Source organism: Roseomonas sp. WA12 (genome assembly GCF_054165765.1).
Genome location: NZ_CM135108.1, coordinates 4044582 through 4155569, shown reverse-complemented (window position 1 = coordinate 4155569; position 110988 = coordinate 4044582). Strand labels below are relative to the sequence as shown.

Genomic DNA, 110988 nt, shown 5'->3' with positions numbered 1-110988 from the left:
GGCGATCGCGGCGGTGCTGGATGCGGTGCCGCTCGACATCCTGCAGCTGCACGGAGAGGAGACGCCGGCGCGCTGCGCCGAGCTGCGGGCGCGCTTCGGGCGGCCTGTCATGAAGGCGCTGGGCATCGCCTCGGAGGCCGATCTGGGCCTGCTGGAAGGTTACGCACCGGTGGTGGACCGGTTCCTGCTGGATGCGAAGCCACCACCGGGCGCCACCATCCCCGGCGGCAATGCCGCGGTGTTCGACTGGTCGCTTCTCACCGGCCGCGTCATCCCGCGGCCCTGGCTGCTGGCGGGCGGGCTGACGCCGGAGAACGTGGCGGATGCGGTGCGTGGGACGGGTGCGCCGGGAGTGGATGTCTCCTCGGGCGTGGAGCGCGCGCGTGGGGTGAAGGACCCGGCGCGGATCGCGGCCTTCCTGCGCGCGGCACACGGGACGTGAGCCCCGCCCATATCGGCCTGGCCCTGCTGACGGCGGCGCTCTGGGGCTTCAACTTCGTCATGATCCGGGTAGGGCTGGATGCGGGGCTGCCACCCCTGCTGATGGCGACCCTGCGCTTCGTGGTGGTGGCGCTGCCCGCGCTGTGGCTGCCTCGACCGAGGATCGCGCCGGGGCGGATGGTGGCGATTGGGATGACGCTGTTCGTCGGTCAGTTCGCGCTGCTGTTCACCGGCATGGCGGCGGGGATGCCGCCCGGGCTGGTCTCGGTCACCCAGCAGTCCCAGGCCTTCATCACCGCGTTGATCGCCGCCGCCGTGCTGCGGGAACGGCCGACGGGGCGGGCGGTGCTCGGCATGGCCGTGGCCTTCGCGGGGCTGGCGCTGATCGGCACCACCGTGGGGGCGGATGGGGTGACGGGGCTAGGGATGGCCCTGTGCCTGGCCGCGGCGGCGAGCTGGGCGCTGGGGAATGTGCTGCTGCGCGGCGCGGGCTCCTCTCCCGGTGGGCCGATCGCCTTCGTCTCCTGGCTGGGGATCGTGCCCATCTTGCCGCTGTTGGCCATGTCGCTCGTGATGGAGGGGCCGGAGGCGATCGGGCAGGGCTTGGCCGGGCTGAACGCGGCCGGGGTGGCTTCCGTGCTGTATGTGGCGGTGGCGGCGACCACGGTGGGCTACGGCATCTGGGGGTATCTGATGGCGCGCTACCCCGCGACCACCGTCGCGCCCTTCGCGCTGCTGGTGCCGGTGACCGGCGCGGCCTCGGCGGCGTTGGTGCTGGGGGAGAGTTTCGGGCCGATGCGTCTGGCGGGGATGGCGCTGGTGGTTGCCGGGCTGGGCGTGACGGCGCTGCGATGGCGACGCGCCGAGCCGCTGCCCCGCGCCTGAGCGCCTTCTTTCCAGGGGACCGCTTGCAGCGCCCCGGCAAAGGCTTAGGTGACCGGACCCCGGCCCCACGCTAAAGAAACGCCGCCTGTCCCTTCCGGGCCAACCAGACACGGGAAACCCCGCTGTGAACAAGCCGCTTCCCAACCCCCTCCGCCCCAATTCCCTCAGGAGCGGTCCCGACAGCCGGGGCCGGTACGGCGATTTCGGCGGCCGCTTCGTCGCCGAGACGCTGATGCCGAACATCACCGAGGTGCAGGAGGCCTATGACGCCGCCCGCAAGGATCCGGAGTTCGACCGGGAGTGGCGGCGGCTGCTGAAGGACTATGTGGGCCGTCCTTCGCCGCTGTGGTTCGCGGAGCGGCTGACGAAGCATCTGGGCGGCGCGCGCGTGTACCTGAAGCGGGAGGAGCTGAACCACACCGGCGCGCACAAGATCAACGCGGTGCTCGCGCAGATCATGCTCGCGCGCCGCATGGGCAAGACGCGTATCATCGCGGAGACGGGCGCGGGGCAGCACGGCGTTGCGACCGCCACGGCCTGCGCGCTGTTCGACCTGCCCTGCACGGTGTTCATGGGCGCGACCGATGTGGAGCGCCAGAAGCCCAACGTGTTCCGCATGAAGCTGCTGGGTGCGGAGGTGAATGCGGTCACCTCGGGCGCGGCGACGCTGAAGGACGCGATGAACGAGGCGCTGCGCTACTGGGTCTCGAACGTGCACGACACCTACTACTGCATCGGCACCGTCGCCGGCCCCGCCCCGTATCCGCAGATGGTGCGCGACTTCCAGTGCGTGATCGGCGAGGAGACGAAGGAGCAGTGCCTGGCGATCGAGGGCCGGCTGCCTGACGTGGTGGTGTGCGCCGTTGGCGGCGGGTCCTCGGCCATGGGCATCTTCCATCCCTTCCTCGACGACGTGGATGTGAAGCTGGTGGGCGTGGAAGCGGCGGGGCATGGCATCGAGAGCGGGCAGCATGCGGCCGCGATCAATGGCGGCTCGCCCGGCGTGCTGCACGGGAACAAGACCTACCTGCTGCAGGACCGGCACGGGCAGATCACCGAGGCGCACTCCATCTCCGCGGGGCTGGATTACCCGGGCATCGGGCCGGAGCATTCCTGGCTGCACGAGATCGGGCGCGTGGAATACACGGCAGCGACCGACACCGAGGCGCTGGAGGCCTTCCAGCTGTGCTCGAAGCTGGAGGGCATCATCCCCGCGCTGGAATCGGCGCACGGGCTGGCCGAGGTGATCAAGCGCGCGCCGACCATGCCGGCGGACAGCATCATCGTGCTCAACCTGTCGGGGCGCGGCGACAAGGACATCTTCACGGTGGCGCATCACATGGGGGCGGATCTGTGAGCGCGGGCGCGTCCGACATCACGGCCGCCGGCTGCGTGGAGGCGCCGCGGGGCGGACGCATCGCGCGCCGCTTCGCCGCGCTGCGCGCCGAGGGGCGGGGCGCGCTGATGCCCTTCCTCGAGGCCTATGACCCCGATCCCGCGACGAGTCTGGCGATCCTGCGCGGCATGCCCGGCGCGGGGGCGGACCTGATCGAGCTGGGCGTGCCCTTCACCGATCCGGCAGCCGACGGGCCCGCCGTGCAGAAGGCGGGGCAGCGCGCGCTGAAGGCGGGTGGGACGCTCGCGGGCGCGCTCGCCATGGTCAGGGACTTCCGGCGCGACGAGGACGACACGCCGATCGTGCTGATGGGCTATCTCAACCCCATCCTTGCCTACGGCCCCGAGCGCTTCTGCGAGGACTGCCGCTGCTCCGGCGTGGATGGGCTGATCGTGGTGGACATGCCGCCCGAGGAGGCGGAGGAGCTGCAGCCCTTCACGCACGGGCTGGACATGATCCGGCTGGTGGCGCCGACCACGCTGGAGAACCGGCTGCCCGTCGTGCTCGATGGGGCGGGCGGGTTCATCTACTACATCCCCATCACCGGCATCACCGGCACGCGCTCGGCCGGCGCCTCGGACCTCGCCGCGGCGATCCCGCGCGTACGGGCGGCGACGGACCTTCCTGTGGCGATCGGCTTCGGCATCCGCACGCCGGAGCAGGCGGCGGAGGCAGTGCGCGCGGCGGATGGCGCGGTGGTCGGCTCGGCGCTGATCGACATCCTGGTGGGGACGCTGGATGCGGAAGGGCGTGCGACCAACGGGACCGTTCGGGCGGTGCTGGACGGGGTGCGGGCGCTGGCGGATGGGGTGCGCGGAGCGCGGTGAAGGCCGGGGGAGGTATCCCCCCGGACCCCCTCTATTTCTGCCGGTAGCGTTGGTGCGCGAGTGGTGCCGGGGCGACGACAAAACTTTAAGAAAAAGGAGGGGGTCCGGGGGAGTTCATCTCCCCCGGCCTTCTCTAATCCACGATGAACAGCTTCGCGCCTGTTTCCGTCGACGACCGATGCGCGGCGTCGCCGAAATCCGATACGGTGTAGCCCTCGCCCGGGCCGAATGTGAACGTCCGGCCGTCTTTCAGCTCGGTCTTCAGCGCGCCTTCCAGCACGTAGATGACATGCCCGCGGTCACACCAGTGATCGGCCAGGTAGCCGGGCGCGTACTCCACCACGCGCATGCGGACGTCGCCGTTGTTCAGCGTGCGCCAGGTCGCGGCGGCCTCGGTTTCGCCGGGATGGTGGGTGGCAGGCAGGGCGGTCCAGTGGACGGGGGTGAAGGGCAGGTCGGGCAGTTTCACGGCGGGGCTCCCTCCGCGGCACGGCGCGGCGGGGGAACGATAGGACGCGGCGCGGCGCGGGCGAAGGCGCTGGACCGCCGGGCCATCCCGCCGCTTTAATCGCGCATCGGCGCGACGCGCCCGGGAAGGAAACCAGCCATGTCCTCATCTAAGGCCCGCGGGCTTGCCCTCGCTGCCGCGCTGCTGCTGGGCGCGGGCGCCGCGCAGGCGCAAACACCCGCCGCTCCCGGGGCCGCGCCGCAGGCTTCGGCCCGGCCCACCGTGCAGGCGCTCGATGAACGGCCGACCTCGGCGATTTTCATCGGGAACAGCTTTTTCTACTACAACAACTCGATGCACGGGCACATCACGAACCTGCTGCGCAGCGCGGGTCAGCCGCCCGTCCGCAGCGTGTCCGTCACCATCAGCGGCTCGGGCTTCGAGTGGCACGATGTCGGCTCCTACTTCCGGCCGAACGCCGTCGGATCCTATTCCTTCGACAACGACAACAACATCGTCTTCAACAACAACGCCCGGCTGTTCGATGTTGCGGTCATGATGGATTGCAGCCAGTGCCCGATCCATCCGCGCCTGTCCTCGGTGTTCACCGACTTCGCCAAGCGCCACAGCGACACGGTGCGGCAGCACGGCGCGAAGCCGGTGTTCTTCATGTCCTGGGCCTATGCCGACAAGCCGGAGATGACCGAGCAGCTCGCGGCCGCCTACACCCGCGCGGGCAATGACAACGACGCGCTCGTCATCCCCGCCGGCCTCGCCTTCGCGCGCAGCATCCGGGACCGGCCGGCGCTGAATCTTTATGTCGCGGACAAGCGGCACCCGAGCCTGGCGGGCACCTATCTGGCGGCGGCCACCACCTATGCGGCGCTGTTTGGCGTCTCGCCCGAGGGGAACAGCTACACCGCGGGGCTGGATGCCGATACGGCGCGGCACCTGCAGACGGTGGCGTGGCAGACGGTGCGGGATTACCTGGGCACGCGGCGGGCTGCGAACTGAAGACAAGGCCGGGGGAGGTGAACTCCCCCGGACCCCCTCCTTCTTCTCCGAGCTTTTCGTCGCGCGGGCGTCGCTGGCGCTCCAGCGCTAAACCCCAAGAATAGAAGGGGGTCCGGGGGGATACCTCCCCCCGGCCTTCCCTACCCCGCAAGCGGCAGCACGATCGTGCAGGTCAGCCCGTCGGGCCCTGTCTCGAGCCGCGTCTCGCCGCCGAGTGCGAAAGCCAGCGCCTCCTCGATCACCCGCCAGCCATGCTCCGGCCGTGGGCCGGCCGTGCCCCGCTCATGCCATGCGATGTACAGGCGGCGCTCGCTGCCGGCGCCGTCCAGCCGCCAGGTGACGGTGAGATGGCCTTCAGGGGTGGCGAGGGCGCCGTGGCGGGCGGCGTTGGCGGCCAGTTCGTAAAGGGCGAGCGACAGGGGTTCGGCCACGCCGCGGGGAAGCGGCACAGGCGGGCCCTCGATCGTCACCTGGCCAGGGGCGGGGGAGAGCTGGTCGATCTCGCCCCTCAGCAGGGCGGCGAGGTCGGCACCCAGCTTTGCGCCGGGGCCGGCAGCCAGGGCCTGGGCGCGGCCGAGGGCGGCGAGGCGGTCCCCGAAGCTGCGGTCCTCCTCACCGGCGAGGCTACGGGACGCGATGGCGCGGACGGAGGCGAGAAGGGCCTCGGTGCGGCGTTGCAGCGCCTCGGCGCCGGGATGCGGCACGCCCGGGATAGTGGAGTCGCGCTGGATGGAGAACCAGTGCGTCACCCGCCCGTCGGGGGCGAGGATGGGGGTGACGACCCACTCGTTCAGATAGGGGCTGCCATCCTTGCGATAGTTGATGGTGGCGCCGATGAAGTGACCCGTCTCGTCCAGCGCGCGTCGCAGGCGGCGCAGCTCGTTGGGATCGGTGTCGGGGCCCTGGAGAAGGCGGGGCGAGCGGCCGAGCAGCTCGGCGGCGGGATAGCCGGTGATCGCCTCGAAATGCGCGTTGGCGTAGCGGATGATCGGGCCGGGCGCATCGAGCGGCGCGTCGGTCATCACCACGGCCAGGCCGGCCACGTCCAGCGCGGCGCCGAGAAGGGCGGCGCTGAGCGCGCCCACGCTGCCGGACAGGTCGGGCGTACTGGCCGGGTCAGCCATGGGACGGTCTCGTGGTTTCCAGGGCGGCCACCACGCGGCGGAGCTGCCGGCGGGTACGGTGCAGCTGGTCGAGCAGGCTGAGAACGACGGGGATGGCGGATTCGTTCACCTCCAGCTCCTCCCGCAGCTCGAGAATGAGGCGGCAGCGGGCGATGTCGATCTCCTGGAAGACCGGGCGGCCGGCCTGGCGCTCGGGGCGGATCCAGCCCTGGGCGATCCAGGTTTCCAGGACCTGGGCGTCGAGGCCGGAGACGCGGTGAAGGACGGATTCGAACGGGATCATGCGCGCCTCCGCATCTCCGCAAGCATCTCGGCCCTGGGGTCGGCGCCAGGGGCCGTGGCAGGGCCGGTAGGCACCCAGTCGCGCAGGAAGTCGGCCAGCCGATCGTCCACGGGGCCGAGCACGAGGCGAAGGGTGACGAGCAGGTCCCCGGCCGGGGTGCCGCCGGCCTCGGCCACGCCGCGGCCGCGCAGGCGCATCTGGGTGCCGGCATCGGCTCTCGGCGGAATGGTGAGAGTGACCTCGCCGCGCGGGGTCGGGACGGGAACCTTGGCGCCCAGCACGGCCTCGGTAAGGGTGACGGGAAGTTCCATGCGCAGGTCCCGGCCGGTGCGCTCGAAATAGGGGTGCGGGCCGACGGCGACCTCAATCAGCGCGTCGCCATCCGGGGCACCACTGCTGCCGGGGGATCCGCGGCCGCGCAGGCGCAGCACCTGACCGTCTTCAAGGCCCGGGGGGATGCGGACGTCGAGGTCCCGGCCGTCCGGCAGGGTGATGCGGCGGGTGGCGCCGTTGACGGCGTCCAGAAAGTCCACGGAAAGTCGGTACTGGGCGTCCCGGCCGCGGCGGGGCCCCTGGCCACCGCCCCGGCCGCCGAACATGCCGAGGATGTCCTCCAGCTCGTCCGGATCGAAGCCGCCGCCGGGCCAGGGGCCGGAGCGCGGGCCCCCGGCGGCGTCGCCGGCGCCGGCGCCGTAACGGGCGCCCTGCGTGCTCTCGGCATAGTCCCGGTAGTAGCCGCGCGGGGGCACATCCTGGCCGGCGGCGTCGATCTCGCCTCGGTCGAACCGGGCGCGGCGATCGGGGTCCGAGAGGAGATCATGCGCGGCGTTGGCGGCTTTGAAGCGCGCCTCCGCGGCCGCATCGCCGGGGTTGAGATCAGGGTGGTCCCGCTTGGCGATGGCCCGGAAGGCGCGGCGGATCTCCTCCGCGCTCGCGGTCCGGCTCACGCCGAGGGTCTGGTAGGGATCGTCAGACGCCATGATGTCCAGCATAACGCCGTTCGGGCCGAATCGGTCCATGGGTGGGCGGCATAGGTCGCCGTGCCATTTTGCAAGGGTGCCCCCTACCGTCTCCTGGCACCAGAGGCCCGGCCCCTTGCGCCGGATGGGCGGACGCGACTACCTCCGCCCTCACGACGCGAAAGGGCGGCGGCCATCGGCCACCCCTGGGCAGGCCGGGCCGGATCGGGCCCGCGGATGGGACACGGATGAACTGGATCTCCGACTGGGCGCTGCCCAAGATACAGACGCTGTTCGGCACCAAGCGCGACGTGCCGGAGAACCTCTGGATCAAGTGCCCGCATTGCGGGGAGATGGTCTTCCACCAGGACCTAGAGCGGAACCTGCACGTGTGCCCGAAATGCGGGCACCACATGCGGATCTCGGCCACCCGCCGGCTGGACTACACCTTCGATCCGGGCTGGCAGCGCATCGAGCTGCCGCGCGCCCCCGCCGACCCGCTGCGCTTCCGCGACCAGCGGCGCTACGGCGACCGGTTGCGCGAGGCGCAGACCAAGAGCGGGATGGATGACGCGATCGCGGTCGCGCACGGTGCCATCGACGGGCGGCCCGCGGTGGCGGCGGCCTTCGAGTTCTCCTTCATGGGCGGTTCCATGGGCGCCGGCGTCGGCGAGGGCATCGTCACCGCCGCGCGCCTGGCCGTGCTGCAGGACGCGCCGCTGATCGTCTTCACCGCCTCCGGCGGCGCGCGCATGCAGGAGGGAGCCGTTTCCCTCATGCAGATGCCGCGCACGGTTATCGCGACCCGCATGGTGAAGGAGGCGGGGCTGCCCTTCATCACCGTGCTGTGCGACCCGACGACGGGAGGCGTGACGGCCAGCTTCGCCATGCTGGGCGATATCCAGATCGCCGAGCCCGGCGCGCTGATCGGCTTCGCGGGCGCGCGGGTCATCGAGCAAACCGTGCGCGAGAAGCTGCCCGAGGGCTTCCAGCGGGCGGAGTACCTGCTGGAGCACGGCATCCTCGACATGGTGGTGCCGCGGCCGGAGATGCGAGCGACGCTGGGGCGGCTGATCGGCTTCCTGCGCCCCGCCGCCGTGGTGCCCGCCGCCAAGCCGGACGCGCCGATCGCGCCCGCGCCGTCCCCTGCCCCGGTTCCCGCCGCGGAATAGGCCCTCCGCCCCGCCGTGCGCGGGGCGGCCCCCGGCCGGGGGTTCCGGCCGGACCCGTTTTCCGGAACCGCCGGCCATGTCCGATACGCCTTCTCCCCCCTGGGGCGCCCCGGCGGGGCTGCAGCTTGCGGCCAGTCGTGTCGAGGCCGGGCGGTCGGAGCGGATCATCGACCGGCTGCACGCGCTGCACCCGAAGCTGATCGACCTCAGCCTGGACCGGCTGCAGCGGCTGCTGGACACGATGGGCAACCCCGAGCGCCGCCTGCCGCCGGTGGTGCATGTGGCCGGGACCAACGGCAAGGGCAGCACCTGCGCCTTCCTGCGCGCGATTGCCGAAGCCGCCGGGCAGCGGGTGCATGCCTACACCTCGCCGCATCTGGTGCGCTTCCACGAGCGCATCCGGCTGGCCGGGCGGCTGGTGGAGGAGGAGACGCTGGCCGCCGCGCTGGAGGAGGTGGAGGCGGCCAATGCGGGGCTGCCGATCACCGTCTTCGAGATCACCACCGCCGTCGCGCTGCTGCTGTTCAGCCGGGTGCCGGCGGACCTGCTGGTGCTGGAAGTGGGGCTCGGCGGGCGGTTCGACGCCACCAACGTGATCGGGCGGCCGGCGGCGAGCGCCATCGCCTCCATCTCGATGGACCACATGGATTTTCTGGGCGACAGCCTGGGGAAGATCGCAGGCGAGAAGGCCGGGATCATCAAATCAGGCGTGCCGGCGGTGACGGGCGCGCAGCCGGTCGAGGCGCTGGCCGTGCTGGAGGCCGAGGCCGCCGCCCAGGGTGCGCCCTTGCTGGTGCGTGGGCGGGACTGGTGGGCGGAGCTCGACGCGGATGGGCTGCTGTACCGCGACGGACGCGGCGCGCTGCACCTGCCCCGGCCGGGCCTGCCCGGGCCGCATCAGGCCGACAATGCGGGGATTGCCATCGCGGCGCTGCGGGCCTGGAACCCGGGCTGGCTGACGGATGAGGCGATCGCGCGCGGCGTGGCGGGCGCGACCTGGCCGGCGCGGCTGCAGCGCCTGCACGGGGCGCTGGCGGCGCGGCTGCCCGAGGGCTGGGAGCTGTGGCTGGATGGGGGGCACAATCCCGGCGCCGGGCAGGCCCTGGCCGGGCAGCTTAGGGGCTGGGCGGATCGGCCGCTGCATCTGGTCGTGGGGATGAAGAAGTCGAAGGCGGTGGGGGAGTTCCTGGCGCCACTGCTGCCCTTCGCCCGCACCGTCTGGGCGGTGGCGGAGCCGGGGCAGCATCTGGCGGTGGAACCGGCGGAAATCGTCGCGGCCTCGGGCGGGGTAGCGCGGATCGGGCCGCGCGTGGCGGATGCGCTGGCGGGGGTTGGTGGGCCGGCCGGGCGGGTGCTGGTCTGCGGCAGCCTGTATCTGGCGGCCGAGGTGCTGAAGGCGGAGGGAACGTTGCCGGACTGAGGGTGTGTGGGTGGCCCCAGGGGGGAGAAGGAATTCTCCCTCCTGGACCTCCCTCATCTTTTTTCAGAGGGCTGTCGCGGAAGGTTCGGCTGTCGTTCGCCGAGGCTCCAAGAGCCTCGGCGCGGGACATGACCGCCCGCGCTGGGGAGAAAACGTAAACCCGTTCGATCAGGGTATCCGCGGCAGCCTTCTCGCGGGGTCTGGGGACCCCGTTGGGTCCCCAGTGGGGGTGCAGGGGGCTAGCCCCCTGCGGCCACCGTCACCCAAAGATCAGAACGGCACCGTCAGGCTGATCGAGCCAAAAGCCTGACCGCCGCGCTGCTCGTTGAATTCCTTGGACTGCCAGACATGGGTGTAGGCCAGGCGCATGCCCCGCCAGAGCAGGGCGGCGCCGATCTGGGCTTCGGCGACCACGTGGCGGCGGTCGACGCTCGGGCTGTCGCGGAAGGTGTTGCCGTCCAGGAAGAGGTTGCGGGCGACGACGCGGCCGCCGAGGCCGCCGAAGGCGTACCAGCCCAGGTCGTGCTGCGGGCGCGAGAGGGGGGAGTTGCTGATGGCCGGGCGAATGCGGGCCGGGCCCCAGTCGGCGCCAAGGGAATCGCCAATGCGGAGGAGCGCGCCACCGCCGGCATAGGTGTAGGCGGTGCCGAGGGCGAGGCTGGTGCTGGGGATCAGCTCGGTATCCAGCCCGGCGATGCGGCGGCCGGGGATGCGCCACTGGCGTTCGGCGAGGACGCCGAAGGTCACCTCGTCGCCCAGCTGATGGTCCCAGCCCTCGGCGTGGTACTTGTTGATCACGTCGTGCCAGCGGTTCTGCACGAATTCGCCGCCCGAGGCGGCGCCGGTGACGCCGAGCTGGAAGGAGAGCGCGGTGCGCACCCGCTCGGTCGAGCGCTCCAGGTTCAGCGAGCCGACGAGGTGGCCGGCATAGGGGCGGTCCCGCGGGTCCGGCACGCGGCGGCGGATTTCCTCGGGCGTGAAGATGCTCTGCTCGAGGGCGAGGCCCCAGCGGAACTCGCCGGGGCCGAGCAGCCAGGAGAAGCCGCGGTCGAGCCAAGCGACGGGGCCCTGGGGCGTGGTGGCCGGGGAATCCCAGCGCAGCATCAGGCCGTTGGTGTAGTAGCGGTCGGTGCCGCCGAACATGTCGTTCTCGTCGCCCAGGGTGAGCGAGCCGCCGGCATAGGGGGACACCCGTGGCGGTTCCGCCGGGGGGCGCTGGGCCAATGCAGGCTGGGCCAATGCAGGCTGGGCAATGGCGGGGAGAAGTAGGCAGAGGGCGATGGGATAGCGCATGGGCGCTTCCTGCCCGCCCGGCCGGTGGACGGCCAGACGGGACGGGCCCGCAAAATCGCGCGGGCGGTGAATGTTCCGTGAGGCCGGGCTAGCCGGCGATGCGGACGGCACGGCTGCCGGTGCCGGAATACATGGCTTGGTCGGCCGCCATGGTCTCGGCCTCCACCCGCTTGGCCTCGCGGGCACGGAACCCGGCCAGTTCGGCCTGGGCAGCCTCGCCGTCGCGGATGCGGGCGCGGGCGCGGCGGCGGGAGGGGCCGCCGGCAGCCCAGGCGATGAAGGCGCCGAGCAGGAAGGCGAGCGCCGCGATCAGCAGCACCACAATCGCCAGCGGCGCCTGCCAGGTGAGGTCAAAGGGCCAGAAGCCGACGCCCACGGGCTGCATGTTCGAGACGGCGAACAGCACGAGGACGAGCAGAAGCGGCAGGATCAGCAACAGGCGCCACATGGGCGGAACTCCCGAGGTATCAGCCTTCCGCGGCCTTGGCGGCAGCGGCGGCGCGGCGCGATTGCAGGGGGCCGCCATTGACCCTCTCCCGCAGCTCCTTGCCGGGCTTGAAATAGGGGACGGCCTTGCCGGAGACCGCAACGGACTCGCCGGTGCGCGGGTTGCGGCCCGTGCGGGCATCCCGCTTCTTGGCGGAGAAGGCTCCGAAGCCGCGCAGCTCCACGCGATCCCCACGCGAGAGGGCGGCGGTGATTTCCTCGAAGATCGTGGCCACGATCAGCTCCACATCCGGCTGGCGGAGATGGGGATTGGCCGCAGCGAGGGATGCGATGAGTTCCGACTTCGTCATCCGGCGCGCGCGTCTCCTGAAGCCTGGCGCGAAGGGGCGCTGCTCAATTCCCGCGAGGCTGCCAAAGCGCCCAGGCGCCGTCAACGCCCAGCCGGCCGCCAAGCCCTTCTGAAATCAGGCTTTTCATGGATTCTCCGATGACTGTGCCCGCGGCCTCACCCAAGGCGGCGCCGAAGCTGCGCTCGCGCAGGTCCCGCGCGCGCAGATCGCGCACCGGAAGGTCGGCGGCGATGCCATGGGCAGAGGCGAGATGGGCGCGAGCCTCAGGCTCGCCGCCGATGGCATCCACGAGGCCCGCGACGAGCGCCTGGCGGCCGGTAAGGACGCGGCCGTCTGCGATTGCGCGCACACGGTCCTCGGGCATGCGGCGGCCCTCGGCCACCATGCGCACGAACTGGTCGTAGAGGTCCTGCACCACGGCGCGCAGCGCCGCGCGGCCTTCCTCGGTGAGGGGGCGGAAGGGGCTGGGCTGGTCCTTCAACGGGCCCGATGTGATGGCCTCGGCGCGGAGCCCGAGGCTGCGCATGGCCTCCTGCCCGTCGAAGGTCTGCATGATCACGCCGATGGAGCCGGTGACGCTGCCCTCGCGGGCGAAGATGCGCTCGGCGGGCATGGCGATCATGAGGCCGGCAGAGGCCGCGGTGCCGCCGAAGACGGCAACGAGCGGCTTGGCCTCGCGAAAGCGGCGGAGAGCGGCGTGCAGCCCCTCCCCGCCCGAGACGGTACCGCCGGGGCTGTCCACCGAGAGGATCATGCCGCGCACGTTGTCCGACTTGGCGGCGCGGTCGATCGCCTCGAGCAGGCGGCGGTCGTCGGTGATGGTGCCCGACACGGTGAGCCGGAGGACATGCGGGCCGCGCAGCCCGGCCAGCCCTGGCGCGTCGTCGCCCATGCCCAGGACGCCAGCGACGGCCAGGCCGCCCAGCAGCACCAGCACGGCCAGGGCCCGCCACAGGCCGCGGCTCCGCTTGAGGCGGCGGCGGTCCAGCAGCAGGTCGGCCTCGAACCCGCCCAGAGTGCTACCCGGGGCAGGCTGCGGCGGAGCGGCGGCGGGGGCCGGCCAGGGCGAGGGCGTCGTCGTCATCTCGCGGATATGCGCGCGCCCGGCGCCGTGCGCCAGGGCCACCGCACGGCGTTGTCGCGCAGGATCGCGGAAGCGGGGATGTGGCCAGGCGTGTCGCGGAACGTGCGCGTCGTCGCGTGACATGGGACCGCCCGGCGGGATACGATACGCGTGGGCGGATTCCGGGCGGCGACGATGCGCCCCGGCCATCCCGGCCCCTTCCTTCGCGGCCCATGGCGGCCCGCACCTGATCGGGACATCACCCATGCGCTTCCTGCCGCTGGTCCTGCCGGCCCTTCTTCTCGCAATGGCCTCGCCGGCGCTGGCGCAGGCCCAGCTCCGTTCGCGTTCGGTCACCCAGGGCGCGACCCCGTCCTCCACTGGGGATGCGACCTGCGACGACGCGGTTTCCGCTTGGCGCACCTGCATCGCCGCCTCGCCCAAGCCGCCGGCGGACAAGGCCCAGGCGAACACCGAGGTGGACAAGTTCGTGCGCGACGTCTTCGATGCTCGCGGACCGCATCGCGACAACCTGATCCGTGCCTGCGGGCCCACTGCCTCCGGCTATCGGCTGATGGTGGAGAACGGGACCTGCGCATCCAACATCACCGGGGCACGGGATGATCAGGCGACGCGGGTCGGGGCACCTTCGGGTGCAGTGACGGTGCAGCGGCGGTCTCAGCGCTAGGCGGTCCCTGGAGGCTTTCCCCAGACCCCCACCGGAGACCCCAGCGTTAAGGCTGCCGCGGATACGGTGATCGCAGGAGTCTCTTAGAAGGGATGGCTGGGTAGCCCGAGCTGCACTGTCGGGGCGTCGAGGCTCATGGAGCCTCGGCGAGGCCCCAGCCCCGCCTTACGCGGCAGTCTTCTAGAAAAAGTCGAGGGAGGGTCCGGGAGGAAAAACTCCTTCTTCCTCCCGGGGCCACTCAGACCTCCATGTCGGCCGTCTTCAGCAGCGTCGCGAAGGCAAGTTGCATATCGTGCAGCGTCTGCTTCGGTTCCACATCCACCCATTCGTCCAGCGTATGCGCCCCGGCACCTGCCCCTGCGCTGACCGCAATCCCGGGGATGCCGAGCGAGATGGGGATGCTGGCGTCGGTGGAGCTGGCGACCGACTTGGGCGCGAAGCCGAGGGCCTTTGCCGCAGCAGTGGCGTTGGCGACCAGCGCACTGTCGCGATCGATCGCACCGGCCGGGCGGTCGCCGATCTTCTTCCACTCCACCGTGATCGTACCCTTGGCGGTGCTCCGGGCGGCGTTCTCGGCTTCCACGGCCTTCTGCACGATGGATTTGAAGGCCTGGTCGATGCGGCCGAGCTCCTGGGCGGAGTCCGAGCGCAGGTCCACCTCCATCCACACCTCGTTGGGGATGGAGTTCACGGAAGTGCCGCCGCCGATGACGCTGGCGCTGAAGGTGGTGCGGGGCTCCTTCGGAACCTCCATGCGGGAGAGGCCGGCGATGGCCTCCGCCATCGCGAAGGAGGGGCTGACGGTACCGAAATCCATGAAGGAATGCCCGCCGGGGCCGCGGAAGGTGACGCGGTAGCGGAGCGAGCCGGTGGCGCCCGACACGATGGTACCCATGCCCATCGGGCCCTCCACCGAGATGAAGGCGGCGATGCGGCCGGCGTAGCGGCCCTTGGTGAAGAGGTAGCGGATGCCGCGCAGGTCGCCGAGGCCTTCCTCGCCGACATTGCCGACGAAGAGGATGTCGTGGCGCGTGCTGATGCCGGCCGCATCCATGGCGCGGAGGAAGGCGAGGTTCATCGCGAGGCTGCGCGTGTCGTCGCCGACGCCGGGGGCGTAGATGCGGGTTCCCTCGCGCCGCACCTTCAGGTCCGTGCCGGGGGGGAAGACGGTGTCGAGATGGGCGGCGACGACGACCAGCTGGCCGTTGCCGAGGCCGCGGCGCAGGCCCATCACGTTGCCCTCCGCATCCATCTCGCACTCCTCGAGGCCGGCTTCCTGCAGCATGGCGAGATAGGCGCGGCCGCGCTCCTCCTCCTGGAAGAAGGGGGCGGGGATCTCGGTGAGGCGGATGGTCTCGTCCACGAAGCGCTCGTGGCCGGCGGCCAGGTGGCGCAGTGCCTCCTGATAGGCTGCGCTCTTCATCACCTGCTCGACCATGGCGGTACCCCCTCGCGGAACGCGATGCCCATGCGACGGAAGGGGCAGCTTGTCCAGCGCTACAGGCCCATTGCGCGCCGCGTTGCCCGGTGCAGCGGGTTCAGCGGGTCGCCAAAGTCGAAGACGAGGTCGAAATGGTTCGAACCGGGGCGGGGCGGGACGACTTCGGCCGCGCAGCCGGCGCCGTGCAGGGCGGCGGCGAAGTCGGTGGTCTGGAGCTTGAACTCGGCGGTCTCGGTGTCGCCATGGGCGAGCACCACGGACATCGCCCTGGGCAGGGGCAGCAGGGCCGGGCTGTTGCGCGCGGCGGCGGCTTCGTCCAGCGACAGCCAGGCGTTGATGTGGGTGTGCGGGATGGGCGTGAGATCGAACAGGCCGGAGAGCAGGGTGGCGCCCGCGACGGCGCGCTCCGGCAGCCCCAGCGCGGCCTGCCAGCCCGGTGCCATCAGCATCGCGGCCAGATGCCCGCCCGCGCTGCTGCCGGCGACATGGATGCGCGCGGGATCACCACCAAAGCGCGCGATGTTCGCGTGCACCCAGGCCAGGGCGCGGCGGCATTCCTCCACGATGCGGTCGAGACTCGCGGTCGGGGCGAGGGTGTAGTTCACCGAGACGGTGCAGGCGCCGGCCGCGACGAAGGCGGGCGCCATGGAGCCGCTATCGGCCGCATCCAGCGCGCGCCAGTAGCCGCCATGGATGAAGACGAGGACGGGGGCGTTCCTGCCCGCCGGGTAGATGTCCAGGCGCTCGGGCTCGGTGGGGCCGTAGGCGTGGGTGGACCAGGGCAGCACGGCTTTCGCGGCGTCCGTGCGCGCGCGGTACTCGGCGAGGATGTCGAGGACGTTGGGGGTGGTGGCGCGGGCGTTGTACTCGGTGTCGAGCGTCGCCGGGTTCATGCCGCGATAGGTCATGTGGTGGGCTCCTCGGAAGAAAGGTGGGGGGAGATGAACTCCCCCAAGCCCCCTCCTTTTCTTGGCTAGTTTTCTGGCGAGCGATTGATCGTCATTCCGCGGCAGCCTCGAAGAAAAAGGAGGGGGTCCGGGGGAGTTCATCTCCCCCGGCCTTCACACTCCAATCCAGGCCCGAACCTTCGCCGAATCCCGGTCCAGCTCCTCACCCGTGCCGGACCACACCGTGCGCCCCTTCTCCAGCACCGTGTGCCGATCGGCGAGGCGGCGGAGGGCGGCCAGCGTCTTGTCGATGAGGAGGATGGCCTGGCCTTCGGCCTTCAGTGCGGCGAGGGTGGACCAGATCTCGGCGCGGATGACGGGGGCGAGGCCTTCGGTGGCTTCGTCCAGGATGAGGAGCTGGGGGTTGGTCATCAGCGCGCGGCCGATGGCGAGCATTTGCTGTTCGCCGCCCGAGAGGGTGCGGGCGGATTGGTTCGCGCGCTCGCGCAGGCGGGGGAAGAGGGTGAAGACGCGCTCGAGCGTCCAGGGGTTCGTGGCGCGCTCGCGGTCGGCGGCGGTGGCGACGAGGTTCTCGCGCACGGAGAGGGTGGGGAAGATCTGACGGCCTTCGGGGACGAGGCCGATGCCACGGCGGGCGACGCCTTCGGGCGGCAGGCCGGAGACGAGGGCGCCGCGGAAGGTCACGCGGCCGCCGCGCGGGGGGTTGAGGCCCATGATGGCGCGGACGGTGGTGGTTTTCCCCATGCCGTTGCGGCCGAGAAGGGTGACGACCTCGCCGGGGCCGACGCGCAGGTTCACGTCGAACAGCACTTCGGCCGAGCCGTAGCCCGCGCGCAATCCTTCAACGACAAGCATCAGACCGCCTCCTCCTCGGAGAGATAGGCGGCACGCACCTGGGGATCGACGCGGATCTGCGCGGGCGTGCCGGAGGCGATGCAGTGGCCGTAGACGAGGACGGAGACACGATCCGCGAGGGAGAAGACGGCGTCCATATCGTGCTCGACGAGGAGCATGGGGATGGTGTCCTTCAGCTCGCGCAGCACCTCGGTCATGCGCAGGGATTCGCTGGCGCCCAGCCCGGCCATGGGTTCGTCGAGCAGGAGCATGCGGGGCTGGGTGGCGAGCGCCACGGCGAGCTCGAGCTGCTTGCGCTCGCCGTGCGAGAGATCGGCCACGGGCTGAGTCCAGCGGGTGCGGGAAAGGCCGACGCGGTCGAGCGCGGCGCGGGCGGGGTCGCGCAGGCGGGCGTCGCGGGAGGCGTCTCGCCAGAAGCGGAAGGAGTGGCCGGCGCGGGCCTGGACGGCGAGAGCGACGTTGTCCTCCGCCGTGTGGTCCTCCAGCAACTGGGTGATCTGGAAGGTGCGGGAGAGGCCACGGCGGATACGGGCGGGGGCCGAGAGGCGGGTGACGTCCTCGCCCATGAACAGGATGCGGCCCGCATCGGGGGTGATCTCACCCATGATCTGGCCAATGGCGGTGGTCTTGCCGGCGCCGTTGGGGCCGATGAGGGCGTGCAGCTCGCCGGGGAGGACATCCAGCGACAGGTCGTCGGTGGCGGCGAGGCCTCCGAAGCGTTTGGCGAGGTGTTGGACGGAGAGGACGGGATCAGCCACGGGCGGCAGGCTCCGCGCCCTGAAGATCGACTGGAGGGAGTTCACCGGGGGGCAGCGGCTGCGGTGTGCGGCGCGCGGAGAGACGGCGTAACCCGCCGAGCAGCCCGCCGCGCGCGAAGAGCACGACGAGCAGCAGGATGGGGCCGAGGAAGAACTGCCAGTGCTCGGTCATGCCGGAAAGGGTGTATTCCAGCGCGACGAGGGCGGCGGCGCCGGCCACGGGGCCGAGCAGAGTGCCGAGGCCGCCGAGGATGACCATCACCATCAGCTCGCCGGACTTGGTCCAGTGCATCATGTCCGGTGAGACGAAGCGGAGCAGGTTGACCATCAGCGCGCCGGCCATGGCCGCGCCCATGCCGGCGATGACGAAGCCGGCGAGCTTGTAGGGATAGGTGCGCACGCCGATCGCGGCCATGCGGCGCTCGCCCTGGCGGATGCCGGCGAGGATGCGGCCGAAGCGGGAGCGCGCGATGCGGTCCATGATGAACAGCCAGACGGCGAGGCAGCCGAGGCAGATCCAGAACAGCGTCGCGGGATCGCGCAGGTTCATGCCCAGCACGGGCGCGACGCGGCGGATGGCCAGCCCGTCATCGCCGCCATAGGTCTTCAGCGAGACGAAGAGGAAGAACAGCATCTGCGCGAAGGCGAGGGTGATCATGATGAACTGCACGCCCGCGGTGCGGAGCGACAGCGCGCCGATGATGGCGGCGCCGATCCCGCCGGCGAGGATGGCCGCGGGCATGGTCACCAGCAGGTCGTTCGAGCCGGGGATGAGGCCGAGGAAGAGCTCGCCCGAGACGTGGTGCGCGTAGAGGATGCCCACCGCGTAACCGCCCAGGCCGAAATAGGCCGCATGGCCGAAGGAGATGAGGCCGGCGCCGCCGAGCAGCAGGTTCAGGGACGAGGCGGCGATGGCGTAGATGGCGATGCGGGTGGCGAGCGACACCGTCGCGGGGCTGCCGAGCATCGGCGCGAGGATGGGAACCAGCGCGGCGAGCGCCAGGATGATGACGGCCCAGAGCCGTTCGTCGTGCAGCCAGGACTTATGCATGGGCGGGGAACAGTCCGCGCGGCTTGGCCAGCAGCACCAGCGCCATGAGCAGGTAAACCCCCATCGAGGCAAGGCCGGCGCCGAGCGCATCGGCATCCGACCCCTCCATCACGCCGCGGAGCAGGCCCGGGACGTAGGCGCGCAGCAAGGTATCCACCACGCCGACCAGTACCGCGCCGAACAGCGCGCCGCGCACCGAGCCGATGCCGCCGATCACCACCACCACGAAGGTCTGGATGAGGATCTGTTCGCCCATGCCGACCTGCACGGAGAGGATCGGGCCCGCCATCAGCCCGGCCAGCCCCGCGAGCAGCGCGCCGAGGCCGAAGACGAGGGTGTAGAGCAGTCGCACATCCACGCCGAGCGCGCGCACCATCTCCCGATGCGTGGCGCCGGCGCGCACCAGCATGCCCGTGCGCGTGCGCTGGATGAGGACATAGAGGCCGAGCGCGACGGCGAGGCCGACGGCGATGATGAGCAGCCGGTACACCGGGTAGTCCACGCCGGGCAGCACGCGCACGGCGCCGCGCAGCCCCTCGGGCACGTTCACGAACAGGGGCTGGCGGCCGAAGAGCAGCACCATGCCCTCGTTGAAGAAGAGGATGAGGCCGAAGGTGGCCAGCACCTGATCCAGATGGTCCCGCGCATAGAGGCGGCGCAGCACGATCAGCTCCACCGCCATGCCCGTGATCGCGGCGGCAGCGAGGCCGGCGATAAGCGCGAGGAGGGCGGAGCCGGTCGTCGTGGCGGTGATGGCGGCAGCATAGGCGCCGACCATGTAGAGCGAACCATGGGCGAGGTTGATCACGCCCATGATCCCGAAGACGAGGGTCAGCCCCGCCGCCAGCAGGAAGAGCATGACGCCGAGTTGGACGCCGTTCAGCAACTGCTCCAGCAAGAGCGCCATGCGGGGTGCCCTAGAACCGGCACTGGGAGGCGTAGGCATCCCCGTGATCGGTCAGCACGCGGTCCTTCGTGACGAGCGCGGGCTTGCCGGCGACATTCTCCACCTTCAGCGCCCACCAGTCCTGCACGGGGTGGTTGTTGGACCCGAAGCGGAACTTGCCGCGCGTGCTCTCGAAGCTGGCAGGGCGCATAGCGCGGAAGAAGGCTTCCGTATCGTCCACCTTCCCGCCCGTGCCCTTCAGCGCGGCGCCGATGGCCAGCGCGGTGTCGTAGCCCTGCTGGCCGTAATAGGTGGGCAGGCGGCTGTACTTGCGCTGGAAGGCCTCAACGAAGCGCTTGCTGGCGGCGTTGTCGAAGTCGCTGTTCCAGTGGGCGGTGACGTTGATGCCCACCGCGGCATCGCCCACCGCGGTCAGCGTCGTGCTGTCCATCGAGGGCGAGGCGAGGACCATCGGCACATTCGCCAGCAGCCCGGCCTGGATGTACTGGCGGACGAAGGCGATGCCGAGGCCGCCGGGGTGGAACTGATACACGCCATCCGGGTTGGCGGCGCGGATCTGCGCCATCTCGGCCGCGTAGTCCGTCTGGTCGAGGCGGGTGTACACCTCGCCCACCACCTGGCCCTTGTAGAGGCGCTTAAAGCCGGTGATGGCGTCGCGCCCGGCCTGGTAGTTGGGGGCCAGGATGAACATGCGGCGCTGGCCGAGATTGGTGGCGAGCTGGCCCGCGCTCTCATGCAGGCTGTCGTTCTGCCAGGCGATGGACCAGAAGTTCTTGTGGCACTCGCGCCCCGCGAGGTTCGAGGGGGAGGCGTTGGGGGAGACGTAGATGCCGCCCCCATCCAGCACGTCCGGCGCCACCGCGCCGAGGACGTTGGAGAAGACGATGCCGGTGAGCAGCCGGATGCGCTCGTTCTTCATGAACCGCTCGGCGATCTGCTTGCCCTGGCCAGGGCGCAGGCCGTCATCCTCCACCATCACCTGCACGGCCGCGCCGCCGAGCGTGCCGCCTTCCATCTCCATCGCCAGCATGAAGCCGTCGCGGATGTCCTGGCCGAGATAGCTGCCGGGGCCGGACAGGGAGGTGATCATCCCGATCTTCAGCGGCGCGTTCTGCGCGATGGCCGGGCGGGCCAGGGCGCCGAGCCCCAGGGCGGCGCCCGAGGCCAGGAGGCCGCGTCGATTCAGGGTCACGCGCTGCAGGGTCATTGGAAGCCTCCGGGTCGTTTCGTTGAAGCCTAAAATACTTTTCGGGCGTCAGTCCACCACCGGTTATGCAGGTTCCAGGCCGCCCTGGAGGACGGCGCGGGTGCCCGCCGGCTGTTCCTAGAGGCTCACCCAACCCTCGGGCGGGGTCTTGCCAGGGTGCAGCGCGCCGCAATGCGGGCAGGTGCGCTTCTCCTCGCTGGCGTAGAACTCGGCGTAGAGGGGCGGCAGGTCGCGCACGATGTCGGTCACCACCAGCTCGATGCGATGGACGCGGCCGTTGCACGTGAAACAGTACCACTCGAAGGCATCGCGGGCGCCTTCGGGGCGGCGGCCCTCCACCACCAGGCCGATGGAGCCGGGCTGCGGGCGCTGCGGCGAGTGCGGCACATGCTTGGGCAGCAGAAAGACCTGACCCTCGCGGATGGGGATGTCCTGGATGCGGCCGTCCATGTGCACCTTCAGCACCATGTCGCCGCGCAGCTGGTGGAAGAACTCCTCCACGGGGTCGTCGTGGAAGTCCACGCGCCCGTTCGGGCCGCCGACGATCTGCACGACCGTCTCCGCATCCTCGAAGAGCAGCTTGTTGCCGACGGGCGGCTTCAGCAGGTGCTCGTTCTCGGCGATCCAGGCCTTGAAGTCGAAGGGCTTGCGCATCGGCGTCACTCCGCAGCCTGTCCGGGCGCCTGCCGCTTGGGCATCTTCAGGCCGCAGGCGTTGAAGGCGGCGCGGGTGGCGGCGCGCTCGGCTTCCGTCAGGTTCAGCATGGGCGCGCGCACGGGGCCGCCGGCCTGGCCGAGCAGCTCCATCCAGTACTTCGTGTGGGCGGGCGGCTTGCCGCCGGGCTTGGTTGATCGGATGGCCTGCCGCACGGGGGCGAGGCTGTCGAAGACGCGGCGGGCTTCCTCGGCGCGGCCGGCGAAGGCGAGGTCGGTGTATTCGCGCATGCGCGTGTCGGCCGAGGTTTGCAGCAGGGCGGGCGGGGCGGAGCAGAGATAGAGGCGCCAGCCGAGCTCCAGGATGTTGTCGAGCCACTCCTCCTCGCTGGCGGTGCTGACGAGCAGCGCGTCGCCGGCGTGACGGGAGAGCTCGGCATACATCTCGCGCGGGACGGAGTATTTGATGGCGACGACGCTCGGGATCTCCGCGATGCGGAGGCACAGGTCGGGGCTCATCAGGTAGCCGCTGTCGGGATGCGACCACAGCGCGATGCCCAACCGCGTGCGCTCGCTGATGTGGCGGTAGTATTCCACCAGCGTCTCGTCGCGGTCGTGCAGGAAGTGCAGCACGGGAGCGTGGACGACGATGAAGTCGGCGCCGCAGCGCTCGGCATGGGCGGCAAGCTCCAGCACCGTGTCCAGGTTCTGGTCGGAGCAGGACATGATGGTGCGGCGGCCCGTGTCCCGCGCCACCTCGGCCGCGATGGTGAAGAGGCGCTTTCGCTCCTCCAGCGAGAGGGAGAAGAACTCGCCCTGCTTGCCAGCGACGAAGACGCCGTCCACGCCCAGATCGGTGAACCAGTGGCGCAGGTTGGCGCGGAAGCCGGCCTCGTCCAGCGAGAGGTCCTGGCGGAAGGGTGTGGGGGCGGCGCACCAGAGCCCGCGCAGGTGTTCGCGCGCGAAGGGCTTCGCGCCTGCCCGGTCGTAGTCCATTGCCCCGCCTCCCGCCTGGATCGGCGAGCCTATCGCCCGGTGCGGGCGGGCGAGAAGTCCCCCCCGGGGCTGTGATGCCCGGAGTTCCACATTCAGCGTGCAAATCCCCACACGCCGTCCTTATATGTCACGCGTCGTCTGGAGGTTGTTTTGGACGCATTGCGGCTGCTGATCGAGCTGGCGGGCGAGGCCGCGCTGCTGCTGTTCGGGCTGCACCTCGTGCAGCGCGGGATCGAGCGTGCCTTCGGGGCGGATCTGCGGCGCGTGGTGCGAGTGGCGCTGGGGTCGCCGCTGCGCGCCTTCCTGGCCGGGCTCGGCGTCACTGCGGCGTTGCAGAGCAGCACGGCGGCGGCGCTGATGGTCGGTGGGCTGGCGGCGAACGGCGCGCTGGCGCTGGTGCCGGCGCTGGCGGCGATGCTGGGCGCCAATGTGGGCACGGCGCTGATCGTGCAGCTCCTCTCCTTCGACGTGCGCGCGGTTTTCCCCGCGCTGATCCTGCTGGGCTGGGCGGCCTATCGGCGGCCGCGCATCCGCCAGCGCGAGGCCGGGCGGGCAGCCATCGGGCTCGGCATGATGCTGGCGGCGCTGCATCTGATGCTGGAGAGCATGGCGCCGCTGCAAGCCTCGCCCGCCTTCCGCGAGGTGTTGCACCTGCTGGAGGGCTCGCCGCTGCTCAACCTCGTTGCGGCGGCGGCGCTGGCCTGGGCGATGCACTCCTCCGTCGCCGCGGTGCTGCTGATCGGCTCGCTCGCGGGCGCCGGCGTGCTGGGGCCACAGGCGGCAGTGGCTATGGTGGTGGGTGCCAATCTCGGCAGCGCGGTGACGCCCGTGCTCGCCGCGCGCGGCGACGTGCGGGACCTGTCGCGGCAGCGCATGCCGATCGGCAACCTGGTGAACCGGCTGGCGGGGGCGCTGCTGGCCCTTGCCCTGATCGGGCCGGTGACGGAGGCGCTGCGCTGGGTGGATGCCTCCCCGGTGCGGCTGGTGGCGAACGCGCATCTCGGCTTCAACCTGATCCTGGCGCTCGTCACCCTGCCCTTCCTCGGCCCGCTCGGCCGCGTGCTGACCCGGCTGCTGCCCGCGCCCCCGGCCGCCGCCGATGCCGCGGCGCCGCGCTACCTGGATCCGGAGGCGGTCTCCATGCCCGCCGTCGCGCTCTCCAACGCGGCGCGGGAGGTCCTGCGCATTGCCGACGAGGTGGAGGCGATGCTGCGCGATGCCGCGGCCGCGCTGCGCCGCGCCGATATGGACCGGGCGAAGGCCACGGCCCGGCGGGACGATGTGGTGGATGGGCTGCACCGCGCCGTGCACAGCTACCTCGCCAACCTGCCGCGCGAGAGCCTTACCCCAGCCGAGGTGACGCGGCTTGAGGAGATCCGCGACGTCGCCATCGTGCTGGAGCATGTGGGCGACATGGTGGAACGTGGCCTGGCCCGGCACGCCACCCGCGCGGCCCGTCGCGGCACGGCGTTGCCGCCGGAACTCGCGGAGGAGCTGGGGGCGCTGCACGGGCGTGCCATCGCGCAGCTGCGGCTGGCGGTGGCCGTATTCATGGGCAACGACCCCGCCGCCGCGCGGCAGCTGGTGGTCGAGAAGGAGGGTTGGCGGCAGGCGGAGCGCGCGGCGGTGGAGCGGCTGGGGCGCAGCGCGGACGATGCCTCGGCGGCCACCGCAAGGCTGGCGCTGGATGTGACGCGGGACCTGAAGGGGATCGCCGGGCATCTGGCGGGGCTCGCCCATCCGCTGCTGGAGCGGGAGGGGTTGCTGCGGGTCAGTCGCCTGCGGACGGCGCCAGCGGCCTGAGGCGGCCGGCGGATAGCCCGGCTGCGATGCATATTGATTTGCGAGCGCTTATCAGTTGCGGTAGATCATAGGGCGCAGCCTCAGGAGGATGCGGATGACCCTCGCCCGCCCGTGCCGGCCCGTCACGCTCATGCTCCAATGAGCGGCGGCGTGTGCGACGGATGCCACCCGCCCGTGCCGGGCGAGCGGCCCACGATGGATCTCGGCGCTGAGGAGTTGTTCGTCGTCGGCGCGCTGCGCGCCTGGGTGGCGCCGCTGCAGGTGCCCTCGGCCCCGCATCCGGATTGGCGGGAGATCATGGGGCTGGCCTCCATGTCCTCCGCGGCTGTGGTCGCCTTTGATCTGTTCATGACCATCATCGCCCAGGGCGCGCGCCGGCTGCTCGACGTGCGGCACCCGCCCTGCACCTCCCTCGGCGAAGCGGAGCTGGGCATGCTGCGCCTGGTTACGGCGCTGCAGCGGGGCGACCGGGCGACGGCGATCGACCTGCTGAAGGACTGGCTGACGGGGGAGGCCGTGCCCGCAGCACTGCGCGCGGCCGAGCAGTTCGCGGAACTGGCCGCCAGTGGCGGGATGCGGCTGCCCGCGGCACCACCGCCGCCACGCTTCGTCTTCGCGCCCAGCCCGACGCTGCACTAGGTCTCCTGGCCTTCGATCACCGCGCGCAGGGCCGCGATCTTTGCGGGCGGCAGGGTACGGATGGTATCGGCGAGGCGGTTGGCCAGGGCGGTGGCCTCCGGCGTAAGGCCGGCGGTGTCGAGCACCACGCGCGGCCGCGACAGCCGCGCGAGGCGGTTCAGCTCATCCGCATCATCCCAGATCAGGCCGAGATACTCGCAGACCTGATGCACCAGCCCGTCCGAGGGCGCGCCGCGCCGGCCGTGTTCCAGCGCGGACAGGTAGGCGGCGGAGACCTGCATTGCCGCCGCCATGTCCTGCAGCGCGACACCACGCTCGGCGCGCCATTGCCGCAGGCGTGCGCCGAAGGGCGTCACGCCGCTGGCGAGGGGGCCGGCGCGAGGCCGAGCATCCGGCGCGCCTCGGCCGGTGTGGCGGGACGGCGGCCGTGGCGAGCAGCGGCTTCCACGGCCATCCGAACCAGCTCCGCGTTGGAGGCGGCGAGGCGATCGCGCGAGACGCGGATGTTGTCCTCAAGCCCCGTGCGGACGCCCTGCGCGCCGCGGGCCAGCGCCCATTCCATCACGCGCGCCTGGTTCACGCCGATTCCGGCCGCGGTCCAGCTCGCATCGGGCAACACGCGGCGCAGCTCGCCCAGCATGAGGTTCAGCAGGTGTTCCTCCGCGGGCATGGCGTTCTTCACGCCCATCACGAACTGCACATGCGGGCGGGCATTCATCAGCCCGGCCTCGTGCAGGCGCTTTGCGCCGTGCAGGTGGGAGAGGTCGAAGATCTCGATCTCCGGCAGCACGCCGTTGTCGCGCATGCCCGTCGCCAGCTGCTCCACCAGGGCGGCCGAGTTCTCGTAGACGATGGTGGGGAAGTTCACCGAGCCGGTGGAGAGCGAGGCCATGTCCGGCTTGAGAGGCAGCGAGGAGCCGCGCGCGGCGGGATCGCGCCCACGGCCGCCGGTGGAGAACTGCACGATCATGCCCGGGCAGTGCTTCCGCACACCCTCCTGCACCTGCGCGAACAGCACGGGGTCTGAGGAGGAGGATTCATCGGGGTTGCGGACATGAATGTGCACGAGCGTCGCGCCGGCCTCGAAGGCCTCATGCGTGGATTCCACCTGCTCGGCCGGGGTGGTGGGGACCGCGGGGTTGTCCTTCTTGCGCGGGACGGAGCCGGTGATGGCAACGGCGACAACGACGGGGTCCATGGGCGTCTTTCCCGGGGTGGTTCGGCGGGAAGCTTAGGAGAAAGGCCGGGGGAGTGAACTCCCCCAGACCCCCCTCCTTCTTTTGGGGTGTTCTGCTGGCGCACCAGTGGCCGTTGTTCCGCGGCAGCCCGATAGAAAAAGGAGGGGGTCCGGGGGAGTTCACCTCCCCCGGCCTTCACCGCCGCCTTCGCAACAGCAGATGCACCGCGCCCGTGTTCGCCCGATGCGGATGCGCGGCACCCAGGATTAGTGGCCGCACGGAGGGCAGGTTCAGCCAGTGCGGCAGCTCGCGGCGCAAGATGCCGCCCTCGCCACCGCCCTTGCCAGTGACGATGGCCACGCAGCGCAGCCCGTCGGCATGGGCGCTGCGGAGGAAGGAGAGGGTGGCGCCATGGGCTTCCTCGGCGCGGCAGCCGTGCAGGTCCAGCGTGCGCTCGGGGCGGGTCTTGCCGCGGCGGAGGTCGCGCCAGCGCTTCTCGTCCAGCCCGGCGCCGGGCTGGCCGACGGAGACGGTCGGCACGCCGGGGGTGGGTTTCGGGCGCGGCGGGGGCGTGACGGCGGCGGGGGCCGGGGCGGGTTCGGGCGGTGGGGCGGGCGGCGGCGGAGGCGGGGGTGCGTCGCGGCCGGGCAACGCTTCCACCGCGTTAAGCGACAGATAGGCGTGCCAGAGCGCCCGCTCCGACGGCGAGACGATGCGGGAGCGGCGGGCCATCTAATCGGCCGGGTTGGCGATCTCGCCGGGTCGGGCCACGGGTTCCCGCGCTGCCTCCGGGCGCGGATCGGCGATTTCGGAAAGGAGGGTGCTGGCGGCGGGCTCGTCCTCGACTAGCACGACATGGAGGCGGCGCGGGCCGTGGGCGCCGAGTTCCAGCGTCTGCTCGATATCGGCGGAGCGGGAGGGGCCGGTGACGAACATGATGTTGCGCGGCATGAAGCCGCCCGAGGGTTCCGCGCCGCTGCGTTCGGCGCGCAGGCGGTCCCACGCTTCCTCATAGGCGCCGACAATGGCGGAGGCGCGGATGACGGCGATCTCCGTCTCGGGCAGCAGGTTCAGCGTGGTGGGGCGCGTGGGGTCCGATGGGAACAGGAGCGTGCCGGTTTCCGCGACCGCAGCCCAGGCGTGCTGGACGGAGACGGGGTCGTCCGCTTGCGCGCGGCGCGTCTCGAATTGCAGCATCGGTCGGTCGGACCAGGGCAGGCCCGTCAGCTCGGGATGTGGCGCCATGACGAAGCGCGGTTCGAGATTCTGGGCGGCCAGGTAGTCGGCGATGGCGGCAGGGACGGAGGCGGCGGTCTCCACGCGCTCGACAGTGCCGAACTCCTTCTCCACGTTCTTCACGAAGAGGGAGATCTGCTCCGCGCGGGAAACGCGGGAGCGGGCGGGGATGAGGTGGCGCGGATGGGTGGCGAGGCGGCCGTCCAGCATCGCGCGCTGATCCGCCGGCAGCGGGCCGCGATGCAGGCCGCGGCGGATGGCACCGAGGATGTGCTCGCGGCTGTTCCCTGGGCTGCTCATCGGCGCCTCTGTGTTGCAGCGTAGCGGGCCATGAAGGTGCCGCCGGGTTCGGGGGCGGGAAGATCGCGGCTGCGCGTCCAGCCGCCGGCGAGCGGCAGGCTGCGGAAGCGGCCGGTGCCGCGGCCGAGCAGGGCCAGCGCGCCCATGCCGAGGCAGGAGGCGGCGCGGTACCAGGCGGGGCGGCGCGCGAACCAGGCCCAGATGTTCAGCCCGCTGCGGATGGTGGACGGGGTGAGGTGACGCTCGAACTCGCGTTCGCGCCAGTGGCGCATCATCTTCGGCAATGGGATCTTTACAGGGCAGACGCTTTCGCACCGGCCGCAGAAGGAGGATGCGTTGGGCAGGTGGCCCGACTTCTCCACGCCCACCAGCGAGGGCGTGAGAACGCTACCCATCGGGCCGGGATAGACCCAGCCGTAGGCGTGGCCGCCGGTGACGCCATAGACCGGGCAGTGGTTCATGCAGGCGGCGCAGCGGATGCAGCGCAGCATGTCCTGGAAGTCCGTGCCCATCATGTTGGAGCGGCCGTTGTCGATGAGGACGACATGGTAGGCCTCCGGCCCGTCCAGGTCGCGTTCGCGGCGGATGCCCGTGCTGAAAGTGGTATAGACAGAGAAGTCCTGGCCACTCGCGGAGCGCGCGAGGACACGCAGGAGGCTCGTGCAGTCCTCCAGTGTGGGGACCACCTTCTCGATACTGGCAAGCGCGATGTGAACGCGCGGGAGCGTCTGCGTCAGGTCGCCATTACCCTCGTTGGTGACGATGACGGAGCTGCCGGTCTCCGCGATGAGGAAGTTGGCGCCGGTGATGCCGACATCGGCGGCGAGGAAGCGCTCGCGCAGCTTCTGGCGGGCTTCCACCATGATGTCGCGGCGCTCATTGAAGACGCGGTCCTTTGGAAGGTCCGCATGGGCGGCGCGGAAGCGGCTTTCCCAATCCTCGCGGTTCAGATGGAAGGCGGGGGCGATGATGTGGCTGGGCGGTTCGTCGACCAGCTGCAGGATATACTCGCCGAGATCTGTCTCGACGGGAGTGATGCCGTTTGCCTGCAGGTGCTCGTTGATCCCGATCTCCTCGGAGATCATCGACTTGCCCTTGGTCACGGTTCGGGCATCGGCGTCCTGGCAGATCCGCAGCACGACGGCGCGCGCCTCGGCGGCGTCCGCGCACCAGTGCACCTGGCCGCCGTTGGCCTGCACGTTGCGCTCGAACACCTCAAGGTAGTGGTCGAGATTGGCGAGGGTGTGGTTCTTGATATCGCGGCCGATGTCGCGCAGCTGCTCGAATTCCGGCAAGGCCGCGACCGCCAGGGTGCGCTTGGAATTGAAGCCGGACCCGCCGCGCTTGAGCGCCTTCTGCAGCCCCGGATCGGCCAGGGCGCGCGCGGCGCGGCGCTTGAAGTCGGGGGAGGTGAGCGCAACCATTCCCCTGTGTAGCGCGGCGGAGCGCCCTGCGGAATGGCTGGGTTGGTGCGGGGATTGCTTGTAAACGGCCCCATAAGGCTGTTTTGAGAGTTCCCATGCACCGCCGCTCGCTGCTTGCCGCCTCCACCCTCCTGGCGGCCCCCGCCTTCGTCCCGGGCCTGGCCCGCGCCCAGGGCGCGTCCCGCGCCACCACCCTGCGCGTGGTGCCGGAGACGCTGACGACCATCCTGGACCCACATTTCACCACCAGCTTCACCACGCGGGACTTCTCCTACCTCGTCTACGACACGCTGCTGGCGGTGAACGACAAGTGGGAGCCCACCCCGCAGATGGCCGAGCGCTGGGAAACCAGCGCGGATGGGCTGGAATGGCGCTTCTTCCTGCGGGAGGGGCTGACCTTCCATGACGGCTCGCCCGTGACGGGTGAGGATTGCGCCGCCAGCCTGCGCCGCTGGGGCGCGCGGGATGCGCTGGGCAGCGTGATGATCAGGGCGACCGAGGTGCTGGATGCCCCGGATGCGCGCACCATCCGCATCAAGCTGAAGCAGCCCTTCGGCCTCGTGCTCCAGGCGCTGGCAAAGCCCGGCGCGATGGTGCCGATGATCATGCCCAAGCGCCTGGCCGAGACGCCGCCGAGCCGGCCGGTGACGGAGCCGATTGGGTCCGGGCCGTACAAGTTCGTCGCCGCCGAGTACCGGCCGGGCGACCGGATCGTGCTGGTGCGGCATGAGGATTATCGGCCGCGCGCCGAGCCCTCCGTCTGGGCCTCGGGCGCCAAGCGCGCGACCTTCGAGCGCATCGAGCTGATCGCCATGCCCGATGTCTCCTCCCAGGTGAGCGCGCTCGCGACCGGGGAGGTGGATTATCTGGAGCGGCTGCCGGCGGATGTGCTGCCCATCCTGCAGCGCAACCGCGCGGTGAAGGTGCAGGTCGTCTCGCCTTTCGGCTACCAGGGCATCCTGCGCTTCAACCACCTGCTGCCGCCCTTCAACGACGTGCGCGTGCGGCGCGCGGTGATGATGGCGGTGGACCAGAACGACTACCTGCCCGGCGTGGCCGGCCTGCCTGAATACGCGCGCGAGTGCCGCTCCATGCTCGGCTGCGGCACGCCATACGAGACCACGGCGGGCATGCCGCTGAAGCCCGATCTGGAGGCGGCGAAGCGGCTGCTGCGGGAGAGCGGCGTGGACCTGTCCAAGCCCGTGGTGATCCTCCACCCCGCGGATGCGCCGGGCATCGCTTCGCTGGGCCTCGTCACCCAGGACCTGCTGACGAAGTTGGGCTTCACCGTCGATCTGCAGAGCATGGATCTGAACACCTTCTTCGGCCGCCGCGGGCGCCCGGAGGGATGGAACATCTTCCACAGCACCAACACCGTGCCGGACATGCAGACGCCGCTGCAGAACAGCTACATGGAGGCGTCGGGTCCGCCGAACGGTTTCGCGGGCTGGCCGAAGGACGACCAGGTGCAGGCCGAGCGGGCCGCCTTCGCCGCCACCTCCTCGGAGCCGGAGCGCAAGCGGCTGTCCGAGATCATCCAGGCGCGCGCGGCGGAGCAGGGCTTCTACATGCCGCTCGGCCAGTTCGTGGCGGCCTCGGCCTGGCGGGCGGAGCTGAGCGACGTGCCGGTGGGCCCGGCCATGTTCCTCTGGAACATCCGGCGCGGCCGCTGATGCTCAGGTACTCCGACTGGCTCGACCTCGTCCCCAAGGTCGAGCTGCACCTACACATCGCCGGCGCCATGCGCGCGACCACGCTGCACGACATCGCCACCGCCAACGGCGTGCGCCTGCCGCGCCCGGCGGAGACGCTGTACCAGTGGCCGGATTTCTACGGCTTCCTCGAGGTGCTGCGCCTCGGCGCGCTGGCCGTGCGCCAGCGCGAGAATTTCGAGCGCGTGGCCTATGAGTGCATCGAGGACATGCACCGGCACGGCAATGCGCGGCATGTCGAGATCTTCTTCAACCCGCATTACTACACGCCCAATGGCGCGACCTATCCGCTGATCGTGGAGGGGTTGGCGGCCGGGCTGGAACGCGCCGAGCGCGACTTCGGCGTCTCCTCGCTGATGATCGCCTGCATCGACCGCAGCGTGTGCCTGCCCAGCGAATCCCTGGAGATGCTGGAATGGGTGCGGGCCCATCCGCATCCGCGCGTCGTCGGCATCGGGTTGGATGGCGCGGAGCGCGCGGGGCCGCCGCTGGTCTGGGTGGAGGCCTGGCGCCGCGCAGGCCGCATGGGGCTGCGCCGCACCGCCCATGTCTGCGAGGACAACCAGACGCTGTTCGAAGGGCCGCCCGCCCACATCACCCATTGCCGCGACGCGCTGGGCTGCGACCGCCTCGACCACGGCTACAACATGCTGGCCGACCCTGCGATCATGGCGCGCATGGCGCGCGAGGGCACGCCCTTCACCATGGCCTGCTGGTCTTCGATCGTGCCGAACCGCCTGCCGCGGATCGAGCGCATCCGGCGCATGTTCGAGGCGGGGCTGAATATCGTGCTCGGCACCGACGATCCCACCATGTTCGCCACCACCATCGGCCATTCCTGGCGGCAGGTGTTCCATCACACCGGCTGGGGCGTGGCGGAGGCGCGCAGGCTCAGCCTGGCGGGGGTGGAGGCGAGCTGGCTGCCGGAGGACCGCAAGGCGGGTCTGCGCGCGGAGTTCACGGCGGCGCTGGATCGGCTGGAGCCGGCGCTGGATCCGTCGGACCGGGCGCTGGATCTGGCGATCGAGCGGGAGCGGCCGCGCTGGTGACCACAGGGGAAGGCTCTGCCTTCCCCAGACGCCATTCGTGAGGAACCTGAGGTTCCTCGACCTCCCGTCTGTTTGTAGGCCCGAGAGGCAAAGCCTCGCGGGACAGACTTCACGCGGCGCGCTTCTGCCGCTGCAGCCCCAGCCGGTCCCACACCGCCGAAAGCGCGCCCGCCAGATGGGCGATGGCGGCGTCGTCATGCAGCGGCGTCGGCGTGATGCGCAGGCGCTCGGTGCCGCGCGGCACGGTGGGGAAGTTGATGGGCTGGATGTAGATGCCGTGGTCCTCCAGCAGCATCTCGCTGGCCTGGCGGCACAGGGCGGCGTCACCGACCATGACGGGCACGATGTGGCTGGGGTTTTCCATCACCGGCAGGCCTTCGGCGTGAAGGGCGGAGCGGGTGGCGCGGGCGCGTTCCTGGTGGGCGGTACGCTCGGCGTCGGAACCGCGCAGGTGGCGGATGCTGGCCAGGGCACCGGCCGCGACAGCCGGGGTGAGTGTGGTGGAGAAGATGAAGCCGGGCGCGAAGGAGCGGATGGCGTCGATCAGGGTGCGGCTGCCGGCAACATAGCCTCCGCCGACACCGTAGGCCTTGCCCAGCGTGCCTTCCACGACGTCGATCCCCACGCCGTCGCGCGCGGCAACGCCGGCGCCACCGGGGCCGTAGAGGCCCACCGCATGAACCTCGTCGATATAGGTCAACGCGTTGTGGCGGCGGGCGAGGTCTGCGATGGCGCGGATGGGGGCGATGTCGCCATCCATGGAGTAGACGGATTCAAATGCGACGACCTTCGGCGCGTCCAGCGGCAACTCGGCCAGCAGCTCAGCAAGGTGGGCGACGTCGTTGTGGCGGAAGACGCGCTTCGGGCCGCGGCCGTTGCGGATGCCGGCGATCATCGAGGCGTGGTTATCGGCATCCGAGAGGATGGTGGCGCCGAGCAGGGTGGCCAGCGTCGAGAGCGCGGCCTCGTTCGCGGTAAAGCCGGAGTTGAAGACGAGCGCGGCCTCCTTGCCGTGCAGGGAGGCGAGTTCCGCTTCCAGCGCCACGTGATGGCGGCCGGTGCCGGAGATGTTGCGCGTGCCGCCGGCGCCGGCGCCGTCCTGCTGGATGGCGGCGATCATGGCGTCCCGCACCTTTGGGTGCTGTCCCATGCCCAGATAGTCGTTGCTGCACCACACGGTGACCGGGCGGCCATCGGCGCGCAAGGCACGCGGGAAAGCGCCGGGTTGGCGGTGGAGCGTCAGGAAGTGGCGGTAACGGCCCTCGGCGCGCAGCGCGTCGAGATGGGAGGCGAGGAGGGCGTCATAATCGGGCATGGCGGAGGGCATATGGGGCCGGCACTGCAGTTCTGATGGGGTTGCGTAAGCCCCTGGCCTTGCGGAATCAACAACGCAGGGGCCGGCCCGGCGAGAGACTGCTGCCGTGCCCTGACTCGAAGAGGACGGTGAGGGGTCCGGGGAGAATTCCTTCTCCCCGGCCTTTCCTCAGCTCAGGCCGCCTCGACGCACATCGCGACGCCCATGCCGCCACCAATGCAGAGCGTGGCCAGGCCCTTCTTGGCCCCCTGCCGCCGCATCTGGAACAGCAGCGTGGACAGCACCCGCGCGCCCGAGGCGCCGATCGGGTGGCCCAGCGCGATGGCGCCGCCGTTCACGTTCACCTTGGAGGGGTCCCAGCCCAGGTCCTTGTTCACCGCGCAGGCCTGGGCGGCAAAGGCCTCGTTCGCCTCGATCAGGTCGAGGTCGTCGATCGACCAGCCGGCCTTCTGCAGCGCCTTGCGGGACGCCGGGATCGGGCCGGTTCCCATGATGGAAGGGTCCACGCCCGCAGTTGCCCAGGAAACGATGCGGGCCAGCGGGGTGACGCCGCGCTTGGCCGCTTCCGCGCCGCGCATCACCAGGATGGCCGCCGCGCCGTCATTGATGCCGGAGGCGTTGCCGGCCGTAACGGAGCCGTCCTTCGAGAAGGCGGGGCGCAGCTTCTGGAGGATCTCCAGCGTGGTGTCGGGCTTGGGGTACTCGTCGTTCTCCACCACCGTGTCGCCCTTGCGGCCCTTCACGGTGACGGGGGTGATCTCGTCGCGGAAGCGGCCGGCCTTCATGGCCTCGCCCGCCTTGCGCTGGGAGGCAGCGGCGAACTCGTCCTGCTGCTCGCGCGTGATCTGGAACTTCTCGGCCACGTTCTCGGCCGTGCTGCCCATGTGGTAGCCGTGGAAGGCGTCCCACAGCCCGTCGCGGATCATGGTGTCGACCATGGCGAGGTCACCCATCTTCTGGCCGGCGCGCAGATTTGCCGCGTGCGGCGCCTGGGTCATGCTCTCCTGCCCTCCCGCGAGGACAATGCTGGCATCGCCGGTCGCGATCTGCTGGGCGGCCAGCGCCACCGAGCGCAGGCCGGAGCCGCAGAGCTGGTTGATGCCGAAGGCCGTGCGCTCCACCGGGATGCCGGCGAGCACCGCCGCCTGGCGGGCCGGGTTCTGCCCGGCGCCGGCGGCCAGCACCTGGCCGAGGATCACCTCGTCCACCTGCCCGGGCTCCACGCCCGCACGCTCCAGCGCCGCCTTGATGGCGATGGCGCCGAGCTGATGGGCGGGCAGGGTGGAGAAGGCGCCGTTGAAGCTGCCCACCGGGGTGCGGGCGGCGGAGGCGATGACGATGTCGTCCATGACCGGCTGTTCCTGTGCTTGTCCGGGCGCCGTGCGGCGTCTCGTTCCGTGTGCGGTGCTGCGAGAGTGCGTCCGGCGCCGGGAGCGCACAACCTCGTTCGCGGTTTGATGTGGGGCGGGAGGAAGGCCGGGGGGAGGTATCCCCCCGGACCCCCTTCTATTTCTGAAGGTTCTAGTGGCGCGCGTTCATCGCCGTCCGCGGCAGCCCTGCTGAAAAAGGAGGGGGTCCGGGGGAGTTCACTCCCCCGGCCTTCGCAGCCAGTCTCGGAGGGGCGACCACAGCACGGTCTCCGCCTTCATTCCCGCCGCCATCCCGATATGCCCCGCCGAAACGTCCAGCACCGAAGCGTCAGGCAGCTGGCGGGCCAGGGCCCGGGCGCTATCGGGCGGCACGATGCGGTCGCCGCGCGGGATGGCCAAGAAGGACGGGCCGCGCCAGGCGGCGGGGTCCACTGAGGCACCGGCGACGCGCCATTCGCCCTTGGCCGGGGTGTTGGCGCCGTACCAGCCGGCCAGGCATTCGCGGGCGACAGGGGCGGACAGGGGGATGCCGTCGTTCAGCCAGTCCTCAAGCGCCACGAAATGGGCAGCGCGAGGAGAGGAGGGGTCGAGCCGGCCGAACGTGCGGAACTTCCGCGCGATGCCGAAGGGATCGAGCCCGGCGAAAAGAAGCTGGAGGGCATCGACGGGCAAGGCGCCGGTGGCGGCCATGGCCGGTTCCAGCGCCGGGAGAAGTTTGGCGACGGCCTGGGCGCGGGGGGCGTCGGCGGCGTGGAAGTTCCAGGGCGTGGCGAGGAGAGCGAGGCCGCGGACGCGGTCCGGCCGGCGGAGGGCTGCGGCAAGGGCGAGCAGCCCGCCCATGCAGTAGCCGACCAGGGTAACGGGACCGCCGGTGGCCTGAGTGGCGGCGGCAATGGCGCGTTCGAGGCGGCCGGCGATCCAATCGGTGAGGGTGAAGCCGCGCTCGGCGGAGCCGGGGGTGCCCCAGTCCAGAAGGAGGGTTCGGGTTCCCTGGGCGGCCATCCAGCGGAGCATGGAATGGCCGGGCATCAGGTCCAGCACCGAGGCTCGGTTGACCAGGGAGGGGATGAAGAGGGCAGCGTGGCCGGCTCCGCCGTAATCCAGCAGGCGGGAGGGGCTCTCGGACCAGAGGGCGGGCGGGTCGGGCAGGTCGCGGCGCCAGGGGTGAGTCCGGTAGGCCAGGATGCCGCGGATCAGCGCGGCGTCGTCCTGCCACAGGCGCTGCCAGACGGCGGCACGGAGGGCGTCAGGCCCTGCGCTTCCGCTTTCGCGAAGGATCCGGTCCCGCTCCGCCAGACCCGCCGGCGAGCGCGGCGCGAAGCCCGGCCAGCTCGCGCTCCAGGGCGTCGAGCCGGGCGGCGAGGGGGTCGGGATCGCGGCCAGGGACAGCCAGGCTCGGTTCATCGAGAGGGCGAGATGTGCCGGGAGGGGGCGGGGGCCGCGGCGGGGGGTCATGCAGCGGGTCCGGGGTAACTGTCTGGAGCGGGGATGGCGGCGCCGCAGCCATGCCCGGTGCGGGCCATGCTGGTGCCCCGGGTGGAACGGGCCAGCCCGGCGGCGGCGGACCGAACGGTGCTGGGCTGACCGGGGCTTGGCTGAACGGCATCGCGCCGAATGCAGCGTGGCCGAACGGGGTGGGGCCGAACGGGGTAGGAGCGGGCGGGAAGAGGGCGGACTGGCCCCATCCGGGCGGCCATGAAGCGGAGGCGGGCGGGGTGGCCCAGGCGCGCATCCAGGCGGCCCAGCCGGAGGCCGAGACGGTGGTCCATTCGGGGTCCGCGGCCATGGCGGCGAGCTCGCCCTGCCAGAGAGCGATCCAGTCCTGGGCCAGCTGCGCAAGATCCGGCGATGGGCCCGGACGCTGGTCGGGATCCTGACCCTCGCCCCCTGCCCCACCCGACCCGGCGCTTTTCGAACCGCTCATTCATTCTCCGGCTGGCATCCCCGACCCCGCGGCACGCCCGCTGAAAACCCGGCCAGCGGCTTCCTCGCCGTTCCGGCCCGCGGTCCGTGGCGCGGACGCCGCGCCGCGAATCCCGATGCGAGGCGCCTTCCGCAGTGCGGCATGGCAGGTCTAGCATTGCATCCTGGCCGGTCATCAAGGCTGCAACCCGCCCCGGGCGCAAGAACGACACATCACGTCCGGGCGATCCCCGGAAGAGGAACACCGTACCATGTCCGAATCCGCCGCGCCCCAGGATCCGACGCCCGACGTGCCGGCCCGCCCGCCGGTCGTGGTGAAGAAATACGCCAACCGGCGGCTCTACAACACCGAGACCTCCTCCTACGTCACGCTCGAGGATCTAGCGGGAATGGTGCGGCTGGGGCGGGACTTCACGGTGTCGGACGCCAAGTCGGGGGAGGACATCACCCGTTCCGTGCTGACGCAGATCATCGTGGAGGAGGAGAGCAAGGGGCAGAACTTGCTGCCGATCCCCTTTCTGCGCCAGTTGATCGGGCTGTACGGGGACAGCCTGCAATCCGTCGTGCCGCGCTACCTGGAGGCGACGATGGGCGCCTTCGCGCGGCAGCAGGAGGGGATGCGGCGCGCGGCCCAGGGCGCGATGGGGGGCACGATGGGATCGTCGATCGGCGGGATCGCGCCCTTCAACGCCTTCGCGCCCTTCGAGGAGTTGGGCAAGCAGAACCTGGCGATGATGGAGCGGGCGATGAGCCTGTTCTCGCCCTTCCCGCGCGGCGGGGCGGCCGGCGCGCCCGGCTCGACGCCGGAGGAGGGTGCCGTGAGCGAGGTCGAGGCGATGCGCGACGAGATCGTCGCGCTGCGCGAGGAGCTGGCGGAGCTGCGGCGCAAGAGCGGCGCCGGCTGACGCAGGCAAAAGCCGTCGCGGCCCGAACGGGCTGACAGATCCCGGCCCAGGAGGGCCGGGCGCGGCCGGTCAGGCCGCCATGCGCCGCTGCGCGCCGTCCTGCGCCAGGGAGGCCGCGGCCTCGGCCAGATGGCCGGCGGCGTCCTCGGCACCTATCTCCAGGCAGCAGCGCTCCAAATGCGCCATCAGGCGCATCAGGGCGGCCATGTCGCGCCGGGCGTGGTCGGGCCAGAGGACGGCAGCGATCGGGGTGTCCATGGCGGGGCGATCCTCGGCGGGCGGTCGGTGCGGTGCGGGCGGGGGCGACGCGGACCGTTGGGTGCGCGGGCGGGCGGCCCTCTACACCCGCCCGGTGCGGAAATGCCAGCATTTGTTTACGCGCAGGCCCGCATCCGGAGGGCTCCGGCACAGGCTGACCACGCAAATCGGCGTTGTGCGGTGCGATCTTGCTCGCCGTACCCTTGATGCCCCTCCTTGCCCACGTCAGCTTTGGATGCGGGAGACAACGGACTTGAAAGGGCGCAGGAAATGGCACGAATCGCACTCGTGACGGGTGGGCAGCGCGGCATCGGCGCGGCCATCAGCGAGCATCTGCAGAAGGCCGGGCGCACCGTCGTCGCTTCCTATGCCGGGAATGACGAGGCGGCACGCGCCTTCACCGAGCGGACGGGTATCCGCACCTACAAGTTCGACGTCTCGGACTGGGAGCAGTGCGCGGAGGCCACGCGCCGGATCGAGGCCGAGGTGGGGCCGATCGAGATCCTGGTGAACAACGCCGGCATCACGCGCGACAACACGATGAAGCGCATGGACCGCAAGCAGTGGGACGACGTGATCGACACCAATCTCGGCTCCTGCTTCAACCTGTGCAAGCTGGTCTGGGACGGCATGTCGGCCCGCAAGTTCGGGCGCATCGTGAATATCGGCTCCATCAACGGCCAGGCCGGGCAGTACGGGCAGGTGAACTACGCCGCCGCCAAGTCCGGCATCCACGGCTTCACCAAGGCTCTCGCCCAGGAAGGGGCGCGGGCCAGCATCACGGTGAACGCCATCGCCCCCGGCTATGTAGACACGGAGATGGTGCGCGCCGTGCCGGCGGATGTGCTGGAGAAGATCATCGCACGTATTCCGCGCGGGCGGCTGGGCACGGCGGACGACATCGCGCGCGGGGTCGCGTTCCTGACCGCCGACGAGGCCGATTTCATCACCGGCTCCACGCTCTCCATCAATGGCGGCCAGCACATGTACTGAGCCGCACGGGCCGGAACCGGCGGAGGCTGCGGCCGTTATCCTTTTCCAGCCAATGGAACGGGAGATGAGCATGACCGCATCGAAGCACCCCAAGGGCGGCATGGGCGCCAAGGAACGGGGTGAGGATGGGCTGGGGGACGGCATCCCCCGCCCGCCGTCGGATGACGAGCGCAATCCGGGCATCGGGTCCTCCAAGGGCACGTTCGGCCGGGGAACCGATCCGGAGGCGCTGCAAGCCGACAACACCGATGAGGGTGACGTGGCCAACGACACGACACCCAATGGCGGGATCACGCCGGGTGGCGGGTTTGGGCGCACCAACAAGTAGGTGGCTCTTCGGTGGTCGTGCGGGAGGGTCTGCCTTCCCCGCGACCACCAGGGGGGCAGCGGCCACCCCGGACCCGGTGAAATCTTGCAGCAGGGGAGCGGCGCTCCCCCGGGGCCACCCGCGTGCTTGCGCCACCCGTCGCCCCGCGCAAGCCTGAGGCAGCTCGGAGGGCGATACGATGACCGAATGCCGGATGGTCCTGGCGCGGGCGACGGCGGAATCCGCCGCTCGGATCGGGGCGGTGAGGGAGGCCCATCTGGCGCTGATCGGGCCAATGGCGGAGGCGGGGGAGTTGATCCTGGGCGTTCCGCTGCTGGACGAGGCGGGCGCCAACCGCGGTTCGCTGATGCTCGTCACGCCCGAGGCGCTGGACCGCTATCTGGAGGCCGAGCCGTTCCGGCGGGAAGGGGTGTGGGAGGGCTTCGAGGTGCATCCCTTCCGGGTGGCGCCGCTGCCCTATCGCCCCTTGCCGGACGGGCCGGTGCCGCCGCAGCCGACCCATGCCGTCGCTATCGGTTGGGATGGGCAGGATGCCGATGCACTAGCCCGGCGGCTCGCGGTGCGGGATGCGCATTTGGCGCGGGTGCGGCCGGCGGCGTTGGACGGTACGCTGACAGTCGGCGGGGCAATTCTAGATGCGCCAGGGGGCGCGATGCGGGGTTCCGTCGCCATCACCGCGCATCCTGATCTGGACACGGCCCGCGCCTGGTGGGCGCAGGACCCCTATGTCACGGGCGGGGTGTGGCAGAGGGTGTCGTGGCACGCCACACGGTTCCCCCCGCTGCCCTACCGTCCGCTGCCCGGCTCGGTATAGGGCAGCGGCACGGGGTACCGGGACAGCCGCCGAGGCGGCTTGTCCCGGAAGGGCTCAGGCGGCCGCGCGGTCGCCGACCAGCTTGTTGGCGATCCAAGAGACCAGCCAGATGATGATTGCGCCGAAGAAGGCTGCGCCGAAGCTGGTGATGCGCATGCCCGGCATCAGCAGTGCGGTGAGGCCGAGCATCAGCGCATTCACAACCAGGGTGAACAGGCCAAGCGTGAGGACCGTCAACGGCAGGGACATCGTGGCCACGATCGGGCGAATGACCGCGTTCACCAGGCCGAAGATGATGGCCGCGATGATCAGGTTGGTCAGGCTCGGGAAATACAGCCCGGTGACGACGTTGGCGGCGATGTAGAACGCCACCGCCGTGATCAGCGTACGAATCAGGAAACCCACCTTGCTCTACTCCTTTGCCAATGCGGCGCCGGACAGAACCGGCGGGACGCGGGGGCAACGCTGCCTTCCCGCACCGGTTGCGGCCTGTTTCGCAGGTGCCGTTCCGTGAGCCGCGCGGCAGGCTTCGTCCTCTCCGCGCCCACCCTCTCCGGCATCGGTGCGTTGGTGCTCTGGGCCTTCCTGGCGCTGCTTGCGCGGTTCGGTGCCGGGCTGCCGCCGCTGCAGGTCACGGCCATGGCCTTCTGCACGGCGGGGCTGCTGGCGCTGGGCTGGCTGGCCCTGCGCGGGCAGCTCGGCGCGCTGCGGCAGCCGCCGATCGCCTGGGTTCACGGGGTGGGCGGGCTGTTCGGCTACCACGCCCTCTATTTTGCGGCCCTGGCCTGGGCGCCGCCGGTGGAGGCGAGCCTCATCAATTATCTCTGGCCGCTGCTGATCGTGCTGCTCTCGGCGCCCATCCTGGGCATGCGCCTCGGGCCGCGGCGGCTGGGCGGGGTCGCGCTGGGCTTCCTGGGCTGCGCGCTGGTGGTGGGGCCGGGCGCTGCCTTCCCGCCTGGCGCGGCGCCGGGGTTTCTCTGCGCAGCGGCAGCGGCGCTGACCTGGGCTGTGTATTCCGTCACCGCCCGCCGCCTCTCTACCGTGCCGACCGAGGCGGTCGCGGGGTTCTGCCTGGCCTCCGGCATTCTCGCCACACTCGCGCATCTCGGCTTCGAGACGACCGTCATCCCCTCCGCCCGGCAATGGGCGGCGGCGGTGCTGCTGGGGCTTGGGCCGGTGGGGGCGGCCTTTTTTCTATGGGATGTCGGGATGAAGCGGGGCGACCCTCGGCTGCTCGGCACCCTGGCCTATGCGGTGCCTGTCGCGTCCACGCTTCTGCTGCTGCTGGCCGGGGAGGGCACGCTCGGACCGCGGCTGGCGGTGGCGGCGGGGCTGGTTGTCGGGGGTGGGTGGCTGGCGGCTTCGGCGAAGGGGTAGGGAAGAAAGCCGGGGGAGAAGAATTCTCCCCGAGACCCCCTCATCCTTTTCTGTGAGGCTGCCGGGGAACGGTGGCGACTGGCGCGCCAGAAAGCCAGCCAGAAGAAGCAAGGAGGGGGTTTAGGGGAGTTCACTGCCCCGGCCTTCTGAACACTCCTCGCACCACCTCTGCCGGTCCTTGGTGCTTCGGCCCCTCATCCAGCAGCACCGTCCCCTCCACGCATTCCAGCAGTTCCAGCCCCGCGAAATGCTTCCGCATCAGCGTGCCGGACCAGAGCAGCGCCGGCTCGCGCGGCCCGCCGGAACGGCGGCCCTCCTGGGCGGGGGTGAAGCCCTCCAGCACCAGCAGCCCGCCCGGCGCCAGTGCGGCGGTGGTGCGGGCGGCAACCAGCGCCCGGTCGGCGGGGGGCAGGTGAACGAAGATCCAGGCGATGAGGTCGAAGGCGGCCAGAGGCCAGTCCCAGCTCGTCAGGTCCGCGGTGACGGTACGCATGGAGACGTGGCGGCTGGTGGCAAGGGCGCGGGCCTTGGCCAGTCCGGCCTCGGACCAGTCCAGGCTGGTCACATCCAGGCCGCGCTCGGCGAGCCAGACGCCGTTGCGGCCCTCGCCGTCACCGATGGCCAGGGCGCGCATGCCCGGACGCAGGCGGGGGGCCTGGGCTTCGAGGTGCCGGTTGGGGTCCTGGCCGAAGGCGAAGCCGCCGCCGACGTAGCGGGCATCCCAGGCGGCGGCGTCGCTCAAGCGGCGGGATAGGGACGGGCGCCGAAGATCGCGCTGCCAACGCGGACCTGGGTGGCGCCGCAGGCGATCGCGGCCTCGAAGTCGCCGCTCATGCCCATGGAAAGGGTGGACAGGCCGTGCGCCGCCGCGAAATCGGCGAGCCAGCGGAAATGCGGCATCGGGTCCTCGCCCTCGGGGGGGATGCACATGAGGCCGGCAATGGTCAGGCCGTGCTCCTCCCGACAGGCACGAAGAAAGCTCTCGGCCTCGTCCCGCGCGACGCCGGATTTCTGCGCCTCGGCACCGGTGTTCACCTGCACCAGCAGCTCGGGCGCGCGGCCCTCCTTGGCGATCGCCTCGGCAATGGCGGCGGCGAGCCTGGGGCGGTCCAGGCTCTCGATCACATCGGCCACGCGCACGGCATCCCGCGCTTTATTGGTCTGCAGCCCGCCGATGATGTGCAGGCGCATGGTGGGATGGGCGGGGCGTAGGGCCGGGAACTTGCCGGCGGCTTCCTGCACGCGGTTCTCACCGAACATCGTCTGGCCGGCGGCCAGCGCGGCCTCCACCGCATCGGTAGGATGGGTCTTCGAGACGGCGACGAGGGAGACGGTGGCGGGGTCGCGCCCAGCGCGGTCACAGGCCTCGGCGATGCGCGCCTTGATCCGGGCGAGATTCGCGGCGATGGCAGCCGTGTCGATGGGGGGCAGGTCGGTCATGCGGGGGCGTAGGCTAGGGCAGAACGGGGCGTCGGGGAACGCGGGCGGCCGCGCGATTCCGCCGCTCTGGCTGCTCAGCGATGCCCGGCGGCTGCCGGATCCGCGGGCGGCGGCGCGGCACCTGCCACAAGGCAGCGCGGTGCTGGCGCGAGACCTCGATTCCGCCCTGCTGCGCCCGCTCGCCGAGCTGGCGCGGCGGCATCGGCTGGTCCTGCTGGTGGCGGGGGATGGACGGGCGGCGCTGGCGCAGCGAGCGGGGCTGCACGTGCCGGACCGGCGGCCCGTATCCGGGCTGTTGCCGGTGTTGCTGGCCCGGCGGGGCGGGGGCGGGCCGTTGCTGTCGGTGGCGGCGCATGGGCGGGCCGGGATCTCCCGGGCCCGGCGGCTGGGGGCGGATGTGGTGCTGCTCTCACCGGTTTTCCCCACCGCCAGCCATCCTGGCGGGGCCACCCTCGGGGTGCTGCGCTGGGCAGCGCTGGCGCGGCGGGTGGAGCGGCCAGTGATCGCACTCGGGGGGATGGACGGGCAGCGGAGCCGACGTTTGCCGCCCCTTGCGGCCGGCTGGGCCGCTATAGCCGCCCTGGCCGCCACGCTGCGGCAATGATCAGCCCGGGTTTATGCCCGATCCCCGGCTGCTCACGGGGTTGTGGCGGAACGGACACAGTGTTTCGCGCATGTCGCGTTCTGCGCCATTGCCTGATGGACGCCCTTCAAGCGCTTGAACCATAGTCCCCGCGGGCTCGGCCAAGGGGGCGCATCCAATGGGATGCCAATCCGCGGCAAACCCGCCGAGGGGGGCGGGCGGGTCGCGTGAAGCGCCGGGACAACCCCCGGTACGTCAGGAGGATTTGGGATGCGCAAGCTTCTTCTTGGCAGCACGGCCGTTGCCGCCGCTGCCCTTTTCGCGCCGGTTGGCGCCTCGGCACAGGGCGTCAACTTCGCCGACGGCTCGATGGGTGCGCCCGCCGTGTCGATGCGCGGCCTTGAGGTGCGCGTGGGTGGCTACTTCCGCGCCATCTACAACTACACCGACCAGGACGGCTCCAACAACGCGACGACTCGCCTCGGCAAGTCCGACTTCAGCCAGGAGATCGAGATCCACATCCTCGCCTCCGGCAAGGCGGCGAACGGCCTGCGCTACGGCGTGGCGCTCGAGATCGAGAACGACGCCTACCGTCAGCCGCAGGCTGGCAACCCGGCGACGAACGTCACCACGAACGGCGCCAAGAACACGCTGAACTACGACGAGGCGTGGGCCTACCTCGCCGGTCCCTGGGGCCAGATCCGCTACGGTGACGAGGACGGTGCGATCCAGCAGCTCGCCTCCGGCCACATCACGGGCTTCGGCATCGGCGGCCTCGACTCGGGCGACGCCTTCCAGCAGGTCGTCGGCGGCAACTACCGCATCGCCCTGAACAACCCGAACGACCTCGGCGACAACACCAAGCTCATCTACATGTCGCCGCAGTTCCTCGGCTTCGATGCGGGTGCGAGCTTCTCGTTCAACACGCAGGAAGGCCCGCTCTCGGGCTGCGACTCGCTCGCCAACGCCGCGCTCTGCGACCGCGTGAGCGCGCTGCCCGGTGGCAGCACCCGCCGCCGCAACGAGGTCCAGGCCGCGCTCCGCTGGCGTGGGTCCTTCGGCCCGGTCGGCCTGGCCGCCACGGTCGGCTACATCGGCGCCGACTCCGTGAAGAACACGACCTTCCCGGCGATCTCGGGCCAGCGCATCGACATGGTGTGGGCCGGCGCCGCGGTGACCGGCTTCGGCTTCACGGTCGGCGGCTGGTACACGGGCGGCAGCGCCAACGCGAACTACGCCACCCTGACGGAGAGCCGTACGGGCGCCCTCACGGACGATCGCAACGTCGGCGCCTACCTCGTCGGCGCGACCTACACGATCGACGCGATCACCGTCGGTGGCCACTTCACGCAGGTCCTCTCGGCCGGCAGCCAGACCTTCGGCACCGGCGGCCGTCGTGAGACCGCCTTCGCCGTGGGCGGCAACTACCGCGTTGCGCCGGGCCTCGACTTCTTCACCGAGTACCTGCAGAGCCAGCGCAAGGAGCGTAACTTCAACATCGCCACGGGCACCGTGGGCGCGACGGACGGCATCAATGTCGCCACCGTGCTGGCGGGCTTCCGGGTCGCTTTCTGATCCGAACCGGCCTTCCGGCCGGATCGAACGGGAACGGGGCGGCGGGGAAACCCGCCGCCCCATTCTTTTGGCCTGCCTTTAGCGCTGCTTTCGCCGGGTTCCGCGCGATTTCTCCCTTGCGCAGCAACGGGCGCCGGCTTTACCTCCCGACGCCATGCGCCATCTCCGTCTCGCCATCCTCGCCCTGCCCGTTCTCGTCGCCGCCTGCGGTCAGACCCGCGAGGTGATGAACGACGAGTACAACGACGACAGCCGCCGCTCCCGCGTCGCCGGCCGGCTCTCCGGCAACCAGGACGGACTGCTGATCCTCGGCACCGACCGCAGCAGCCGCAACCGCGAGGGCGGCGCCGGGGCCCCGGGCGATGGCAGCGCGTTGGGCGTGAACGCCTATCTCTGGCGAGCCAGCCTCGACACCCTGTCCTTCATGCCGCTCGCCTCGGCCGATCCCTTCGGCGGCGTGATCATCACCGACTGGTACTCGCCGGCCGCGGCGCCGGGCGAGCGCTTCCGCGCCACCGCCTATATTCTCGGCCGCCAGCTGCGTTCGGATGGTGTGCGCGTCTCCGTCTTCCGCCAGGAGCTGCGGAACGGGATGTGGGTGGACGTGCCCGTCGCCAACTCCACCGGGACCGAACTTGAGGACAAGGTCCTTGCTCGCGCCCGTGAGCTGCGGAGCCAGTCCGCGGCCCTTTAAGGCGCAGCGTGCGACCGGGGGGCTTACTCCCCCCGGTGCAACAACTCAGTAGTTGATGGCGGGCAGCGAGCGGATCTCGCTCGAGGCCATGTTGATCGTCACGCGGCGCTCACCGGGCACGATGCGCAGGCGGTCCAGGGGTACGGAGACGCGGCGCTGCGTCAGTCCCAGCCGGTTCTCGACCTCGATGACGACCATGGTGATGCGGCCCTGCGCGGGGTCGATGATCAGGTCGTCGACCTCGCCGATCTCGACATTGTCGGTGGAGTAGACGTCGCGATCCATCAGCTGCTCCGCCCGGATATGGCCCGCGGGGATGCCCTGGGCTGCGGCGGGCGGCGTGGCCGCGGGCTGCGCGGCGGCAAGGCTCGGCAGGGCCAGGGTAGCCAGCAGGGCAGCGGTCGTCATGAAGCGCATGTCATGATCCTCTCAATCGCGGGAGCCGTAGGAACCATGAGGCCCCGCTTGGGTTGCGCGCTGCCCTAAGCCTCTTCCCACCCTGCCCGGCCCGGCATATCAGGACGGACCACCGACAAAGGCCCATATTGGCCCCGATGACCGACGGCCCGCCCGACGCCCCCGCCCGTTACGACTTCGCCGCTGCAGAGCCGCGCTGGCAGCAGGCCTGGACCGATTCCGCCTGCTTCGCCGCACCGGACGTACCGGATGGCAGCCGCCCGAAATACTACGTGCTTGAGATGTTCCCGTACCCCTCCGGCAAGATCCACATGGGGCATGTGCGGAACTACACGCTCGGGGACGTGGTGGCCCGCTACAAGCGCGCGCGCGGGATGCAGGTGATGCATCCGATGGGCTGGGACGCTTTCGGACTGCCTGCCGAGAACGCGGCCCGCGAGCGCGGCACGCATCCGGCGGCCTGGACCTACGCCAACATCGCCAACATGCGGACAGAGCTGAAGAGCATGGGGCTCTCGCTCGACTGGTCGCGCGAGTTCGCCACCTGTGACCCCGAGTATTATGGGCAGCAGCAGGCCATCTTCCTGGACTTCATGGCTGCTGGCCTGGTGGAGCGCCGCAAGTCCTGGGTGAACTGGGACCCGGTGGACGGCACCGTGCTGGCCAATGAGCAGGTGATCGACGGCAAGGGCTGGCGCTCCGGTGCCCCGGTGGAGAAGCGCGAGCTCTCCCAGTGGTTCCTGGCCATCACGAAATACGCGCCCGACCTGCTGGGCGCGCTCGACACGCTGGACCGCTGGCCCGAGCGGGTCAGGACCATGCAGGCCAACTGGATCGGCCGCAGCGAAGGCGCCCGCGTGCGCTTCCCGCTCGCCGAGCCGGTTGAGGGCACCAGCGAGGTGGAGGTCTTCACCACTCGCCCCGACACGCTCTACGGCATGTCGTTCTTGGCGGTCGCTGCCGAGCATCCGCTCGCCGCCGCAGCCGGCGCGCGCGACCCCGCGGCTGCTGCCTTCATCGCCGAGTGTCGCAGCCAGGGCACCAGCGAGGCCGCCATCGAGCAGGCGGAGAAGAAGGGGTACGACACGGGCTATCGCGTCGCGCATCCCTTCATTCCGGGTGCGACCTTCCCGGTCTGGATCGCGAATTTCGTACTGATGGAGTACGGCACGGGCGCGCTGTTCGGCTGCCCCGCGCATGACCAGCGCGACCTCGACCTCGCGCGGAAGTACGACCTGCCCGTGCCGCCCGTGGTGCTGCCCCCGGGCGAGGATCCCGCGACCTTCAACGTCGGCAAGACCGCCTGGACGGGCGACGGCACGCTGTTCCACTCCGAGTTCCTCGACGGGCTGGGCAGCGAGGCGGGCAAGCGCGCCGCCATCGACGCGTTGGAGGCCAAGGGGCTGGGCCAGGGCGTGGTGAACTGGCGCCTGCGCGACTGGGGAGTTTCCCGCCAGCGCTACTGGGGCTGCCCCATCCCGGTCATCCATTGCGACGATTGCGGCATCGTGCCCGTGCCGAAGGACCAGCTTCCCGTGCGCCTGCCGGAGGATGTGGACTTCTCCCGCCCCGGCAACCCGCTGGATCATCATCCCAGCTGGAAGCACGTCGCCTGTCCGTCCTGCAGAAAGGCGGGGCGGCGCGAGACCGACACCTTCGACACCTTCGTCGACAGCTCCTGGTACTTCGCGCGCTTCACGGCGCCACATGCCGCGACGCCGCTGGTGGCCCAGGCCGCAAATGGCTGGCTGCCGGTGGATCAGTATATCGGCGGGATCGAGCACGCGATCCTGCACCTGCTCTACTCCCGCTTCTTCACGCGGGCGCTGGCCGGCATGGGCCAGCTGGACACGCCCGAGCCCTTCGCCGGGCTGTTCACCCAGGGCATGGTCCAGCACGCCTCCTACAAGGCCCCTGACGGCCGCTGGCTGGCCCCGGACGAGGTGGAGGCCACCCCCGATGGTAGCGCCATCGAGAAGGCTACGGGCGTCGCCCTGACGGTCTCGCGCAACGACAAGATGTCGAAGTCCAAGCGCAACACGATCGACCCGGGCGCCATCATCTCCCGCTACGGCGCCGATACGGCGCGCTGGTTCATCCTGGCCGACAATCCGCCCGAGCGGGACATGGAGTGGAGCGAGGCCGGCGTTTCCGGCGCGCATCGCTTCGTACAGCGCGTGTGGCGGCTGGCCGCTACGCTCGAGGCCCGTAGCGGCGATGGCGAGGCGCGGCCCCTGCTGCAGGCCACCCACCGCACCATCGCTGCAGTGACGGCGGCGCTGGAAGGGTTCGCCTTTAACGTCGCAGTCGCACGGCTGCATGAATTCGCAAACGCCATCGAATCCTCCCCTGCCCCGCTCGAGACCCGGCGCGAGGCCGTGGCAGTCTTCGCCCGGCTGGTCGCGCCGATGATGCCGCATCTGGCCGAGGAGCTCTGGTCCATCCTCAGCCCCGGCCAGGGTGGGCTGGTGGCGCAGATGCTCTGGCCGGAGGCCGACCCGGCCTTGCTGGTTGCGGACACGATGACCATCGCCGTGCAGGTTCTCGGCAAGCTGCGCGCCACGCTGACCGTGCCGGTGGGCATGGCGGAGGCGGAGCTGCTGGCCATGGCCGAATCGGAGGAGAACGTGCAGCGTGCCATCGGCGGCAAGCCCATCCGGAAACGCATCCATGTCCCAGGCCGCATCGTCAACTTCGTCGTCTGAGGGGCGCCCGACGCGGCGGCTCCTGCTCGCCGGGTTGGCCGCCTCCCTCGGGGGTTGCGGCTTTCGCCCGCTTAACGGTCCGCCGGCGGCTGGCGAGGCCGATATCGCCCCGCAGCTCGCGGCCGTTCGGCTCGGGCGCAGCTTCGGCCGCAGCGGGCAGCTTCTGCACCAGGCGCTCGACCGGCGGCTGGCCGCGCGCGACCGCAGCGGCCCGCCGGCGCGCTACGAGCTCGTCGTTTCCCCGTCCCCGGCCTATGAGATCCAGGGTTACCGGCGCGACGGCTCACCCTCGCGCTTCCGTATGGTGCTGACCGCGCCCTGGACGCTGCAGACCCTTTCCGTGCCGCCCCGGCCGGTAGCCAACGGGGTGGTGCGCGCGATCGACTCCTACAACTTCATCGACAACGAGTTCTTCGCCTCCCTCGTCAGCAGCGAGGCCGCGGAGCGGCGGCTGGTCGAGCAGGTCGCGGAGGAGGTGGTGCTCCGCCTCGCCATGGCCTTCCGCGACAACCCGGCGGCCTGACGCCCACCGACCGGCCTGCCACATGAAGCTGGATGCGCGCCGCCTTCCCGCCTTTCTGAAGGACCCGGGCGCGGCCCGCGCCGCGCTGCTGTTCGGCGAGGATGCCGGCCTCGCCCGCGAGCGCGCGGACGCCCTGCAGGACGCCGTTGCGCCCGGCAACGACCCCTTCCGCGTGGCCGAGCTGCCCCGTGACGTTGCCGCCCGTCCTGGCGCCCTGTCCGGCGAGGCTGCGGCCCTCTCGCTGATCGGTGGCCGCCGGGTCATCCGTATCCGCGACGCCACCGATGCCCTCGCGCCCGCGCTACGCGACGTGCTGGACGCACCGGGTGATACGCTGATCGTCGTGGAGGCCGGGGAGCTCCCTGCCCGCTCCAAGCTGCGCCAGTTGGCCGAGGCCCATGCGCGCGCGGCGGCCATCGCCTGCTACCGCGAGCGTGGCGCCGAGTTGTCCTCCACCATCGCCGCAGTGCTGAAGGACAACGGCGTCACCGCCGAGCCTGCCGCCCTGGCCTGGCTGGCCGGCCGCCTGGGCGACGACCGGCAAACGCTGCGGCGGGAGCTGGAAAAGCTTGCCCTCTATGCCGGCCCGGGCGGGCGTCTGGCCGAGGAGGATGTGCTGGCCTGCATCGGCGATGGATCGGCGCTGGAGCTGGACGAGGCGCTGGTGGCGGCCACGGCGGGGGATGTGGCAGGGGCGGACCGGGCGCTGGAATCCGCGATGTCGGAGGGCGCCAACCCCGTTCAGGTGATCCGCTCCCTGCTACGGCATGTGCAGCGGCTGCACCTTGCCTCGGTGGCCGGCATGCAGGCTCTGCAACCGCCGGTGTTCTTCCGCAGCCGTCCAGGCTTCGAGAAGGCCTTGCGGATCTGGCGGGCAGAGGCGCTGGAGACGGTGCTGGCCGGGCTGTTGGAGACGGAACGGCAGAGCAAGTCGGGTGGGACCGGGCGGCCGATGCCGGATGCAGCGCTGGCGCGGGTGGCCCTGCTGACGCTGGCGCGACAATCGGCGATCCTGGCGCGGCGGGGGTAGTGCGGGCGGCCCGGGGAAGCGCTGCCTCTTCCTCATCGCTGGAGAGCTATCAGGCTTCCTGGACTCCACGTCGGGTTTTCGAAAGCCCAGTGATCAAGGGCAGCGCCGCAGGTTAGAGCTTCCGACCACGGAAGCCGCCTGTTAGTGGGCCAAGGTCGTGAAATTCGGGGGTAGCACACCCAAACAGATGGTGGGGTCCGGGGAACTTCAGGTTCCTCGATGGAGGGTCCGGGAGGTAGCGCCTCCCGGGACCACTATCCCTGTAGCAGCCGCACAACCCCGTCGAGCTGGTCCAGGTCCCGGTAAGCGATGGTCACCTTCCCCGCTTTCCCACGATGCTCGATCGAGATGCGCAGCCCAAGCCGCTCGGACAGCTCGCGTTCCAGCGCCCGCGTCTCGGCATCCTGGGCCTGACGGGCGGCGCGGGGGCGATCCGCAGCGGCGGCGAGCGCTTCCGTCTGGCGCACGTTCAGGCCGCGGGTAACGACCAGTTCGGCGAGACGAACCGGGTCGGGCGAGGTCAGCAGAGCGCGGGCATGGCCGGCGGTGAGGCTGCCACGGCCGAGCATTTGGCGCACGCCGGGCGGCAGGCCGAGCAGGCGCATGGTGTTGGCGACATGGCTGCGGCTCTTGCCCACGGCGTTGCCTAGCGCCTCGGGCTTGAGGCCAAACTCGTCCGTCAGGCGGCGGTAGCCCTCGGCCTCCTCCAGCGCGTTCAGGTCCTCGCGCTGCAGGTTCTCGACGAGACCGGCGGCCATGGCGGCGCGGTCGTCGAGGTCCCGTACGACGACGGGCACCTCGTGGAGCCGAGCGGCCTGGGAGGCGCGCCAGCGGCGCTCTCCGCCGATGATCTGGTAGGCACCGCGGGCACCCGGTTTGGGGCGCACCAGGATGGGCTGCAGCACACCGTGCTCGCGGATGGAGGCTGTGAGCTCGGCCAGTGCCTCCTCATCCATCGGGCCGCGGGGCTGAAAAGGGCCGGGCTCCAGCGCCTCGACGGGCAGGGTCTGGGGGGTGGCCGCCATGGCGGTGCCCTGATCGTCGCCGAGTAGGGCGGAGAGGCCCATGCCAAGGCGGTTGGGCTTGCGGCTCATGCGGCACCTGCCTTGGTGCCCGGCTTGGCAGCGCTGGCCTTCGCGGCCTTGGCCCGCGCGCGGTCCCGCTTCAGCAGCTCCGCCGCGAGCTGGATATAGGCTTGCGCGCCGGAGGAGCGGACATCGTAGAGCAGCACAGGGAGGCCGTGGGACGGCGCCTCGGAGACGCGGATGTTGCGGGGGATCACGGTGTCGTACACCCGGTCCTTGAAGAAGCTCCGCACGTCGCGCGCGACCAGTTCGGAGAGGTTGTTGCGACGATCGAACATGGTCAGCACGATTCCGTCCAGCGCCAGTTCGGGGTTGAGGCGCTTCACCCGGTCCACCGTGCGCGTCATCTGGGAGATGCCTTCCAGCGCGAAGAACTCGGTCTGCAGGGGCACCAGCACGGATTGCGCGGCCACCAGCACGTTAAGTGTGAGCAGGCCGAGCGAGGGCGGGCAATCCATTAGCAGGTAGTCGTAACGGGCCAGGACATCGGCGCCCTTGGCAAGGGCATTGGCCAGGCGACGCTCGCGGTCCTCCATGCCGACCATCTCGATCTCGGCGCCGGCGAGGTCGTTATCCGCGGGCAGCAGGTCGAGGCCGGGGATCTTGCTCGGGCGGATTAGATCCTGGATCGGCTTGTCCCCGACGAGCAAGGCGTAGGTGCCAGCGCCGCGCTCGTTGCGCGGTACGCCGAGGCCGGTCGAAGCGTTGCCCTGTGGGTCCATGTCCAGCAGCAGCACGCGCCGCGTGGTGGCGAGCGCGGTGGCCAGGTTGATGGCCGTCGTGGTCTTGCCCACGCCGCCCTTCTGGTTGGCGAGCGCGATCCGCCGCGGCCCGGCGGAGCGCGCGGGGGGTGAGGTATCAGGTGCCGGCACGTTGGATTCCGGAGATCTTAAGGATGGTGGCGCCCGGCTCGGTCCGGCTCTCGTAGCGCGTGATGTTCATTGTCCAGTCCGCCGCTGCAGCGGTCAATTCGGCCTCGGCGGTTCGGCCCTTGGGGAAGATCGCCGTGCCACCGGGGCCGAGCAGGCGGGCGGCGTGGCCCAGCAGCACGGTCAGGGGCGCCAGCGCGCGGGCCGTGACGAGGGCGAGCGGAGGCAGTGCCACGGCTTCGATCCGTTCGGCATGGACGCGCACATGGGCGAGGCCCAGCTCGGCCGAGGCGGCGAGCAGGAAGGCGGCCTTGCGCCGATCGGATTCGACGAGGTGCCAGGGGCGTCCGGGATCCGCGATGGCGAGCACCAGCCCCGGGAAGCCGCCGCCAGTGCCGAGATCGGCCGCCTCCCCCTCTCCCGCTGACAGCAGTGGAAGGAGCTGAAGCGAGTCGGCGATGTGGCGTGTGCGCAGCGCCTCTGAGTCCTGGCCGGCAACAAGGTTAATGCGGGCGTTCCAGCGCAGCAGCAGCGCCAGAAAGCCTTCAAGCTGTGCCTCGGTTTCACGTGAAACGACGGGGACCGGGACCTTCACGCCACCCCCGCACGGGCCTGGGACCGCCTGATATGTCCGGCCAGGGCGACCAGCGCGGCGGGCGTGATACCCGGCACGCGCCCGGCCATGCCAAGCGTGGAGGGGCGTGCCGCCGAGAGCCGCTGGCGCATCTCGGTGGAGAGGCCAGCAATGGCGGCGAAGTCCACCTCCTCCGGGATAGGGAGCCTCTCCTCTCGCTCCAGCGCCGTGAACTCGGCTTGGTGGCGCGCGAGATAGGGAGCGTAGAGCGCCTCGGTTTCCAGCTGCTCCCGCACGCCACGTGGCAGGTCTCGCAGCCAGGGGAACGCAGCCTCCAGGGCGGGGCCGGCGGCTGCGGGCAGGGCCATGACCTCGAGAAGCGAGCGGGGCACGCCATCCTGGTTCACGGCGATCCCAGCAAGGGCCAGGGCGGCGGGAGTGGCAATCTCGGCGCGGGCGCGGGCCAGGGCGTCAGTCACCGATGCGGCGAAGGCCCGGTGCCGCCCGGCGCGCTCGGGGCCGACGCAGCCCCAGCCGATGCCACGCTCGGTCAGCCGCAGACCGGCATTGTCGGCGCGCAGCCGCAGCCGGTGCTCGGCGCGGGCAGTCAGCATGCGGTAGGGCTCGGTAATTCCTTGGGTGACAAGGTCATCCACAAGCACGCCCATATAGGCTTCGGTGCGTAGCAGGACACGCGGCTCCTGCCCGCCCGCAGCGCGGTGGGCGGCGTTCAGCCCAGCCAGCAGGCCCTGGGCCGCAGCTTCCTCGTAGCCCGTGGTGCCGTTCACCTGGCCGGCCAGAAACAGCCGGGGCACCCCGCGCACCTCCAGCCCCGATCGCAAGGCACGAGGGTCCAGGTGGTCGTACTCGATGGCGTAGCCGTGGCGGAGGATGCGGGCGCGGGAAAGGCCGGGGATGCTGGCGATCACCGCTTCCTGCACGTCGCGCGGGAGACTGGTGGAGATGCCGTTGGGATAGACGGTCGGGTCGTCGAGCCCCTCGGGCTCGAGAAAGATCTGGTGCCGCTCGCGCTCGGCAAAGCGCACCACCTTGTCCTCGATGGAGGGGCAGTAGCGCGGGCCCGCCCCCTGGATCTGGCCGGTGTAGATCGGGGCGCGGTCCAGCGAGGCGCGGATGAGGGCGTGGGTCGCGGGGGTGGTGGCGGTGATGCCGCAAAGCACCTGGCGACCGGTGATGCGATCGGTCATCCAGGAGAGCGGCTCGGCCGGCTCGTCGCCGGGCTGCGGCTCAACCGCGCCCCAGTCGATCGTGCGTCCGTCCAGCCGGGGCGGTGTGCCGGTCTTCAACCGGCGCACGGGCAGGCCGAGCGCGGCGAGGGACAGGGCCAGCCCGACCGAGGCTGGGTCGCCATGCCGGCCTGCCGGGTGACGCTCCGCGCCCAGATGGATCTCACCGCGCAGGAAGGTGCCGGCGGTGATCACCACCGCGCCGCAGCCGATCCGCGCGCCGTCAGCGGTCAGCACGGCGTCGATCCCGCCGTCAGGCCCGCGTTCCAGCCCCTCCACCACACCTTCGCGCAGGGTGAGGTTCGGCGTCGTCTCCAGCAGCCCACGGATGGCAACACGGTACAGCCCGCGGTCGGCCTGGGCACGGGGACCACGGACGGCCGGCCCCTTGCTCCGGTTCAGCAGCTTGAAGTGGATGCCGGCGGCATCGGCGGCACGGCCCATCAGCCCGTCCAACGCATCCACCTCGCGCACCAGATGCCCCTTCCCCACGCCACCAATGGCAGGGTTGCAGGACATCTCGCCGAGCGCGTCGAGCCGGTGCGTCAGCAGCAGCGTGCGCGCACCACAACGGGCAGCCGCTGCGGCCGCCTCGGACCCGGCATGCCCGCCGCCCACCACCACCACATCGAAGAGGGAAGCCATGGCGCGCCTATACCGCCGCCGCTGCGCCGGGTCACTTCCCGATGCAGAACTCGGCGAAGACGCGGTCCAGAATTTCCTCTGCGCCCACGCGCCCAGTGAGGCGGCCGAGGGCACGGCGGGCCTCGCGCAGCGAATCCGCCCGCAGTTCCGGAAGCGTCGCCTCCCCGGCTTCCTGCAACCAGCGAAGCGCGTCGGCGATCGCGGCCCGGTGCCGCGGGCGAGTGAGAAGGGCCGCGCCCGATTCGGGCGCCAGCCGCACGGCCTCCGCCTCTAACCGCAAGCGCAACAAATCCAGCCCTGCCCCGGTCCGGGCGGAGACGGCGACCGCATCTGGGGGGGCTGTACCGCCCGTGTCGCATTTTGAAGCCACGACCAGGCATGGATGCCGGGCGATCAGCGCAAGGGTTTCCGCATCGGGTGGGGCGTCGCAGGCCAGGACAGCGAGGACAATGTCCGCCTCCTCGCCACGGTGTAGGGCCCGTCGCACGCCTTCGGCCTCGATCTCGTCTCCGGCCTCCCGCAACCCGGCTGTGTCGGCCAGCACCGCGGGAAGGCCGGCCAGGACGATCCGCGCCTCCACAACGTCTCGCGTCGTTCCTGGGCGTGCCGAGACGATGGCGGCCTCTCGCCCGGCCAGCGCATTCAGCAGGGACGACTTACCGGCGTTTGGGGCGCCGAGGATGGCTACCTGCAGCCCGGTGCGAATCCGCTCCCCTCCCCGGTCGGCCGCCAAGCGCACGGTGATCCTCTCGGCCAGTGCCGCGATCCCATCGGCCACCTGCCGATCCAGCGCACCGGGAAGATCCTCGTCCTCGAACTCGATCAGGGCCTCCTGCCTGGCCAAGAGGGAAGCCAGCTGGTCGGCCCAGCCCTCGGCGAGAGCTGCCAGCCCGCCGCCCGCCAAGCGCAGTGCCTGACGGACCTGGGCGGCGGTCTCGGCCTCAATCAGGTCAATCACGCCTTCGGCGGCGGTCAGGTCCATCCGGCCAGCCAGCACTGCGCGGCGCGTGAACTCACCGGGTTCAGCCGGGCGGGCACCCAGGGCAACGAGTGCGATGCCGACTCCCTCTACCACCGCCGGGCCACCATGCAGGTGGAGCTCCGCCGAATCCTCGCCGGTGTAGGAGCCGGGACCGGGAAGCCAGAGCACCACGGCCTCGTCCAGCACCGCGCCGCCAGTATCCTGCAAGCGCCGGACCGAGGCGCGGCGGGGCATGGGCACGGTGTCGCAAAGAGCGGTCAGTACCGCCCGGCTGCCGGGGCCGGAGACCCGGATCACGGCAATGGCCGCCCTTCCCGGCGCGGTCGCCAGCGCAAAGATGGTGTCCATGGCCGGATCAGCCCTTCGGCGGCACGTCCTGCTCGGTCAGCATCAGGCGGCCCACACGGCCGCCTTCCTGGACATGCACCGCCAGGATCTCGTCCACATCCTCGCGCGTCTCCGCGCGGTACCAGACACCCTCCGGGTAAATCACCAGGACGGGCCCGAACTCGCAGCGATCCAAGCAGCCGGCGCTGTTCACGCGGATGCCCGGAATGCCCAGTTCCTTCGCACGCGCCTTCATGTAGTCCCGCAGCGCTTCGCCCCCGCGCGCGGCGCAGGAACCACGGCGGTGCCCATCTGGCCGACGATTGGTACAGGCGAACAGATGCACCCTGAACCAGGGCGGCGGGTCGGCCGGCGTTTCACGTGAAACAGCAGGGTCGGCGTCGGGCAAGGCGGGCGTCCTCGGCGGAGCTGGGATCGGGCTGCATGTAGAGCCCGGGCTGCCACGAAGCGAGGGGCTGCGGACCGCCCCCACGCAAACCGCGCTTGACGGCAGCCCCGGCTCGCCCGACGAATGCCCCCAGGCCAGCCCATGCCCCAGACCTTCCTCCATACCCCCCTCGGAACCGTCACCCTGTCGGAGGAGGACGGCACCATCGTCGCCCTGGATTGGGGGCAGGGGCGCGACCGCGATGAGACGCCGCTGCTTCGCCGCGCAGCCGATCAGCTGCAGGACTACATGGACGGGCTGCGGACGGGCTTCGACCTTCCGCTGAACCCGATGGGCAGCCCCTTCCGCCAGCGTGTCTGGGCGGCGCTGCGGGAGATCCCGCATGGCGAGACCCTGTCCTATGCTGATCTGGCCCGGCGAATCGGCACCGCCTCCAGAGCCATTGGCGGGGCGAATGGCGCCAACCCGATCCCGATCATCATCCCCTGCCACCGCGTGATCGCCGCCGCTGGTGGCATCGGCGGCTATTCGGGGGAGGGTGGGGTCGCCACCAAGCGCTGGCTGCTCGCCCTTGAGCGCCGGACCCGTGCCTCCCATTCCCCTGGCCGTATCCCAGGCCAGGCCGACCTGCTGGACCAGGCGCAGACTCAATCCCAGAAGGGGTATGCCGTGCGCAGCCCCGATGAGACCTAGGAACCTCTCCATGAACCACGCTATTCGCCTGCACGAGCCGGGCGGCCCGGAGAAGCTGGTTTGGGAGGAGGTGCCGCTTCCCAGCCCGAAGCCCGGCGAAGCCCTGGTCCGCCACGCGGCCGTCGGCCTCAACTTCATCGACATCTACTTCCGCACCGGCCTGTACAAGGCGCCCTCCCTCCCCGCAGTGATCGGCATGGAGGCGGCCGGCACCGTCGAAGCCGTGGGCGAAGGGGTTGAGGACCTGAAGCCAGGCGATCGTGTCGCCTATGCCATGGGCCCGATCGGCGCCTATGCCGAGGCTCGCACCATCCGCGCGGACGTGCTGGTGAAGCTGCCGGACGACATCTCCTCCGAGACCGCGGCGGCGATGATGCTGCAGGGTCTCACCGCCCAGTACCTGCTGCACCGGACCTACAAGGTGAAGGCTGGGGAGACGATCCTGGTGCATGCCGCGGCCGGCGGCGTCGGCCTCATCCTCACCCAGTGGGCGAAGGCGCTGGGCGCCCAGGTCATCGCCACCGTAGGCACCGAGGCTAAGGCCGAGATCGCCCGCGCCCATGGTGCCGACCACGTCATCCTGCAGGGCGAAGACCTCGCGGCCCGGGTGAGCCAGATCACCCGCGGCGCCCGTCTTCCCGTGGTCTATGACAGTGTCGGCCGCGACACCTTCTCCGCCTCGCTCGACTGCCTGGCGCCCTTCGGCCTGCTCGTTTCCTACGGCAACGCCTCGGGTCCCGTCACGGGCGTGGATCTCGGCGTGCTCGCGGCCAAGGGCAGCCTCTATGTGACCCGCCCGACGCTGGCGACCTACACCGCCAAGCGCGGCGACCTGCTCGCCATGGCGGAGGACCTTTTTGCTGTCGTGCGTAGCGGCAAGGTGAAGATCGAGGTCAATCAGACCTATGCGCTGAAAGACGCCGCGCAAGCGCATATCGACCTCGAGACGCGCAAGACGACTGGCAGCAGCATCCTCGTCCCGTAGTTTTTCCTGAATTCCCGCTCCTTTTCAGAGGCAGGAAATTTTACGGTTCGTGCCGATTTGGCCGCCGGCCCGTGTAGTGGCAGTGGCCGCGCGATATCATGCGGCAGAGTGGCGCATGGGGCGGGCTGTGACGCGGCCCGTGTCTTGCCCTACCCCTTAATAAGGTAGCGGTAGCGATACACCTCGGCGAAGCCGGCAGCCTCGTACACACGCCGGGCAGCCGTGTTGTCCGGCGATACCTGCAGCCAGAGGCGTGGCGCGCCCTGCCCCGGCACCTGCGCCGCACCCCAGCCCGCCAGTGCCCCCACGAGCCGTCGCCCCAGTCCGCGGCGGCGGAACTCCGGGCGCACAGCCACGTCGAAGATCCCGCACAGCCCGCCATCCAGCACCGCATGGCCGCAGGCCGCGTCCACCCCGTCCTCCTGCAGCACGAGCCAGGTTGCCGGCCGCGCCAGCAGCGCCACTGCCTCCACCTTCTCCGCCCGACGCGCTGGCCCCTGGTACTCCGCGGTGCCCAGCACCGAGAGCCATCCCTCATCCGGGTCCGCGCACCACCGCGTCGCCGCCTCTGTGACAGGTGGCACCGTCCCCACCATCACCAGCGCCCCATCGGTCTCGCGATACCCGCGCGCCAGCAGCAGCGGCAGCAACCCGGGCGGATCAAGCGGGCCGGAGCGGAACCGGCAGGGCAGTCCGAGTCTGGCGTAATGCGCCTCGATCCGGCCCACCCGCGCCTCAAGCCCCGGATCGGCGGCTGAGTCGAGCGAGCAGGCGGCATTTGCCCGGCCCGTGCCGCCGAGAAACCCGCGGATCACGAAAGGCCCGTCCCAGGCCACACGCGGCGCAGGCACCGCGTTCAGCGCCGCCCGCTCCAGCAGGGCAACCTCGGGGGCATCGCTCAGGGCAGGAACCACGCTCGCATCCTTCTCGCGCCCGCATGTCCAGGCACACCGGCAGCATGCCATGGCAGGACTCCGCCCGCACGTCGTCAGCAGGCGGAACGGGCTGCACGAAGGCGTCACGCAACCGGTGCCGAAAGGACGCGTTGCTCCCCCGCTGACACTTCCGATCAGGAGAAGACAATGACCAAGACCAGCCTCGCCCTGGCGCTCGCCGCCGGCCTCATCGCCGCCCCCGCTTTCGCCCAGGTTTCCACGGCCCCGACGCCGAACGCGCCGTCCGGCGTGACGCGCGACCAGGGCGCCGGCGTCCCCGGCATGTCCGCTTCGCCTGCCGCTCCGCTCGGCACCGCCGGCGGCCCGCCTAACCCCTCTGCCGGCGAGCCCGGCACGCAGCCCCCGTCCCAGCAGGGCGGCGGCAGCGGCGGCGGCGCCGGCGGCTGATCAGCCCCGAGTTGCGAGCGTAAAAAAAAGGCCTGTCCCGAAAGGGACAGGCCTTTTCCTTGTCCGGAAGCCGGCTGGCCTCAGGTGTTCATCGCGTCGAAGAAGTCCTGGTTCGTCTTGCTGTACTTCAGCTTGTCCAGCAGGAACTCCATCGAATCCTGCGTGCCCATCGGGGCAAGGATGCGGCGCAGCACCCACATCTTCGACAGTTCCGCGCGGTCCACCAGGACCTCCTCCTTGCGGGTGCCGGACTTGGTAATGTCGATCGCCGGGAAGACGCGCTTGTCCGAGAGCTTGCGGTCCAGGATGATCTCGGAGTTACCCGTGCCCTTGAACTCCTCGAAGATCACCTCGTCCATGCGCGAGCCCGTGTCGATCAGCGCGGTCGCGATGATGGTGAGCGACCCGCCCTCCTCGATGTTGCGCGCGGCGCCGAAGAAGCGCTTCGGCCGCTGCAGCGCGTTCGCGTCCACGCCGCCCGTCAGCACCTTGCCCGAGGAGGGCACGACGGAGTTGTAGGCGCGGCCCAGGCGCGTGATGGAGTCCAGCAGCACCACCACGTCCCGCTTGTGCTCGACCAGGCGCTTGGCCTTCTCCAGCACCATCTCCGTCACCTGCACGTGGCGCGTCGCCGGCTCGTCGAAGGTGGAGGCCACCACCTCGCCGCGCACGGTGCGCGCCATGTCCGTCACCTCCTCGGGCCGCTCGTCGATGAGCAGCACCATGAGGAAGACCTCGGGGTGGTTGGCGGAGATAGACTTAGCGATGTTCTGCAGCATCACCGTCTTGCCGGTGCGCGGCGGCGCCACGATCAGGGCGCGCTGGCCCATGCCGATCGGCGCGATGAGGTCGATCACCCGGTGGGTGTTGTCCTTGGTCGGCCCCTTGCCGACGCTCTCGACCTCGGCATTCTCCATCTTCAACCGGCGCGTCGGGTAGAGCGGCGTCAGGTTGTCGAAGTTCACGCGGTGCCGCACGGCCTCGGGCGGCTCGAAGTTAACGGTGTTGACCTTCAGCAGAGCGAAGTAGCGCTCGCCATCCTTCGGCGCGCGGATCTGCCCCTCCACCGTGTCGCCGGTGCGCAGCGCGAAGCGCCGGACCTGGGCGGGGGAGACGTAGATGTCATCGGGGCCCGGCAGGAAGTTCGACTGCGGGTTCCGGAGGTAGCCAAAGCCGTCCGAGAGAATCTCCAGCGTGCCATCCCCGAAGATCGCCTGGTCGTTCTCGGCGAGCTGCTTGAGGATGGCGAAGAGCATGTCCTGCTTGCGGAGCGAGGAGGCGTTCTCGACCCCCGTCTCCTCCGCGAAGGCGAGCAGGTCGCCCGGTGTTTTGGCCTTGAGTTCGGATAGGTGCATTCAGCTGGTCTCGATCGCCAGGGCACAGACCACTGGCCGAAGGGGAAGGGGTGCGCGGAACCTGGATGGGAGCTGAAGCGGGTCAGTTCCTCCGCCGGGCGGCGGGATTCCGATGGCGATGCACGGGGCGGTGGCGGCCAGGGGCACCCTTGAGAGGAACCGCGGCCCAGCACCAGCAGGAACCCTAGAAGGGGGTCGCGCCATGCGTCAACCCGGAATATGCGTGAAAATGGCTGGGAATCAAGGACTCCCGCTCCCTGGTACGGCGCGGGCAGCCCTCGGGGAGAGGAAGAAGGAATTCTTCCTCTCCCCGAACCCCTCTCCATCATCTTCTTCTATCAATCGGGGATTACTCGGCTGACGGTGCGCCTCGGGTCGATGACCCGAGGCGACTGCAAAGGCAGGACAGGCCGCGGCAGCCGAATGGGGGTCCAGGGGCCTCAGGCCCTTGGCGGGTGAGGTCTGGAGAGGGCAGCGCCCTCTCCAGGGGCCAACCTCACACCACTGGCAGCCGCACCACGAAGCGCGCCCCGGCCACGCTGCCATCCGCGTTCCGCCGGTTCTCCGCCATGATCCGCCCGCCCAGCCCCTCGACGATCTGCCGGGAGATGGAGAGGCCCAGGCCGGAGTGCTGGCCGAAGCGCTCGCCGCTCGGGCGCTCGGTGTAGAAGCGGTCGAAGATGCCCTCGAGCTTGGCCTCGGGGATGCCCGGCCCCTCGTCCTCGATCGAGATCTCGGCCATTGCGCCCGTGGGCCGCGCCCGCACGCGCACGGCGCCGTTCGGGGGCGAGAAGGACTGCGCGTTGCCCAGAAGGTTGCGGAACACCTGCACCAGCCGCCCCTCCACCCCGCGCACGACGAGATGGGCGGGCGCGTCGATCTCCATCACCGGGTCGCCATCGCCGCGGGTGGCGGTGTGCAGCTCCACCAGCGTGGCGAGGATCGGCCCGATATCCACCGGCTCCGACACGGCGCGGGAGAGTTCGGCATCGACGCGGGAGCTGTCGGAGATGTCGCCGATCAGCCGGTCCATACGCACCGCATCCTCGGCGATAATGGCGAGCAGCCGCTTCTGTTGGTCCGGGTTCTCGACGCGGCGCAGCGTCTCGATCGCCGAGCGCACGGAGGTCAGCGGATTTCGCAACTCATGCGCGACATCGGCCGCAAAGCGCTCATTCGCGTCCACCCGCGCCCAGAGCGCGTTGGTGCCGCTCTGCAGCGCGCGGGCCAGGGTCCCGATCTCGTCCTGCCGCCCCATCAGCGGTGCCGGCACCGAGCCGCCCCGCCCCTTCCCCGCCCGCATGGATGCGGCGGATGCCGCCAGCTCCAGCATCGGCGAGGCGAGGGTGCGCGCGAGATAGAGGGAGAGCGCCACCGTCAGCGCCAGCGCCATGACGAACAGCGCCAGCACCGAGCCGCGGATCTCCATCACCCGGCTGTCCACCTCCCGCGCCTCGCGGGTGAGCAGTACGATGCCCACAGGTTGGTTCGCCCGTCGCGCCGGCTCCGCCACGGAGACCAGCAGGCGGCCGTCGGCGGTGCGGCGCACATAAGGGTTCACACCGCCTTCGAGGGCCAGGCGCAGCTCCTCCCGCCGGTCGGGGCCGAGATCCGGCTGCCAATCGAAGGAGGGAGCGCCGGGCGTCTCGTCCACCACCACGGCGGGGCCGCGCACGCGGGGGCGCGGGAACCAGTCCAGCACGCGCTCGTAGATGCGGCCGATGGCGCCGGCGACGGGGCCGGGCTGCTCCGGCGGGGGCAGGGGCTCGGTCACGATCGCACCGCCCGGACCCTCCCGCACACGGCTATCGGCTACAAGCAGCCCGTTGTTGTCGAAAAGCTTGGCCTGGGTGCCCGCGCTCGGCTCTGCCAAGCGACGCAGCAGCGGGCGGGACACCTCGGGAACCAGCGTCGCGCGGTCGTCCTGGATGCGGACGCCTGCTTCGGCGATACCGTTGGCGTAGATACGGGCCTGGGTGCGCAGCCCCTGTACCTCGGCGGCCAGAAGCCCGTCCTGATACTGGTCCAGGTAGAGAAGCGTGGTCACCAGCAGGACGGGCGGCAGCATGTTCACCAGCAGGATTCGTCGCAGAAGCGGCGAGATCCGCCGGTTCGTGCCGCGCCGTTCCAGGGGAACGGCCGGGGGAATCTCAGTGGCGATGGGCCCGCTCGCATCCGGCATGGCGGCATCCTAGAGCGGATTCGGTGCCGCGCGTGAGGCCGGGTGATGGCAAAGCCGGGGCGCGCGCCTGCGAAAAGGGCCGCCGGCGCGTGCCGGCGGCCCCTGCCGCATCCTCGCTGAGCCCTGGGGCCCCGCGGATCGTTCGTGACGCGGGTTCAGCCGTGCTGGCCGTTGCCGCCCGTGGCGCCGCTGCGCTCGAGGAAGTTGAGCTCGCTGTCGCGCAGGCTCGGGGCCGACTGGCGGGCGGGCGCGGCGGCCTCGGTGGCGCGGTAAGCGCCGAAGGCGGAGGGGCCGTCGAAGGGCGAGGTGCCCTCGGCGCGGGCGCCCGAGACGGCCACCGTGCCCAACAGGGCGGCGGCGAAGGCGAGGGTGCGGAGGCTGGTGGAAGCGGACATTGGTCTATCCTTTCGATGGATGGCGGCGGCTGTCTGTCGTCGTCTGAACAGAGCTATGCTCCGCATCCCGCCGGCCCTCCAACGCAGGGCACGGATAGCCTTTATCCACGCCGTGGATGCTTCCCTCACGCCTCCTTGTAGCGGTAGCCAATGCCGTAGAGCGTCTCGATCTGACCGAAGCTGTCATCCACGGCCCGGAACTTCTTGCGCACGCGCTTCACATGGCTGTCGATGGTGCGGTCATCGACATAGATGTTCTCGCCGTAAGCGGCATCGATCAGCTGGTCGCGGTTCTTCACCATGCCCGGTCGCACAGCCAGCGCCTTTACCAGCAGGAACTCCGTCACGGTCAGCTGCACCGGCTGGCCCTTCCAGTTGCAGGTGTGCTTCGTCTCGTCCAGCACGAGATCGCCGCGCGCGATCACCCCGCCCGACGGCGCGCCCGACCCCTCGGCCCGGCTCGCCTCGTTCCGCCGCAGCAGGGTGCGGATGCGCTCCAGCAGCAGGCGCTGGGAGAAGGGCTTCGTGATGTAGTCGTCCGCGCCCAGGCGAAGGCCCATCAGTTCGTCCAACTCGTCATCCTTGCTGGTCAGGAAGATCACCGGCATGCCGCTGCGCTGGCGCAAGCGCTGCAGCAGTTCCATCCCGTCCATGCGCGGCATCTTGATGTCGAGCACGGCGAGGTCCACCGGCCGGGCCAGCAGGCCCTGCAGCGCGCTCTCCCCATCGGTATAGGTGCGCACGGTGAATCCTTCCTGCTCCAGCGTCATGGAGACGGAGGTGAGGATGTTGCGGTCGTCATCCACCAGGGCGATGGTGTGGGGCATCGGGTGTCCCTAAAGGGCCCGTTTCGGGGCGTCGAGGCGGGCGTTGCACCCGAAGGGACGAGAGGATGCCATGACGGAGCCCCCTATGGGAGAGGCCGGAGAAGAAGGCGGGGAGTCGACCGCGGAGGTCACCGCACCGGCCCGGCGCGCCGGGCTGGCGCTGGAAGCCCGCCTCCTGATGCGCGAGGCCGCCTCCGCCACCCTGGCCACGCTCGGCCGCGAGGGTCATCCCCATACGGCGCTGGTCACCCCCGCCATCGCACCGGACGGCGCGCCGCTGCTCTTCCTCTCCACCCTGTCCGAGCACACGCGCCAGCTTCTGCGTGATCCCCGCTGTTCCCTCCTCTTCCAGGGCACCGCGGCAGAGGAGAATCCCCAGACCACGCCCCGCATCAGCGTCTCCGGCACGGCAGAGCGCGCGGAGGATGCGGCGCTGAAAGCCGTCTGGCTCGCCCGCCATCCCTATGCGGCGCCCTATGCCGATTTCGGCGATTTCTCGCTCTGGCGCATCGCCCCGCGCTCGGCGCTGATGGTGCTGGGCTTCGGCCGGGCGCACCGGCTCGCCGGCGCCGAGCTGGCCCCCGCGCCGGGAGAGGCCGAGTGACTCCCCTTCCCGACTTCATCGGCCAGGTCGATGTCGCCGTCGCCGCGCCCATCCTCATCGGCCACACACCGCTCGGCGAGCGCCGCCTGATCCCTATCCTCGGCGGCCGTCTCACTGGCCCACGGCTCGAGGGCGAGGTGCTGCCGGGCGGCGCCGACTTCCAGCTCATCCGCCCCGACGGAGTCGCCGAGATCGAGGCGCGCTACGCCATCCGGCTGACCGACGGCGCCATGCTCTACGTCGTGAACCGCGGCCTACGCCACTCCGCGCCGGAGGACATGGCCCGCCTGCTGCGCGGTGAACCCGTGCCGCCGGAGCGCGTGTACTTCCGCACCAGCCCGGTCTTCGAGACCGCCGCGCCCGATCACGCCTGGCTCGGGCGCAGCCTGTTCATCGGCTATGGCGAACGGCAGCCGGATTCCGTGCGGGTGCGGATTTTTGCCGTCTGAGCCTCCGCCCGCACGGGCCTGCCCGAGGGGCCGATTCGATCCCGGCTCAGGTCTCGCGCGGCGGATGCCTGAACCCGATCTTTCCGCTTTGGCGCGGCCCGGTCCCCAGCGCCGTCGCCTGCCTCTCGGTGCCTGGAGCTTTTTTGGAGGACTGCAACGTCCTGCACCTCCGGCTCGCAGGCGCCGGCCACGAATATGTGGCCGCTCAGTGCTTACTCTATATGGCTTCCAGGCCGGGCGATCGGGCTGATGGCCGCGACCCCTCCCTGGATACCCTGCAGTTCATTCTTGGAGCCGAATTCGACCAGGTTCTGGGCCGGACAAGACCAGCCGAAACCGGAGGGTCGAAGAAGGTGAGTACAACCAGGGCCACCCTCGGTGGCATCGCGACCGCATGCGATCCAACTGATCGGGGGTGTCGGTCCCCTGGCCCGCAAGAGAGGCCAGGGTTCGGCATTGGCAACTCGTCTCGGTGGAGGAACAGGTTCCTCCGGCGCCATGCCCAGCCTCACTCGATGGCGCGGAACCCTGTCGCCCGCACCACTCCCGCCCAACGCGCCGTCTCCTGCCGCATCAGCGTGCTGAATGCGGCCTGGCCGTTCCCGGCCACGCGGAACCCGGCCTCCTGCATCCGTGCCCGCAACGCCGGCGCCCGCAGCGCGGCCAGGATTGCGCCTTCGAGCGCCGTACGCACCGGCGCCGGCGTGGCGGCCGGGGCGACGACGCCGAACCAGGCGCTGAAGGCGAGGTCCGGCTGCGCCAGTTCGGCGACCGTGGGCACGGCGGGCAGCAGCGGCGAGCGCTCCGGTCCGGTGACGGCCAGCGCGCGGATCCGCCCGTCCCGCACCTGCGGCGCGACGAGGGCGACGGTGCCGAACATGCCCTGCACGTTGCCGTTCAGCACCGCCGTCATGGCATCCCCGGTGGAGCGGAAATGCACCGCCTCCATCCGCAGCCCCGCGCTAGCGGCGAGGATAGCCGCGCCGAAATGGCCGGGCGTGCCGGCGCCGAAGGTGCCCATGAAGAGCGAGGGCTGCGCTCGCGCCCAGTTCAGCCAGTTGGCAAAGCCATCCGCCTGAGTCGCGCCGGGAATGACGAAGGCGAAGTCTGCGGCCGCCACCTCGGCGATGGGCGCGAAGTCGCGCGCGGGGTCGTAGGGCAGGCGGGCATAGGTGCTGGGCGCCATGGCAAGCTGCCCGACTTCGCCGAGCAGCAACGTGGCGCCGTCGGGCGCGGCCCGCGCCACTTCCTGCGCCGCGATCGCGCCGGCGGCGCCGGGCTTGTTGTCCACCACCACCCCCGCCGGCACCCCCTCCTTCAGCCCTTCCGCAAGGAGGCGCGCGACCAGGTCCGGCCCGCTGCCTGGCGGGAATCCGAGGACGAGGCGGAGCGGCCGGTCTGGCAGGGAGGCGCGCGCTGCAAAGGGAAGCAGGGCTGCGGCGACGAGGGACGCACGGCGTGTGAATGGAATCATGGACGAACTCCCCAATTTTTGAACATCATGCCGGGGATGAGACAGATTGACGAGCGTCGGATGAGCCCCGCAGCAGGCGCCCAAACGGCCAAAGTTAAGTAACCATCCGGTTATTTTTTGTGGTCCTCGCGGGAACGCCTTAATCTTGCTCTCCGCACGGGCCAAAAGCGTCCATGTACAAAGCGGTTCCCTATCGAGCGGGACCGGTCAGCCGGAGGCACCAGCTTAACAAATGACTGATACTACCCATGCCCGCGCCCTCTCCGGCACCGGCGTGTCCGCCCCGAAGACGGTCTATCCGAACCTGACCGCCCCCGGCCTGACCACGCACGCCCTGCGCCGCAACGAGGGCCGTCTCTCCGCCGATGGTGCATTCATGGCCATCACCGGCGTGCATACCGGCCGCTCCGTCGCCGACAAGTTCGTCGCCGACGACCCCGAGGTCACCAAGGAGATCTGGTGGGGCAAGGTGAACCAGAAGCTCGATCCCGCGAAGTTCGAGTCCTTCACCTCCGATGTCCGCGCCTTCCTTGGCGCGCAGCCTGAGCTCTTCACCCAGGACCTCTATGCCGGCGCTGATCCTGCGCACCGCATCAAGGTGCGGCTGGTGACCACCAATGCGTGGCACGCGATGTTCGCCCGCAACATGTTCATCCGCCCCCCGGTGGAGGACCTTGCCGGCTTCGAGCCGGACTTCGTCATCCTCCACGCGCCGGAGATGGAGGCGAAGGCCGAGCATGGCGGCCGCCCGAACTCCACCACGCTGATCGCGCTGTCCTTCGCCAAGAAGATCATCGCCATCGCCGGCACCAGCTACGCCGGCGAGATCAAGAAGAGCATCTTCACGGTGATGAACTGGCTGCTGCCCGCCAAGGGCGTGCTGCCGATGCATTGCTCCGCCAATGTCGGCAAGGGCGGCGATACGGCGCTGTTCTTCGGCCTGTCCGGCACCGGCAAGACCACGCTGTCCTCCGACCCCGAGCGCGCGCTGATCGGCGATGACGAGCACGGCTGGACGAAGACCGGCGTCTTCAACTTTGAGGGTGGCTGCTACGCCAAGGTCATCAAGCTCAGCCAGGAGGCCGAGCCGCAGATCTGGAACGCCTCCCACCGCTTCGGCGCCGTGCTGGAGAACGTGGTGGGCGACGAGCGCGGCAATCTTGACCTCGATAACGGCTCGCTGACCGAGAACACGCGCTCCTGCTACCCGATCGAGTTCATCCCGAACACGCAGCCGGGTGGCCAGGCGGGCCTGCCGAAGAACGTGGTGATGTTGACGGCCGATGCCTTCGGCGTGCTGCCGCCGATCGCCAAGCTGACGCCGGCGCAGGCCATGTACCACTTCATGTCCGGCTACACCGCGAAGGTGGCGGGCACGGAAAAGGGCCTGGGCAAGGAGCCGCAGGCCACCTTCTCCACCTGCTTCGGCGCGCCCTTCCTGCCGCGTCACCCCGAGGTGTACGGCAAGATGCTCGCCGAGCTCATCGAGCGTGACGGCGCCCAGGTGTGGCTGGTGAACACGGGCTGGACCGGCGGCTCCTACGGCACCGGCCAGCGCATGAGCATCAGGCACACCCGCGCCCTGCTCCGCGCCGCGCTCGACGGCAGCCTCGCCAAGGGCGAGTTCGTGCAGGAGCCCTTCTTCGGCCTGGCCATTCCCAAGGCCCTGGAAGGTATCCCCGCCGAGGTGCTGAACCCGCGCGACAGCTGGGCCGACAAGGCCGCCTACGACAAGACGGCCCGCGACCTGCAGTCCCGCTTCGAGGCGAACTTCGAGACCTTCGCGGGCGCGGTGAGCGAGGACGTGAAGAAGGCGGCGATCAAAGCCGCCGCCTGAACGGCCTGATCCAGGCCCGAGATTGAACTGGGGGCCGCGAGGCCCCCTTTTCATTTCGGGGGAGAAGCTTCCGTGACAGGCGGAGGCCCCCCTCCCCGGCCCGCGTTCCCCTCTCGCCACTCGCAGCGAGAGAACCGATGCCCCCGATCGCGCCCATTCGCTGGATCGCCGCCTTCGCGCTCCTCTTCCTCCTCACCGCCGGCACTGCGCTCGCGCAGGACGGGCAGGGGCCGAAGCTGGACTGGGTGGAGATGGCCATGGGCTGCCTCGGCGGCCTCGCGCTCTTCCTTCTCGGCGTGTCGGAACTGGCCGAGGGGCTGAAGGTCGCGGCCGGCGACCGCGTGAAGCGGCTGCTGCACCACGCCACCAACGGCCCGATCCGCGGCCTGGGCACCGGCATCGCCGCGACCACCATCCTCGACAGCTCCTCCGTTACCATCATCCTCATCATCGGGCTGGTGGATTCCGGGGCGATCGGCTTCGCGCAGACCCTGCCGGTGATCCTCGGCAGCAATATCGGCACCACCATCTCCTCGCAGGTTTTCGCCCTCGGCGTGGACGAGTACGCGCCCGTGATGCTCGCCATCGGCCTGCTCATCCGCGCCTTCTCGAAGTCGGAGCACCTGACGGGCTGGGGGCGCGTGATTTCCGGCCTCGGCCTCGTGCTGTTCGGCCTGCACATCCTTGGTGAGGCGGTGGAGCCGCTGAAGGAGCATCCCGGCATCACCGAATGGCTGCGCGCCACCGAGACGCCGCTGCGGGGCGTGCTGATCGGGGCGGTGTTCACCCTCATCATCCAGTCCTCCTCGGCGACCTTGGGCGTGATCATCACGCTCGCAGGCCAGGGCATCGTGGACTTGCCGACAGGGCTCGCCATGATGCTCGGCGCCGAGATCGGCACCTGCTCGGACACGCTGATGGCCACCATCGGCCGCTCACGGGCCGCGGTGCGGGCGGGGATCTTCCACCTGGTGTTCAACATCGTCACGGTCGCGGTCGGCGTTGCCCTCATCCAGCCGCTGGCTGCTCTCGCCCGCTGGAGCACCGGCGAGACGCCGCAGCAGATCGCCAATGCCCATGTCGCCTTCAACGTGATCGGGGCGCTCGCCTTCCTCTGGCTGGCGCCGTGGTGCGCGCGGATGCTCGAGCACGTCGTGCCCGACCGCGACGGGGCACCTGGGGCGAGCCCGGCCCCGGCCGACTAGCGGAGGTCGGAGCGCCCGCTCCCGGCCCCCTCCCCGGGCTCAAGTTGCCCCACCTTCAGGTCCAGCTCCCGCATCTCTCCGGCAAGGGTCCGGGCGACCTTGCCGCCCGGAGCCGTTCCCCGCGCCGGCTACGTCGTTGCCGTCGGAGAGAGTGGGCGCAGTTCGTCCCTGCTTTGGTCGTAGGCGGTCATTAACAGGTCCACCATCCCGAACCCGCCGGGATGGCGGCCGGCCTCCGGCCTCCAGCCCCGGTTCTTCAACAGCGAAACGTTGCTGCCCTCGATCGCGCGGTGGAAGGTCTCGGCGACGATGCGGCCGCCGATCGGCCCGAGCTTGCCCCCGTGCGTCTCTGCCTCCCGCAGCACGTAGAACCAGAGCGGGGTCTCGGTCGTCACCTCCTGCAGCAGATCGCCGCTTAGGTCGGTCAGGTCGATGCCGCCATCGCCGGGGCCGAGAATCTGCTGGGAGGTGAGGGTCGGCGTTGCAGCGCCGAGGCGGCTGAAATGCGTGGCCACCTCCTGCGCGGTGGCCAGCTTCACCTGCCGCCCGCGCAGCAGGTTCCGGAAGGCGAGGTTGAGCTCCAACGGGTCGGCCGTGGGGCCTCCGCGCCCGCCGAAGGAACCGAGCGGCAGCTCCGCCAGCGGATCGGTGAGGCGGGTGTCGATCCGATGCGCGAAGTTCAGCCTCCCGGGTGCCTGCGGTGCCAGGGAGGGGTCGCCCGCATCGGTTGCGAAGTCGAAGAGGCGAGTAAAATCGGCCACCCAGTTGCTGGGCAGCTGGTCGAAATCCCCATCCGTGGGCTTGTTGATGTCGCTCGGCGTCGCCGCGGGATCCGGCGGCGGCGGGCTGCCGCTGGCAAAGGGCGAGAGATTGCCGCTGGTGCCGGAGAAGCGGAACAGGTTCTCGAGCGAGCCCGGGGCCAGCGCATCCGCACGGTTATGGAAGAAGACGTTCCAGTCATAGCCGGCGCGGATCATCGAATGGCCGAGCCGGTAGGCGGCGACGGAGAACTCGATCGGCATGGTCGGCGGATCCCCGGAGCCGACCTCGAACACCTTCCGCCCGTTGTGCAGCACGTCGTCCAGCACGGATTGCGCGACGATGCGGGGCAGGAAGTCGTGCAGGACCATCCACTGGTAGTGCAGCACCACCTCGCGCCGGATCTCCCTGAAGCTGCGGCCGGGATGGCGGGCCGCGATCGCGTTGTGGAAGCGCATGAAGGCAAGGTGGATCTGCGCCACCGCCAGGTTCTCGTCGTTGCGTCGGTCCGGGATGTTGGCGAGGCGGGTCTGCAGCACCTCCGTCGCCAGCGCCCCCATCCGCGGCAGATCGAAGCCCGGCAGCGGCTTGTCCGCCACGGGCGGCGGGCCGGAGGCCTGCGTGGTGCCGAGGCGCAGGCGGATGCCATCCGCCTCGTAGAAACGCCGGCTGTCCGCGTCCTCCGGACCCTTGCCGTAGACGCTGTCGAGGTCGAGCGCCGGGCTGCGTTCCTGCACGGTGGGGATGCCCGTCGGCGTGCCGCCGCTCAGCTTGCTCGGGTCTCGCGTCAGGTCGTGGTCGATGAACTGGCCGAGATAGGTGAAGCCGGCCGGAACCGGGCCGTTCGCCTGCTGCCCGGATGTCATGCGAGTGGCGAGCAGCCGCAGGAGACCATCGCTCTGCACGGGCGCGCCGCGCGTGACCATCTCCGAGAAGCGGAAGGCGCTCTCCTCCTCCGCCCTGGTGAAGGAACGCGTCACGTCCCCTCGGAGCTCATGCCGGTTGACCACGAGGTAGACCGGCCGCGCGTGACGTTCCGCCATGACTTCTTCCTTGTTTCCCCGGAAAGGCAGGAAGAAGCGTGATCGAAACGAAAACAGGAAGTCCAGCCCGTTGTTTTCGACGTGACTCCGGTTAGTGCTCTAGGTCACACGAAACGTATCCGAGGCGAGAAACAGTCCAGTACAGGGAGGATTTGTTCAGCCTCCTCTTCTTTCCTGCCTGTTTTGATACATATCCAGTAATCATTCCGAATTCGCATAAAATAGCAGTGAGCTGCCGCGGCCAGGCCGGGTGTAACCCCACCCGGCCGGACAGCACGCCGCTACTCCGCCTTCAGATCCAACTCCCGCACCTTCTTGCCCCAGAACTCGTATTCCTCGCGGATCGCCGTCGCGAAGCCCGCGCGCGGCTGGGCGGCCGCCACCTCCAGCCCGTCCCTCTCCAGGCTGCGGGCGAAGCGCGGGTCGCGGATGGCGCGGTTGGCCGCGGCCTCCAACCGGTTCATCTCCGCCTCCGGCACGCCGGCCGGGGCGAAGATGCCGTGCCAGCCGAGGATGACGATCCCCGGAAGCCCGGCCTCCGACAGCGTCGGCACGTCGGGCAAAGAGGGCAGGCGGTGGTCGCCCGTCACCGCGATCGCGCGCAGGCGGCCATCCTTCGCCAGCGGCACGGCCGGCGGCGGTGAGGAGAAGTTCATCGTCACCCGCCCGGCCACCACGTCCTGCAGCGCCGGCGCCGTGCCGCGATAGGAGATATGCTCCATCTCCACCCCGGACGCCTCGCTGAACAGGATGCCCGCCAGGTGGTTGTTCGAGCCGACGCCACCGGAGGAGAAGGTGAAGCCGGCATTCGGCCGCTTCCCGGCCGCGATCAGCTCCTGCAGCGTGTTGGCCTGCACCTTCGGGTCGATCACCAGCACGTACTGGTAGGAGCTGGCCTTGGTCACCGGCGCAAGCGCGGTGGAGAGGTTGATGCGGTCGTTCCGCTGCAGATGCGGGTTCACCACGATGTTGGTGGAGACCGCGAAGAGCAGCGTCGTCCCGTCCGGCCGCGCGCGGGAGACGGAGACAGCGCCCACATGCCCGGCGGCACCGCCACGGTTCTCCACGATGACATTCTGGCCCAGCACCTCCATCAGGATCGGCGCCAGCTCCCGCGCCACGATGTCGGTGCCGCCGCCGGCCGCATAGGGCACGACGAGGGTGATCGGCCGCCCCTGAGGCGTCCCCTGGGCCGAGGCGCGGGTAATGAGGGCCGGGGCCGCGAGGAGCGGCAGGATCTGTCGACGTTGCATGGCGCGTACACCCTGGTTTCGCCGGAATGGGCCACGCTCGCGGGCCCGCCGCAAGCACCCTTCACCCGAACGTGCGGGATGCCATGATGGTCCCCCAGTGTCCGGAGGCGCGCGTGACCAGCGATCCCCTCGCCCTTCGCGGCCCCGCCCTCACCTTCCGCCACGATCCTTTCGCAGGCGATGCCGACACCGCCCTGGTCCACTGGCCCGACGCGCTGGTGGTGATGCAGGACGGCCTCATCACCGGTTTCGGCGATCACGCCACCGAACGCTCCCGCCACCCCGGCGATATGCCCGTGCACCACCACCCCGAGGGCCTTATCACCGCGGGCTTCATCGACACCCATGTCCACTACCCGCAGCTCGAGATGACCGGCGCCTTCGGCGAGACCCTGCTCGACTGGCTGACGCGCTACACCTACCCAACCGAGGCGCGCTTCGCGGATGCGGCGCATGCCGCTCGCATCGCCCGGCTGTTCCTGCGGGAGATGCTGCGCGCCGGCACCACCACCGCCTGCATCTACGGAACGGTGCACGAGCACTCCGCTGACGCGATCTTCGCCGAGGCGGAGCGGCTTGGCCTGCGCATCGTCGCCGGCAAGGTGCTGATGGACCGCAACGCCCCTTCCGCGCTGCTGGACGGCACCGATCATGGCATCCCCGCCACCCAGCGCCTGATCAACCGCTGGCACGGCCGCGGCCGCCTGCTCTACGCCATCACCCCCCGCTTCGCCCCCGCCTGCACCGACGCCGCGCTGCGGGCCGCCGGCCGGCTGTGGTGCGACAATCCCGGCACCCTCATGCAGACCCATCTCTGCGAGACCGAGGCCGAAATCGCATGGGTGCGCGAGCTGTTCCCCGGCGCCGCCTCCTATCTCGATGTCTATGCCAGGGCCGGGCTGACGGGCCCGCGCGCCGTGATGGGGCATGCAGTGCATGTGACGGAGAGCGATCTCTCCACTCTGCACCACACCGGCTGCGGCGTGGCGCACTGCCCCAGTTCCAACCTGTTTCTCGGCAGCGGGCTGTTCCGGCTGCACGAAGCAAAGGATGCCGCGCTGCGTGTCGGCCTGGGCAGCGATGTGGGCGCCGGCACCGGCCTCTCCACGCTCCGCACCCTGGGCGATGCCTACAAGGTCGCCCGCCTGCGCGGCGCCCGGTTGCACCCCGCCCAGGCCCTCTGGCTCGCCACCACGGGCGGCGCCGAGGCCCTGCGACTTGAGGACCGCATCGGCACGATCGCGCCGGGGATGGAAGCGGATCTCGTCGTGCTGGACCCGCGCGCGACCCCTGCCCTCGCGCTGAGGACCGAGGGACGCGACCCGGCTGACACCCTCTTTGCCCTCACGGCGCTCGGGGACGAACGAGCGGTGCGGGCCACCTATGTCGCGGGGCGGCTGGTGCATGATCGCGATGGCCCTGAAGAGGGCTCTGCCCTCTCCGGACCTCACCCGCCAAGGGTCTGAGGCCCCTGGCCCCTCATCGGGCTGCCGCGGATCGATCCGCCCTGTCAGTCGCCCCGGGTTTTCGACCCGGGGCGCACCGCCAGCCGAGTATCCCCACCTGATAGAAGAAGATGATGGAGAGGGGTCCGGGGAGAGGAAGAATTCCTTCTTCCTCTCCCCGGTGCCAGCAGAAGCCGATCTGCGCCACCGTCCTCCGCACGGCTCGATGCCCTCGCCCGTAGGAGCCTGCACCGGACGGAGGCATAGGAGCGCGGCCCGAAACGGAACCGGCCCGTCCTCCTTACGGAGAACGGGCCGGCGATCGGCTCGATGGGGCCGGGCTCAGCGAGCGCGGCGGCGGCTCGTGCTGTTGGAGCGCGTGGTGGCCGCCGGGCGCTCGGGCTCGGGCGCCGGGGTGGCGCTGGCCGGGGTCACGCCGCGGGACTTGTCCAGCTCCTCATACATGCACTTCGAGATGGCGAAGGGCGTGGCGCCGGGGAAGCGCTGCTCGCAGGCCGGGCGGAAGGCCTCCTCGGGCAGCGGGGAAACGGCGGGGGCGGCGGCGGGCGGCGTGGTGCAGGCGGCCATCAGCGCCAGCGACGGCAACAGCACAGCCTTGAGGATCGTCTTGGTCACTGGATCGTCCTTGGATCTGGAACCCCGGCTCGGGGGCGGTCGCTTTCTAGGGCGGCGCGCGGCGCGCGTCACCGGAGTTTTCCTCAACTTGCGGGGCGGAATTGCGGCGAAGGGTGAGGACGCGTGCCGCAGGCCACAGAGAGCCCCGGAACGACCTCGGGGGAGAGGAGCTCTCGCTCCCCTCCCCCGAGGGTGGTCACGGCGTGGCGGAGAGGGCCCGGCCCTCCCCGTGGCCTGTCAGCGACGGAGGCCGAGGCGCCCGATCAGCGTCTCGTAGCGCTGCTGGCTCTTGCGCTTGGTGTAGTCGAGCAGGCCGCGGCGCTGGCCGACAAGCACGAGAAGGCCGCGCCGGGAGTGGAAGTCCTTCGGGTGGGCCTTCATGTGCTCGGTGAGCGAGGTGATGCGCTCGGAGAGCAGGGCGATCTGCACCTCGGGCGAACCGGTGTCGCCGGGGGCGGTCGCGTATTCCTTGATGAGCGCCTGGCGGCGCTCAGGGGAGATCATCGACATCGTGGTATCCTAAGAAAGGGGGTTCAGCGATCGCCGCGGGCGAGCCAGCGTTCGGGGCGGAGAAGCCCCTCCCCCAACCGGCACAATCCCATCAGGCGCTCCCCCGACAGCACGCGGACCAAGCCCCCATCGGGGTTGGCCGCCTGCGGAACCCGGCCCATGAACTCGACCAGGGACAATTCCTGGCCGAATGACAGGCGGGCGGCTTCGGCTTCGGTGACGGCCAGGGCCGGGATGTCGTCCAGCGCGGTCGTCACCGGCAACAGAAGCGCCGGCGAAGGGGGCGGGGTATCCCCCGTAACGATCAGCGAGTCCAGTGGAATCGCGTGCTCCTCCCGGAAGGGCCCGACGCGCAGCCGTCGCAGCGCCGCGATGTGCCCCACCGTGCCCGCGGCGCGCGCGAGATCCCGCGCCAGCGAGCGCATGTACACGCCCTTCCCGCTCTGCACGTGGAAAATGGCGGTGTCGTCGTCGACGCGCTCCACCAGCTCGAACTGGTCCACCCGCGCCGGCCGCGCCTGCAGCTCCACCACCTGGCCCTCGCGCGCGAGGTCATAGGCGCGCTCGCCACCGATCTTGATGGCGGAATAGATGGGCGGCACCTGCATGATATCGCCGCGGAAGGCCGGAAGCGCGGCTTCCAGCTGCGCGTTCGTCGGACGGTATTCGGAGGTGGCGATGGTCTTGCCGTCCGCGTCGTCGGAATCCCGCTCGTCGCCCATCTTCAGCGTGAAGCGGTAGATCTTCGTGCTGTCCATCACGTAGGGCACGGCCTTGGTGGCCGCGCCGAAGGCAATGGGCAGGATGCCGGTGGCCAGCGGGTCCAGCGTGCCACCATGGCCCACCTTCTGCGCATCGAAGGCGCGCTTGAGCTTGGTGACCACATCGGTGGAGCCCATGCCCGTGGGCTTGTCCACGATGAGCCAGCCATCCATCGGCTTGCCCTTGGGCTTGCGGTTCTGCCGCCCCCGATGCCCGTTCTGCCCTGCCATGCGCGGCCGCCCCCTGTTCCGGACCAGCGCGAACGCGGTCATCGAATTCCGGACCGACGGACGGACCGGAGGGCGGGCGTCTAGCACCACGGGCGGCGCGGCGCCCAGGGGGGACAGCACGGGCATGACGCGGATGGCACGCGGGCGAGGGTGCGCTCCGCGGGTCGCGCGGCGCACCGGCCCGTCAGCCCCGCAGCTGCAGCACCCCGTCCTCATGGGTGATGTGCCCGATCGTGGGATCGGATTCGTGGATGGCCAGCAGGTTGATGCCCATCGGGTACAACCGGTAGCCATGACCCGCCAGGATGCGGCCCAGCGCGTCGCGGTCGGTCTTGATAACCTCCACCACCAGCTGCGGCCGGCAGCGCCGCAGCGTCTCCGCCGCGCCCTCCAGCACCTCGATCTCCATCCCCTCGACATCGATCTTGATGAGGTCGAGGCGGGACAGTTCGAAGGCGTCGATCGGCACCACCGCGGTATCCACGCCATCCGCGTAATCGACTGCCTGGCCGATGAACTCGGTGCCATCCCGTCGCCGCAGCTCAAGGCTGCCGAAGCTGGCGGGGCGGTGGTAGTCGGGGGCCGGCACGGTGATGCTGCCCGTCGTTGCGCCCACCGCGGCCCAGCGGGCCTGCACGTTGAGGCAGTTGTTCAGCGCGATGTTGCCGGCCAGCGCGTAGAAGATCTTCTCCTGCGCCTCGAAGGCGATCACGCGGCCCCAGTCATGCATCATGCGGGCCCATTCCACGGTGTGGACGCCGATATTCGCGCCGCAATCCATGGCCACCACGCCCGGGCCGAAATGATGCCGGCGGAAGCGAAGCATCGCCTTCACGAAATCCACCTCCTGCCCGTCGAAGGAGGAGGTATTGAGAAGCTGGAAACCGACGCCGTAGCCGCGTGCGCCGTCCACCATCCGGTAGTCGTTGCGGTTGACGATCATCGAACCGTGGTCCGTGCCCGCCAGCACAAAGGCGATCGGCCTGCTCACCTGCTGCATCGCGCGCATCCCCCAACGCCCTCCGTCCTGGAAGGCCGGGGGTGATTGTGACGCAGGACGTCTTTCCGGAGGGCTAACGGCAGGGTGTCCCGGGGAGAGGACGAAGGAGTTTTTCCTCTCCCCGACCCCTCACAATCCTCTTCTTTGCCTTGGAGTCACCAGGCTGACGGGGCCTCGGCTCCATGAGCCGAAGTGACTGCAGAGGAAGAAGGCCGAAGAGAAACCCCGCCTGCAAGCGGGCGCCGTGGCAGCCCGATGCTGGGTCCAGGAGCCTCAGGCCCTAGTGGGGGTCCAGGGGGCAGCGCCCCCTGGGTGGGCCTCAGGCCTCTACCGGCACCGGGAAGCACACCCGCGCGAAGTCTTCGGTGGCCAGGTTCTTCTCCTTCGCCTCCACCTCGATATCGGCCCAGGCCAGGTGTCGCGCGGCCCATTCGGCATGGGGCCGGTTCCACAGCCGCGCCGAATGCGCGCGGAGATCGCGGGCGGAGATGCCCGCGGCGATCAGCGCGACGCGGTCGGGCAGCACGTCGGGGTCCTGCCCTGCCACCAGGTCGTGCTTGGGCGCGCTGATATGGATCACCGGGCGCACGCCGCGCCAGGAGGCCTTGATGGGCGCGATCCGGGGATCATCCGGCTCGAGATACTCGCCGGTGACCACCCAGTGGTGGTGCAGGTCCAGCACGATGGGAAGGTCCTCGGCCAGCGGTAGCAGGTCGTCGAGGCCGTAGGCGGTCTCCTCGTTCTCCACCGTCAGCAGGTTGCGCGCATCCTCGGAGAGCATCCGGAAGCCCTCGCGGAAGCCCTCGATCCCCGCCGGGCGGCCGCCGGCATGGACGTTGATGTGTGCGCCATGCGGGTGCCAGCCGCCGGCATGGCCGAGATAGCGCATGACGTCGGTGTGGTACTCGATATCGGCCACCGCGGCGGCGCGCGTACCCGGGCGCTCGGTGGAGAGCACGGTGTACTGGCCGGGATGCATCGAGAGCCGCACGCCGCCCCGCAGCGCCGCCTCGCCGGCCGGCTTCAGGCTGGTCTCCACGATCCGGCGCAGCGCGGGGTCATCGTAGAGCGGGCGGATGGCGGGGTGGCTGTAGGAGGGCAGCACGTTGCTCACCATCCGCATGGCGCGCTGGCCCGGGGGTAGGCGGGCGGTGCGGGCGATCTGGGTCAGCAGCGTCTCGCCATTGATGCGGACGAGGCCGATCAGCTTCTCGATCGCGGCAGCGGGCTCCATCTTCTGCAGGTAGGTGACGGTGGTGTCGCGCAGGTTCAGCGCGGCCTGCTCCTTCACGGAGAGGGAGGGGTCGAGCCATTGGCAGACCCAGGCGATGCGAGGCGGCGTGTCCATGCGGTAGGAACGGGGGAGGGCCGCCATGGTTCGCCCCCTGTCATCCCCGTGTCAGCGCCGATGCAGGCGCCCCTGCCAGAATCCTGTCAGGCCGCCGAGCACGATGGCGACAAGGACCATGATGACGACGTCGCCCGGCTCCCGCCACGCTGCCAGCGGCCCCATGAAGCTCAGGAGCAGGGCAGGAATCCAGAGCAGGGAGGCCAGGCGCCGAGCGCGCGGGCCGCCGCGCAGGATGAAGTACCAGGCGAGGAAGGTCGGCAGCCAGAAGGGGGCGTCCTTGATGAGGACGTAGAGCGCCAGCCCCAACTAGCTTCCCTCGGCCGGTACTGGCCGCGGCCGTCCTGCGTCGTCGAGCGAGACGAAGGTGAAGGCGGCTTCTGTCACCCGCTCGCGCAGGTCCGAATGGCGTTCCCGCCGCCAAGCCTCGACCTGGATGCGGATGGAGGTGCGGCCCACCGAGAGGATGCGGGCATAGAGGCTGACCTCGTCGCCCACATGCACGGGGCGGTGGAAGGTCATCGCCTCCACGGCCACGGTCGCGCAGCGGCCGCGGGCGCGGCGGGAGGCGGCGTTGCCGGCCGCGAGATCCATCTGCGCCATGAGCCAGCCGCCGAAGATGTCGCCGGCCGGGTTGGTATCACCGGGCATGGCGATGGTCCGGATCATCGGGGCCATCTCGGGCGGCTGGGGAGCGTTGGTCACGGCGCGTGGCGGTCCTTCTCGGCCTCGTCCCCGTCATCCTCGCCAGGCCCGGCATCCGGGTCAGCGTCCGGGCTGGCGGCCAGCCCGTCCTCGGGGCCGGGGCTGTCGCCGGAGAGCAGCAGGTCGCGCGCCACGGCGGGCTGGCGCATCAGCGCGTCGATATGCATCGCGTGCTCGAGCGCGGTGTCGGCCTGGAAGTGCAGCTCCGGGGCGAACTTCAGGCGAACGCTGCGGGCCACCAAGCGGCGCAGCTCGGGCTGGTTGTCCTTCAGCAGCCGAAGCAGCGCCTTGTCCGCGGTCTGACCAAGGCGGGAGACGAAGACGGTCATGTGCCGGAGGTCGGGCGAGGCGCGCACCTCGGTCACCGTCACGCGCGCATCGGCGAGATCGGGGTCCCGCACGTCACCGCGCGCGAGAAGGGCGGAGAGCGCGTGTCGCACTTCCTCGGCCACGCGGAGCATGCGCTGGGAGGGAGCGTTGGTCGCTGAAGAGTGCTTTGGCATGGAAAGAGCCCTGAAAAGCAGCCGCCGCGCCGCGGATGAACCGGGCGCGGCGGCATCGTCAAACCGGGAGAAGAAGGGGGCGGATCAGACCGCCGCCACCGTCTCCGTCTCGTAGCACTCGATCTGATCGCCGACGCGGATGTCGTTGTAGTTGTAGAAGGACATACCGCACTCGTAGCCGTTGGCGACCTCGCGGACATCGTCCTTGAAGCGGCGCAGCGTGGAGAGGGTGCCGGTGTGGATGACCACGCCGTCGCGGAGCAGGCGGACGCCCGAGCCGCGCTTCACCACGCCCTCGGTCACGCGGCAACCGGCGATGTTGCCGAGGCGCTTGACCTCGAACACCTGCAGGATCTGCGCGTAGCCCAGGAACTTCTCGCGCTGGATCGGGGCGAGCTTGCCGCGGACCAGCTTCTCGATGTCGTCGGCCACCTCGTAGATGATCGAGTAGTAGCGGATCTCGACCCCGTCGCGGTTCGCCATCTCACGCGCCTGCGTCGTCGCACGCACGTTGAAGGCGATGACCACGGCGTTCGACGCCTTGGCGAGCTGGATGTCGCTCTCGGTGATCTGGCCGACCGCCGAGTGCAGCACCCGCACCTTGACCTCTTCGCGCGAGAGCTTGCCCAGGGTGACGCCGAGCGCCTCCGAGGAGCCCTGCACGTCCGCCTTGACGACGACCGCCACCTCCTTCTGCTCACCCGCCTGGATGCGGGCCAGCATGTCGTTCAGCGTGCCGCGGGCGGCGCTGACGGCGGCCGTCTGCTTCTCCCGCGCCTTGCGCTGACGGAACTCGGTGATCTCGCGCGCCCGGGTCTCGTCCTCGACGGCCACGAAGGTCTCACCCGCGCCCGGCACGCCGGACAGGCCGAGGATCTCCACCGGCTCCGACGGCTCGGCACCCGTGAGCGGGATGCCCATGTCGTCGATGATCGCGCGGATGCGGCCCCACTCGGCGCCGGCGACGACGATGTCGCCGGTGTTGAGCGTGCCCTTCTGCACGAGCACGGTGGCCACCGGGCCACGGCCCTTGTCGAGCTTGCTCTCGATCACGGTGCCCTCGGCCGCCCGGTTCGGGTTGGCCTTCAGGTCCAGGATCTCGGCCTGCAGGGTGATCGCCTCCAGCAGCTTGTCGAGGTTGGTGCCCTTCAGCGCAGAGACCTGGATCTCCTGCACGTCGCCGCCGAGGCTTTCCACCACCACCTCGTGCTGCAGGAGTTCCTGCCGCACGCGGTCAAGGTTCACGCCGGGCTTGTCGATCTTGTTGACCGCCACGATCATCGGCACCTGCGCCGCGCGGGCGTGGCGGATGGCCTCGATCGTCTGCGGCATCACGCCGTCATCGGCAGCCACCACCAGCACCACCATGTCCGTCACCGAGGCACCGCGGGCGCGCATGGCCGTGAAGGCCTCGTGGCCCGGGGTGTCGATGAAGGTCACGCGGTCGCCCGTCGGGATCTGGATCATGTAGGCGCCGATGTGCTGGGTGATGCCACCCGCCTCGCGGCCCGCCACGTCCGTCTTCCGCAGCGCGTCCAGCAGGCTGGTCTTGCCGTGGTCGACATGGCCCATGATCGTCACGACAGGCGGGCGGGGCTCCAGCTCCGCCTCGGCATCCACCTCACCCTCGAGACCCTGTTCCACATCGGCTTCCGAGACGCGGCGCACGCGGTGACCGAACTCGGTCGCCACCAGCTCCGCCGTGTCGGCGTCGATCGACTGGGTGATGGTGGCCATCACGCCCATGCGGAACAGCGCCTTCACCACCTCGCCGGCGCGGGCCGCCATACGGTTGGCGAGGTCCTGCACCGTGATGAGATCGGGGATGATCACGTCGCGAACGACGCGCTCCTGGCCCGAGCGAAGGCGGGCAAGCTCCGCCTGGCGCCGCTCGCGCTCACGGGCGCGGCGGACGGAGGCGAGGCTGCGGCCGCGGTCGTCATCACCCTCGATGGCGGCCTGGACGTCGATCCGGCCTTCGCGCTTCCGGTCGGCCGGGTTCATGCCCTTCTTGGCAGGGGCCGCGACGGGCTTGCGGGCAGCCGCCGGCGGCGGACCGCCGAGGCGGCGCGGCGGCAGGCGACGGCCCTCATCCTCCATGCCCGGAACCGGGGCATCGCCCGGCGCGCGCGGACGGAGCGAGAGCTTGCCGGCACCACCGCCACCGGCGGGGATGCTGCTCGGCACGGGGCCGGGGCGACGGGCCGCCAGCGGAGCGCCAGCGCCACCACCGAAGCCGCCCGGGCCACCGGCGCGCGGGGCACCGTAGCCACCCGCACCACCGCCGGCCGGACGCGGGGCGTAGCCGCCGCGGTCACCGCCGCGATCGCCACCGGGGCCGGCGGGACGCGGCGCGTAGCCGCGATCACCACCCGGGCCACCGGCCGGACGCGGGGCGTAGCCGCCGCGGTCACCGCCACGATCACCACCGGGGCCGGCGGGACGCGGCGCGTAGCCACGATCACCGCCCGGGCCACTGGCCGGGCGCGGGGCGTAACCGCCACGGTCACCGCCGGGGCCGGCGGGACGCGGCGCGTAGCCACGATCACCACCGGGGCCACCGGCCGGGCGCGGGGCGTAGCCGGCGCGGTCACCGCCGCGATCGTCGCGCGCGCCGTAGCCGGGGCGATCCGAACCACGATCCGCGGGGGCACCACGATCCTGATAGGGAGCGCGCGGCGGCGGCGCGGCGCGGGGCGCCTCCTCGGCCGGTGCGGCCGGGCGCGCGGCCACTGGGGCCACGGGGCGCGGCGCCGCGGGCTGCGGGGCCTCCTCGGGCTCCGGCGCGTGGCGGGCCTCCTCGGCGGCGCGGCGCGCATCCTCGGCAGCCTGGCGGCGGGCCTCGGCGGCGCGCTCGGCGGCCTCCTCGGCATTCCGGCGCTCATCCTCGGCGCGGCGCGCGGCCTCTTCGGCGGCGGAGCGCACCATCAGGGCCTGCTGCTCGCGCTCCTGGCGCTGCCGCTCGGCCTCCTGCCGGCGCATCTCCTCCAGCACGCGCAGGCGGTTGGCCTGCTCGCCCTGGGTGAGGGGACGACCGGGGGCCGCCGGGGCGGGGCCGCTGGCGCGCGGGCCACCCGCGCGCGGCGGGCCACCGGCACGGGCCGGGCCGCCGGCCTGCGGACCGGCCGGGCGCGGGGCCGCGGCGCCGACGCTGGGCGCCGAGGGCGCGCCGCCGGGGCCGCCGGCCCGCTTCTTTACCACCTCGACCTGCACGGTCTTGCTGCGGCCATGGGAGAAGGACTGGCGCACGCTGCCAGCCTGCTCGGTCTTACCGAGCTCCATGCGTCCACCGGGGCGCAGCGAGAGCCGCCCCTTGCCCTGATCCTGTCCGTTCTCGTCGCTCATCCGTCCGCCCGCGCCCGAGACATTGCCCGAGCCCTCATCAACCTTGCTGTCAGCCACACCGATCTCCAAGGCGCCGGGGGGTTCCCCATGGCGCCGGCCGCGCGACATTCCGTGCGGCCACCATTCTTTTCGCGCCTTCAGGGGCACGCATCCCTCGGGCCGCGCCAGGGGCACGGTCCCATGGGGCTCCGAGAGGACTGATCCCCCCTGACCCCGTCGCCATCCGGCCGACTAGCGGCTCATCGCTCTTGCGTCACTGGCACGGCCGGCTCCCCTCCGCGCCGAGGGCGCGTTCCCTGCCTGCCGCCCCGGGGGGACGTCGGGCCGTCGCCCCGGTGGGGCGGCTCCTTGTCAGCGCCCTGAACGGGCGCAGCGCCCCGGCGGGGCGCCTCGTTGTCGGCGCCCTGGCGGGGCACCTTGCTGCCGGCACCCCGATGGGGAGCCTTGCCGTCGGCGCCCTTTCGGGGCGCCCGCTCCTCGGCGCCCGCGCGGGGTGCCGCTGCCTGGCCACCCGTTCCCGGGCGCACCCTGTCCGCCTGATGTGGCGATGCGGAGCCGGAGGTGCCAGGACCCCTGTTGCCAGAACCCTGGCGTCCTTGCCCCCTGCCCCGCCTGCCTGCACCCGGCGCATCGCTTGCGGCCGGATCCGTGCGCAGCATGCCGGCGAGGCGCCCGGCCTCGGCCAGGATGCCCTGAGCCAGACGGCCCGACGCCACCGCCACATGCACCGCGTGATCCCGACCGAACACCGCACCAAGCTCCGCGGCCCCGAGCACCGAGACGATGGGAACACCATGGCTCCCGACCAGCCTCGCCCGCTCCGGGGCGCTTCCATCCGACGCCTCGACCAGCAGGGCGGCGCGGCCGTTTTGCAGCCATTCGCGCGCCTGCTGGAAGCCCACCACGGCCTGCCCCGCACGTCGCGCGAGGCCCACCTGGTCCCGGATGCGCCGCCGGAGTCCGTCGAGGATCGTTTCACGAAGCTCGGGGATGGGGTGAACCGGGCCGCGGGCGGCCTTCATGAAGGCGCCACGGGTCAGGGCGCGTTCTAGCACATCGCCGCGCGCGCTCAACCACATTCCCCGCCCGGGCATGCGCCCGGAGAGGTCCGGCACCAGGACGCGGTCCGGGCCGAGCACGAAGCGGATCATTGCCTCCTTCGGCAGGGACTCCCGCGTCGCCACGCAGCGGCGAAGCGGGCCCTTCTCCTCGGGGTCCGGGAGACCTGGGGTCTCCCGGGGTGAATCGGGGAGGCCGGGGGTGCCGGCCTCCGTTTCCCCAGGTACATGAAGGGGGGCTTGGGGATCAGGCGCGGGCGTTGCCGTTCTCCTCGCCGTCCTCGGCGGCCGGCTCGGCATCGGCCGGGGCCTCGCCCTCGGACTCCGCCTCGGTGCCGTCCTCGTCCGACTCGCCCTCAGCTTCCGCCTCGCCCTCGGACTCGGCGCCCTCGGCAGCGGCCGCCTCGTCGAAGGCGGCCTGGGCGGCGGCCTCGGCCGCGGCCTTCTCCTCCTCGCCGAACCAGCCGGCGCGCTGGCGCGCGGCCATGATGATGGCGTTGGCGGTTTCCTCGTCGACGCTGTCCTCGCCGAGGATCTCGATCAGCTCGTCGGCGGCCAGATCTCCCAGGTCGTCGAGCGTCTTCACGCCCTTCTCGCCGAGGGAGACCATCATCGCGGGGGTGAAGCCGCCGGTCTCGCCGACCTTGTCGTCCACGCCCATCTCGCGGCGCTTCTCGTCCAGCTCGGCGTCGCGGCGCTCCAGGCTGGCCTGGGCGCGGCGCTTTAGCTCGGCGGCGACGTTCTCGTCGAAGCCCTCGATCTCGGCGAGCTCCTCGTCCTCGATCTCGATGATCTCCTCGAGCGAGGTGAAGCCCTCGGTCACCAGCAGGCCGGCGATCACGTCGTCCACGTCCAGCCCCTCGACAAAGAGGCCGGTGCGCTTGTTGTAATCGGCTTGGCGGCGCTCGCTCTCCTCGGCCTCAGTCAGGATGTCCACGTCGTAGCGGGTGAGCTGCGAGGCGAGGCGAACATTCTGGCCGCGGCGGCCGATGGCGAGCGACAGCTGATCGTCCGGCACCACCACCTCGACGCGACGGCCCTCGTCATCGAGCACCACCTTCGTCACCTCGGCGGGGGCGAGGGAGTTCACGATGAAGGTCGGCGTGTCCTGCGACCAGGGAATGATGTCGATCTTCTCGCCCTGCAGCTCGGCCACGACCGCCTGCACGCGCGAGCCGCGCATGCCGACGCAGGCACCGACAGGATCAATGCTGCTGTCACGCGAGATCACGGCCATCTTGGCGCGGCTGCCGGGGTCGCGGGCGACCGCCTTGATCTCGATGATGCCGTCATAGATCTCCGGCACTTCCTGGGCGAAGAGCTTGGCCAGGAAGCCGGGATGCGTGCGGGAGAGGAAGATCTGCGGCCCGCGCTGCTCCTCACGCACGTCGTAGATGTAGGCGCGCACGCGGTCGCCGTTGCGGAAGGCCTCGCGCGGGATGGTCTCGTCGCGGCGCAGCAGGGCCTCGGCACGGCCGAGATCGACCATGAGGTTGCCGTACTCGGTGCGCTTGACGACGCCGTTGATGATCTCGCCGACGCGATCCTTGTACTCGTCGAACTGCTTCTTGCGCTCCACCTCGCGCACGCGCTGCACGATCACCTGCTTGGCGGTCTGGGCGGCGATGCGGCCGAAATCGATCGGCGGCAGGGGATCGACGATGAACTCGCCGACGGTGATGCCGGGCTTGATCTTGACCGCGATGCGAACGGGGATCTGGTTCTCCTCGTTCTCGACCGGCTCGGCCTCCACCACCTCGGTCCAGCGAGAGAGCCGGACCTCGCCGTTCTTGCGGTCGATGGTGGCGCGGATGTCCTTCTCCTGGCCGTACTTGGCACGGCCGGCCTTGGACATGGCCTGCTCCATCGCCTCGAGCACCTCTTCGCGCTCGATCATCTTCTCGCGGGCCACGGCATCCGCGACCTGGAGAAGCTCGGGGCGGGCGATTGCGACGTCCACGGCCATGGTTCAGTTCCTCTCAGACGGGGGACGCCAGCGGCGGGGGGCCTTCTTGGGGGCCGGCTCGCCATCGGCGTCTTCAGGTTCGGGCTGGGCGGTGGCCGCGATCAGCTCATCGGTCAGCACCAGCTTGGCGCGGCGGATGTTGCTGCGCGGCAGGGTGATCTCGGCGCCCTCGTCCAGCTTCAGGCGGACCTCGTTCTCGTCCGCGGACAGGATGCGGCCGCGGTAGCGCCGGCGTCCCTCATACGGGACGTTCATCTCCACCGTCGCGACCTGGCTGGCGTAGCGCACCCAGTCCTTGGTGCGGGTCAGCGGGCGATCGATGCCGGCCGACGACACCTCAAGGTTCCAGAGACCCGGGAAGGGATCGTCCACGTCGAGCACGGCGCCGACGGCGTGGCTGATCGCCTCGCAGTCCTTGACGTTGATAAGGCTGCCATCGGCGCGGTCGGCCATGACCTGGACGGTCGGCCGTTCCTTGCCCTGGATCTGCACGCGCACGATCTCATAGCCCATCTGGGCCAGCGCCGGCGCGATGGCGGCGGCGATACGGGCCTCAAGGCCCTCGTGCTGAGGAAGGTCGTCGCTCAAAAACGAAAAAAGGCGGCCCGTGAAGGCCACCCCCCTAAATCGGCGGATTGTCTTGAATGCCTGATATAGGGCGCGGCGTGGGTTGGAGCAAGGTTCTTTGCGGGAGCGGTGAAGGCAGGGGGGAGGTATCCCCCCGGACCCCCTTCTATTTTTGTCTGCAGCGCTGGCGCGCGGGGGATTTCATCTCCCCCGGCCTTACTTGCGTTGCCAGACCCACCAGCGCGGCGACCGGCCCTCGCGCATCGCCTTGGCCTCGTAGCGGGTGTGGGGCCAGCCCTCAGGGTGGGTGTCGTGGTGTTCTGTCAGGGTGAACAGGTCCTGGGCGCCCATCACCTCGTCCACCCAGGCCTGGTAGGTCGGGTCGTCGCTGGCGATGCGCCACTCGGCGCCGGGGCGCAGCTTCGCGCCGAGCAGGGGAAGCAGGGCGGGGTGGGTGAAGCGGCGCTTGGCGTGGCGGGCCTTAGGCCAGGGGTCGGGAAACATCAGGAAAAGGCGGTCGAGGCTCGCGTCCGGCAGGGCCTGGAGAAGGTGGCGGGCGTCCTTCGGCCAGAGCCGGAGGTTGGGGGGTAGAGGGGCAGTGGCTTCTTCCTCCTCGGGGACGAGGTGGGTGAGGAGAGAGCAGAGGCCGTTCTCGAACACCTCGGAGGCGATGAGGGCAACCTGGGGATTCCTGGCCGCGAGCTCGAGGGCGTGTTCGCCGCCGCCGAAGCCGACTTCGAGCCAGAGGGCCTCAGGGGTGTTGGCGAAGCCGGCGCGCGGGTCCTCGGGGGTGGCGAGGGTGATCCGCGGGAGGGTGAGGTCGAGGAGGCGCTGCTGGCGGGGGCGCAGGGGGTGGCCGCGGCGGCGGCCGTAGAGACGGTCCGGGATGCCTTCGGCGGGGGGGATGGGGCGGGGGGGGTCGTAGGCCATGAAGCGGGGTGCCTGAATGGGGGAAGGGCCGCCACGCAGGGGGTGCGGGGCGGCCCTTTGCTAAGTTTTAGCACCAGTTCTCAGCAACCTGAGGGGGATCAGGCCTCTGTCAGCCCTTGGGGAAGGGCCGGTCAGGCAGGGGGGCGCCTGACGAGGTGGAACCTAGGTTAATGAGAACAAAACGTCAACACGATTCGGCGTTCAGCGGCCGAAGGCGCGCTTCAGCTCGGCCGCGAGGTCAGTGCGTTCCCAGGTGAAGGTGCCCTTCTCCGCATCCGGCGTGCGGCCGAAATGGCCGTAGGCGGAGGTGGGGACGTAGATGGGGCGGTTGAGGTGCAGGTGCTCGCGGATGCCGCGGGGGGAGAGGTTCACCAGCTCACCGATGACCTGGACCAGCTTGGCCTCGTCCACGTCGTGGCCGGTGCCGTGGAGGTCGAAATAGACCGACAGGGGCTTGGCGACGCCGATGGCGTAGGAGACCTGCATGGTGCAGCGATCGGCCAGGCCGGCGGCAACGACGTTCTTGGCGACGTAGCGGGCGGCGTAGGCGGCGGAGCGGTCGACCTTCGTGGGGTCCTTGCCGGAGAAGGCGCCGCCGCCGTGGGGGGCGGCCCCGCCATAGGTGTCCACGATGATCTTGCGGCCGGTGAGGCCGCAGTCACCATCGGGGCCGCCGATGACGAAGGTGCCGGTGGGGTTCACGTAGATCTCGCCGGCCTGGGGCATCCAGCCGGGGGGGAGCGAGGTCTCGATGAAGGGGAGGACGAGGGCCTTCACGTCCTCCTGGGTCATCCCCTCCTCATGCTGGGTGGAGACGACGACGGAGGTGGCGCCGACGGGCTTGCCGTCCACGTACTTCAGGGTGACCTGGGACTTGGCATCCGGCAGGAGGCCGCGCGCGGAGACATCGCTGTTGCGGCGGGCCTCGCTGATCCGGCGGAGGATCAGGTGGGAGTAGTAGAGAGGGGCCGGCATGAGCTCGGGCGTTTCGCGGCAGGCGTAGCCGAACATGATGCCCTGGTCGCCGGCGCCTTCATCCTTGTTGCCGGCCGCGTCCACGCCCTGGGCGATGTGGGCGGACTGGGCGTGGAGGTGGCATTCCACGGAGGCGTTCTTCCAGGAGAAGCCTTCCTGGTCGTAGCCGATATCCCGCACGGCCATGCGGGCGGCGTGCATCAGGAGTTCCGGCGTGATGTCACCGGGGCCGCGGGTTTCGCCGGCGATGACGATGCGGTTGGTGGTGACGAGGGTTTCGCACGCGACGCGCGCGTAGGGATCGGCTTCCAGGAAGGTGTCGAGCACCGTATCCGAGATGCGGTCCGCCACCTTGTCGGGGTGGCCCTCGGAGACGGATTCCGAGGTGAAAAGGTACTCGCCCTGGTCGCGCATGGCGTGATTCAGCCTCTTGTCGCGTGGAAGGAAGCCGGGATCCCGGGTTCCGGGCGGCGCGCGGGTTTCGCAGGCGCGAGAGGGGGGGTCAAGGCGGGGGTCATTGCGGGTGCAGGCAGAGGGGGATGCGGCGGCGGCCGCCGGCGGTGCGGAGAAGGGCGCGGCAGGTGCGGAGGAGGGGGACTTCGCGCCGCGTGAGGGGGCCGTTGAGGATGGATTTTATCGCGCGGAGGACGAGTTCGGACAAATCGGGGTTGGGGAGGAGCCAGGAGGGGCCGGGGAGGGCGTTCGGGAGGTTCAGGCGGCGGGCCAGGGCCAGGACGGGCATTCCCAGCAGGCGGTAGGTGCGGCGGTGGGCGGCGCACAGCCAGGCGAGCACCGCCTTCAGGGGTTTGGGCGCGCGGCGGCGGGCGGCGAGGGCCAGGAGGCGGGACCAGATGCCCATGCGGGCCCAGCGGCGGAACTGGCGGTGCAGGGTATCGGTGCGGGCGGCGGCGCTGCGGAAGTGGTGCCAGGGGAGGGTTGTGGTGACGGCCTGGAAGATGGCGTCCACCCGCGCGCGGGGGTTGGGGATGGGGCGGCCGGCGCCGGTGAGGGGGAGGTGGGGGGCGAGGGCGGACCACTCGGCGTCGGTGAGGGGAGACCAGGGGCGGAAGTGGGGCATGGGGGGCATGAACAACTCCTGATCACTCAACCGGAACTAACACAGAACATTCAAAACCGTCAAGGACTTTATGCCTAAGGCTGCCGGTGGGCGTCGTTGGGCTGCCGGATAGACATACAGGACCGAGTGGCAGATGCTCGCGAGCGCTCGCCAAAGAGCATGGCTTTAGTCGCAGGATCCTGATGCCCCTCGATCCAATCGCCGAAGTACTGCAGATCGGCAACCGAAAGGACCTTGCAGAAACCGGCGGAGGGCACGGTCAAAAGGGTATCGAATATCAGCGACATTGGGCGCTGATGCGGATGTTCCAACTCGAGCAGGATGGTGCGCCCGACTTTCTGCTACTCTTTGAAGCTATTCAAGACATCGCAGTTCTCGATTCCGAGATAGCTCCGACCGCGATCTGCGTATACCAGATCAAGAAAAAAGAAAGGAAAGAATGGCGTTGGGCTGAGTTAACGTTGCTCTCGGCGCCCGACGATCCCCTCTGTGTGCCACAAAAAAGCCACCCAAAGGCGCGCGGAGCCACAAAGCAAAAAAAGCCTCCCGAGGCTATCAAGGAAAGCCCTCTCGGAAAGCTCTATGCGACTGTTCGTGCGTTTCAGGCGTTAGGGAGTACCGGGCGTTTCGTCTCGAACATGGGCTGCGATTTACCCCTGCATCAGGGAGGGAACGCCGCAACTTCTCTGCCCGTGGCGCTGGAGAAGCTTTCGAAGGGCCATCAGGAGCTTCTTAAAGAAGGTCTGAAGACCTTGCATGAATCGGCGAACGAGCCGAATCCTGATCTGTCAAAGCTATATATAGAAAAAGTTGTTCTGCCGGTTAATGACACCGGCACTCATCTGGTGGGCATAGTCCACAAGTTTCTCGAGGAGCGAAGCCCACGTCACGCAGGCCAAGCGCGTGCGCTTGTCGACGCGCTCTTAGCGAAAGTTAGCCCGCTGGGAGCCAAAACTGACACGTGTGGATCCTTCCAGGAGCTTCGCCAGGAGCGAGGATATTCTAAAGCTGAATTCTCAGAAGCCTTGGGCGACCTTGAGAGTGTACCGGATCTGGTCGCCGAACTCGACAGATGGCTCTTAGCACTTCAGCTGGAGGGAATGGGCTTCAGAGAACTAAGCGGCATCAGGACGGCTGCCGCCGCTATTTTTCGAAGACAGTTGATGGGAAGAATCTCAGATGAGGAGCGGCAAATAATGGAAGAATGCGACAGACTTGTTGAAAGCCTTGGAGATCCCATCGCACTCCGACCCTTCTTTGCGAACGCGCTCGACCATTTGAGCGCGAAGTTCACCAAAACCAAAGCTCGAGAACTACAAGCCCTTTTCGCTTTGCAGGCGCTAAAGACGTGCGTGGCCCAGACCTAAAGAAGCTTGTAAGGAGCTTGCGGACCAAGTCCTATGAAAAACTTCCGATTCACCGATATATCGATTCTGTCCCCGATAGAGAAGAAGGCTCGCGCGTTCAAGTTTCATCCGCGGAAGAACCTCTTCGTCGGAAGGAATCACACGGGGAAGTCTACCGTCATCAAACATCTTTTTTTAACACTTGGGGCGACCCCTGAGGGGAAGCTGACCAAGCTGAGTGATGACATCATCTCGGCAGTATCGTTCTCAGTCAATGGCGACGCTTTCACGGCTGTTCGTCAGCACTCTTTCCGCGCTCTGTTCTCTGGCAACGGTAAACTGCTGGGAGCGGCTGATAACGGTAAGACTTGGGCATCTGCATTTGTCGATTGCACCGGCTTCAATCTCGTGCTGCCCAACAAAAAACTTGAGACTATTCCGGCCGACGCGCGCTGCTTCTTTCTTCCATTCTACATCAATCAAGACGGAAGTTGGCAGTCGAAGTGGGACACTTTTGTCGGCCTTCAACAGTACAGAAATCCCGTCGAAAGCGTTCTAGAATATTTCAGCGGCATCAAACCTCCAGAGTATTACGATCTCAATTCGTCCAAGCTCAGAGCGCAGAACACTTTAGCCGAACTATCTAAAGAAAAGGGATTTCTTGAGAAGGCAAGAGATCGCTTCTCCGGTTCTCTGTCACTCACTGGACCGAAAGCAGATCCGCAGGTTTTCGAGCAAGACATCGATCGTCTTACGCGCGAGTACAACGATCTTAATGTAAAACAGGAGCAGCTGCGGGACACGGTTGTCCGAGAAAAGGAGCAACTTGCAGACGTTCGCCTCCAAATACAGCTCGCTGACGAAGCACTCTCGCACTACGATCGTGACACCAAGTTTCTACGAGAAGATAGCTCACCTGAGCTGCGCTGCCCGACATGTGGGGCTGAACACGACAGAACTTTTATTGATATTCTGGGCTATACTGAAGAGGCGCGTAGGCTGCGGGAACTAGTCGTAAGGCTGAACAGCGACGCTGTAGCGGCTGAGGACAGATTCGAGAGTACGCGAACGCGTTTACGTGTCCTGGAGGAAAACTACAAAAAAGTCGGAGATGTCCTCGCCGTAAGACGAGGTGAAATAAGCTTTGGAGATGTGGTTGCGAGTATGGGCGCGGAACAAGCGTTTCGTGCTTTCGAGGGAGAGTTGATTGAACTTCAGCTGCAAGTCGATCAGGAGGCTGGCGTCTTGCAATCCTTATTGGCGCGCCTGAAGGATCTCGGAGATTCCGAACGGACACGCGAAATAACGAGAGACTTCAAAACGGCCTATACTGACGCCCTCGTTAAGCTAAATTTATCACCAGTAGACACTCGAAGGATGAGAATAACTTCTCGTCCAACTCTCTCGGGTAGCGGTGGCCCAAGATCAATGCTCGCATATTATGCGGCTCTTTGGGCAGTTTGCCGCGGCCGATTTGGCTCCTTCGATATACCGCTAGTGATTGATGCGCCGCAGCAGCAAGGCCAAGATGATGTAAATCTGCCGAAAATCCTGTCGTTCATAGCACACGACTTACCCCAAAATGCGCAGGTTATAGCGGGTATCGAAATGGAAACGGATCATCACTTCGACCAAAGGTTTGAATTAACCGAACAATATGGCCTTCTTCGGTCTGGTGAATACGAAAGCGTCCAGGCCTCCTTGGGACCGCTCACTGACGCCATGTACGATTATCTGCGAAGCCGTGGCAGGGAAACGTCGTAAGATTATCAGAGCAAAAACGCCGCCCCACTCTCCCCGCAAACCGCCCGCACCTCCTCCACCAAGGTCTGCACCATCGGAATGCCGTGGCGGCGGCGCTGGATGAAGGTGTCGTGCTCGGGGTCGCCGGGGATGAGGACGGGGTGGGCGGGGTCCACCGGGGTGTTGGCGCGCATGCGGGCGAGGAGGTCGTCCAGGTCGGCCTGGAAGCCCTCACGGTCCCGGAAGGCGGTGGGGTCCAGGGTGAGGAAGAAGTGGCCGGTGGCCATCTGGGCGCTGCCGGCCCCCGTGAGGGTGGCGCAGAGGATTTCGACCATCAGGGCCAGGCCGTAGCCCTTGTGGGCGCCCTGTTCACGGGTGCCGCCGAGGGGGGCGAGGCGGCGGTCCTCGGCCGCGCGGGCGCTGTCGGTCTCGGGGCCGCCCTGGGGGTTGATGGCCCAGCCCGGGGGAAGGGGTTTGCCGGCGCGGCGGGCGATGGAGACCTTGCCGTAGGCGACGGTGGTGGTCGCCATGTCGAGCAGGACGGGGCGGGCGGTGTCCTTCGTGGGGGCGGCGAAGGCGATGGGGTTGGTGCCGAGCGCGGGTTCGGTGCCGCGGACGGGGACGAGGAGGTGGGAGGCGTTGGTGAGGGAGAGGGCGATCTGGCCTTCTTCGGCTGCCATGCGCGCGTACCAGCCGGCGGGCCCGTAGTGGTTGGAGTTCATGACGCCGGCGACGCCGATGCCGTGCTGGCGCGCCTTCTCGATCGCCTTGCGCATGGCGAGGTGGGAGGGGACGTGGCCGATGGCCTTGTGGCCATCGATGAGGACGGCGGGGCCATTGTCCCGGGTGATGGTGGGGACCGCGCGGGGGTCGAGGCGGCCTTCGGCGAAGAGGCGCTGGTAGTGGGGGAGCATGCCGACGCCGTGGGAGTCCACGCCCGCGAGGTCGGTTTCGACCATGATGGTTGCGGTGATGTCGGCGTCGTCCTGGGACATGCCCCAGGTGGTGAAGACGGTGGTGAGCTGGCGGTGCAGCAGGTCCGCGGGGATGGTGAGGGCGGGTTGGCTGGGCATCGGTGTGTTCATCCCCGGTGTTCTGTTGGGTGACTTGATCCTGCGGGGCGGGGCCGTTGTCCAGTGGGGGTGGGATGCAACCTGCGTCCGTTCGGGTGCGTCATCTTCCCGTGGTTCGGCGTTCGGTTGATCCTTTCCCGGATGGCGGGGTGGGGCGGCCGGGAGGGCGGGCCTTTCAGGCGCTGCGGCGCGGGGGATTGGGCATGACGATTCTTCTGATCATTCTCGTGTTGTTTCTGCTGTTCGGCGGCGGCGGGTATTACGGCTATCGCTCGGGCTATTATGGGGGCGGTGGGTTCGGCGGCATTCTTGGGCTGCTGGTGGTGATTCTGGTGCTTTATCTTGTGTTCGGCGGTGGTTTGGCCGGGCCTGTCGTTCGCCCGTGATCGCGGGGTCCGGGGGGTGCGGTCACCCCCCGGCGTGGGGGTATCGGGGGAGCGGCGCTCCCCCGGGCTGCCTGGTCAGGCTGACGGGTTGATGCGGCTGATTTTGGTGCCGTTCAGGGCGAGCGCGGCCATGAGGCCTTCCTGGTTGAAGGTGATGGCGTAGACGGGTTCGCGGAGGGTGGTGGAGGTGGCGTTGGCCTGGACGCCGCGGTCGAGCACCACGACGGAGGGGCCGGTTCCGATTTCCCAGCCATCGGTGTTGCGGATGGCGGAGATGGATTCCTCGGTCATGAAGAACATGGCGAGGCCGGAGGACTGGGCGCCGGCGAGGAGGCCGAAGGAGACGCCGGCGATGTTGTAGTAGCCGGCCGGGGTGCTGCCGATGAGGAGGGCGCCTTCGCCGTACTGGCCGCCGACGATGAAGCCGCCCTGGATGATGCGCGGGAAGACGAGGGTGGCGCGGGCCTGGGCGAAGAGGGGCGCTGCGTTGGGGAGGTTGCGGAGGCGGGTGAGGGCGGCCGCGACGTCGGCGTCGATTTCCGTGCGGGTGGCGGCCTGGGCCTTTGTGGGGCGGAGGAGGGGGGTGGCCGTTGCCAGGGCGAGGGCCGCGGCAGGGAGGAGGCGGGTCGCGAGGGTGCGTCGGGTATGGGGCATGGGGTGCGGTCCTTCCGGAGCTGGGCCCGCGTGGTGCTTGGGCCCGGTTGCGGCGGAACGCTTCTGTGGGGCGTGGGCTGCGGTGGGTCAGGCCATGCCGAGGACGTGCTTCATGCCGTAGAGGCCCGGGGGTTGGGTGGTGGCCCAGAGGGCGGCGCGGACGGCGCCGGTTGCGTAGACGCGGCGGTCGAAGGAGCGGTGGGTGAGGGAGATGTGCTCGGAGGCGCTGGCGAAGAGGAGGGTGTGTTCGCCGACGACCTGGCCGGCGCGGAGGGAGGCGAAGCCGATGGCGCCGGGCTTGCGGGGGCCGGTGTGGCCGTCCCGGCCGGATTCGGTGCCGGCGGCTTCGAGGGTGGTGTGGCGGCCGGCGGCGACGGCGCGGCCGAGGGCGATGGCGGTGCCGGAGGGGGCGTCGATCTTCTGGCGGTGGTGGGTTTCTAGGATTTCGGCGTCGTAGGTTTCCGCGGGGAGCGCGGCGGCGAGGCGTTCGGCGAGGGCGAGGACGAGGTTCACGCCGGGCGCGAAGTTGGCGGCGTAGACGATGGGGATGTCGAGCGCGGCGTCGCGGAGTGCGGCTTCCTGGGCGGGGGTGAGGCCGGAGGTGCCGAGGATGAGGGGTTTGCGGGCGTCGCGCGCCGCCTGGAGGTGGGGGAGGACGGCGTCCGCGGTGGTGAAGTCGATGAGGACGTCGGCGGTGCGGGCGAGGGCGGCCGGGTTGGTGGGCCACTGGTCGCCCGAGCGGGCTGTGCCGCCGGCGAGGGTGGCTCCGGCCGCGGCCACTTCCTCGGCGAGAAGGCGGCCCATGCGGCCGGAGATTCCGAGGATGCCGATGCCCGTCATGTGCTGCGTGTTCCCCCGCCCGCGTTCCCCCGTGTTTTGCGGTGGAATGCGGGCGGGGGGAAGTGGGGCGTTCTAAGCCACGTCGAGCCAGAAGGGCTGGGCCTTGTAGTAGTCGTAGACGCGGCGGCCATGGGTGTCGGACAGGTCGATGTTGTCGGCGGCGGCGTAGGCGGGGGCGCCCTCGAGCTGCTCGCGGGTGAGGTCGACGACGTAGCCGGCCTTGGTCGTGTCGTAGGTGAGGACGGACCAGGGCAGCGGGTGGTGGTTCTCGCCGAGGCCGAGGAAGCCGCCAAAGGACATGACGGCGAAGGCGACGCGGCCGGAGATCTTGTCGATCATCACGGTCTCGATGGTGCCGAGGCGGTCACCGTTGCGGTTGTAGACGGCGGTGCCTTCCACCTTGTCGGCGGAGATGAGGCGGCGGCCGCTCTCGGGGAAGTCGGCCTTGCTGGTGCCGGTGGGGGCGATGTCGGACATCGGTTGGCGCTCCTGGCGTGTATGGGGTGAAACGCCTGGCGGGCGGTGCGGTTGAAGGGCGGGGCGGCCGGGCCGTAGCATCCTTCGCAACAGGCAAGAGCAGGAGGGATGTCCATGCGTCGTGGGTGGTGGGGGCGGGTTGTCGCGGCCGTTGTGCCGATGCTGTTGGCGGCAGGGATTGCGGGGGCGCAGGAGGCGTATCCGGCGCGGCCGATCCAGCTGATCGTGCCCTATCCGCCCGGCGGGAACACGGACCTGATGGCGCGGGCGCTGCAGGCGGCGCTGTCGCAGGCGCTGGGGCAGAGCGTGGTGGTGGTGAACCGGGGCGGGGCTTCGGGGACGATCGGGGATGCCGAGGTCGCGCGGGCGAGGCCGGATGGGTACACGATCGGGCTCTCGCCGAACACGCCGCTGACGGCGCAGCCGCATCTCGTGCCGCTGAGCTATTCGCTCGAGAGCTTCCGGTATCTGTGCCTGGTCTATGACAACCCGCAGGTGCTGGTGCTCGGGCGGGAGGCGCCGTTCCGGGACATCGCTGGCATGGTGGCGTACGGGCGGACGAAGCCGGAGGCGCTGGTCTATGGCTCGCCCGGGCAGGGCAGCACGCAGCACATCCTGATCGCGCGGTTGCTGCGGGCGGCGGGGGTGGAGGCGTTGCATGCGCCCTTCACCGGCGCGGGGCCGATGGCGGCGGCGGCGCTGGGCGGTCAGATCATGGCCTTCGTCGAGAGCCCATCGATCCCGGCCTCCACCGGGCTGCCGGTGGCGGGGGTGTTCAACGCGGCGCGGGTGCAGGGGCTGGCGGAGGTGCCGACGGTGACGGAGGCGGGGTATCCGATCGTCGGCAGCTCGGCGGGCGGGCTGGTGGCGCCGGCGGGGTTGCCGGATGCGGCGGCGGCGGTGCTGGAGCGGGCCTGCGGCGAGGCGGTGGGGAGCGAGAGCTTCCGCGCCGCGGCGGGGCGGCTGAACTCGGTGCCGAGCTTTGCCACGGGGGCGGCGTTCCGCGAGCGCTTCGCGCAGGAGAGCGCGGGCAACCGGCAGGTGCTGCGCGACCTGGGGATGGCGCGGGAGTAGGGCTGACAGCCCCCGCCGCAGACTGCTGCGCGCGTGTGTCGCGCGATGGTCACGCGGCGGTCATCCGGCTGTGCGTTTCGTGGCGGTAAGGCCCGGGCACACGGATGGACGGGGCTCCAATGCACCACACCGATGCGAGCAGTGGCCAGGTCAGGCGGTACCGCAGCGTGTTTCTCTCCGACCTGCATCTGGGCACGCGGGGGTGCCGTGCGGATTTCCTCGCGGACTTCCTCAAGCAGGTGGAGTGCGAGCGGCTCTACCTCGTCGGCGACATCGTCGACGGGTGGCGGCTGCGGAAGAGCTGGTACTGGGACCCGCAGCATGACGAGGTGATCCGGCTGGTGCTGCGCATGGCGCGGCACGGGACGGAGGTGGTCTACATCCCCGGCAACCACGACGAGATGTTCCGCGACTGGCTGGGGCTGGAGATCGCGGGCATCAAGCTGGCGGGCGAGGCGGAGCACCTGACCGTCGATGGGCGGCGTCTGCTGGTGATCCATGGCGACGCCTTCGACAGCGTGGTGCGCTACGCCAAGTTCCTCGCGCTGCTCGGTGACTGGGCCTATGACGCGGCGCTGGAGCTGAACCGGGTGTTCAACCTGGCGCGGCGCCGCTTCGGCTATCCCTACTGGTCGCTGTCGCAGTGGTTGAAGCGGCAGGTGAAGGGGGCGGTGAAGGCGATCGACCGCTTCGAGGAGGCGCTCGCGCATGAGGCGCGGCGGCGGGGCTTCGACGGGGTGGTGTGCGGGCACATCCACCATGCCGAGATGCGCGACATCGGCGGCGTTCTGTACATGAACGACGGCGACTGGGTGGAGAGCTGCACGGCGCTGGTGGAGCATGCCGACGGGCGCTTCGAGCTGGTAGACTGGGCGGCGGAGCGGCGGTTGTCCTTCTTTCGGCCGCGGCGCGCGGCGGAGCCCCGGCGTGCGGCGGACCCCGCCGCCGATCTGGTGGGGTGAGGACGGCTTCGCGTGAGGGCGGTGCGCTGCGCATCCTGATCGTCTCGGATGCCTGGCATCCGCAGGTGAATGGCGTGGTGCGCACGATGGAGACCGTCCTGCGGCATCTGCATGGGGGCGGCGACGTGGTGGAGGTGATCGGGCCCGCCGCGTTCCGCGCCGTCCCCGCGCCGGGCTATTCGGAGATCCGGCTGGCGGTGCTGCCGGGGCGGCGGCTGCGGAGGATGGTGGACGCCTTCGCGCCGGATGCGGTGCATATCGCGACCGAGGGGCCGCTGGGCTGGGCGATGCGGCGGCTGTGCCGCGCGCGGGGCTGGCCCTTCACCACCTCCTTCCACACGCGGTTCCCGGATTACCTGCACGCGCGCACGGGTGTGCCCACGGCCTGGAGCTGGGCGGTGATGCGGCGCTTCCACGCGCCCTCCGCCGGGGTGCTGGCGGCGACGGGGTCGCTGGTGCGGGAGCTGGTAGAGCGGGGGTTCGGGCCGGTGCGGCGATGGTCGCGCGGGGTGGATCTGGCGCGGTTCAATCCGGCGGCGGCGGCGGTGCATGCGGACCTGTTCGCGGGGCTGGCGCGGCCGGTGTTCCTGTATGCGGGGCGCGTTGCGGTGGAGAAGAACATCGCGGCCTTCCTTTCGCTCGACCTGCCGGGGACGAAGGTGGTGGTGGGCGACGGGCCGCAGCTGCCGGCGCTGCGGCGGCGGTTCCCGGATGCGGTGTTCACGGGGTATCGCGAGAACGGCGAGCTGGCGGCGCATTACGCGGCGGCGGATGTGTTCGTGTTCCCCTCGCGCACAGACACCTTCGGGCTGGTGCTGCTGGAGGCGCTGGCGAGCGGAACGCCGGTGGCGGCGCTTCCTGTCAGCGGGCCGCTCGACGTGGTGGGGGATGCACCGGTCGGGGCGCTGGACGAGGATCTTCGGGCGGCCTGCCTGCGGGCGCTGGGGGCCGACCGGGGCGCCTGCCGGGCGCATGCGGCGGGGTTCTCCTGGGAAGCCTGCGCGGCGCGGTTTCGCGAGGCGCTGGTGCCGCTGGTGGGCGAGCCTGCGGTGGAGGTGCCGGTCGCGTCGCCGGCGATGGGGCCGGAGCCGGACGCGCGGATGCGGTCGGTGGCGGTGCCCCAGGTGGGATCGGGCAGCTTGCCGGCGGTTGGGCTGGCGGCTGGGCCAGAGATTGCGCCACGGTTTGCGCCGGGGACGGCGCTCGGGCGCCAGGGAAGGATGGGGGATGATGATGCGTGATGCGTGGGACGATGCCGAGGCCTGGGCCGTTGCGGCCGGCCAGGGCTGGGGCTGGGTGGTTCCAGCGGGGCTGAATGCTGAACCCGCGGCGGATGGCTGGCGCGGGGCGCGTCTTCCGGGTGCCGCGACGGATCACGCAGCTGTTTCCGTGGGGTGGGGCGGTTTGCCCGGGTTTGGTGGCGGGCGGCGGGACGCTGGCGGGCCTGCGGGCAACGCGATCGCGGCGCTGCCGGCGCGCTGATCTGCGCGGGGCGGTCATGAACCCGCCGGGGTGTTCCGGCGGGTTTATCGGCGCGCCCTGGGAACTGCCCTGGGGGTTGATGGCGCGGGGCGGCGGGCCTTGCCGGGCGGGGCGATCCTGGCTATTGCGAATTAGTCGCAAGCATCCGTGGCCTGTCCACCGTGCCGCGCCCGCCCCGCCGTTGGGGCGCCATGTCCAGAGGGCTCCCCCGATGCCGACCGAACAGATCCTTTCCCGCCCGATGCTCTCGCGGCGCCACATGATGGCGCTGCTCGGCGGCACCGGCCTCGCCCTCGCGTCCTCGCCCGGCCGGGCGGCGGCGGCGGTGGAGCGCAGCGCCAAGGTGGCGCCGGGGCTGTACGAGCTCGTGGTCAGCCCCAGCCGAGATCTTCTCTACGTCGCGAGCACAGGTGCGCGGGGAAGCAATGCCGCGAAGATCATCGGCCTCGACCTCCGCACGCTCGAGCCGCGCGCGACGATCGAGCTGGGCGACGATCCGGCCTTCGGCCTCGCGATCAATGATCGCACGGGCACGCTGTTCGGCACCGCCACGCGCGACGGCAAGCTGCTGGCGATCGACCTGCAGAGCGGGACGGTGAAGGCGCATATCGGCGAGGGCGAGGGCGCGCATGTGCGCCAGGTGATCGTGGACGAGGCGCGGAACCGGGCCTTCGTCTCGATCTTCGGCTATCGCGAGAAGCCGAGCGCGATCTGGGTGGTGGACACGGCCGCCAACACCGTCTCCACCGTGATCACCGAAGGGCTGGAGGGCGGCATCAGCGGGCTGAGCTACGACGCCGCGGGCGACCGCCTGTTCGCCGCGGCGCTCACTGCCAACGAGGTGGTGGAGGTGAGCCTGGCGCGGAAGGCGGGCGTGCGCCGCTTCGCCTCGGGCGGTGACGGCGCGATCAACCTGGCCTTCGACCCGGCAAGCGGGCGGATCTTCTGCGCGAACCAGAAGAGCGGCAGCGTCGCGGTGCTCGACGCGGCGTCCGGGGGGGTCGTGAAGATGCTGGAGACGGGCGCGGGCGCGCTCAGCATCACCCTGACCGCCGACGGGGCGACGGCCTATGTCGCCAATCGCGGCGCGGGGACGGTGAGCCTGGTGGATGCGCGGAACCTGACGGTGACGGCGAGCCTGGCGACGGGGACGCATCCGAACACGATCGCGCTCGATCGGCGCTCGGGCGTCGCCTACGTGACGAACAAGGCGCGGATGGCGCCGCGGGGGCAGCCGCCGGTCGAGGATCCGAACGGGGATACGGTCAGCATCATCCGGGGCTGATTGCCGGGCTGGGGAACCGGGAGGGAGAAGGAATTCTCCCTCCCGGACCCTCCCTCATCTTTTTCTGGGTGGCTGCCGCGGAATGCGGGGGTCGTGGTGCGCCTGATGTTCATGACCTCAGGCGATTGGCGTTGCGGTGTGCGCGGCCGATGGCTTTTGGCCTGCGGCGCTGTCCTTTGATCATCGTATCCGCGGCAGCCCCATCGCTGGGGTCTGGGGACCCCCGTGGGGGTTCCCAGCGGAGGGTCCGGGAGGCTGGCCTCCCGGAGGCAGCCCGCGCGTCACTCCCCCATCAACCGCCGCAGGGCCGGCGCGATGACCGCGGTGGCGGTGGCGCCCATCATCTCGCCGTGCAGGGCGGGGACATCCACGACATCAAGCTGCGCGGCGAAGGGCGCCCACATGCCCGGGGTGAGGGCGCGGCCGGCGTGGTCGTGGGCGGCGCGGAAGTGGGTGAGGGGGCCGTTGTAGCGGCGGTGGTGGTGGGTGCGGACGAGGCGGTTGTTGCCTTCGACGACGCGCACCACGCCGTCGAGCGCGGCCTCGGGGAGGCGGCCGAGGGGGGTGCCGCCGCGGCGGAGGAAATCCATCACGGCGGTGCGGTTCAGGGGCAAGTCGGGGTGTTGCGCGGGGTCATGGCCGGCGATGGCGAGGAGGGCGCGGTACACGGCGGCGGCGTCGGGTTCGGGTTCGGCACGCCAGGCATCGGCGGGGTAGGCGTCGAGCAGGGCGAGGGTGCCGACGGGGTGGCCGAGGTCCTGGAGGCGGACGGCCATGGCGTGGGCGATGATGCCGCCGACGGACCAGCCGGCGAGGTGGATGGGGCCGGGGTGGGCCGCTTCCAGGATGCGGTCGGCGTAGTCGGCGGCGAGGGCTTCGAGGCTGGCGGGCGGGGGGGTGTCGGCGTCGAGGGATGGGGCCTGGAGGGCGAGTGTAGTGCGGGTGGGCGTGAGCGCGCGGGCGAGGCTGCCGTAGCACCAGGCGATGCCGCCGGCGGGGTGGATGACGACGAGCGGGGGGCGCGTGTCGTCGCCGGTGCCGAGGCGGATGAGGGGGCGGAGGCCGTTGTCGCTGGGGGGGAGGGCGGCGGCGTCCAGCAGGGCGGCGAGGCGGGCGACGGTGGGGTGCTCGAACAGGGCGCCGAGGCCGGGGTCGCGGGCGAAGACCTCCTGCACGCGCAGCATCAGGTCCACGGCGAGGAGGGAGTGGCCGCCGAGGGCGAAGAAGTCGTCGTCGGCGCCGATCCCGGGGAGGTCCAGGACTTCGGCGAAGAGGGGCGCGAGGCGGCGTTCGGTTTCGGTGCTCGGTGCGCGGGTCCCGGCGGCCTGCATGTCGGGGGCGGGGAGGGCGGCGCGGTCGAGCTTGCCGCTGGTGTTCACGGGCAGGGCGTCGAGCGCGACGAGGGCCGAGGGGACCATGTAGTCCGGCAGGCGGGCGGCGAGGTGGGTGCGGAGGGCGCCGGGGTCATAGCCGGGGTTTGGGACGAGGTAGGCGACCAAGCGGCGGTCGCCGGGGCGGTCCTCGCGCGCGATGACGCGGGCCTGGCGGACCATGGGGGATGAGGTGACGGCGGCCTCGATCTCGCCGAGCTCGATGCGGTAGCCGCGGAGTTTTACCTGGGTGTCGGCGCGGCCGAGATAGAGGATGGGACCGTCCGCGCGGTAACGGGCGAGGTCGCCGGTGCGGTACATGCGCTCGCCGGGCCTGAACGGGTCCGCGATGAAGGCGCGGGCGGTGAGGTCGGGGCGGCCGAGATAGCCTTCGGCGAGCTGGATGCCGGCGATGAAGAGGTGACCGGTGACGCCTGGGGGGACGGGGCGCAGGGCGTCGTCCAGCACGTAGAGGCGGGTATTCCAGACGGGGCGGCCGATGGGGATGGGGTGGCTGCTGTCGCCGGCGGAGGCGTCCCAGAAGCTGACATCCACGGCGGCCTCGGTGGGGCCGTAGAGGTTGTGCAGCTCGGCCTGGATCGTGGCGTGGAAGCGGTCGCGGATGTCGGGGGTGAGCTCTTCGCCGGAGCAGAAGACGCGCGTCATCGCGAGGCCGCTGGCGTCGGGATGGGCGAGGAAGGCGGCGAGCATCGAGGGGACGAAATGCGCTGTCGTGATGCGCTCGTCGTGGATGAGGCGGGCGATGGCGGCGGGGTCCCGGTGTGCGCCGGGCGGGGCGAGAACGAGGGTGGCGCCTGAGATCAGGGGCAGGAAGAATTCCCAGACCGAGACATCGAAGGTGGCGGGGGTTTTCTGGAGGATCCGATCTTCCGGCGTGATGGCGTAGTGGGCGCGCATCCATTCCAGGCGGTTGACGATGGCGCGGTGGGCGATGACGGCGCCCTTGGGCTCGCCGGTCGAGCCGGAGGTGTAGATGGCGTAGGCGGCGTCCTCGGGCCCAGCTCTCGTGAAGGCGGGGCCTTTCGGGGCGGTGCCGGTATGCGGCCAGGTGGGCGGGAGGAGGGTTTCGAGTTCGCCGGGGAGCGGCGCTTGCGCGAGGGCGAGGCGGGGCTTGGCGGAGGCCAGGATGCGGGCGAGGCGGTCGGTGGGGTGGGCGGGGTCCAGCGGCAGGTAGGCGGCACCGGCGCGCATCGTGGCAAGGAGGGCGATGACGAGTTCGAGGGAGCGGTCGAGGAAGATGGCGACGAGATCGCCTCGGCCGATGCCGCGCGCGAAGAGGGTAGCGGCGAGGGCGGCGCTGCTTGTGTCGAGCTCGCGATAGGTGAGGGCCGTGTTCTCGAAGCGGAGCGCGACGGTGTCGGGGTGCGCCTGCATCGCGGCTTCGATCAGGGCTGGGAGCGTGGTGTCGGGGACGGGGTGGGCGGTGCCGTTCACCGTCTCGATGAAGTGGTGCGCTTCCTCGGGGGTGGCGGTCGTGACGTCGGCGAGGCGGCCGGTGGTGAGGGCGGCGGCGATGAAATGCGCGGCGCGGGTCGCGTGGGCGGCGGTTTCCTCGGGCGTGTAGAGGGTGGGGTTGGCCTCCACGTCGAGGCGCAGGGTGGCGGCGCCGGGATCGGTGCGGAGGTCGAAGGTGATGTCGTCCACGGGGCCGGTGCCGAGCAGGTGCAACTCGGCAGTGAGGCCGGGGAAGGCGGGGATCTCGTGGAAGGGCTGGATGTTGATGATGGCGCCGTGCAGGCGGCGGCCGGCGCCGACGCGGCCGAGGTCGCGCCGTAGCTGTTCGCCGCGGTAGCGGCCGTGGCGGCGGAGGCGGGCGAGCTGGGCGACGATCGGCTCCGCGGCCTCGTGCAGGGGCAGGGATTCGTCGAGTGTGACGCGGAGGGGGAGGACGTTCATCAGCGTCGCGGGGACGCGGGCGGCGGCGCTGCCGAAGCGGTTCATGAAGGTGACGCCGAGGACGGCTTCCGGCTCGCCCGTCAGGCGGCGGCAGTAGGCGCCGAGGAGGGCGGTGAGGAGGTCGGGCCAGGCGAGGTCGTGCGCGGCGGCGGTGCGGCGGAGAGCTTCGCCGGTGGTGGCGCCGATGGTGGCGTGGGCGCGGTGGGCGGTGCGGGCGGTGAGGGCGGTGCCAGCAGTTGCTCCCTGGGCGATGCCGGTGACTTCGGGCGCGTCGGCCATGGCGGCGCGCCAGTAGGCGGCATCGGTCTCGCGGCGGGGGGAGGCGCGGTAGGTGGCGTCCTCCTGCACCGTCGCGGCGAAGGGGGCGAGGGGCTTGCCGGGATCGGCGCCGGTGAGGCGGGCAGCGTAGAGCGCGGCGACGCGGCGGACGAGGAGTTCGGTGCCGAAGCCGTCCAGCGCGAGGTGGTGGGCGCGCTGGTACCAGAGGTGGTGGCTGGGGGAGAGGCGGTACAGGTGCTCGGCGGCGAGGGGGCCGCGGGCGGGGTCGACCGCGCGGGCCATGTCCTGCGCCATCGCGGCGCGGGCGGTGGCCAGGGGGGTGGGGTCTCCCGTGAGGTCCACCAATTCGAGCCAGGGGCGGAGGGCGGGATCGGGGCGCTGGGTGGCGCTGCCGGGGGTGTCCTGGATGCGGAGGGCGAGGGAGTCCGCCTCGGCCACCATCCCGTCCACGGCCTCGCGGAAGGCCTGCACATCGAGTGCGCCGCGGAATTCGAGGTACTGGCCGGTGTTGAAGACCGGGTTTCCGGGATCCAGGCGCTGCGCGTACCAAAGGCCGGTCTGCGCCTCGGTCAGCGGCAGCGCGGGCGGGGCCGCGGCGCCGCCGTCAGCCACGGACGGGGCCGTTCGGGTCGAGGCGGGCCATGGCGTGCTCGGCGGCGGTCCACCAGGCGTTCAGCGTCAGCGCCTCGGCGAGCTCGCCGAAATCGAGGGGAAGTCCGGCCTCGGTCCAGCGCATGACAAGGCCCATGGCGCGCAAGGAATCCAGGCCGAGATCGGCGAGGTCATCCTCGTCGCCGATCTCCTCGGGATCCATGCGCAGCAGGCGCGCGAGGTCGGCGCGCATCCCTTCGCGCGTCATCGGTGCCCGCGTCATCGTGTCCCGCATCTGGGGCGGGTTCGTCTCGTCGGTCATCCGCCTCTCCTCAGCCCGCGCCTTCTTCGGCCATGAGTTGCGCGCGCAGGCGGGCGCGCAGTTCCTTGCGGCTGATCTTGCCGGCGGCGGTGGTCTCGAAGCTGTCCACCAGCACGACCTGATCGGGCACCTTGAAGTCGGCGATGCCGCGGGTGCGCATCCAGGCCTTCAGCGCGGCGGGGCGCGGGCGTTCACCTGATGGGATGACGAAGGCGCAGCTGCGTTCGCCCAGATACTCGTCGGGCACGGAGACGACGGCGGCGTCGAAGACCTGGGGATGGGCGAGGAGGTGGTCCTCGACCTCTTCCGCGGAGATCTTCTCGCCGGCGCGGTTGATGTGGTCTCCGGCGCGGCCCTGGACGACGAGGTAGCCGCCGGGCAGGCGGCGGACGATGTCGCCGGTGCGGTAGTAGCCGTCCGCGGTGAAGGAGCGGGCGTTGGCGGCCTCGTCGTTGTGGTAGGCGCGGATGGTGTAGGGGCCGCGGGCGAGGAGGTGGCCGGGCTCGCCCTCGGGCACGGGCTCGCCGAGGTCGTCGAGAATCAGCACCTCGTCGTCGGGGGAGATGGGGCGGCCCTGGGTCTCGAGGACGGTGTCCTCGGCGTCGCTCAGGCGCGTGTAGTTCACCAGGCCTTCTGCCATGCCGAAGACCTGCTGCAGCTGCGCGGGCAGGCCGTCGCGCACGCGGCGGGCGGCCTCGGGCGTCAGCTTCGCGCCGCCGACGAGGAGAACCTTCAGGCTGGAGAGGTCGTGCTTCGTGGTTGCCGCGGCCTGGGCCCAGAGGAGGGCGAGCGGGGGAACGAGGCCGGTGATGGTGACGCGCTCGCGCTCGATCAGCGGGAAGGCGGCGTCGGGGCTCGGCGTGGGGCTGAGGACGACGCGGGCGCCGGCGTAGAGCGCGCCCATATGGCCGGGCGAGCTCATCGGGAAGTTGTGCGCGGCGGGGAGTGCGGTGAGGAAGGTGCTGTCGCGCGTGACGCCGCAGATCTCGTTGCTGGCGCGGAAGCTGTAGATGTAGTCGTCATGCGTGCGCGGGATGAGCTTCGACAGGCCCGTGGTGCCGCCGGAGATCTGCAGGAAGGCGACGCTCCCCGGGTCCGGATCGCCGGGCAGTGCGGCGCGGTCGCCGTCCAGCGACGCAAAGGGGGTGAACTCGGCGGCATCGCCGACGATCACTACATGGCGCAGGTTGGGCGAGGCCGCGCGCAGGTCGCGCGCGAGGGTGCGGTAGTCGAAGCCGTCCTGCCGTTCCGCGGCGATATAGGCGGCGGCTTCGGATTTCGCGGCGAAATGGGCGAGCTCGGTCAGGCGATGCGCCGGGAGGGCGTAGACCGGGATCATGCCGGCGCGGAACAGGCCGAAGACAGCGGAGAAGAACTCGGGGATATTGCCGAGCTGGACGACCACGCGGTCGCCCGGGCGGAGGCCGAGGGCGAGGTAGCCGGCCGCCGCAGCCTCGGCGCGGGCGTGCAGCTCCGTATAGGTCCAGCGCTGGGGGCCGCCGATGATCGCCACGGCGTCCGGGTACTCAGCGGCGCGCTGCCGGAGGAAGGCCGGGAAGGTCTCGCCGCGCCAGTGGCCGGCGGCGCGGTAGCGCGCGGCGAAGTCGGCGGGCCATTCCTGGCGAAGCGGGATCACTGGGGGCGTCCTGGGATCGTATTTGATAAGCATTCTCAATAGAACGGGTGGGCGGCCGCGGCAAGGTCGTGCGGTGCGGGTGGCCCCCGGGAGGCCAGCGTCCCGAACCCTCCGCTGGGGACCCCACCGGGGGTCCCCAGACCCCAGCGATCGGGCTGCCGCGGATGCGATGGGCAGGTGTTGCGCCGCAGGCTTGGGGGCGCGGGGGCCATGGCTGTCGCCGAGCGGCGTGGCCGCTCGCGTGCTTCCAGCGCCGCATCCCGCGGCAGCCCCGGAGAAAAAGATGAGGGAGGGTCCGGGAGGGAGAATTCCTTCTCCCTCCTGGGGGCGTCAGGTGCCGCTGTCGTCGCCCAGGGCGTGGCGGACGAGGCTGACCCAGTAGGCGGCGCCGATGGGGATGAGGGCGTCGTTGAAGTCGTAATGCGGGGTGTGGACGTGGTGGTAGCTGCCGTCCTCCGCCACGCCGTTGCCGACGAGGATAAAGGCGCCGGGGCGTTGTTGCAGCATGTAGGCGAAGTCCTCCCCGGCGGTGATCGGGGGGAAGTCGGTATCGACGGTGCCGGGGCCGGCGAGGGCGGCGGCGGCGCGGGCGGCGAGTGCGGTTTCGTCGGGGGTGTTCACCAGGGCGGGGTAGTCGTGGCGGTAGGTGACCTCGGCCGTGCAGCCATGTGCGGTGGCGAGAGATTCCGCGAGTTCGCGCAGGCGGCGGCCCATGGTTTCGCGCACCTCGGGCTTGAAGGATCGGCCGGTGCCGGTGACGAGGGTGGTGGCGGGGATGACGTTCGGCGCGCGGGCGTCGCCAGCGGCGATGTGGCCGATGCTGAGGACGCCGGTTTCGCGGGCGGGCAGGTTGCGGCCGATGACGGATTGCAGGGCGGTGATGAAGGCGGCGAGGGGCTGGGTGGGGTCGGTGGCGCGGTGGGGGACGGCGCCGTGGCCGCCGGTGCCGCGGAAGGTGACGGACCAGGTGTCGACATTGGCGAGCATGGGGCCGGGGCGGATGCCGAAGCGCCCGAGGGCCAAGCCGGGTTCGTTGTGGAGGCCGAAGACGGCGTCCACCGGGTAGCGCTGGAACAGGCCCTCCTCGACCATGCGGCGGCCGCCGCCGAGGCCTTCCTCGGCGGGCTGGAAGATAAAGTGGACCGTGCCGGCGAAGTCGGGGTTGGCGGCCAGGTGGCGGGCGGCGCCGAGGAGCATGGTGCTGTGGCCGTCATGGCCGCAGGCATGCATGACGCCGGGGTTGGTGGAGGCGTGGGGGAGGTTGGTGGCCTCGGTGATGGGTAGGGCGTCCATATCGGCGCGGAGCGCGATGGCGCGCTGGCCGGGGCGGCGGCCGTGCAGGGTGGCGACGAGGCCGGTGCCGGCGAGGCCGGTTTCGACCGTGAGGCCGAGGTCACGCAGGTGGGACGCGAAAAGGGCGGCGGTGCGGTGCTCCTCGAAGCCCATCTCGGGGTGGCGGTGGAGGTCGTGGCGAAGGGCGACGAGGCTGTCGGCGTCGGCGGCGAGCTGGGCGATCAGGTCCTGCACGGGGGCGGTGGCTCCGGGGGGTCAAGCGGGCGCGGGGGCGCGGGTGGTGCGCAGGGCGGTGAGGAGGAAGACGGCGAGGAGGAGGGCGCAGACGAGCAGGTAGGGCAGCACGGGGCCGAGCATGTAGAGCAGGCTGCCCGCGATCGGGCCGAGCATCATGCCCAGGCCCTGGGCGCTGCCGGCGGCGCCCGCGGCGCCCCCCTGTTCGGACGGGCCCACGGCATTGGCGGCCATGGCGGCGAAGCCGGGAAAGACCCAGCCCATGCCGGCGGCGGCGATGAAGTAGGCAGCGGCGAGCATCCAGGGCTGGGTGGCAAGGGCCACGGAGCCGAAGCCGAGGCCGGCGACGAGGGTGCCGATGGCCACCATGCGTTCGGGGGCGAGGGTGAGACGGCTGGCGATGCCCTGGGAGAGGACGAGGGCGACACCGACCATCGCCAGCGCGGTGGCGGCGGCCTGGGCAGCGGCCTCGGGCGCCAGGTTCAGGCGGTCGAGCGCGAAGAAGCCGATGGAGACCTGGGCGATGGAGACGCCGAACATGGCGGCGAAGGCGACCAGGAGCGGGTGGCGCAGGCGGGGGTCGAGCAGGCGGAGGGCCACCCGCGGCGGGCGTATCTGCTGTGGCGGGGCGGGGACCTTCCACAGGATGGCCAGCAGGGCGACCACCGGCAAGGCGGCGGTGGCGAGGAGGGGGGCGCTGAGGCCGAAGGGGACGAGCAGGGCGGCGAGGGCCGGGCCCATCACCAGCCCCGCGCCGCTGCCGGTGCCGAGCAGGGCCATGGCGGAGGCGCGGCGGTCCGGCGGCGTGCGGTCCGCGATGAGGGCGCCGCTGGCGGCGGGGATGGCGGCGTAGAAACCGCCGACAAGGGCGCGGCCGAGCACCAGCCCGAGGAAGGCGGCGGTGGGGGGGAACTGCCAGCGCAGCACGGCGTCGATGAAGAGGCAGAGGGCCCAGTAGGCAAGGGCAAAGCCGATGGCGCCGGCGAGGAGGACGGTGCGGCGTCCGTAGCGGTCGCTGGCCAGGCCCCAGGGGCGGGCGCCGAGCATCCACATCACGCCCGAGGCGGTGACGGCGAGGCCGGCCTGCCAGGGCTGCAGCCCGGCGACCCGGGCGATGGGGCCGATCAGCGCGACGAAGGCCATCATGGCGAGGCTGCCGGAGAAGGTGGCGACCATGAGGGAGAGCAGGACAGGGTCCCGCATCGGAGGGGCGGGGGCGGCCTGGTCTGGGGTGGGCATCGGGCCTCCTCGGCGGGTGGAGCGGCCCGGCCTGGGCTCGGGGGGGGGGGGCCGGGCCGGGGCGGGGCTCGTCCGTCGCTGGGGCAGCTATAGAGGTGGTTGCGTTTGACTCGCAACACGGAGCGAGGAGAGGTGGCCGCCTCGTCTCATGAGCGAAGGGAGCAGGGGAAGGTCAGTGGTGCGCCTGGGCGATGGGGGCGGGCATGGCTTCCGGGCGCGGGGTGGTGGCGGCGGGGCCGAGCGGGACCTCGACCTCGCAGACCAGGCCCGTGGCGTTCCAGCGGAGGAGGACGGCGCCGCCGAGCTGGCGGCGGACGGTGCCCTCGAGCACGCGGGAGCCGAAGCCGCGGCGGGTGGGGGTTTCGGCCACGGGCGGGCCGCCATTCTCGGCCCAGCGTAGGCACAGCAGGCCCGGCGGCGGGCCGGCGAGGTGCCAGGAGACGGAGACGCGGCCGGTGGGCACGGAGAGGGCACCGTATTTGAGGGCGTTGGTGGCCAACTCGTGGATGGCCATGGCGAGCGGCTGGGCCATGCCGGCGGGGAGGACGACCGGCGGGCCGTCCAGGTCCGCGCGCTGGCCGGAGAGGAAGGGGGCGAGCTCGCCGCGCAGGATGGCGTGCAGGGCGGCGCCGCTCCAGCGCTCCTCGGCCAGCAGGGTCTGGGCGCGGGCCAGCGCGCCCACGCGGCCTTCCACGGCGGCGGCATAGGCGGCGGGGTCTTCCCGTGGGGTGAGGCGGAGGGCGGTCTGCACCACGGCGAGGGCGTTCTTGGCGCGGTGGTCCACTTCCCGCGCCAGCAGGGCCTGGCGGTGCTCGGCGGCGCGGCGCTCGGTGACGTCCTGGCCGATCTTGAGGAAGCCGCGGACGGTGCCGTCGGCATGGCGGAGGGCGGTGACGCTGCCCTCGATGAAGACGCGGGTGCCGTCCTGGCGGAGGTGCCAGCGGATGTTGGGGGCGGTGCCCTCCTGACGGGCGGTCTCCAGCTCCTCGGCGGGGATGCCGCGCGCGC

108 protein-coding genes (2 of these 108 running past the window's edge) are annotated in these 110988 nt (G+C 70.4%); 39 read left to right on the top strand and 69 right to left on the bottom strand.

The features are described 5' to 3' along the window. The 4 genes from ACVBD7_RS19670 to trpA form a co-directional block, all read left to right on the top strand. Positions 1–442 carry the 3' portion of a phosphoribosylanthranilate isomerase gene (locus ACVBD7_RS19670; RefSeq protein WP_458094935.1) on the top strand. Its footprint begins 203 nt before the window's first position, so 442 of the gene's 645 nt are visible here — the last part of the coding sequence; its start codon lies off the left edge, out of view; its stop codon occupies positions 440–442. Beyond that, positions 439–1326, top strand: coding sequence for an EamA family transporter (locus ACVBD7_RS19665; protein WP_458094934.1), 888 nt, complete (start codon positions 439–441; stop codon positions 1324–1326). Before ACVBD7_RS19670 ends, ACVBD7_RS19665 begins: the two co-directional genes overlap by 4 nt. 124 nt (positions 1327–1450) lie before the next feature. Then, the gene (gene trpB, locus ACVBD7_RS19660; RefSeq protein ID WP_458094933.1) at positions 1451–2683 is read left to right on the top strand and encodes a tryptophan synthase subunit beta; all 1233 of its coding nucleotides are present in this window, start codon (positions 1451–1453) and stop codon (positions 2681–2683) included. A 107-nt stretch (positions 2684–2790) separates the two neighbouring features. After that, a complete protein-coding gene (gene trpA / locus ACVBD7_RS19655) occupies positions 2791–3549 on the top strand; it encodes a tryptophan synthase subunit alpha (protein ID WP_458097731.1) in 759 nt (252 codons plus the stop codon). A gap of 133 nt (positions 3550–3682) precedes the next feature. On the opposite strand, the gene ACVBD7_RS19650 is transcribed toward trpA, so the two are convergent. Beyond that, positions 3683–4018 carry a DHCW motif cupin fold protein gene (locus ACVBD7_RS19650; RefSeq protein ID WP_458094932.1) on the bottom strand — a complete coding sequence of 112 codons (336 nt, stop codon included), beginning with the start codon at positions 4016–4018 and terminating at the stop codon, positions 3683–3685. A gap of 138 nt (positions 4019–4156) precedes the next feature. Between ACVBD7_RS19650 and ACVBD7_RS19645 the strand changes: the two genes are divergently transcribed. Next, on the top strand, positions 4157–5011 hold the full coding sequence (locus ACVBD7_RS19645) for a hypothetical protein (RefSeq protein ID WP_458094931.1): 855 nt from the start codon (positions 4157–4159) through the stop codon (positions 5009–5011). A gap of 140 nt (positions 5012–5151) precedes the next feature. Here the strand turns inward: ACVBD7_RS19645 and ACVBD7_RS19640 are convergent, their stop codons facing one another. The 3 genes from ACVBD7_RS19640 to ACVBD7_RS19630 are packed head-to-tail and all read right to left on the bottom strand — an operon-like array spanning position 5152 to position 7398. Continuing rightward, on the bottom strand, positions 5152–6135 hold the full coding sequence (locus tag ACVBD7_RS19640; RefSeq protein ID WP_458094930.1) for a PAS domain-containing protein: 984 nt from the start codon (positions 6133–6135) through the stop codon (positions 5152–5154). Further along, a complete protein-coding gene (locus ACVBD7_RS19635) occupies positions 6128–6418 on the bottom strand; it encodes a chaperone modulator CbpM (protein WP_458094929.1) in 291 nt (96 codons plus the stop codon). The genes ACVBD7_RS19640 and ACVBD7_RS19635 overlap by 8 nt, the downstream gene beginning before the upstream one ends. Next, positions 6415–7398, bottom strand: a complete 984-nt coding sequence (locus ACVBD7_RS19630; RefSeq protein ID WP_458097730.1) for a DnaJ C-terminal domain-containing protein — start codon at positions 7396–7398, stop codon at positions 6415–6417. Before ACVBD7_RS19630 ends, ACVBD7_RS19635 begins: the two co-directional genes overlap by 4 nt. 227 nt (positions 7399–7625) lie before the next feature. Here ACVBD7_RS19630 and accD point away from each other — a divergent pair, with 227 nt between their 5' ends. Then, positions 7626–8549: an acetyl-CoA carboxylase, carboxyltransferase subunit beta gene (accD, locus tag ACVBD7_RS19625; protein WP_458094928.1), complete on the top strand. Its 924-nt coding sequence runs from the start codon at positions 7626–7628 to the stop codon at positions 8547–8549. A 76-nt stretch (positions 8550–8625) separates the two neighbouring features. Beyond that, positions 8626–9969, top strand: coding sequence for a bifunctional folylpolyglutamate synthase/dihydrofolate synthase (locus tag ACVBD7_RS19620; protein ID WP_458094927.1), 1344 nt, complete (start codon positions 8626–8628; stop codon positions 9967–9969). A 270-nt stretch (positions 9970–10239) separates the two neighbouring features. On the opposite strand, the gene ACVBD7_RS19615 is transcribed toward ACVBD7_RS19620, so the two are convergent. From ACVBD7_RS19615 to sppA, 4 genes are all read right to left on the bottom strand, one after another. Then, a complete protein-coding gene (locus tag ACVBD7_RS19615) occupies positions 10240–11262 on the bottom strand; it encodes a lipid A deacylase LpxR family protein (RefSeq protein ID WP_458094926.1) in 1023 nt (340 codons plus the stop codon). Between the two features lie 88 nt (positions 11263–11350). After that, entirely contained in the window at positions 11351–11710 is a 360-nt protein-coding gene (locus ACVBD7_RS19610; RefSeq protein ID WP_458094925.1) for a lipopolysaccharide assembly protein LapA domain-containing protein, read from the bottom strand. A 19-nt stretch (positions 11711–11729) separates the two neighbouring features. Beyond that, positions 11730–12059 carry an integration host factor subunit beta gene (ihfB, locus tag ACVBD7_RS19605; RefSeq protein WP_458094924.1) on the bottom strand — a complete coding sequence of 110 codons (330 nt, stop codon included), beginning with the start codon at positions 12057–12059 and terminating at the stop codon, positions 11730–11732. 43 nt (positions 12060–12102) lie between these two features. Next, the gene (gene sppA, locus ACVBD7_RS19600; protein ID WP_458094923.1) at positions 12103–13143 is read right to left on the bottom strand and encodes a signal peptide peptidase SppA; all 1041 of its coding nucleotides are present in this window, start codon (positions 13141–13143) and stop codon (positions 12103–12105) included. 244 nt (positions 13144–13387) lie between these two features. Between sppA and ACVBD7_RS19595 the strand changes: the two genes are divergently transcribed. Continuing rightward, entirely contained in the window at positions 13388–13810 is a 423-nt protein-coding gene (locus tag ACVBD7_RS19595) for a hypothetical protein (RefSeq protein ID WP_458094922.1), read from the top strand. A 238-nt stretch (positions 13811–14048) separates the two neighbouring features. On the opposite strand, the gene ACVBD7_RS19590 is transcribed toward ACVBD7_RS19595, so the two are convergent. The 9 genes from ACVBD7_RS19590 to ACVBD7_RS19550 all read right to left on the bottom strand — a co-directional run bounded on the left by ACVBD7_RS19590 (position 14049) and on the right by ACVBD7_RS19550 (position 22586). After that, entirely contained in the window at positions 14049–15248 is a 1200-nt protein-coding gene (locus tag ACVBD7_RS19590) for a M20/M25/M40 family metallo-hydrolase (RefSeq protein WP_458094921.1), read from the bottom strand. A 59-nt stretch (positions 15249–15307) separates the two neighbouring features. After that, the gene (locus ACVBD7_RS19585) at positions 15308–16159 is read right to left on the bottom strand and encodes an alpha/beta hydrolase (RefSeq protein WP_458094920.1); all 852 of its coding nucleotides are present in this window, start codon (positions 16157–16159) and stop codon (positions 15308–15310) included. A 153-nt stretch (positions 16160–16312) separates the two neighbouring features. Beyond that, positions 16313–17014, bottom strand: a complete 702-nt coding sequence (locus tag ACVBD7_RS19580) for an ABC transporter ATP-binding protein (RefSeq protein ID WP_458094919.1) — start codon at positions 17012–17014, stop codon at positions 16313–16315. Beyond that, positions 17014–17772, bottom strand: a complete 759-nt coding sequence (locus ACVBD7_RS19575) for an ABC transporter ATP-binding protein (RefSeq protein ID WP_458094918.1) — start codon at positions 17770–17772, stop codon at positions 17014–17016. Before ACVBD7_RS19575 ends, ACVBD7_RS19580 begins: the two co-directional genes overlap by 1 nt. Continuing rightward, on the bottom strand, positions 17765–18823 hold the full coding sequence (locus ACVBD7_RS19570; RefSeq protein ID WP_458094917.1) for a branched-chain amino acid ABC transporter permease: 1059 nt from the start codon (positions 18821–18823) through the stop codon (positions 17765–17767). Before ACVBD7_RS19570 ends, ACVBD7_RS19575 begins: the two co-directional genes overlap by 8 nt. Then, a complete protein-coding gene (locus ACVBD7_RS19565; protein ID WP_458094916.1) occupies positions 18816–19730 on the bottom strand; it encodes a branched-chain amino acid ABC transporter permease in 915 nt (304 codons plus the stop codon). Before ACVBD7_RS19565 ends, ACVBD7_RS19570 begins: the two co-directional genes overlap by 8 nt. A gap of 10 nt (positions 19731–19740) precedes the next feature. Then, positions 19741–20937, bottom strand: coding sequence for an ABC transporter substrate-binding protein (locus tag ACVBD7_RS19560; RefSeq protein WP_458094915.1), 1197 nt, complete (start codon positions 20935–20937; stop codon positions 19741–19743). 117 nt (positions 20938–21054) lie between these two features. Next, positions 21055–21591, bottom strand: coding sequence for a 3-hydroxyanthranilate 3,4-dioxygenase (locus ACVBD7_RS19555; protein ID WP_458094914.1), 537 nt, complete (start codon positions 21589–21591; stop codon positions 21055–21057). Positions 21592–21596: 5 nt separating this feature from the next. Continuing rightward, on the bottom strand, positions 21597–22586 hold the full coding sequence (locus ACVBD7_RS19550; RefSeq protein ID WP_458094913.1) for a dihydrodipicolinate synthase family protein: 990 nt from the start codon (positions 22584–22586) through the stop codon (positions 21597–21599). A gap of 150 nt (positions 22587–22736) precedes the next feature. Between ACVBD7_RS19550 and ACVBD7_RS19545 the strand changes: the two genes are divergently transcribed. Next, entirely contained in the window at positions 22737–24389 is a 1653-nt protein-coding gene (locus tag ACVBD7_RS19545) for a Na/Pi cotransporter family protein (RefSeq protein ID WP_458094912.1), read from the top strand. A gap of 150 nt (positions 24390–24539) precedes the next feature. Continuing rightward, positions 24540–25028 carry a hypothetical protein gene (locus tag ACVBD7_RS19540; protein WP_458094911.1) on the top strand — a complete coding sequence of 163 codons (489 nt, stop codon included), beginning with the start codon at positions 24540–24542 and terminating at the stop codon, positions 25026–25028. Here the strand turns inward: ACVBD7_RS19540 and ACVBD7_RS19535 are convergent. The 5 genes from ACVBD7_RS19535 to ACVBD7_RS19515 all read right to left on the bottom strand — a co-directional run bounded on the left by ACVBD7_RS19535 (position 25025) and on the right by ACVBD7_RS19515 (position 29166). Then, positions 25025–25384, bottom strand: coding sequence for a helix-turn-helix domain-containing protein (locus ACVBD7_RS19535; RefSeq protein ID WP_458094910.1), 360 nt, complete (start codon positions 25382–25384; stop codon positions 25025–25027). The genes ACVBD7_RS19540 and ACVBD7_RS19535 overlap by 4 nt on opposite strands. Next, positions 25381–26226 (bottom strand): 3-keto-5-aminohexanoate cleavage protein, encoded by an 846-nt coding sequence (locus ACVBD7_RS19530; RefSeq protein WP_458094909.1) that lies wholly within the window; start codon positions 26224–26226, stop codon positions 25381–25383. The genes ACVBD7_RS19535 and ACVBD7_RS19530 overlap by 4 nt, the downstream gene beginning before the upstream one ends. A gap of 175 nt (positions 26227–26401) precedes the next feature. After that, on the bottom strand, positions 26402–26938 hold the full coding sequence (locus ACVBD7_RS19525) for a Smr/MutS family protein (RefSeq protein ID WP_458094908.1): 537 nt from the start codon (positions 26936–26938) through the stop codon (positions 26402–26404). After that, the gene (locus ACVBD7_RS19520; protein ID WP_458094907.1) at positions 26939–27742 is read right to left on the bottom strand and encodes a LutC/YkgG family protein; all 804 of its coding nucleotides are present in this window, start codon (positions 27740–27742) and stop codon (positions 26939–26941) included. Further along, positions 27739–29166, bottom strand: coding sequence for a lactate utilization protein B (locus ACVBD7_RS19515; protein WP_458094906.1), 1428 nt, complete (start codon positions 29164–29166; stop codon positions 27739–27741). Before ACVBD7_RS19515 ends, ACVBD7_RS19520 begins: the two co-directional genes overlap by 4 nt. A 95-nt stretch (positions 29167–29261) precedes the next feature. Here ACVBD7_RS19515 and ACVBD7_RS19510 point away from each other — a divergent pair, with 95 nt between their 5' ends. Together ACVBD7_RS19510 and add are read left to right on the top strand one after the other, a co-directional pair. Next, complete coding sequence (locus ACVBD7_RS19510; RefSeq protein WP_458094905.1) at positions 29262–30839, top strand: ABC transporter substrate-binding protein; 1578 nt, start codon at positions 29262–29264, stop codon at positions 30837–30839. Beyond that, positions 30839–31927, top strand: a complete 1089-nt coding sequence (add, locus tag ACVBD7_RS19505) for an adenosine deaminase (RefSeq protein WP_458094904.1) — start codon at positions 30839–30841, stop codon at positions 31925–31927. The genes ACVBD7_RS19510 and add overlap by 1 nt, the downstream gene beginning before the upstream one ends. Positions 31928–32036: 109 nt before the next feature. Here the strand turns inward: add and hemA are convergent, their stop codons facing one another. From hemA to ACVBD7_RS19490, 3 genes are all read right to left on the bottom strand, one after another. After that, a complete protein-coding gene (hemA, locus tag ACVBD7_RS19500) occupies positions 32037–33242 on the bottom strand; it encodes a 5-aminolevulinate synthase (protein WP_458094903.1) in 1206 nt (401 codons plus the stop codon). A 173-nt stretch (positions 33243–33415) separates the two neighbouring features. Beyond that, entirely contained in the window at positions 33416–34591 is a 1176-nt protein-coding gene (locus ACVBD7_RS19495) for an acetyl-CoA C-acetyltransferase (protein ID WP_458094902.1), read from the bottom strand. A 237-nt stretch (positions 34592–34828) separates the two neighbouring features. After that, on the bottom strand, positions 34829–36067 hold the full coding sequence (locus tag ACVBD7_RS19490; RefSeq protein ID WP_458094901.1) for an alpha/beta fold hydrolase: 1239 nt from the start codon (positions 36065–36067) through the stop codon (positions 34829–34831). A gap of 719 nt (positions 36068–36786) precedes the next feature. On the opposite strand from ACVBD7_RS19490, the gene phaR reads away from it, so the two are divergent. Next, entirely contained in the window at positions 36787–37440 is a 654-nt protein-coding gene (gene phaR / locus ACVBD7_RS19485; RefSeq protein ID WP_458094900.1) for a polyhydroxyalkanoate synthesis repressor PhaR, read from the top strand. A 69-nt stretch (positions 37441–37509) separates the two neighbouring features. Here the strand turns inward: phaR and ACVBD7_RS19480 are convergent, their stop codons facing one another. Continuing rightward, entirely contained in the window at positions 37510–37698 is a 189-nt protein-coding gene (locus tag ACVBD7_RS19480) for a soj family protein (protein WP_458094899.1), read from the bottom strand. A gap of 270 nt (positions 37699–37968) precedes the next feature. Here ACVBD7_RS19480 and phbB point away from each other — a divergent pair, with 270 nt between their 5' ends. From phbB to ACVBD7_RS19465, 3 genes are all read left to right on the top strand, one after another. Next, positions 37969–38691, top strand: coding sequence for an acetoacetyl-CoA reductase (gene phbB, locus ACVBD7_RS19475; protein ID WP_458094898.1), 723 nt, complete (start codon positions 37969–37971; stop codon positions 38689–38691). A 70-nt stretch (positions 38692–38761) separates the two neighbouring features. Next, positions 38762–39019, top strand: coding sequence for a hypothetical protein (locus tag ACVBD7_RS19470; protein ID WP_458094897.1), 258 nt, complete (start codon positions 38762–38764; stop codon positions 39017–39019). Positions 39020–39197: 178 nt separating this feature from the next. Beyond that, positions 39198–39833, top strand: coding sequence for a YciI family protein (locus tag ACVBD7_RS19465; RefSeq protein ID WP_458094896.1), 636 nt, complete (start codon positions 39198–39200; stop codon positions 39831–39833). A 54-nt stretch (positions 39834–39887) separates the two neighbouring features. Here the strand turns inward: ACVBD7_RS19465 and ACVBD7_RS19460 are convergent, their stop codons facing one another. Continuing rightward, a complete protein-coding gene (locus tag ACVBD7_RS19460; RefSeq protein ID WP_458094895.1) occupies positions 39888–40238 on the bottom strand; it encodes a phage holin family protein in 351 nt (116 codons plus the stop codon). Between the two features lie 105 nt (positions 40239–40343). On the opposite strand from ACVBD7_RS19460, the gene yddG reads away from it, so the two are divergent. Next, entirely contained in the window at positions 40344–41210 is an 867-nt protein-coding gene (gene yddG / locus ACVBD7_RS19455; RefSeq protein ID WP_458094894.1) for an aromatic amino acid exporter YddG, read from the top strand. A 130-nt stretch (positions 41211–41340) separates the two neighbouring features. Here yddG and ACVBD7_RS19450 read toward each other — a convergent pair whose 3' ends face one another. Then, positions 41341–41952 (bottom strand): class I SAM-dependent methyltransferase, encoded by a 612-nt coding sequence (locus ACVBD7_RS19450; protein ID WP_458094893.1) that lies wholly within the window; start codon positions 41950–41952, stop codon positions 41341–41343. Then, entirely contained in the window at positions 41949–42650 is a 702-nt protein-coding gene (locus ACVBD7_RS19445) for a YggS family pyridoxal phosphate-dependent enzyme (protein ID WP_458094892.1), read from the bottom strand. The genes ACVBD7_RS19450 and ACVBD7_RS19445 overlap by 4 nt, the downstream gene beginning before the upstream one ends. On the opposite strand from ACVBD7_RS19445, the gene ACVBD7_RS19440 reads away from it, so the two are divergent. The 3 genes from ACVBD7_RS19440 (at position 42649) to ACVBD7_RS19430 (ending at position 45502) form a co-directional block, all read left to right on the top strand. After that, positions 42649–43254, top strand: coding sequence for a thiamine phosphate synthase (locus ACVBD7_RS19440; RefSeq protein WP_458094891.1), 606 nt, complete (start codon positions 42649–42651; stop codon positions 43252–43254). The two genes, ACVBD7_RS19445 and ACVBD7_RS19440, sit on opposite strands and share 2 nt — an antisense overlap. A 249-nt stretch (positions 43255–43503) precedes the next feature. Beyond that, entirely contained in the window at positions 43504–44808 is a 1305-nt protein-coding gene (locus ACVBD7_RS19435; protein WP_458094890.1) for a porin, read from the top strand. 154 nt (positions 44809–44962) lie between these two features. Continuing rightward, a complete protein-coding gene (locus ACVBD7_RS19430) occupies positions 44963–45502 on the top strand; it encodes a DUF3576 domain-containing protein (protein ID WP_458094889.1) in 540 nt (179 codons plus the stop codon). A gap of 45 nt (positions 45503–45547) precedes the next feature. Here ACVBD7_RS19430 and ACVBD7_RS19425 read toward each other — a convergent pair whose 3' ends face one another. Continuing rightward, positions 45548–45919 (bottom strand): PRC-barrel domain-containing protein, encoded by a 372-nt coding sequence (locus ACVBD7_RS19425; protein ID WP_458094888.1) that lies wholly within the window; start codon positions 45917–45919, stop codon positions 45548–45550. Positions 45920–46056: 137 nt separating this feature from the next. Between ACVBD7_RS19425 and leuS the strand changes: the two genes are divergently transcribed. The 3 genes from leuS to holA are packed head-to-tail and all read left to right on the top strand — an operon-like array spanning position 46057 to position 50177. Beyond that, positions 46057–48624 carry a leucine--tRNA ligase gene (gene leuS, locus ACVBD7_RS19420; protein WP_458094887.1) on the top strand — a complete coding sequence of 856 codons (2568 nt, stop codon included), beginning with the start codon at positions 46057–46059 and terminating at the stop codon, positions 48622–48624. Beyond that, positions 48590–49147, top strand: a complete 558-nt coding sequence (gene lptE, locus ACVBD7_RS19415; RefSeq protein WP_458094886.1) for an LPS assembly lipoprotein LptE — start codon at positions 48590–48592, stop codon at positions 49145–49147. The genes leuS and lptE overlap by 35 nt, the downstream gene beginning before the upstream one ends. A gap of 22 nt (positions 49148–49169) precedes the next feature. Next, entirely contained in the window at positions 49170–50177 is a 1008-nt protein-coding gene (gene holA / locus ACVBD7_RS19410) for a DNA polymerase III subunit delta (protein ID WP_458094885.1), read from the top strand. Positions 50178–50431: 254 nt separating this feature from the next. Here holA and ACVBD7_RS19405 read toward each other — a convergent pair whose 3' ends face one another. From ACVBD7_RS19405 to ACVBD7_RS19380, 6 genes are read right to left on the bottom strand one after another with little or no spacing between them, the layout of a single operon-like run. After that, positions 50432–51271 carry a ParB/RepB/Spo0J family partition protein gene (locus tag ACVBD7_RS19405; RefSeq protein WP_458094884.1) on the bottom strand — a complete coding sequence of 280 codons (840 nt, stop codon included), beginning with the start codon at positions 51269–51271 and terminating at the stop codon, positions 50432–50434. Next, the gene (locus ACVBD7_RS19400) at positions 51268–52134 is read right to left on the bottom strand and encodes a ParA family protein (RefSeq protein ID WP_458094883.1); all 867 of its coding nucleotides are present in this window, start codon (positions 52132–52134) and stop codon (positions 51268–51270) included. The genes ACVBD7_RS19405 and ACVBD7_RS19400 overlap by 4 nt, the downstream gene beginning before the upstream one ends. Further along, the gene (gene rsmG, locus ACVBD7_RS19395; protein WP_458094882.1) at positions 52121–52726 is read right to left on the bottom strand and encodes a 16S rRNA (guanine(527)-N(7))-methyltransferase RsmG; all 606 of its coding nucleotides are present in this window, start codon (positions 52724–52726) and stop codon (positions 52121–52123) included. Before rsmG ends, ACVBD7_RS19400 begins: the two co-directional genes overlap by 14 nt. Continuing rightward, entirely contained in the window at positions 52723–54597 is a 1875-nt protein-coding gene (gene mnmG / locus ACVBD7_RS19390; RefSeq protein ID WP_458094881.1) for a tRNA uridine-5-carboxymethylaminomethyl(34) synthesis enzyme MnmG, read from the bottom strand. Before mnmG ends, rsmG begins: the two co-directional genes overlap by 4 nt. Positions 54598–54628: 31 nt before the next feature. Next, complete coding sequence (mnmE, locus tag ACVBD7_RS19385) at positions 54629–55927, bottom strand: tRNA uridine-5-carboxymethylaminomethyl(34) synthesis GTPase MnmE (RefSeq protein ID WP_458094880.1); 1299 nt, start codon at positions 55925–55927, stop codon at positions 54629–54631. A gap of 7 nt (positions 55928–55934) precedes the next feature. Then, positions 55935–56315 carry a (2Fe-2S) ferredoxin domain-containing protein gene (locus ACVBD7_RS19380; protein ID WP_458094879.1) on the bottom strand — a complete coding sequence of 127 codons (381 nt, stop codon included), beginning with the start codon at positions 56313–56315 and terminating at the stop codon, positions 55935–55937. Between the two features lie 141 nt (positions 56316–56456). Between ACVBD7_RS19380 and ACVBD7_RS19375 the strand changes: the two genes are divergently transcribed. Then, complete coding sequence (locus ACVBD7_RS19375) at positions 56457–57008, top strand: methylated-DNA--[protein]-cysteine S-methyltransferase (RefSeq protein ID WP_458094878.1); 552 nt, start codon at positions 56457–56459, stop codon at positions 57006–57008. Between the two features lie 10 nt (positions 57009–57018). Beyond that, a complete protein-coding gene (locus ACVBD7_RS19370) occupies positions 57019–57993 on the top strand; it encodes a quinone oxidoreductase family protein (RefSeq protein WP_458094877.1) in 975 nt (324 codons plus the stop codon). A gap of 149 nt (positions 57994–58142) precedes the next feature. Here the strand turns inward: ACVBD7_RS19370 and ACVBD7_RS19365 are convergent, their stop codons facing one another. After that, positions 58143–58907, bottom strand: a complete 765-nt coding sequence (locus ACVBD7_RS19365; protein WP_458094876.1) for a GNAT family N-acetyltransferase — start codon at positions 58905–58907, stop codon at positions 58143–58145. A gap of 168 nt (positions 58908–59075) precedes the next feature. Here ACVBD7_RS19365 and ACVBD7_RS19360 point away from each other — a divergent pair, with 168 nt between their 5' ends. Next, entirely contained in the window at positions 59076–59336 is a 261-nt protein-coding gene (locus tag ACVBD7_RS19360; RefSeq protein WP_458094875.1) for a hypothetical protein, read from the top strand. A gap of 80 nt (positions 59337–59416) precedes the next feature. Here ACVBD7_RS19360 and rho read toward each other — a convergent pair whose 3' ends face one another. The 4 genes from rho to ACVBD7_RS19340 all read right to left on the bottom strand — a co-directional run bounded on the left by rho (position 59417) and on the right by ACVBD7_RS19340 (position 64095). Beyond that, on the bottom strand, positions 59417–60691 hold the full coding sequence (gene rho, locus ACVBD7_RS19355) for a transcription termination factor Rho (RefSeq protein ID WP_458094874.1): 1275 nt from the start codon (positions 60689–60691) through the stop codon (positions 59417–59419). 496 nt (positions 60692–61187) lie between these two features. Further along, positions 61188–62873 carry a stimulus-sensing domain-containing protein gene (locus tag ACVBD7_RS19350; RefSeq protein WP_458094873.1) on the bottom strand — a complete coding sequence of 562 codons (1686 nt, stop codon included), beginning with the start codon at positions 62871–62873 and terminating at the stop codon, positions 61188–61190. 155 nt (positions 62874–63028) lie between these two features. After that, complete coding sequence (locus ACVBD7_RS19345; protein WP_458094872.1) at positions 63029–63268, bottom strand: hypothetical protein; 240 nt, start codon at positions 63266–63268, stop codon at positions 63029–63031. Positions 63269–63393: 125 nt separating this feature from the next. Next, the gene (locus ACVBD7_RS19340; protein ID WP_458094871.1) at positions 63394–64095 is read right to left on the bottom strand and encodes a response regulator transcription factor; all 702 of its coding nucleotides are present in this window, start codon (positions 64093–64095) and stop codon (positions 63394–63396) included. Between the two features lie 70 nt (positions 64096–64165). On the opposite strand from ACVBD7_RS19340, the gene ACVBD7_RS19335 reads away from it, so the two are divergent. Continuing rightward, on the top strand, positions 64166–64699 hold the full coding sequence (locus ACVBD7_RS19335; protein ID WP_458094870.1) for a HugZ family pyridoxamine 5'-phosphate oxidase: 534 nt from the start codon (positions 64166–64168) through the stop codon (positions 64697–64699). Next, on the top strand, positions 64696–65148 hold the full coding sequence (locus ACVBD7_RS19330; RefSeq protein WP_458094869.1) for a DUF3237 domain-containing protein: 453 nt from the start codon (positions 64696–64698) through the stop codon (positions 65146–65148). Before ACVBD7_RS19335 ends, ACVBD7_RS19330 begins: the two co-directional genes overlap by 4 nt. A 508-nt stretch (positions 65149–65656) precedes the next feature. Here ACVBD7_RS19330 and ACVBD7_RS19325 read toward each other — a convergent pair. Then, positions 65657–66622: a Bug family tripartite tricarboxylate transporter substrate binding protein gene (locus tag ACVBD7_RS19325; RefSeq protein ID WP_458094868.1), complete on the bottom strand. Its 966-nt coding sequence runs from the start codon at positions 66620–66622 to the stop codon at positions 65657–65659. A 232-nt stretch (positions 66623–66854) separates the two neighbouring features. Between ACVBD7_RS19325 and pckA the strand changes: the two genes are divergently transcribed. After that, positions 66855–68459 carry a phosphoenolpyruvate carboxykinase (ATP) gene (pckA, locus tag ACVBD7_RS19320; protein WP_458094867.1) on the top strand — a complete coding sequence of 535 codons (1605 nt, stop codon included), beginning with the start codon at positions 66855–66857 and terminating at the stop codon, positions 68457–68459. A gap of 137 nt (positions 68460–68596) precedes the next feature. After that, the gene (locus ACVBD7_RS19315) at positions 68597–69664 is read left to right on the top strand and encodes a Na/Pi cotransporter family protein (protein ID WP_458094866.1); all 1068 of its coding nucleotides are present in this window, start codon (positions 68597–68599) and stop codon (positions 69662–69664) included. 128 nt (positions 69665–69792) lie between these two features. Here the strand turns inward: ACVBD7_RS19315 and ACVBD7_RS19310 are convergent, their stop codons facing one another. After that, the gene (locus ACVBD7_RS19310) at positions 69793–71466 is read right to left on the bottom strand and encodes a peroxidase family protein (protein WP_458094865.1); all 1674 of its coding nucleotides are present in this window, start codon (positions 71464–71466) and stop codon (positions 69793–69795) included. A 281-nt stretch (positions 71467–71747) separates the two neighbouring features. Further along, a complete protein-coding gene (locus ACVBD7_RS19305) occupies positions 71748–72719 on the bottom strand; it encodes a Bug family tripartite tricarboxylate transporter substrate binding protein (RefSeq protein ID WP_458094864.1) in 972 nt (323 codons plus the stop codon). A 113-nt stretch (positions 72720–72832) separates the two neighbouring features. Here ACVBD7_RS19305 and guaD point away from each other — a divergent pair, with 113 nt between their 5' ends. Then, on the top strand, positions 72833–74185 hold the full coding sequence (guaD, locus tag ACVBD7_RS19300) for a guanine deaminase (RefSeq protein ID WP_458094863.1): 1353 nt from the start codon (positions 72833–72835) through the stop codon (positions 74183–74185). A 321-nt stretch (positions 74186–74506) separates the two neighbouring features. On the opposite strand, the gene ACVBD7_RS19295 is transcribed toward guaD, so the two are convergent. The 15 genes from ACVBD7_RS19295 to ACVBD7_RS19225 all read right to left on the bottom strand — a co-directional run bounded on the left by ACVBD7_RS19295 (position 74507) and on the right by ACVBD7_RS19225 (position 89786). After that, on the bottom strand, positions 74507–74800 hold the full coding sequence (locus tag ACVBD7_RS19295; protein WP_458094862.1) for a hypothetical protein: 294 nt from the start codon (positions 74798–74800) through the stop codon (positions 74507–74509). A gap of 237 nt (positions 74801–75037) precedes the next feature. After that, on the bottom strand, positions 75038–75310 hold the full coding sequence (rpsO, locus tag ACVBD7_RS19290; RefSeq protein ID WP_458094861.1) for a 30S ribosomal protein S15: 273 nt from the start codon (positions 75308–75310) through the stop codon (positions 75038–75040). Positions 75311–75333: 23 nt separating this feature from the next. Continuing rightward, on the bottom strand, positions 75334–76302 hold the full coding sequence (gene truB / locus ACVBD7_RS19285; RefSeq protein WP_458097729.1) for a tRNA pseudouridine(55) synthase TruB: 969 nt from the start codon (positions 76300–76302) through the stop codon (positions 75334–75336). Positions 76303–76486: 184 nt separating this feature from the next. After that, positions 76487–77302 carry an FkbM family methyltransferase gene (locus tag ACVBD7_RS19280; RefSeq protein ID WP_458094860.1) on the bottom strand — a complete coding sequence of 272 codons (816 nt, stop codon included), beginning with the start codon at positions 77300–77302 and terminating at the stop codon, positions 76487–76489. Between the two features lie 319 nt (positions 77303–77621). After that, on the bottom strand, positions 77622–78677 hold the full coding sequence (locus ACVBD7_RS19275; protein ID WP_458094859.1) for a hypothetical protein: 1056 nt from the start codon (positions 78675–78677) through the stop codon (positions 77622–77624). A 24-nt stretch (positions 78678–78701) separates the two neighbouring features. Further along, positions 78702–78959 (bottom strand): hypothetical protein, encoded by a 258-nt coding sequence (locus tag ACVBD7_RS19270; protein ID WP_458094858.1) that lies wholly within the window; start codon positions 78957–78959, stop codon positions 78702–78704. After that, positions 78960–79328 carry an acyl-CoA thioesterase gene (locus ACVBD7_RS19265; RefSeq protein ID WP_458097728.1) on the bottom strand — a complete coding sequence of 123 codons (369 nt, stop codon included), beginning with the start codon at positions 79326–79328 and terminating at the stop codon, positions 78960–78962. 23 nt (positions 79329–79351) lie between these two features. Next, the gene (gene rbfA / locus ACVBD7_RS19260) at positions 79352–79816 is read right to left on the bottom strand and encodes a 30S ribosome-binding factor RbfA (RefSeq protein ID WP_458097727.1); all 465 of its coding nucleotides are present in this window, start codon (positions 79814–79816) and stop codon (positions 79352–79354) included. Positions 79817–79942: 126 nt separating this feature from the next. Further along, positions 79943–83203, bottom strand: a complete 3261-nt coding sequence (gene infB / locus ACVBD7_RS19255; protein ID WP_458097726.1) for a translation initiation factor IF-2 — start codon at positions 83201–83203, stop codon at positions 79943–79945. A 239-nt stretch (positions 83204–83442) separates the two neighbouring features. Next, positions 83443–84561, bottom strand: a complete 1119-nt coding sequence (locus ACVBD7_RS19250) for an RNA-binding protein (protein ID WP_458094857.1) — start codon at positions 84559–84561, stop codon at positions 83443–83445. Beyond that, on the bottom strand, positions 84509–86227 hold the full coding sequence (nusA, locus tag ACVBD7_RS19245; protein ID WP_458094856.1) for a transcription termination factor NusA: 1719 nt from the start codon (positions 86225–86227) through the stop codon (positions 84509–84511). Before nusA ends, ACVBD7_RS19250 begins: the two co-directional genes overlap by 53 nt. A 3-nt stretch (positions 86228–86230) precedes the next feature. Next, positions 86231–86845, bottom strand: a complete 615-nt coding sequence (gene rimP / locus ACVBD7_RS19240; protein ID WP_458094855.1) for a ribosome maturation factor RimP — start codon at positions 86843–86845, stop codon at positions 86231–86233. Positions 86846–87010: 165 nt separating this feature from the next. Next, entirely contained in the window at positions 87011–87724 is a 714-nt protein-coding gene (trmB, locus tag ACVBD7_RS19235; protein WP_458094854.1) for a tRNA (guanine(46)-N(7))-methyltransferase TrmB, read from the bottom strand. A 201-nt stretch (positions 87725–87925) separates the two neighbouring features. Then, the gene (metK, locus tag ACVBD7_RS19230) at positions 87926–89113 is read right to left on the bottom strand and encodes a methionine adenosyltransferase (protein ID WP_458094853.1); all 1188 of its coding nucleotides are present in this window, start codon (positions 89111–89113) and stop codon (positions 87926–87928) included. 100 nt (positions 89114–89213) lie between these two features. Next, entirely contained in the window at positions 89214–89786 is a 573-nt protein-coding gene (locus ACVBD7_RS19225; RefSeq protein WP_458094852.1) for a transposase, read from the bottom strand. A gap of 173 nt (positions 89787–89959) precedes the next feature. Between ACVBD7_RS19225 and ACVBD7_RS19220 the strand changes: the two genes are divergently transcribed. Both ACVBD7_RS19220 and ACVBD7_RS19215 read left to right on the top strand, forming a co-directional pair. Beyond that, positions 89960–91144: a dsDNA nuclease domain-containing protein gene (locus ACVBD7_RS19220; protein WP_458094851.1), complete on the top strand. Its 1185-nt coding sequence runs from the start codon at positions 89960–89962 to the stop codon at positions 91142–91144. Positions 91145–91177: 33 nt separating this feature from the next. Continuing rightward, positions 91178–92887 (top strand): hypothetical protein, encoded by a 1710-nt coding sequence (locus ACVBD7_RS19215; protein ID WP_458094850.1) that lies wholly within the window; start codon positions 91178–91180, stop codon positions 92885–92887. Positions 92888–92892: 5 nt separating this feature from the next. Here ACVBD7_RS19215 and ACVBD7_RS19210 read toward each other — a convergent pair whose 3' ends face one another. Next, entirely contained in the window at positions 92893–93939 is a 1047-nt protein-coding gene (locus ACVBD7_RS19210; protein ID WP_458094849.1) for an Ldh family oxidoreductase, read from the bottom strand. Between the two features lie 203 nt (positions 93940–94142). Between ACVBD7_RS19210 and ACVBD7_RS19205 the strand changes: the two genes are divergently transcribed. Beyond that, on the top strand, positions 94143–94325 hold the full coding sequence (locus ACVBD7_RS19205) for a DUF3309 family protein (RefSeq protein WP_458094848.1): 183 nt from the start codon (positions 94143–94145) through the stop codon (positions 94323–94325). A 75-nt stretch (positions 94326–94400) separates the two neighbouring features. Here the strand turns inward: ACVBD7_RS19205 and ACVBD7_RS19200 are convergent, their stop codons facing one another. The 3 genes from ACVBD7_RS19200 to ACVBD7_RS19190 form a co-directional block, all read right to left on the bottom strand. Further along, entirely contained in the window at positions 94401–94979 is a 579-nt protein-coding gene (locus ACVBD7_RS19200; RefSeq protein WP_458094847.1) for a lipid-binding SYLF domain-containing protein, read from the bottom strand. Between the two features lie 87 nt (positions 94980–95066). After that, entirely contained in the window at positions 95067–95819 is a 753-nt protein-coding gene (dapB, locus tag ACVBD7_RS19195; protein WP_458094846.1) for a 4-hydroxy-tetrahydrodipicolinate reductase, read from the bottom strand. Between the two features lie 72 nt (positions 95820–95891). Beyond that, on the bottom strand, positions 95892–96296 hold the full coding sequence (locus ACVBD7_RS19190; RefSeq protein ID WP_458094845.1) for a PRC-barrel domain-containing protein: 405 nt from the start codon (positions 96294–96296) through the stop codon (positions 95892–95894). 108 nt (positions 96297–96404) lie between these two features. Between ACVBD7_RS19190 and ACVBD7_RS19185 the strand changes: the two genes are divergently transcribed. From ACVBD7_RS19185 to ACVBD7_RS19165, 5 genes are all read left to right on the top strand, one after another. Next, the gene (locus tag ACVBD7_RS19185; protein WP_458094844.1) at positions 96405–97370 is read left to right on the top strand and encodes a tripartite tricarboxylate transporter substrate binding protein; all 966 of its coding nucleotides are present in this window, start codon (positions 96405–96407) and stop codon (positions 97368–97370) included. 119 nt (positions 97371–97489) lie between these two features. Then, positions 97490–98332, top strand: a complete 843-nt coding sequence (locus ACVBD7_RS19180) for a UDP-2,3-diacylglucosamine diphosphatase (protein WP_458094843.1) — start codon at positions 97490–97492, stop codon at positions 98330–98332. Continuing rightward, positions 98329–99573: a glycosyltransferase family 4 protein gene (locus tag ACVBD7_RS19175; protein WP_458094842.1), complete on the top strand. Its 1245-nt coding sequence runs from the start codon at positions 98329–98331 to the stop codon at positions 99571–99573. The genes ACVBD7_RS19180 and ACVBD7_RS19175 overlap by 4 nt, the downstream gene beginning before the upstream one ends. Continuing rightward, positions 99560–99814 (top strand): hypothetical protein, encoded by a 255-nt coding sequence (locus tag ACVBD7_RS19170; protein WP_458094841.1) that lies wholly within the window; start codon positions 99560–99562, stop codon positions 99812–99814. Before ACVBD7_RS19175 ends, ACVBD7_RS19170 begins: the two co-directional genes overlap by 14 nt. Before the next feature lie 211 nt (positions 99815–100025). Further along, positions 100026–101099 carry a YncE family protein gene (locus tag ACVBD7_RS19165; protein WP_458094840.1) on the top strand — a complete coding sequence of 358 codons (1074 nt, stop codon included), beginning with the start codon at positions 100026–100028 and terminating at the stop codon, positions 101097–101099. A 281-nt stretch (positions 101100–101380) separates the two neighbouring features. Here the strand turns inward: ACVBD7_RS19165 and ACVBD7_RS19160 are convergent, their stop codons facing one another. From ACVBD7_RS19160 to ACVBD7_RS19135, 6 genes are all read right to left on the bottom strand, one after another. After that, positions 101381–105277: an amino acid adenylation domain-containing protein gene (locus ACVBD7_RS19160; RefSeq protein ID WP_458094839.1), complete on the bottom strand. Its 3897-nt coding sequence runs from the start codon at positions 105275–105277 to the stop codon at positions 101381–101383. After that, complete coding sequence (locus tag ACVBD7_RS19155; protein ID WP_458094838.1) at positions 105270–105578, bottom strand: phosphopantetheine-binding protein; 309 nt, start codon at positions 105576–105578, stop codon at positions 105270–105272. The genes ACVBD7_RS19160 and ACVBD7_RS19155 overlap by 8 nt, the downstream gene beginning before the upstream one ends. A gap of 10 nt (positions 105579–105588) precedes the next feature. Further along, a complete protein-coding gene (locus ACVBD7_RS19150) occupies positions 105589–107214 on the bottom strand; it encodes a (2,3-dihydroxybenzoyl)adenylate synthase (protein ID WP_458094837.1) in 1626 nt (541 codons plus the stop codon). Between the two features lie 330 nt (positions 107215–107544). After that, complete coding sequence (locus ACVBD7_RS19145; protein ID WP_458094836.1) at positions 107545–108741, bottom strand: M20 aminoacylase family protein; 1197 nt, start codon at positions 108739–108741, stop codon at positions 107545–107547. 21 nt (positions 108742–108762) lie between these two features. Continuing rightward, positions 108763–109980 (bottom strand): MFS transporter, encoded by a 1218-nt coding sequence (locus ACVBD7_RS19140; protein WP_458094835.1) that lies wholly within the window; start codon positions 109978–109980, stop codon positions 108763–108765. A gap of 172 nt (positions 109981–110152) precedes the next feature. After that, on the bottom strand, positions 110153–110988 hold the final stretch of the coding sequence (locus ACVBD7_RS19135) for a PAS domain S-box protein (protein WP_458094834.1). 1528 nt of this gene lie beyond the right edge of the window; only the last 836 of its 2364 coding nucleotides appear in the window; its start codon lies off the right edge, out of view; it ends in the stop codon at positions 110153–110155.

Coding starts and splice junctions, on each gene's coding strand:
- ACVBD7_RS19630 (WP_458097730.1), bottom strand. CDS start 7,398: ATGGCGTCTGACGATCCCTACCAGACCCTCGGCGTGAGCCGGACCGCG.
- rpsO (WP_458094861.1), bottom strand. CDS start 75,310: ATGTCGATGATCTCCCCTGAGCGCCGCCAGGCGCTCATCAAGGAATAC.
- ACVBD7_RS19215 (WP_458094850.1), top strand. CDS start 91,178: ATGAAAAACTTCCGATTCACCGATATATCGATTCTGTCCCCGATAGAG.
- ACVBD7_RS19170 (WP_458094841.1), top strand. CDS start 99,560: ATGATGATGCGTGATGCGTGGGACGATGCCGAGGCCTGGGCCGTTGCG.
- ACVBD7_RS19595 (WP_458094922.1), top strand. CDS start 13,388: ATGCGCTTCCTGCCGCTGGTCCTGCCGGCCCTTCTTCTCGCAATGGCC.
- ACVBD7_RS19210 (WP_458094849.1), bottom strand. CDS start 93,939: ATGCCCAGCCAACCCGCCCTCACCATCCCCGCGGACCTGCTGCACCGC.
- ACVBD7_RS19180 (WP_458094843.1), top strand. CDS start 97,490: ATGCACCACACCGATGCGAGCAGTGGCCAGGTCAGGCGGTACCGCAGC.
- rbfA (WP_458097727.1), bottom strand. CDS start 79,816: ATGCTCCGCGTGGCCGAGGAAGTGCGACACGCGCTCTCCGCCCTTCTC.
- dapB (WP_458094846.1), bottom strand. CDS start 95,819: ATGACGGGCATCGGCATCCTCGGAATCTCCGGCCGCATGGGCCGCCTT.
- ACVBD7_RS19250 (WP_458094857.1), bottom strand. CDS start 84,561: ATGCCGAGCCGGCCGCCGAGGACGGCGAGGAGAACGGCAACGCCCGCG.
- ACVBD7_RS19550 (WP_458094913.1), bottom strand. CDS start 22,586: ATGGACTACGACCGGGCAGGCGCGAAGCCCTTCGCGCGCGAACACCTG.
- ACVBD7_RS19590 (WP_458094921.1), bottom strand. CDS start 15,248: ATGGTCGAGCAGGTGATGAAGAGCGCAGCCTATCAGGAGGCACTGCGC.
- ACVBD7_RS19425 (WP_458094888.1), bottom strand. CDS start 45,919: ATGCGCTTCATGACGACCGCTGCCCTGCTGGCTACCCTGGCCCTGCCG.
- holA (WP_458094885.1), top strand. CDS start 49,170: ATGAAGCTGGATGCGCGCCGCCTTCCCGCCTTTCTGAAGGACCCGGGC.
- ACVBD7_RS19360 (WP_458094875.1), top strand. CDS start 59,076: ATGACCAAGACCAGCCTCGCCCTGGCGCTCGCCGCCGGCCTCATCGCC.
- ACVBD7_RS19580 (WP_458094919.1), bottom strand. CDS start 17,014: ATGCTTGTCGTTGAAGGATTGCGCGCGGGCTACGGCTCGGCCGAAGTG.
- metK (WP_458094853.1), bottom strand. CDS start 89,113: ATGCGCGACCAGGGCGAGTACCTTTTCACCTCGGAATCCGTCTCCGAG.
- ACVBD7_RS19510 (WP_458094905.1), top strand. CDS start 29,262: ATGCACCGCCGCTCGCTGCTTGCCGCCTCCACCCTCCTGGCGGCCCCC.
- ACVBD7_RS19645 (WP_458094931.1), top strand. CDS start 4,157: ATGTCCTCATCTAAGGCCCGCGGGCTTGCCCTCGCTGCCGCGCTGCTG.
- ACVBD7_RS19565 (WP_458094916.1), bottom strand. CDS start 19,730: ATGGCGCTCTTGCTGGAGCAGTTGCTGAACGGCGTCCAACTCGGCGTC.
- ACVBD7_RS19470 (WP_458094897.1), top strand. CDS start 38,762: ATGACCGCATCGAAGCACCCCAAGGGCGGCATGGGCGCCAAGGAACGG.
- accD (WP_458094928.1), top strand. CDS start 7,626: ATGAACTGGATCTCCGACTGGGCGCTGCCCAAGATACAGACGCTGTTC.
- ACVBD7_RS19140 (WP_458094835.1), bottom strand. CDS start 109,980: ATGCCCACCCCAGACCAGGCCGCCCCCGCCCCTCCGATGCGGGACCCT.
- add (WP_458094904.1), top strand. CDS start 30,839: ATGCTCAGGTACTCCGACTGGCTCGACCTCGTCCCCAAGGTCGAGCTG.
- ACVBD7_RS19610 (WP_458094925.1), bottom strand. CDS start 11,710: ATGTGGCGCCTGTTGCTGATCCTGCCGCTTCTGCTCGTCCTCGTGCTG.
- ACVBD7_RS19305 (WP_458094864.1), bottom strand. CDS start 72,719: ATGCAACGTCGACAGATCCTGCCGCTCCTCGCGGCCCCGGCCCTCATT.
- lptE (WP_458094886.1), top strand. CDS start 48,590: ATGTCCCAGGCCGCATCGTCAACTTCGTCGTCTGAGGGGCGCCCGACG.
- ACVBD7_RS19275 (WP_458094859.1), bottom strand. CDS start 78,677: ATGGCGGCCCTCCCCCGTTCCTACCGCATGGACACGCCGCCTCGCATC.
- sppA (WP_458094923.1), bottom strand. CDS start 13,143: ATGACGACGACGCCCTCGCCCTGGCCGGCCCCCGCCGCCGCTCCGCCG.
- ACVBD7_RS19570 (WP_458094917.1), bottom strand. CDS start 18,823: ATGCATAAGTCCTGGCTGCACGACGAACGGCTCTGGGCCGTCATCATC.
- ACVBD7_RS19310 (WP_458094865.1), bottom strand. CDS start 71,466: ATGGCGGAACGTCACGCGCGGCCGGTCTACCTCGTGGTCAACCGGCAT.
- leuS (WP_458094887.1), top strand. CDS start 46,057: ATGACCGACGGCCCGCCCGACGCCCCCGCCCGTTACGACTTCGCCGCT.
- ACVBD7_RS19555 (WP_458094914.1), bottom strand. CDS start 21,591: ATGCGCAAGCCCTTCGACTTCAAGGCCTGGATCGCCGAGAACGAGCAC.
- ACVBD7_RS19340 (WP_458094871.1), bottom strand. CDS start 64,095: ATGCCCCACACCATCGCCCTGGTGGATGACGACCGCAACATCCTCACC.
- nusA (WP_458094856.1), bottom strand. CDS start 86,227: ATGGCCGTGGACGTCGCAATCGCCCGCCCCGAGCTTCTCCAGGTCGCG.
- ACVBD7_RS19155 (WP_458094838.1), bottom strand. CDS start 105,578: ATGACCGACGAGACGAACCCGCCCCAGATGCGGGACACGATGACGCGG.
- ACVBD7_RS19370 (WP_458094877.1), top strand. CDS start 57,019: ATGAACCACGCTATTCGCCTGCACGAGCCGGGCGGCCCGGAGAAGCTG.
- ACVBD7_RS19205 (WP_458094848.1), top strand. CDS start 94,143: ATGACGATTCTTCTGATCATTCTCGTGTTGTTTCTGCTGTTCGGCGGC.
- ACVBD7_RS19280 (WP_458094860.1), bottom strand. CDS start 77,302: ATGCAGCAGGTGAGCAGGCCGATCGCCTTTGTGCTGGCGGGCACGGAC.
- ACVBD7_RS19620 (WP_458094927.1), top strand. CDS start 8,626: ATGTCCGATACGCCTTCTCCCCCCTGGGGCGCCCCGGCGGGGCTGCAG.
- ACVBD7_RS19465 (WP_458094896.1), top strand. CDS start 39,198: ATGACCGAATGCCGGATGGTCCTGGCGCGGGCGACGGCGGAATCCGCC.
- ACVBD7_RS19560 (WP_458094915.1), bottom strand. CDS start 20,937: ATGACCCTGCAGCGCGTGACCCTGAATCGACGCGGCCTCCTGGCCTCG.
- ACVBD7_RS19490 (WP_458094901.1), bottom strand. CDS start 36,067: ATGACCCCCCGCCGCGGCCCCCGCCCCCTCCCGGCACATCTCGCCCTC.
- ACVBD7_RS19325 (WP_458094868.1), bottom strand. CDS start 66,622: ATGATTCCATTCACACGCCGTGCGTCCCTCGTCGCCGCAGCCCTGCTT.
- ACVBD7_RS19265 (WP_458097728.1), bottom strand. CDS start 79,328: ATGGCCCCGATGATCCGGACCATCGCCATGCCCGGTGATACCAACCCG.
- pckA (WP_458094867.1), top strand. CDS start 66,855: ATGACTGATACTACCCATGCCCGCGCCCTCTCCGGCACCGGCGTGTCC.
- ACVBD7_RS19375 (WP_458094878.1), top strand. CDS start 56,457: ATGCCCCAGACCTTCCTCCATACCCCCCTCGGAACCGTCACCCTGTCG.
- ACVBD7_RS19185 (WP_458094844.1), top strand. CDS start 96,405: ATGTCCATGCGTCGTGGGTGGTGGGGGCGGGTTGTCGCGGCCGTTGTG.
- ACVBD7_RS19165 (WP_458094840.1), top strand. CDS start 100,026: ATGCCGACCGAACAGATCCTTTCCCGCCCGATGCTCTCGCGGCGCCAC.
- infB (WP_458097726.1), bottom strand. CDS start 83,203: ATGAGCGACGAGAACGGACAGGATCAGGGCAAGGGGCGGCTCTCGCTG.
- ACVBD7_RS19515 (WP_458094906.1), bottom strand. CDS start 29,166: ATGGTTGCGCTCACCTCCCCCGACTTCAAGCGCCGCGCCGCGCGCGCC.
- ACVBD7_RS19440 (WP_458094891.1), top strand. CDS start 42,649: ATGCGGGGGCGTAGGCTAGGGCAGAACGGGGCGTCGGGGAACGCGGGC.
- ACVBD7_RS19640 (WP_458094930.1), bottom strand. CDS start 6,135: ATGGCTGACCCGGCCAGTACGCCCGACCTGTCCGGCAGCGTGGGCGCG.
- ACVBD7_RS19335 (WP_458094870.1), top strand. CDS start 64,166: ATGACGGAGCCCCCTATGGGAGAGGCCGGAGAAGAAGGCGGGGAGTCG.
- phbB (WP_458094898.1), top strand. CDS start 37,969: ATGGCACGAATCGCACTCGTGACGGGTGGGCAGCGCGGCATCGGCGCG.
- ACVBD7_RS19220 (WP_458094851.1), top strand. CDS start 89,960: ATGCCCCTCGATCCAATCGCCGAAGTACTGCAGATCGGCAACCGAAAG.
- phaR (WP_458094900.1), top strand. CDS start 36,787: ATGTCCGAATCCGCCGCGCCCCAGGATCCGACGCCCGACGTGCCGGCC.
- ACVBD7_RS19530 (WP_458094909.1), bottom strand. CDS start 26,226: ATGGACCCCGTCGTTGTCGCCGTTGCCATCACCGGCTCCGTCCCGCGC.
- ACVBD7_RS19350 (WP_458094873.1), bottom strand. CDS start 62,873: ATGCCGGATGCGAGCGGGCCCATCGCCACTGAGATTCCCCCGGCCGTT.
- mnmE (WP_458094880.1), bottom strand. CDS start 55,927: ATGGACACCATCTTTGCGCTGGCGACCGCGCCGGGAAGGGCGGCCATT.
- truB (WP_458097729.1), bottom strand. CDS start 76,302: ATGGCAGGGCAGAACGGGCATCGGGGGCGGCAGAACCGCAAGCCCAAG.
- ACVBD7_RS19480 (WP_458094899.1), bottom strand. CDS start 37,698: ATGGACACCCCGATCGCTGCCGTCCTCTGGCCCGACCACGCCCGGCGC.
- ACVBD7_RS19495 (WP_458094902.1), bottom strand. CDS start 34,591: ATGGACGACATCGTCATCGCCTCCGCCGCCCGCACCCCGGTGGGCAGC.
- mnmG (WP_458094881.1), bottom strand. CDS start 54,597: ATGGCTTCCCTCTTCGATGTGGTGGTGGTGGGCGGCGGGCATGCCGGG.
- hemA (WP_458094903.1), bottom strand. CDS start 33,242: ATGCCCGATTATGACGCCCTCCTCGCCTCCCATCTCGACGCGCTGCGC.
- ACVBD7_RS19445 (WP_458094892.1), bottom strand. CDS start 42,650: ATGACCGACCTGCCCCCCATCGACACGGCTGCCATCGCCGCGAATCTC.
- ACVBD7_RS19525 (WP_458094908.1), bottom strand. CDS start 26,938: ATGGCCCGCCGCTCCCGCATCGTCTCGCCGTCGGAGCGGGCGCTCTGG.
- ACVBD7_RS19430 (WP_458094889.1), top strand. CDS start 44,963: ATGCGCCATCTCCGTCTCGCCATCCTCGCCCTGCCCGTTCTCGTCGCC.
- ACVBD7_RS19585 (WP_458094920.1), bottom strand. CDS start 16,159: ATGACCTATCGCGGCATGAACCCGGCGACGCTCGACACCGAGTACAAC.
- ACVBD7_RS19225 (WP_458094852.1), bottom strand. CDS start 89,786: ATGCCCCCCATGCCCCACTTCCGCCCCTGGTCTCCCCTCACCGACGCC.
- ACVBD7_RS19520 (WP_458094907.1), bottom strand. CDS start 27,742: ATGAGCAGCCCAGGGAACAGCCGCGAGCACATCCTCGGTGCCATCCGC.
- ihfB (WP_458094924.1), bottom strand. CDS start 12,059: ATGACGAAGTCGGAACTCATCGCATCCCTCGCTGCGGCCAATCCCCAT.
- ACVBD7_RS19190 (WP_458094845.1), bottom strand. CDS start 96,296: ATGTCCGACATCGCCCCCACCGGCACCAGCAAGGCCGACTTCCCCGAG.
- trmB (WP_458094854.1), bottom strand. CDS start 87,724: ATGGCCTACGACCCCCCCCGCCCCATCCCCCCCGCCGAAGGCATCCCG.
- ACVBD7_RS19315 (WP_458094866.1), top strand. CDS start 68,597: ATGCCCCCGATCGCGCCCATTCGCTGGATCGCCGCCTTCGCGCTCCTC.
- ACVBD7_RS19345 (WP_458094872.1), bottom strand. CDS start 63,268: ATGTCCGCTTCCACCAGCCTCCGCACCCTCGCCTTCGCCGCCGCCCTG.
- ACVBD7_RS19200 (WP_458094847.1), bottom strand. CDS start 94,979: ATGCCCCATACCCGACGCACCCTCGCGACCCGCCTCCTCCCTGCCGCG.
- ACVBD7_RS19635 (WP_458094929.1), bottom strand. CDS start 6,418: ATGATCCCGTTCGAATCCGTCCTTCACCGCGTCTCCGGCCTCGACGCC.
- rho (WP_458094874.1), bottom strand. CDS start 60,691: ATGCACCTATCCGAACTCAAGGCCAAAACACCGGGCGACCTGCTCGCC.
- ACVBD7_RS19615 (WP_458094926.1), bottom strand. CDS start 11,262: ATGCGCTATCCCATCGCCCTCTGCCTACTTCTCCCCGCCATTGCCCAG.
- ACVBD7_RS19435 (WP_458094890.1), top strand. CDS start 43,504: ATGCGCAAGCTTCTTCTTGGCAGCACGGCCGTTGCCGCCGCTGCCCTT.
- trpA (WP_458097731.1), top strand. CDS start 2,791: ATGCCCTTCCTCGAGGCCTATGACCCCGATCCCGCGACGAGTCTGGCG.
- ACVBD7_RS19405 (WP_458094884.1), bottom strand. CDS start 51,271: ATGAGCCGCAAGCCCAACCGCCTTGGCATGGGCCTCTCCGCCCTACTC.